Source organism: Streptomyces sp. NPDC004667, assembly GCF_040609475.1.
Classification (GTDB): Bacteria; Actinomycetota; Actinomycetes; order Streptomycetales; family Streptomycetaceae; genus Streptomyces.
Genome location: NZ_JBEXKC010000010.1, coordinates 1 through 111,619 on the forward strand (window position 1 = coordinate 1; position 111,619 = coordinate 111,619).

104 protein-coding genes, 1 tRNA gene and 1 riboswitch are annotated in these 111,619 nt (G+C 73.5%); of the genes, 51 read left to right on the top strand and 54 right to left on the bottom strand.

Features of this window, described 5'->3' with window-relative positions:
* On the bottom strand, positions 1–1,267 hold a 1,267-nt coding region (locus tag ABZW32_RS07825), incomplete at its 3' end, for an acyclic terpene utilization AtuA family protein (RefSeq protein WP_356213010.1).
* A gap of 68 nt (positions 1,268–1,335) precedes the next feature.
* The gene (locus ABZW32_RS07830; RefSeq protein WP_356212701.1) at positions 1,336–2,136 is read right to left on the bottom strand and encodes a TIGR03084 family metal-binding protein; all 801 of its coding nucleotides are present in this window, start codon (positions 2,134–2,136) and stop codon (positions 1,336–1,338) included.
* A gap of 330 nt (positions 2,137–2,466) precedes the next feature.
* Between ABZW32_RS07830 and ABZW32_RS07835 the strand changes: the two genes are divergently transcribed.
* Positions 2,467–4,080, top strand: a complete 1,614-nt coding sequence (locus tag ABZW32_RS07835; RefSeq protein ID WP_356212703.1) for an alpha/beta fold hydrolase — start codon at positions 2,467–2,469, stop codon at positions 4,078–4,080.
* Positions 4,081–4,092: 12 nt separating this feature from the next.
* Here ABZW32_RS07835 and ABZW32_RS07840 read toward each other — a convergent pair whose 3' ends face one another.
* The 4 genes from ABZW32_RS07840 to ABZW32_RS07855 all read right to left on the bottom strand — a co-directional run bounded on the left by ABZW32_RS07840 (position 4,093) and on the right by ABZW32_RS07855 (position 9,823).
* Positions 4,093–4,680: an isochorismatase family protein gene (locus ABZW32_RS07840; RefSeq protein ID WP_356212705.1), complete on the bottom strand. Its 588-nt coding sequence runs from the start codon at positions 4,678–4,680 to the stop codon at positions 4,093–4,095.
* A 266-nt stretch (positions 4,681–4,946) separates the two neighbouring features.
* Positions 4,947–5,930: a DJ-1/PfpI family protein gene (locus ABZW32_RS07845; protein WP_356212708.1), complete on the bottom strand. Its 984-nt coding sequence runs from the start codon at positions 5,928–5,930 to the stop codon at positions 4,947–4,949.
* 111 nt (positions 5,931–6,041) lie between these two features.
* The gene (locus ABZW32_RS07850) at positions 6,042–7,007 is read right to left on the bottom strand and encodes an EamA family transporter (protein ID WP_356212710.1); all 966 of its coding nucleotides are present in this window, start codon (positions 7,005–7,007) and stop codon (positions 6,042–6,044) included.
* Positions 7,008–7,066: 59 nt separating this feature from the next.
* A complete protein-coding gene (locus ABZW32_RS07855; protein WP_356212713.1) occupies positions 7,067–9,823 on the bottom strand; it encodes an FAD-binding and (Fe-S)-binding domain-containing protein in 2,757 nt (918 codons plus the stop codon).
* An 85-nt stretch (positions 9,824–9,908) separates the two neighbouring features.
* Here ABZW32_RS07855 and serC point away from each other — a divergent pair, with 85 nt between their 5' ends.
* The 4 genes from serC (at position 9,909) to ABZW32_RS07875 (ending at position 15,999) form a co-directional block, all read left to right on the top strand.
* Positions 9,909–11,027, top strand: a complete 1,119-nt coding sequence (gene serC, locus ABZW32_RS07860; protein ID WP_356212716.1) for a phosphoserine transaminase — start codon at positions 9,909–9,911, stop codon at positions 11,025–11,027.
* 330 nt (positions 11,028–11,357) lie between these two features.
* Positions 11,358–12,182, top strand: coding sequence for a hypothetical protein (locus ABZW32_RS07865; RefSeq protein ID WP_356212719.1), 825 nt, complete (start codon positions 11,358–11,360; stop codon positions 12,180–12,182).
* Positions 12,175–12,804 (top strand): class F sortase, encoded by a 630-nt coding sequence (locus ABZW32_RS07870; RefSeq protein WP_356212722.1) that lies wholly within the window; start codon positions 12,175–12,177, stop codon positions 12,802–12,804. The genes ABZW32_RS07865 and ABZW32_RS07870 overlap by 8 nt, the downstream gene beginning before the upstream one ends.
* Positions 12,805–12,882: 78 nt before the next feature.
* A complete protein-coding gene (locus ABZW32_RS07875) occupies positions 12,883–15,999 on the top strand; it encodes a molecular chaperone Hsp90 (protein WP_356212725.1) in 3,117 nt (1,038 codons plus the stop codon).
* A 79-nt stretch (positions 16,000–16,078) separates the two neighbouring features.
* Here the strand turns inward: ABZW32_RS07875 and ABZW32_RS07880 are convergent, their stop codons facing one another.
* Positions 16,079–18,538 (bottom strand): HAD-IC family P-type ATPase, encoded by a 2,460-nt coding sequence (locus tag ABZW32_RS07880; RefSeq protein ID WP_356212728.1) that lies wholly within the window; start codon positions 18,536–18,538, stop codon positions 16,079–16,081.
* Positions 18,539–18,674: 136 nt separating this feature from the next.
* Positions 18,675–19,013: a DUF2530 domain-containing protein gene (locus ABZW32_RS07885; RefSeq protein WP_356212730.1), complete on the bottom strand. Its 339-nt coding sequence runs from the start codon at positions 19,011–19,013 to the stop codon at positions 18,675–18,677.
* A gap of 139 nt (positions 19,014–19,152) precedes the next feature.
* Between ABZW32_RS07885 and ABZW32_RS07890 the strand changes: the two genes are divergently transcribed.
* Positions 19,153–20,580: an NCS2 family permease gene (locus tag ABZW32_RS07890; protein WP_356212732.1), complete on the top strand. Its 1,428-nt coding sequence runs from the start codon at positions 19,153–19,155 to the stop codon at positions 20,578–20,580.
* A 20-nt stretch (positions 20,581–20,600) separates the two neighbouring features.
* Here the strand turns inward: ABZW32_RS07890 and ABZW32_RS07895 are convergent, their stop codons facing one another.
* Positions 20,601–20,783: a ribbon-helix-helix protein, CopG family gene (locus ABZW32_RS07895; RefSeq protein WP_030239290.1), complete on the bottom strand. Its 183-nt coding sequence runs from the start codon at positions 20,781–20,783 to the stop codon at positions 20,601–20,603.
* 130 nt (positions 20,784–20,913) lie between these two features.
* Here ABZW32_RS07895 and ABZW32_RS07900 point away from each other — a divergent pair, with 130 nt between their 5' ends.
* The 5 genes from ABZW32_RS07900 (at position 20,914) to ABZW32_RS07920 (ending at position 25,919) form a co-directional block, all read left to right on the top strand.
* Positions 20,914–21,351 (top strand): MarR family transcriptional regulator, encoded by a 438-nt coding sequence (locus tag ABZW32_RS07900; protein WP_030239287.1) that lies wholly within the window; start codon positions 20,914–20,916, stop codon positions 21,349–21,351.
* A 25-nt stretch (positions 21,352–21,376) separates the two neighbouring features.
* Positions 21,377–22,729 (top strand): MFS transporter, encoded by a 1,353-nt coding sequence (locus ABZW32_RS07905; protein ID WP_356212734.1) that lies wholly within the window; start codon positions 21,377–21,379, stop codon positions 22,727–22,729.
* Positions 22,730–23,216: 487 nt separating this feature from the next.
* Positions 23,217–23,771: an RNA 2',3'-cyclic phosphodiesterase gene (gene thpR, locus ABZW32_RS07910; RefSeq protein ID WP_356212737.1), complete on the top strand. Its 555-nt coding sequence runs from the start codon at positions 23,217–23,219 to the stop codon at positions 23,769–23,771.
* Positions 23,772–24,511: 740 nt separating this feature from the next.
* Positions 24,512–25,360 (top strand): dimethylargininase, encoded by an 849-nt coding sequence (gene ddaH / locus ABZW32_RS07915; protein WP_356212740.1) that lies wholly within the window; start codon positions 24,512–24,514, stop codon positions 25,358–25,360.
* A 34-nt stretch (positions 25,361–25,394) separates the two neighbouring features.
* Positions 25,395–25,919, top strand: a complete 525-nt coding sequence (locus ABZW32_RS07920) for a YbaK/EbsC family protein (RefSeq protein ID WP_356212742.1) — start codon at positions 25,395–25,397, stop codon at positions 25,917–25,919.
* Between the two features lie 6 nt (positions 25,920–25,925).
* Here the strand turns inward: ABZW32_RS07920 and ABZW32_RS07925 are convergent, their stop codons facing one another.
* From ABZW32_RS07925 to ABZW32_RS07935, 3 genes are all read right to left on the bottom strand, one after another.
* Positions 25,926–26,897: an MmcQ/YjbR family DNA-binding protein gene (locus ABZW32_RS07925; protein WP_356212745.1), complete on the bottom strand. Its 972-nt coding sequence runs from the start codon at positions 26,895–26,897 to the stop codon at positions 25,926–25,928.
* 181 nt (positions 26,898–27,078) lie between these two features.
* Positions 27,079–28,068, bottom strand: a complete 990-nt coding sequence (locus tag ABZW32_RS07930) for an aldo/keto reductase (protein WP_356212748.1) — start codon at positions 28,066–28,068, stop codon at positions 27,079–27,081.
* Positions 28,069–28,127: 59 nt separating this feature from the next.
* The gene (locus ABZW32_RS07935) at positions 28,128–28,820 is read right to left on the bottom strand and encodes a GDSL-type esterase/lipase family protein (RefSeq protein ID WP_356213013.1); all 693 of its coding nucleotides are present in this window, start codon (positions 28,818–28,820) and stop codon (positions 28,128–28,130) included.
* Positions 28,821–28,896: 76 nt separating this feature from the next.
* Between ABZW32_RS07935 and ABZW32_RS07940 the strand changes: the two genes are divergently transcribed.
* Positions 28,897–29,955: a WD40 repeat domain-containing protein gene (locus tag ABZW32_RS07940; RefSeq protein WP_356212751.1), complete on the top strand. Its 1,059-nt coding sequence runs from the start codon at positions 28,897–28,899 to the stop codon at positions 29,953–29,955.
* Between the two features lie 111 nt (positions 29,956–30,066).
* Complete coding sequence (locus ABZW32_RS07945) at positions 30,067–31,035, top strand: helix-turn-helix domain-containing protein (RefSeq protein ID WP_356212754.1); 969 nt, start codon at positions 30,067–30,069, stop codon at positions 31,033–31,035.
* 253 nt (positions 31,036–31,288) lie between these two features.
* On the opposite strand, the gene ABZW32_RS07950 is transcribed toward ABZW32_RS07945, so the two are convergent.
* Positions 31,289–32,803, bottom strand: a complete 1,515-nt coding sequence (locus tag ABZW32_RS07950) for an SPFH domain-containing protein (protein ID WP_356212757.1) — start codon at positions 32,801–32,803, stop codon at positions 31,289–31,291.
* A 186-nt stretch (positions 32,804–32,989) separates the two neighbouring features.
* Between ABZW32_RS07950 and ABZW32_RS07955 the strand changes: the two genes are divergently transcribed.
* Complete coding sequence (locus tag ABZW32_RS07955) at positions 32,990–33,517, top strand: MepB family protein (protein WP_356212759.1); 528 nt, start codon at positions 32,990–32,992, stop codon at positions 33,515–33,517.
* Here the strand turns inward: ABZW32_RS07955 and ABZW32_RS07960 are convergent.
* Together ABZW32_RS07960 and ABZW32_RS07965 are read right to left on the bottom strand one after the other, a co-directional pair.
* On the bottom strand, positions 33,502–33,729 hold the full coding sequence (locus ABZW32_RS07960) for a hypothetical protein (protein WP_030239242.1): 228 nt from the start codon (positions 33,727–33,729) through the stop codon (positions 33,502–33,504). The two genes, ABZW32_RS07955 and ABZW32_RS07960, sit on opposite strands and share 16 nt — an antisense overlap.
* A gap of 51 nt (positions 33,730–33,780) precedes the next feature.
* The gene (locus tag ABZW32_RS07965; protein ID WP_356212762.1) at positions 33,781–34,698 is read right to left on the bottom strand and encodes a DUF3027 domain-containing protein; all 918 of its coding nucleotides are present in this window, start codon (positions 34,696–34,698) and stop codon (positions 33,781–33,783) included.
* Positions 34,699–35,031: 333 nt separating this feature from the next.
* Here ABZW32_RS07965 and ABZW32_RS07970 point away from each other — a divergent pair, with 333 nt between their 5' ends.
* The 4 genes from ABZW32_RS07970 (at position 35,032) to ABZW32_RS07985 (ending at position 38,886) form a co-directional block, all read left to right on the top strand.
* Positions 35,032–36,396 (top strand): MFS transporter, encoded by a 1,365-nt coding sequence (locus ABZW32_RS07970; protein ID WP_356212764.1) that lies wholly within the window; start codon positions 35,032–35,034, stop codon positions 36,394–36,396.
* Between the two features lie 424 nt (positions 36,397–36,820).
* The gene (locus ABZW32_RS07975) at positions 36,821–37,309 is read left to right on the top strand and encodes a DUF2771 domain-containing protein (protein WP_356212766.1); all 489 of its coding nucleotides are present in this window, start codon (positions 36,821–36,823) and stop codon (positions 37,307–37,309) included.
* Positions 37,310–37,322: 13 nt separating this feature from the next.
* On the top strand, positions 37,323–38,048 hold the full coding sequence (locus tag ABZW32_RS07980; RefSeq protein WP_356212769.1) for a futalosine hydrolase: 726 nt from the start codon (positions 37,323–37,325) through the stop codon (positions 38,046–38,048).
* The gene (locus tag ABZW32_RS07985; RefSeq protein ID WP_356212772.1) at positions 38,035–38,886 is read left to right on the top strand and encodes a 1,4-dihydroxy-6-naphthoate synthase; all 852 of its coding nucleotides are present in this window, start codon (positions 38,035–38,037) and stop codon (positions 38,884–38,886) included. Before ABZW32_RS07980 ends, ABZW32_RS07985 begins: the two co-directional genes overlap by 14 nt.
* 80 nt (positions 38,887–38,966) lie before the next feature.
* Here the strand turns inward: ABZW32_RS07985 and ABZW32_RS07990 are convergent, their stop codons facing one another.
* On the bottom strand, positions 38,967–39,350 hold the full coding sequence (locus tag ABZW32_RS07990) for a cold-shock protein (protein WP_356212774.1): 384 nt from the start codon (positions 39,348–39,350) through the stop codon (positions 38,967–38,969).
* Between the two features lie 177 nt (positions 39,351–39,527).
* Between ABZW32_RS07990 and ABZW32_RS07995 the strand changes: the two genes are divergently transcribed.
* A complete protein-coding gene (locus ABZW32_RS07995) occupies positions 39,528–39,782 on the top strand; it encodes a hypothetical protein (protein ID WP_356212777.1) in 255 nt (84 codons plus the stop codon).
* A gap of 15 nt (positions 39,783–39,797) precedes the next feature.
* On the opposite strand, the gene ABZW32_RS08000 is transcribed toward ABZW32_RS07995, so the two are convergent.
* Positions 39,798–40,457 carry an HAD family hydrolase gene (locus tag ABZW32_RS08000; RefSeq protein ID WP_356212780.1) on the bottom strand — a complete coding sequence of 220 codons (660 nt, stop codon included), beginning with the start codon at positions 40,455–40,457 and terminating at the stop codon, positions 39,798–39,800.
* 245 nt (positions 40,458–40,702) lie between these two features.
* Positions 40,703–41,689, bottom strand: a complete 987-nt coding sequence (locus tag ABZW32_RS08005; protein ID WP_356212783.1) for a hypothetical protein — start codon at positions 41,687–41,689, stop codon at positions 40,703–40,705.
* A gap of 133 nt (positions 41,690–41,822) precedes the next feature.
* Between ABZW32_RS08005 and ABZW32_RS08010 the strand changes: the two genes are divergently transcribed.
* Together ABZW32_RS08010 and ABZW32_RS08015 are read left to right on the top strand one after the other, a co-directional pair.
* Positions 41,823–44,252, top strand: a complete 2,430-nt coding sequence (locus ABZW32_RS08010) for a helicase C-terminal domain-containing protein (protein ID WP_356212786.1) — start codon at positions 41,823–41,825, stop codon at positions 44,250–44,252.
* Between the two features lie 43 nt (positions 44,253–44,295).
* Positions 44,296–45,003 carry a DUF4291 domain-containing protein gene (locus ABZW32_RS08015; protein ID WP_356212789.1) on the top strand — a complete coding sequence of 236 codons (708 nt, stop codon included), beginning with the start codon at positions 44,296–44,298 and terminating at the stop codon, positions 45,001–45,003.
* Here ABZW32_RS08015 and ABZW32_RS08020 read toward each other — a convergent pair.
* The gene (locus ABZW32_RS08020) at positions 44,988–45,455 is read right to left on the bottom strand and encodes an N-acetyltransferase (protein ID WP_356212792.1); all 468 of its coding nucleotides are present in this window, start codon (positions 45,453–45,455) and stop codon (positions 44,988–44,990) included. The two genes, ABZW32_RS08015 and ABZW32_RS08020, sit on opposite strands and share 16 nt — an antisense overlap.
* Before the next feature lie 175 nt (positions 45,456–45,630).
* Here ABZW32_RS08020 and ABZW32_RS08025 point away from each other — a divergent pair, with 175 nt between their 5' ends.
* On the top strand, positions 45,631–47,274 hold the full coding sequence (locus ABZW32_RS08025) for a DNA repair helicase XPB (RefSeq protein WP_356212795.1): 1,644 nt from the start codon (positions 45,631–45,633) through the stop codon (positions 47,272–47,274).
* Here the strand turns inward: ABZW32_RS08025 and ABZW32_RS08030 are convergent.
* A complete protein-coding gene (locus ABZW32_RS08030; RefSeq protein ID WP_356212798.1) occupies positions 47,240–48,100 on the bottom strand; it encodes a glycosyltransferase family 87 protein in 861 nt (286 codons plus the stop codon). The two genes, ABZW32_RS08025 and ABZW32_RS08030, sit on opposite strands and share 35 nt — an antisense overlap.
* Before the next feature lie 64 nt (positions 48,101–48,164).
* Positions 48,165–48,350 carry a hypothetical protein gene (locus ABZW32_RS08035; protein WP_356212801.1) on the bottom strand — a complete coding sequence of 62 codons (186 nt, stop codon included), beginning with the start codon at positions 48,348–48,350 and terminating at the stop codon, positions 48,165–48,167.
* A 405-nt stretch (positions 48,351–48,755) separates the two neighbouring features.
* Between ABZW32_RS08035 and ABZW32_RS08040 the strand changes: the two genes are divergently transcribed.
* A complete protein-coding gene (locus ABZW32_RS08040) occupies positions 48,756–50,729 on the top strand; it encodes an AAA family ATPase (protein WP_356213016.1) in 1,974 nt (657 codons plus the stop codon).
* A 355-nt stretch (positions 50,730–51,084) separates the two neighbouring features.
* Here the strand turns inward: ABZW32_RS08040 and ABZW32_RS08045 are convergent, their stop codons facing one another.
* Positions 51,085–51,771 carry a copper homeostasis protein CutC gene (locus ABZW32_RS08045; RefSeq protein ID WP_356212804.1) on the bottom strand — a complete coding sequence of 229 codons (687 nt, stop codon included), beginning with the start codon at positions 51,769–51,771 and terminating at the stop codon, positions 51,085–51,087.
* A 119-nt stretch (positions 51,772–51,890) separates the two neighbouring features.
* On the opposite strand from ABZW32_RS08045, the gene ABZW32_RS08050 reads away from it, so the two are divergent.
* Both ABZW32_RS08050 and ABZW32_RS08055 read left to right on the top strand, forming a co-directional pair.
* Positions 51,891–52,553, top strand: coding sequence for a hypothetical protein (locus ABZW32_RS08050; protein WP_356212807.1), 663 nt, complete (start codon positions 51,891–51,893; stop codon positions 52,551–52,553).
* 90 nt (positions 52,554–52,643) lie between these two features.
* Positions 52,644–53,864 (top strand): Cmx/CmrA family chloramphenicol efflux MFS transporter, encoded by a 1,221-nt coding sequence (locus tag ABZW32_RS08055; RefSeq protein ID WP_356213019.1) that lies wholly within the window; start codon positions 52,644–52,646, stop codon positions 53,862–53,864.
* Between the two features lie 67 nt (positions 53,865–53,931).
* Here ABZW32_RS08055 and ABZW32_RS08060 read toward each other — a convergent pair whose 3' ends face one another.
* Both ABZW32_RS08060 and ABZW32_RS08065 read right to left on the bottom strand, forming a co-directional pair.
* A complete protein-coding gene (locus ABZW32_RS08060) occupies positions 53,932–54,198 on the bottom strand; it encodes a DUF4031 domain-containing protein (protein ID WP_030232506.1) in 267 nt (88 codons plus the stop codon).
* A 7-nt stretch (positions 54,199–54,205) separates the two neighbouring features.
* Positions 54,206–54,583, bottom strand: a complete 378-nt coding sequence (locus ABZW32_RS08065) for a hypothetical protein (RefSeq protein ID WP_030232504.1) — start codon at positions 54,581–54,583, stop codon at positions 54,206–54,208.
* A gap of 288 nt (positions 54,584–54,871) precedes the next feature.
* Between ABZW32_RS08065 and ABZW32_RS08070 the strand changes: the two genes are divergently transcribed.
* The 3 genes from ABZW32_RS08070 to ABZW32_RS08080 all read left to right on the top strand — a co-directional run bounded on the left by ABZW32_RS08070 (position 54,872) and on the right by ABZW32_RS08080 (position 58,259).
* Positions 54,872–55,759: a MurR/RpiR family transcriptional regulator gene (locus tag ABZW32_RS08070; protein ID WP_356213022.1), complete on the top strand. Its 888-nt coding sequence runs from the start codon at positions 54,872–54,874 to the stop codon at positions 55,757–55,759.
* Complete coding sequence (gene murQ / locus ABZW32_RS08075; protein ID WP_356212811.1) at positions 55,756–56,679, top strand: N-acetylmuramic acid 6-phosphate etherase; 924 nt, start codon at positions 55,756–55,758, stop codon at positions 56,677–56,679. Before ABZW32_RS08070 ends, murQ begins: the two co-directional genes overlap by 4 nt.
* Before the next feature lie 68 nt (positions 56,680–56,747).
* A complete protein-coding gene (locus ABZW32_RS08080) occupies positions 56,748–58,259 on the top strand; it encodes a PTS transporter subunit EIIC (RefSeq protein WP_356212814.1) in 1,512 nt (503 codons plus the stop codon).
* Positions 58,260–58,314: 55 nt separating this feature from the next.
* Here the strand turns inward: ABZW32_RS08080 and ABZW32_RS08085 are convergent, their stop codons facing one another.
* The 4 genes from ABZW32_RS08085 to ABZW32_RS08100 form a co-directional block, all read right to left on the bottom strand.
* Positions 58,315–59,499 carry a S8 family peptidase gene (locus ABZW32_RS08085; RefSeq protein WP_356212817.1) on the bottom strand — a complete coding sequence of 395 codons (1,185 nt, stop codon included), beginning with the start codon at positions 59,497–59,499 and terminating at the stop codon, positions 58,315–58,317.
* 266 nt (positions 59,500–59,765) lie between these two features.
* Positions 59,766–61,226, bottom strand: coding sequence for an alanine/glycine:cation symporter family protein (locus ABZW32_RS08090; RefSeq protein WP_356212820.1), 1,461 nt, complete (start codon positions 61,224–61,226; stop codon positions 59,766–59,768).
* A gap of 88 nt (positions 61,227–61,314) precedes the next feature.
* A complete protein-coding gene (locus tag ABZW32_RS08095; RefSeq protein ID WP_356212823.1) occupies positions 61,315–62,055 on the bottom strand; it encodes a beta-glucanase in 741 nt (246 codons plus the stop codon).
* A gap of 42 nt (positions 62,056–62,097) precedes the next feature.
* A complete protein-coding gene (locus ABZW32_RS08100; protein ID WP_356212826.1) occupies positions 62,098–62,712 on the bottom strand; it encodes a phosphoribosylanthranilate isomerase in 615 nt (204 codons plus the stop codon).
* A gap of 142 nt (positions 62,713–62,854) precedes the next feature.
* Here ABZW32_RS08100 and ABZW32_RS08105 point away from each other — a divergent pair, with 142 nt between their 5' ends.
* Positions 62,855–63,427 carry a Uma2 family endonuclease gene (locus ABZW32_RS08105; protein WP_356213024.1) on the top strand — a complete coding sequence of 191 codons (573 nt, stop codon included), beginning with the start codon at positions 62,855–62,857 and terminating at the stop codon, positions 63,425–63,427.
* Between the two features lie 82 nt (positions 63,428–63,509).
* Here ABZW32_RS08105 and groL read toward each other — a convergent pair whose 3' ends face one another.
* The 4 genes from groL to thrC form a co-directional block, all read right to left on the bottom strand.
* Positions 63,510–65,132: a chaperonin GroEL gene (groL, locus tag ABZW32_RS08110; RefSeq protein WP_266840732.1), complete on the bottom strand. Its 1,623-nt coding sequence runs from the start codon at positions 65,130–65,132 to the stop codon at positions 63,510–63,512.
* 319 nt (positions 65,133–65,451) lie between these two features.
* Positions 65,452–65,661 carry a cold-shock protein gene (locus tag ABZW32_RS08115; protein WP_030232479.1) on the bottom strand — a complete coding sequence of 70 codons (210 nt, stop codon included), beginning with the start codon at positions 65,659–65,661 and terminating at the stop codon, positions 65,452–65,454.
* A gap of 384 nt (positions 65,662–66,045) precedes the next feature.
* Positions 66,046–66,321, bottom strand: a complete 276-nt coding sequence (locus tag ABZW32_RS08120; RefSeq protein WP_030232477.1) for a MoaD/ThiS family protein — start codon at positions 66,319–66,321, stop codon at positions 66,046–66,048.
* Between the two features lie 34 nt (positions 66,322–66,355).
* Positions 66,356–67,645, bottom strand: a complete 1,290-nt coding sequence (gene thrC / locus ABZW32_RS08125) for a threonine synthase (protein WP_285536656.1) — start codon at positions 67,643–67,645, stop codon at positions 66,356–66,358.
* Positions 67,646–67,662: 17 nt separating this feature from the next.
* A riboswitch (SAM riboswitch) is annotated at positions 67,663–67,820 on the bottom strand.
* Between the two features lie 195 nt (positions 67,821–68,015).
* Here thrC and ABZW32_RS08130 point away from each other — a divergent pair.
* Positions 68,016–68,966 (top strand): glucosyl-3-phosphoglycerate synthase, encoded by a 951-nt coding sequence (locus ABZW32_RS08130; RefSeq protein ID WP_356212831.1) that lies wholly within the window; start codon positions 68,016–68,018, stop codon positions 68,964–68,966.
* Between the two features lie 62 nt (positions 68,967–69,028).
* The gene (locus ABZW32_RS08135; protein ID WP_356212834.1) at positions 69,029–70,495 is read left to right on the top strand and encodes a trehalose-6-phosphate synthase; all 1,467 of its coding nucleotides are present in this window, start codon (positions 69,029–69,031) and stop codon (positions 70,493–70,495) included.
* On the opposite strand, the gene ABZW32_RS08140 is transcribed toward ABZW32_RS08135, so the two are convergent.
* Positions 70,468–71,292 (bottom strand): hypothetical protein, encoded by an 825-nt coding sequence (locus tag ABZW32_RS08140; protein ID WP_356212837.1) that lies wholly within the window; start codon positions 71,290–71,292, stop codon positions 70,468–70,470. The two genes, ABZW32_RS08135 and ABZW32_RS08140, sit on opposite strands and share 28 nt — an antisense overlap.
* A 93-nt stretch (positions 71,293–71,385) precedes the next feature.
* On the opposite strand from ABZW32_RS08140, the gene ABZW32_RS08145 reads away from it, so the two are divergent.
* Positions 71,386–72,009, top strand: a complete 624-nt coding sequence (locus ABZW32_RS08145; protein WP_356212840.1) for a TetR/AcrR family transcriptional regulator — start codon at positions 71,386–71,388, stop codon at positions 72,007–72,009.
* A gap of 37 nt (positions 72,010–72,046) precedes the next feature.
* Here ABZW32_RS08145 and otsB read toward each other — a convergent pair whose 3' ends face one another.
* The 3 genes from otsB to ABZW32_RS08160 form a co-directional block, all read right to left on the bottom strand.
* Entirely contained in the window at positions 72,047–72,904 is an 858-nt protein-coding gene (otsB, locus tag ABZW32_RS08150) for a trehalose-phosphatase (protein ID WP_356212843.1), read from the bottom strand.
* Between the two features lie 55 nt (positions 72,905–72,959).
* Positions 72,960–73,196 carry a DUF3263 domain-containing protein gene (locus tag ABZW32_RS08155; RefSeq protein WP_030232458.1) on the bottom strand — a complete coding sequence of 79 codons (237 nt, stop codon included), beginning with the start codon at positions 73,194–73,196 and terminating at the stop codon, positions 72,960–72,962.
* Positions 73,197–73,284: 88 nt separating this feature from the next.
* The gene (locus ABZW32_RS08160) at positions 73,285–74,586 is read right to left on the bottom strand and encodes an extracellular solute-binding protein (RefSeq protein ID WP_356212847.1); all 1,302 of its coding nucleotides are present in this window, start codon (positions 74,584–74,586) and stop codon (positions 73,285–73,287) included.
* Positions 74,587–74,797: 211 nt separating this feature from the next.
* Here ABZW32_RS08160 and ABZW32_RS08165 point away from each other — a divergent pair, with 211 nt between their 5' ends.
* The 3 genes from ABZW32_RS08165 to ABZW32_RS08175 all read left to right on the top strand — a co-directional run bounded on the left by ABZW32_RS08165 (position 74,798) and on the right by ABZW32_RS08175 (position 77,901).
* Positions 74,798–75,730 carry an ROK family protein gene (locus ABZW32_RS08165; RefSeq protein WP_356213027.1) on the top strand — a complete coding sequence of 311 codons (933 nt, stop codon included), beginning with the start codon at positions 74,798–74,800 and terminating at the stop codon, positions 75,728–75,730.
* Entirely contained in the window at positions 75,730–76,881 is a 1,152-nt protein-coding gene (gene nagA, locus ABZW32_RS08170) for an N-acetylglucosamine-6-phosphate deacetylase (RefSeq protein WP_356212850.1), read from the top strand. Before ABZW32_RS08165 ends, nagA begins: the two co-directional genes overlap by 1 nt.
* A 102-nt stretch (positions 76,882–76,983) precedes the next feature.
* Positions 76,984–77,901: a 1-phosphofructokinase family hexose kinase gene (locus ABZW32_RS08175; protein ID WP_356212853.1), complete on the top strand. Its 918-nt coding sequence runs from the start codon at positions 76,984–76,986 to the stop codon at positions 77,899–77,901.
* A gap of 16 nt (positions 77,902–77,917) precedes the next feature.
* On the opposite strand, the gene ABZW32_RS08180 is transcribed toward ABZW32_RS08175, so the two are convergent.
* On the bottom strand, positions 77,918–78,946 hold the full coding sequence (locus tag ABZW32_RS08180) for a CBM35 domain-containing protein (protein ID WP_356212856.1): 1,029 nt from the start codon (positions 78,944–78,946) through the stop codon (positions 77,918–77,920).
* A 68-nt stretch (positions 78,947–79,014) separates the two neighbouring features.
* Complete coding sequence (gene cdgB / locus ABZW32_RS08185) at positions 79,015–80,769, bottom strand: diguanylate cyclase CdgB (protein ID WP_356212859.1); 1,755 nt, start codon at positions 80,767–80,769, stop codon at positions 79,015–79,017.
* Positions 80,770–81,102: 333 nt separating this feature from the next.
* On the opposite strand from cdgB, the gene ABZW32_RS08190 reads away from it, so the two are divergent.
* Positions 81,103–81,675, top strand: a complete 573-nt coding sequence (locus ABZW32_RS08190) for a flavin reductase family protein (protein WP_356213029.1) — start codon at positions 81,103–81,105, stop codon at positions 81,673–81,675.
* A 130-nt stretch (positions 81,676–81,805) separates the two neighbouring features.
* On the opposite strand, the gene arfB is transcribed toward ABZW32_RS08190, so the two are convergent.
* Complete coding sequence (gene arfB, locus ABZW32_RS08195; protein WP_356212862.1) at positions 81,806–82,231, bottom strand: alternative ribosome rescue aminoacyl-tRNA hydrolase ArfB; 426 nt, start codon at positions 82,229–82,231, stop codon at positions 81,806–81,808.
* A 162-nt stretch (positions 82,232–82,393) separates the two neighbouring features.
* Between arfB and ABZW32_RS08200 the strand changes: the two genes are divergently transcribed.
* Together ABZW32_RS08200 and ABZW32_RS08205 are read left to right on the top strand one after the other, a co-directional pair.
* Complete coding sequence (locus tag ABZW32_RS08200; RefSeq protein WP_356212865.1) at positions 82,394–82,969, top strand: TerD family protein; 576 nt, start codon at positions 82,394–82,396, stop codon at positions 82,967–82,969.
* Positions 82,970–83,037: 68 nt separating this feature from the next.
* Entirely contained in the window at positions 83,038–83,553 is a 516-nt protein-coding gene (locus ABZW32_RS08205; RefSeq protein ID WP_356212867.1) for a GNAT family N-acetyltransferase, read from the top strand.
* Between the two features lie 4 nt (positions 83,554–83,557).
* On the opposite strand, the gene ABZW32_RS08210 is transcribed toward ABZW32_RS08205, so the two are convergent.
* Together ABZW32_RS08210 and ABZW32_RS08215 are read right to left on the bottom strand one after the other, a co-directional pair.
* Positions 83,558–84,934, bottom strand: a complete 1,377-nt coding sequence (locus ABZW32_RS08210) for a M1 family metallopeptidase (RefSeq protein ID WP_356213031.1) — start codon at positions 84,932–84,934, stop codon at positions 83,558–83,560.
* A gap of 165 nt (positions 84,935–85,099) precedes the next feature.
* Complete coding sequence (locus ABZW32_RS08215; RefSeq protein WP_356212869.1) at positions 85,100–85,642, bottom strand: heme-binding protein; 543 nt, start codon at positions 85,640–85,642, stop codon at positions 85,100–85,102.
* A 481-nt stretch (positions 85,643–86,123) separates the two neighbouring features.
* Between ABZW32_RS08215 and ABZW32_RS08220 the strand changes: the two genes are divergently transcribed.
* The 4 genes from ABZW32_RS08220 to ABZW32_RS08235 all read left to right on the top strand — a co-directional run bounded on the left by ABZW32_RS08220 (position 86,124) and on the right by ABZW32_RS08235 (position 89,682).
* Entirely contained in the window at positions 86,124–87,257 is a 1,134-nt protein-coding gene (locus ABZW32_RS08220) for a sensor histidine kinase (protein ID WP_356213034.1), read from the top strand.
* Positions 87,254–87,877, top strand: coding sequence for a response regulator transcription factor (locus ABZW32_RS08225; protein ID WP_356212871.1), 624 nt, complete (start codon positions 87,254–87,256; stop codon positions 87,875–87,877). The genes ABZW32_RS08220 and ABZW32_RS08225 overlap by 4 nt, the downstream gene beginning before the upstream one ends.
* A 125-nt stretch (positions 87,878–88,002) precedes the next feature.
* A complete protein-coding gene (locus ABZW32_RS08230; RefSeq protein WP_356212873.1) occupies positions 88,003–89,130 on the top strand; it encodes a M4 family metallopeptidase in 1,128 nt (375 codons plus the stop codon).
* Positions 89,131–89,178: 48 nt separating this feature from the next.
* Positions 89,179–89,682 carry a hypothetical protein gene (locus ABZW32_RS08235; RefSeq protein ID WP_030232416.1) on the top strand — a complete coding sequence of 168 codons (504 nt, stop codon included), beginning with the start codon at positions 89,179–89,181 and terminating at the stop codon, positions 89,680–89,682.
* A gap of 516 nt (positions 89,683–90,198) precedes the next feature.
* Here the strand turns inward: ABZW32_RS08235 and ABZW32_RS08240 are convergent.
* A complete protein-coding gene (locus tag ABZW32_RS08240) occupies positions 90,199–90,897 on the bottom strand; it encodes a pentapeptide repeat-containing protein (protein WP_356212875.1) in 699 nt (232 codons plus the stop codon).
* Positions 90,898–90,981: 84 nt separating this feature from the next.
* Here ABZW32_RS08240 and ABZW32_RS08245 point away from each other — a divergent pair, with 84 nt between their 5' ends.
* On the top strand, positions 90,982–91,974 hold the full coding sequence (locus ABZW32_RS08245; protein ID WP_356213037.1) for a zinc-binding dehydrogenase: 993 nt from the start codon (positions 90,982–90,984) through the stop codon (positions 91,972–91,974).
* A 277-nt stretch (positions 91,975–92,251) separates the two neighbouring features.
* Here the strand turns inward: ABZW32_RS08245 and ABZW32_RS08250 are convergent, their stop codons facing one another.
* Together ABZW32_RS08250 and ABZW32_RS08255 are read right to left on the bottom strand one after the other, a co-directional pair.
* Positions 92,252–93,148: an aminoglycoside phosphotransferase family protein gene (locus ABZW32_RS08250; RefSeq protein ID WP_356212877.1), complete on the bottom strand. Its 897-nt coding sequence runs from the start codon at positions 93,146–93,148 to the stop codon at positions 92,252–92,254.
* A 10-nt stretch (positions 93,149–93,158) separates the two neighbouring features.
* Positions 93,159–93,902 carry a thioredoxin domain-containing protein gene (locus tag ABZW32_RS08255; protein ID WP_356212879.1) on the bottom strand — a complete coding sequence of 248 codons (744 nt, stop codon included), beginning with the start codon at positions 93,900–93,902 and terminating at the stop codon, positions 93,159–93,161.
* Between the two features lie 177 nt (positions 93,903–94,079).
* On the opposite strand from ABZW32_RS08255, the gene ABZW32_RS08260 reads away from it, so the two are divergent.
* Positions 94,080–95,459, top strand: a complete 1,380-nt coding sequence (locus ABZW32_RS08260; protein ID WP_356212882.1) for an FAD-binding oxidoreductase — start codon at positions 94,080–94,082, stop codon at positions 95,457–95,459.
* Between the two features lie 86 nt (positions 95,460–95,545).
* Here the strand turns inward: ABZW32_RS08260 and ABZW32_RS08265 are convergent.
* Positions 95,546–95,619 (bottom strand) — tRNA-Thr (locus ABZW32_RS08265).
* 159 nt (positions 95,620–95,778) lie between these two features.
* Here ABZW32_RS08265 and ABZW32_RS08270 point away from each other — a divergent pair.
* From ABZW32_RS08270 to ABZW32_RS08285, 4 genes are all read left to right on the top strand, one after another.
* The gene (locus ABZW32_RS08270) at positions 95,779–97,161 is read left to right on the top strand and encodes an RNA-guided endonuclease TnpB family protein (RefSeq protein ID WP_356212884.1); all 1,383 of its coding nucleotides are present in this window, start codon (positions 95,779–95,781) and stop codon (positions 97,159–97,161) included.
* 380 nt (positions 97,162–97,541) lie between these two features.
* A complete protein-coding gene (ugpC, locus tag ABZW32_RS08275; RefSeq protein ID WP_356212887.1) occupies positions 97,542–98,636 on the top strand; it encodes a sn-glycerol-3-phosphate ABC transporter ATP-binding protein UgpC in 1,095 nt (364 codons plus the stop codon).
* A 201-nt stretch (positions 98,637–98,837) separates the two neighbouring features.
* Positions 98,838–99,251, top strand: coding sequence for a hypothetical protein (locus ABZW32_RS08280; RefSeq protein WP_356212889.1), 414 nt, complete (start codon positions 98,838–98,840; stop codon positions 99,249–99,251).
* 53 nt (positions 99,252–99,304) lie between these two features.
* On the top strand, positions 99,305–100,102 hold the full coding sequence (locus ABZW32_RS08285; protein ID WP_356212892.1) for a nucleotidyltransferase family protein: 798 nt from the start codon (positions 99,305–99,307) through the stop codon (positions 100,100–100,102).
* A gap of 112 nt (positions 100,103–100,214) precedes the next feature.
* Here the strand turns inward: ABZW32_RS08285 and ABZW32_RS08290 are convergent, their stop codons facing one another.
* The 6 genes from ABZW32_RS08290 to ABZW32_RS08315 form a co-directional block, all read right to left on the bottom strand.
* Positions 100,215–101,774, bottom strand: a complete 1,560-nt coding sequence (locus tag ABZW32_RS08290) for a DoxX family membrane protein (RefSeq protein ID WP_356212895.1) — start codon at positions 101,772–101,774, stop codon at positions 100,215–100,217.
* Positions 101,775–101,944: 170 nt separating this feature from the next.
* Entirely contained in the window at positions 101,945–102,916 is a 972-nt protein-coding gene (gene rlmB / locus ABZW32_RS08295) for a 23S rRNA (guanosine(2251)-2'-O)-methyltransferase RlmB (protein WP_356212898.1), read from the bottom strand.
* A 113-nt stretch (positions 102,917–103,029) separates the two neighbouring features.
* Positions 103,030–104,433, bottom strand: coding sequence for a cysteine--tRNA ligase (cysS, locus tag ABZW32_RS08300; RefSeq protein ID WP_356212901.1), 1,404 nt, complete (start codon positions 104,431–104,433; stop codon positions 103,030–103,032).
* A gap of 241 nt (positions 104,434–104,674) precedes the next feature.
* On the bottom strand, positions 104,675–105,196 hold the full coding sequence (gene ispF, locus ABZW32_RS08305) for a 2-C-methyl-D-erythritol 2,4-cyclodiphosphate synthase (protein WP_356212904.1): 522 nt from the start codon (positions 105,194–105,196) through the stop codon (positions 104,675–104,677).
* On the bottom strand, positions 105,186–105,932 hold the full coding sequence (gene ispD / locus ABZW32_RS08310) for a 2-C-methyl-D-erythritol 4-phosphate cytidylyltransferase (protein ID WP_356212907.1): 747 nt from the start codon (positions 105,930–105,932) through the stop codon (positions 105,186–105,188). The genes ispF and ispD overlap by 11 nt, the downstream gene beginning before the upstream one ends.
* Positions 105,933–106,209: 277 nt before the next feature.
* Positions 106,210–106,692 carry a CarD family transcriptional regulator gene (locus tag ABZW32_RS08315; protein ID WP_003953493.1) on the bottom strand — a complete coding sequence of 161 codons (483 nt, stop codon included), beginning with the start codon at positions 106,690–106,692 and terminating at the stop codon, positions 106,210–106,212.
* A gap of 554 nt (positions 106,693–107,246) precedes the next feature.
* Here ABZW32_RS08315 and ABZW32_RS08320 point away from each other — a divergent pair.
* Positions 107,247–107,936: a DUF461 domain-containing protein gene (locus ABZW32_RS08320; RefSeq protein WP_356212910.1), complete on the top strand. Its 690-nt coding sequence runs from the start codon at positions 107,247–107,249 to the stop codon at positions 107,934–107,936.
* Between the two features lie 79 nt (positions 107,937–108,015).
* On the opposite strand, the gene ABZW32_RS08325 is transcribed toward ABZW32_RS08320, so the two are convergent.
* The gene (locus tag ABZW32_RS08325) at positions 108,016–108,696 is read right to left on the bottom strand and encodes a response regulator transcription factor (RefSeq protein WP_007265514.1); all 681 of its coding nucleotides are present in this window, start codon (positions 108,694–108,696) and stop codon (positions 108,016–108,018) included.
* Complete coding sequence (locus ABZW32_RS08330; protein ID WP_356212913.1) at positions 108,693–109,937, bottom strand: ATP-binding protein; 1,245 nt, start codon at positions 109,935–109,937, stop codon at positions 108,693–108,695. The genes ABZW32_RS08325 and ABZW32_RS08330 overlap by 4 nt, the downstream gene beginning before the upstream one ends.
* Positions 109,938–110,146: 209 nt before the next feature.
* Here ABZW32_RS08330 and phoU point away from each other — a divergent pair, with 209 nt between their 5' ends.
* Together phoU and ABZW32_RS08340 are read left to right on the top strand one after the other, a co-directional pair.
* Positions 110,147–110,824: a phosphate signaling complex protein PhoU gene (gene phoU, locus ABZW32_RS08335; protein ID WP_030232376.1), complete on the top strand. Its 678-nt coding sequence runs from the start codon at positions 110,147–110,149 to the stop codon at positions 110,822–110,824.
* Positions 110,825–110,929: 105 nt separating this feature from the next.
* Complete coding sequence (locus ABZW32_RS08340) at positions 110,930–111,082, top strand: hypothetical protein (RefSeq protein WP_167456794.1); 153 nt, start codon at positions 110,930–110,932, stop codon at positions 111,080–111,082.
* 73 nt (positions 111,083–111,155) lie between these two features.
* Here ABZW32_RS08340 and ABZW32_RS08345 read toward each other — a convergent pair whose 3' ends face one another.
* Entirely contained in the window at positions 111,156–111,614 is a 459-nt protein-coding gene (locus tag ABZW32_RS08345; protein WP_356212917.1) for a hypothetical protein, read from the bottom strand.
* Positions 111,615–111,619: the final 5 nt, after the last annotated feature.

Consider the following 111,619-nt stretch of genomic DNA (forward strand, 5'->3'; position numbering starts at 1 on the left):
CCGCCCCGGACCCGTCGGGGGCTCCGCCCCCGGACCCCCGCGCCTCGAACGCCGGCGAGGCTGAACCCACCGCCACCCGGGTCCCGTCCGGGAGGACCGCCGTGTGGGGGACCCGGGTGGCGGGGATCGTCGCCGAGGTGAACACCCCGTACGGCTGGGCCGGTCCCGGCGGGGCCGTGACGTGGAAGCCGGGGTAGCTGCCGAGGGCCAGTTCGACCGCCGACGAGGTCAGGGTGCGCCCGACCCGGTCGGGGGACGGGTCTCGGACCACCAGCCGCAGCAGGGCGCTGGCGGTCTCCTCGGTGGCGGCGTCCTCGTGGTCGGTCCGGGCCAGGGTCCAGTCGGCGGACCCCACCCCGGCGAGCGGGCCGGCCAGCTGTTCCCTCACCAGGGCGGCCTTGGCTTCGACGTCGAGGCCGGTCAGGACGAAGACGACCTCGTTGCGCCAGCCTCCGATGCGGGTGACGCCCACCTTGAGGGTCGGCGGCGGGGGCTCTCCGAGGACGCCGCTGATCCGCACCCGGTCCGGGCCGTCGGGGTCGAGGCGGACGGTGTCCAGGCGGGCGGTGACGTCGGGGCCGAGGTAGCGGGGGCCCTGGGTCTCGTAGAGCAGCTGGGCGGTGACGGTCCCGGAGGTGACGGCCCCGCCGGTGCCGGGGTGCTTGGTGATGACGGCCGAGCCGTCCTCGGAGACCTCCGCGAGCGGGAAGCCGGGGCGGCGCACGTCGTGGGCGGTGAAGAAGGAGTAGTTGCCGCCGGTGGCCTGGGTGCCGCACTCCAGGACGTGCCCGGCGACCACCGCCCCGGCCAGCCGGTCGTACGCGTCCGGAGCCCAGTCGAACCACCAGGCGGCGGGCCCGCTGACCAGGGCCGCGTCGGTGACCCGGCCCGTGACCACCACGTCCGCGCCCGCCCGCAGGCAGGCGGTGATCCCGGCGCCGCCGAGGTAGGCGTTGGCGGTGAGCGCACCGTCCTCGTAGGGCATGAGGTCGTCGCCCTCGACGTGGGCCACGGCGACGGGGACGCCCGCCTTGGCGGCCAGTTCCCGTACGGCGTCGGCGAGCGCGGCCGGGTGGAGGCCGCCGGCGTTCGTGACGATCCGTACGCCCTTCTCGTGCGCGAGGCCCAGGCAGTCCTCCAGCTGCCGCAGGAAGGTCTTGGCGTAGCCGAAACCGGGGTCCTTGAGGCGGTCGCGGCCGAGGATCAGCATGGTGAGTTCCGCCAGGTAGTCCCCGGTCAGGACGTCCAGCGGACCGCCGGTCAGCATCTCGCGCAGGGCGCCGAGCCGGTCCCCGTAGAAGCCGGAGGCGTTGCCGATGCGCAGCGGGCGGCGGTTCACCCGGCGTCCCGCGGGGCGCGACCCGACCCTGCGGGGCCGGCGAAGGCCTGGGCGATGTCGAGCCAGCGGTCGGCGTCGGAACCGGTGGCGGTGAGGGCGAGGTCGGCGCGGTGGGCGCGCTGGGTGACCAGCAGGCAGAAGTCCAGGGCGGGGCCGGTGACGCGCTGCGGGGCGTCGGCGGGTCCGTACGCCCACACCTCGCGGCCGTCCGGGGCGGTGAGCTCCACCCGCACCTCCGCTTCGGGCACGGGCAGTCCGCGCACGGCGTAGGCGTAGGCGCGGGCCCGTACGCCGATCCGCGCGACGTGTCGCAGCCGGGCGCCGGGAGTACGGCGGACACCGAGGGCGTCGGCGACGTCCTGGCCGTGCGCCCAGGTCTCCATCAGGCGGGCGCTGGCCATGGAGGCGGCCTTCATCGGGGGGCCGTACCAGGGGAAGCGGGTGTCGGGCGAGGCGGCGGCGAGGACGGCGTCGAGCGCGCGGCGGCCCTCGCGCCAGCGGGCGAGGAGGGCGGCGGGGTCCAGCCGGGCCCCTTCCTCGGCGCCCTCGTCGACGAAGGAGTCGGGGGCCTTCAGGGCCTCTTCGACCCTGAGCGCGAAGGCGTCGGGGTCGGTGAGGGCGAGCAGCGCGGCCTGGTCGGTCCAGTGCAGGTGGGCGATCTGGTGGGCGATGGTCCAGCCGCTCGCGGGGGTGGGAGCGGCCCAGCCGGACGCGGGCAACTCCCCCACGAGGGCGTCCAGTTCTCCGCCCTCCTCCCGTAGATCGGCGAAGACGGCGACGGCGGACGGATCGGGCACGGTGTGCTCCCCTCTCGGCGTGAGGGGAAGCCTGGCAGCCTCCGCTAAAACAATCAAGCATGCTTGCATGATTTTTGCAGCGGCCGTCCGGTTCCCGCCACCACCCCCAAACCCGTTCGAGTGAGACCGAGTTGACGCATTGACCGCACCACCCGCCCGCTCCCCCGGCCGCCCCCGCACCCGGCCGGGGAGGCTTTCGGCCGTCCGCCGGGAAGCCCCCGGACAGCGCCGGCCGGCGCGCCGATACTGAACGCTCCGCCGCCCGCTCGCCCCCGCAGTCGCATCCGACGACGTCCACGTCCACGTCCATCGACGAAGAGGATGAACGCCTTGAACGCAGCATCCTTACCGCTCCACCCCGAACTCGACGTGACGGCCCTCGGCGCCTTCGCCGCCGCCCTGGAGAGCGGCGATCCCGCCGGGCTGCCGCCCGCCCGCGCCGCCGAGGTGGCGGCCGTCCGGGCCGTCGCCGTCTTCAGCCGGGGCAAGGTGGCCGGCGCGGGCGGGGACCTGCTCGACGCCGCGCTCTGGCGGCACACCGGATCGGGGCCGCGCCCTGTGGTGGTGATACCCGCCTCGTGGACGGACCAGGGCTGGGTCACGTACGCCGTCCAGGCCAGCCTCTTCGCGGCGCGCGGCTACGACGTCCTCGCCTACAGCGCCCGCGGGTTCGCCGCCTCGGAGGGCCAGGTGGACGCCGCCGGGCCGCTCGACGTCGCCGACGCCGGGCACGCCCTGGACCACCTGCTGGAGCGCTCGGCCGGGCCCGTCACCCGGATCGGCTTCCTGGGCCACTCCCACGGCTCGGGCATCGCCCAGCTCGCCGCCGCACACGACCCCCGGGTGGACGCGGTCGCGGCGCTCGGCGCCTGGGCCGATCTAGGGGAGGTCTTCTACGAGAACTCCACCACCCGCGCTTCCGCCGTCCAGGCCCTGTACGCGGCAGCGGCCCGCGCCCGGCTGGGCCGGCGGACCGGGCGGGTGCTGGAGAACGTCCTGGCCGGGCGGGACACGGAGGAGAACCTGCGGTGGGCGGAGGAGCGCTCGCCCTACACCCACCTGAAGGAGCTCAACCGCCGCCGGGTGCCGGTCTTCCTCTCCCTGGCCTGGCACGAGACCCTCTTCCCCGCCAACCAGACGCTGAAGCTGTTCGGCGAACTCACCGGCCCCAAGCGGCTCGACGCCTCCGTCGGCGACCACGCCGGCCGCGAGACGACCGGCCTGCTCGGCCTGCCGAACCGGATCTGGACCGACGCCCACCGCTGGTTCGACCACCACCTGCGGGACGTCGACAACGGCATCGCCGACGAGGGACAGGTGCTCGGCGAGGTGATGTGGACCCGCGCCCTGGAACGCCACCCCACCTGGAACTCCCTCACCCGCCGCATCCGCCGCCTGCACCTCACCGGCGGCGGGGAACTCGCCGGAGCGCCCGAGCCGGGCTGGACGGCCGGGGTGGTGTGCGGGGTGGAGACCCCGGTGCGGGTCGCCGACGAGGTCGTGCGCTCCGGATCCGCGGAGCTGGCCGGCCTGCCGGCGGTCTACCGGGCCGACGCCGTCGACCGTACGGTGGCCGCCGTCTGGACCTCCCCGCCGCTGCCGGAGACCGCCCGGCTGCGCGGCACTCCCCGGCTCCGGGTCACCTACCGCGCCGCGAACCCCGGCTCCACGTTCGTGGCGTACCTGATGGACCTGGCGCCCGACGGCTCGGCGCACCTGGTCACGCACGCCCCGTTCAGCGACCTCCGCTCGGCCCCGGACAGCCTGATCGGCGCGGACATCGCCCTCCAGGCCACGGCCTACGACGTCCCGCCCGGCCACCGCGTGATGCTGGTGCTGGCCGCCCGCGACCCCTTCTACGGGGACGCCAACCTCCCCCGCGCCACCCTCGCCTTCACCTCCCCCGAGCCCACCCCGTCCTTCCTGGACCTGCCCCTGTCCTGACCCCCGTACAGGTCAGGGAGCGAGGTCGGCGACGGTGGGGACGACGACGCCGAAGACGTCGGCGATGGTGGTCAGGGCCGCCGTGTGGAGGGCGGCGGCGGGAACGACGGTGCCGTCGGGCGCGGCCAGCGAGCGGGTGGCGGTCGCCTCGGCGACGACGGTGGGCCGGTAGCCCAGGTTGAAGGCGCCCTGGGCGGTGGAGGCGACGCACATGTGCGTCATGAACCCGGCCAGCACCAGGTCGGGGCCGGCGCCGAGGTCGCGCAGGACCTTCTCCAGGTCGGTGGCGTGGAAGGCGTTCGGCACCTGCTTGACCACGACCGGCTCGCCGTCCGCGGGCGCCACCTCGGCGCTGATGGAGCCGGCCTCGGACGCGAGGTCGTAGCCGGAGTCCGCGACGTGGACCACCGGTGCGCCGGCCGCGCGGGCGGCGGCGAGCAGCCGGGCCCCGGCGGCCAGGGCCGCCTCGGCGCCGTCGAGGGCCATGACGCCGCCGCGGTAGGTGTTCTGGAAGTCGATCAGGACCAGGGTGCTTTCGGCCAGGCGGGGCGGCGTGCCGTCGAGGCCGATGACGTCGCGCAGGCTCACGGAGGCGGTCATGGTGGGGTGTTCCTTTCGGTGGGGCGAGGAGGCATGGCGGAGCCACGGGGCCCGCCTGCCGGGGATCGGGAAGGTCGCGCAGCGGTGTGCGGACGCCGTACGAGGGCGTGCGGACGCCGTATGAGGGTGTCCGGGCGCGGTGCACGGGTGTCCGGGCGCGGTGCACGGGTGTCCGGGCGCGGTACGCGGGCACGCGGGTGTGCGGACGCGGTGCTCGGGTGGTCAGGAATCGGTGCGCCGGTGGTCAGGAATCGGTGCGCGGGTGGTCAGGACGCGGTGCGGAAGCGGCGCCGGTAGGACGCCGGGGTGATGTCGAGCTGTTTGCGGAAGGCGCGGTGCAGCGTTTCCACCGAGCCCATCCCGGTGGCCGCCGCGACCCGCTCCAGCGGCTCGTCGGTGGCCTCCAGCAGCCTGCGGGCCGCCTCGACCCGGGCGGCCTCCACGTAGGCGGCCGGGCTGGTGCCGGTCTCCTGCCGGAAGACCCGGGCGAAGTGCCGTTCGCTCAGGCACATGCGCCCGGCCAGCGCGGCCGCCGACAGTTCCCCGTCGAGGTGCTCGGCGATGAACAGGCGCAGCTCGTCGATGTCCCTGCGGGCCGCCGCGGGCCGGCTCAGCGGCACGCTGAACTGGCTCTGGCCACCCTGCCGGCGCAGGTACATCACCAGCTGCCGGGCCACCGCGAGCGCCAGCTCCTCGCCGTGGTCCTCGGCGACCAGCGCGAGCGCGAGGTCCATGCAGGCGCTGATGCCGGCCCCGGTCCACACCCGGCCGGACCGGACGAAGATCGGGTCGGCGTCTACCCGTACCAGCGGGTGTTCGGCCGCGAGCTGGGCGGCGGTCGACCAGTGCGTGGTCGCCCGGCGGCCGTCCAGCAGCCCGGCCGCCGCGAGCAGGTGCGCGCCCACGCACACGGAGGCGATCCTGCGGGCGTGCGGCGCGGTGGCCCTCACCCACTCGACGACGTCCTCGTCGACCCGGGCCACCGGCCCGTCCGGGCCCTCCCGCACCGCGCCGGGCACCAGCAGGGTGTCCACCGCGGCCCCGACCTCACCGAAGGTCAGATCGGCGACCAGACGCACCCCGGCCGCCGTGCGCACCGGGCCGGCGGCGGGAGCCGCGAGCCGGACCTCGTAGCCCGCGCGGCCCCCGCTCTCCCGGTTGGCCAGGTCGAAGACCTCGGCCGGGCCGGTGACGTCGAGCAGGTCGACGTCCGGGAAGACCGCGATGACGACGCGGTGGGAAGGGGACATGCGTCCATGGTCACGGGGCCGTCGGACGGCCGCAATGACGGCTCTCTGTCACATCCGGACACGTGCGGACACGGGCGTGCCGGCGGGAGCCCGCATGCCGCTCGCCGTCGCCTACAGCGCCGCGCGCGCCTTCTTGCCGATCTGGGACCGCACCGCGCCCATGCTGGCGGCGATCACCAGGGCGATCGCGACGCCGTCGAGCACCGACATCTCCTGCCCCAGCACCAGCAGCCCGGCGCTCGCCGCGATGGCCGGCTCCAGGCTCATCAGGATCGCGAAGGTCGGGGCGGGCAGCCGGCGCAGGGCGAGCAGTTCCAGCGTGTACGGGAGTACGGAGGACAGCACCGCCACGCCCAGCCCGAGGGCGAGGGTGCTCGGCACGAGCAGGGCGGAACCCGCCTGCGCGACGCCCAGCGGCAGCGAGATGACGGCGGCCACCGCCATCGCCAGGGCGAGGCCGTCGGCCTGCGGGAAACGGCGGCCGGTGCGGGCGCTGAAGACGATGTACGCGGCCCACATCACGCCCGCCCCGACCGCGAAGGCCGCGCCGGCCGGGTCGAGGGAGCCGAAGCCGAAGCCGCCCCCGCCGTGCCCGGACAGCAGGACGACGCCCGCGAGGGCCAGGCCCGCCCACAGCAGGTTCACCAGGCGGCGGGAGACGATCACCGAGAGGGCCAGCGGGCCGAGGACCTCCAGGGTCACCGCCGGGCCGAGCGGGATGCGGTCGATGGACTGGTAGAAGAGGCCGTTCATGCCCGCCATGGCCACGCCGAAGGCGACGACGGTGCCCCAGTCCGAGCGGGTGTAGCCGCGCAGCTTCGGCCGGCACACCACCAACAAAACCAGCGCGGCGGCGGCGAGGCGCAGGGTGACCACGCCCGCGGCGCCCGCCCGCGGCATCAGCGTGACCGCGAGGGCCGCACCGAACTGCACCGAGACACCGGCCGAGACCACCAGGGCGACCGGGCCGAACCGGCCGCGCGCCGGGGCCGGGGCCTTCGTGGCGGGGGCCGCGGTGGTGCCGGGGGTGACGCTGGTGCCGGGGGTGGTCGTCGGTGACGAGGAGGGTGCGGGCATGAATCCAGCCTAAGGGGTATGTAAGGGCCATCCCTCCGTGTTTTGCCTTACCGGCATGCTCACAGCGCCTCCGCCAGGAGTTCCGCCAGGTGCCGGGCCCGGTGGCCGGCGGACAGCTGTGCGATCTGGGTGCGGCAGGAGAAGCCGTCGGCGAGGACGGCCGTGCCCGGGGCGGCCGCCCGCAGGGACGGCAGCAGCTGCTCCTGCGCGCACGCCACCGAGACGGCGTGGTGGCCGGGTTCGAAGCCGAAGTTGCCCGCGAGGCCGCAGCAGCCCCCGCTGAGTTCCCCGCTCAGCCCCGCGCGTGCGCGCAGCCGCCGGTCGGCGGCGTCGCCGAGGACGGCGTGCTGGTGGCAGTGGGTCTGACCGGCCACGGGCCGGTCCAGCCGGGGCGGGCTCCAGTGCGGGGCGTACTCCTCCAGGGTCTCCGCGAAGGTGCGCACGGCCGCCGCGAGCCGGTGCGCGCGGGGGTCCTCGGGGAGCAGGGCCGGGAGGTCGGTGCGCAGGGCGGCCGCGCAGCTGGGTTCGAGGACCAGCACGGGCCCCCGTACCTCCCCCACGGCGTCCAGGGTGCGGCGCAGCACGGTACGGGCCCGGTCGAGGCGGCCGGTGGAGACGTACGTCAGCCCGCAGCACACCCGGCGGGCGGGAACGGTGACGGCGAGGCCCGCGGCCTCCAGGACCCGGACCGCCGCGCGGCCGGCCTCGGGGGCCAGGTACTCCGAGAAGGTGTCGGGCCACAGGGTCACCGTCCCGGCGGGCGTCACCGTCCCGGCGGGCGTCGGCGTCCCCGCGGGGCCCCGCCCGCGCCACCACCGGGTGAACGGCACCGGCGCCAGCGGCGGCAGGGCCCGCTCCCGGGCCAGCCCCGGCAGCGGGATCCGGCGGGCGGCCGCGTTCGCGGCCCGGGTCGCGCGCAGGGCGGTGATCACGCGGAGCCAGTCCGGCAGGCCGCCCAGCAGGTAGTGGGAGGCGGGCCGCAGCCGGCCCGCCCAGTGGCGGTGCAGGAACTCCGCCTTGTACGCGGCGACGTCCACGCCGACCGGGCAGTCGCTGCGGCAGCCCTTGCAGCCCAGGCACAGGTCGAGGGCCTCGGCGACCTCAGGCGAGCGCCACCCGCCGGTGATCGTCTCCCCGGCCAGCATCTCGTGCAGCAGCCGGGCCCGGCCGCGCGTGGAGTGCCGCTCCTCGCCGGTGGCCCGGTACGAGGGGCACATCACCCCGGCCCCGCCGACCTCCGTGGAGCGGCACTTCGCGACGCCGACGCAGGTGGCCACCTCCCCGGCGAAGGGGGTCCGGGGCAGCACCGCGAAGCGGAGGTTCTCGTCGAGGCGGGCCGGGCGGACCAGGATCCCGGGGTTCATCCCGCCGGCCGGGTCCCACACGTCCTTGTACGCCGCGAAGAGCGCGATGACCTCGGGCCCGTACATGCGCGGCAGCAGCTCCGCCCGCGCCTGGCCGTCGCCGTGCTCCCCCGAGAGGGACCCGCCGTGGGCGACGACCAGGCCGGCGAGCTCCTCGGAGAAGGTCCGGAAGCGGGCCACGCCCTCCGGGGTGACCAGGTCGAAGTCGATGCGGACGTGGACGCAGCCCTCCCCGAAGTGCCCGTACGGGCTCCCGCGCAGCCCGTGCGCCGCCAGCAGCGCCCGGAACTCCCTCAGGTACGCGCCCAGCCGCGCGGGCGGCACCGCGCAGTCCTCCCAGCCCGGCCAGGCCATGGTGCCTCCCCCAGACTCCGTCCGGGAGGGACCCCCGGGCATCCGGGTCGCCGTGCCGGCCGCGTCCTCGCGCAGCCGCCACAGGGCCCGCTGCCCGGCCGGGTCGGTGACGAGCGCCGCGTCGAGGGCGTCGGCGCCGCGCAGCAGCTCCCGTGCGGACCCCTCGTCGGGCATCTCCACGAACAGCCATGCGCCGCCCCGGGGGAGCCCGGCGGGGCCGCGGACCAGGTCCTCGGCCATGCCCTCGACGGTGAGCGGCCGGTGGGGCAGCAGCCCGGCGGCCGCGTCCGCCGCCGCGCTCTCGTCGGCGTAGCCGAGGACGACGAGCACGGGGGCGGCCGGGAGCTCCACGAGCCGGACCACCGCCTCGGTGACCACGCCGAGGGTGCCCTCGGAGCCGCAGAAGGCGCGGGCGAGGCCGGTGCCCCGCTCGGGCAGCAGCGCGTCGAGCCCGCCGTAGCCGGAGATCCGGCGGGAGAAGCCGCCGGCCATGCCCGTGCGCAGCACCGCGAGGTTCCCCTCGACGAGCTCCCGCAGGCCCGCCGGGGCGCCCGCCCAGCCGCGGGCGAGGCGGTGCGCGGTCCCCCCGTAGGCGGTGACGGTGAGCTCGTCGACGTTGTCGGCGGTGGTGCCCCAGGCCACCGAGTGGGCGCCGCAGGCGTTGTTGCCGATCATCCCGCCGAGGGTGCAGCGGGAGTGGGTGGAGGGGTCGGGTCCGAAGGTCAGCCCGTGGGGGCGGACGGCGTCGCGCAGCCGGTCGAGGACCAGTCCGGGCTGGACGACGGCGGTCCGGGCGGCGGGGTCGACGGCGAGCAGCGCGTCCATGTGCCGGGTGAGGTCGAGGACGACGCCGGTGCCGGTGGCCTGTCCGGCGATGGAGGTGCCGCCGCCGCGCGGTACGACGGGCACGCCGGCCTCCGCGCACAGGGCGAGGGCGGCGGCCACGTCGTCGGCGTCGCGAGGGGAGACGACCCCGACGGGGACGCGCCGGTAGTTGGAGGCGTCCATCGTCACGAGCGCCCGCGCGGCGGCCCCGAAGTCCACCTCCCCGCGCAGGTTCGCCCGCAATGTCCGTTCGAGTTCCCCGGGTGACGTCACGGCGCCCAGCCTGCCACCGCGCGGGTGCGTCTCATCGGGTGGACGCGCCTCCGACAGTCGGTCGGGGACCCGATACGCTCCGCTCGTGGCTGAGATCCAGATTCCCGCTGACATCAAGCCCGCCGACGGACGCTTCGGCGCGGGCCCCTCCAAGGTGCGGACCGAGGCGCTGGACGCCCTCGCCGCCACCGGTACCTCCCTGCTCGGAACATCGCACCGCCAGGCCCCGGTCAAGAACCTGGTCGGTTCGGTGCGCCAGGGACTCCGGGACCTCTTCTCCCTCCCCGAGGGCTACGAGGTGATCCTGGGCAACGGCGGCTCCACCGCCTTCTGGGACGTCGCGACCGCCGGTCTCATCGAGCGGAAGTCGCAGCACCTCACCTTCGGCGAGTTCTCCTCGAAGTTCGCCAAGGCCGCGAAGCTCGCGCCGTGGCTGGACGAGCCGTCGGTGATCTCCTCCGAGCCGGGCACGCACCCCGAGCCGGTCGCCGAGGCGGGCGTGGACGTGTACGCGTACACGCACAACGAGACCTCGACGGGTGTGGCGGCGCCGATCAAGCGCGTCGCGGGCGCCGATGCCGGGTCCCTCGTCCTGGTGGACGCGACCTCGGGCGCCGGTGGTCTTCCGGTGGACATCACCGAGACCGACGTCTACTACTTCGCCCCGCAGAAGTCCTTCGCCTCCGAAGGCGGCCTGTGGCTGGCGGCGTTCTCCCCGGCGGCCCTGGAGCGCGCGGCGCGCGTCCACGCGTCCGGGCGGCACATCCCGGAGTTCTTCTCGCTGCCGACGGCGATCGACAACTCGCTGAAGAACCAGACGTACAACACCCCGGCGCTGTCCACGCTGTTCCTGCTGGACCAGCAGCTGCGGTGGATGAACTCCCAGGGCGGCCTGGAGTTCACGACCGGCCGTACGGCGGCCAGCGCGCGCAACCTGTACGGCTGGGCGGAGGCGTCGAAGTACGCCACCCCCTTCGTGCAGGACGCCGACAAGCGTTCGGCCGTCATCGGCACGATCGACTTCTCGGACGACATCGACGCGGCGGCGGTCGCCAAGGTGCTGCGCGCCAACGGGATCGTGGACACCGAGCCGTACCGCAAGCTGGGCCGCAACCAGCTGCGCATCGCGATGTTCCCGGCGATCGACCCGGCGGACGTGCAGGCGCTGACCGCGTGCATCGACTACGTGATCGAGCAGCTCTGATCCGGCGCGGCCGGGCCTGACCGGCATCCGGAGCCCCCGGCGACCACGTGTCGCCGGGGGCTCCGGCGTTCGCGGGGCGGGGTGGGGCGGGGCGGGGCGGAGGGCGGACGCTGTACGCCGACGGGACTTTGGTCCCGAAAATCGGGGCAAAGGGGCAGCAAACAGAGCCCCCGGGTCTGCCCCGCGGCCTGCGGGTTCGCCTCGCGGGACCTTCGGCAGGGGGCCCGCCGGGCCCGGAGCGCGGCCGCAACCGGACGACCGGGATGTCCCTCATGTCTGGTGTGCCGGGAAAGACCCCGGCAGACCTCGGCCCGTTCAGGAGGACACCTCATGCTCAAGGCACTCGCCATACCCGCCCTCGCCCTCGCTTCCGCGCTGACCCTCGGCAGCACCGCGTCCGCCTTCGCGGCCACCACCCCGACGGCTCCCGCCCCCTCGGCGACCGCGACCACCCCCGCGGCCGTCGTCGGCATGGACCTCCCCTCGGCCGTCAAGCCCGGCGACGCGATCGCCTTCGGCGTCTCCGCCCCGGCCGGGTCCCGGTTCACCCTCTCCTCCGCCGCCCTGGACGACGTACGGATCACCGAGGGCAAGAGCGGCTGGACGGCCTCCGCCACCGTCGCCCGCGTCAAGGACGGCTCCTACGGCGTCTCCCTCACCGGCAGCGGCCCCGACGGCGCGAAGATCCAGGCCACCGCGCAGCTGAAGGTCGGCGCGGCCACCCCGAAGCCCACCCCGGCGCCCTCCACCGTCCACCTCTCCAAGGACTTCGGCCGTCCCGGAGACAAGGTCGTCGTCACGGTCAGGACCTCCGCGAAGGACGCGTACGTCTCCTCGCGCGCCTTCGCCGGCGGCCACGTCGGCCTCAAGGGCGACGGCAAGGGCACCTTCACCGGCACCGCGACCGTCGCGAACGACGTCACGACCGGGTACTACGGCGTCGACGCCTTCGCGGGCGGCACGAAGTTCGACACGGTGAAGTTCTCCACCGAAGCCGCGACCACCCCCGTGAAGCCGCACGTCGACCCGAACCTCAAGCCGCTGCGCCCCGCCGAGCACCAGAAGCCCAAGGGCTCGGTGAACACCGGCCAGGCCCCCGCCGCCGACGCCACCGCCGCCGCCACCCAGACCCAGACCGAGACCGGCCGTGGCTGAGCCCGCCCCCGTCCGCCGGGCCGGCCGCACGCGCCGTGCGGCCGCCCTGGCCGGGGCCCCGGCCCTCGCCGCGGTCCTCCTCTCCGGCTGCTCCTCCGGCGCCGCCGCCGCGCACGGGCCCGCCGCCGCGGCGGCCCCGACCGCCACCGCCCCCGCCCTCGCCCCGTCCGTCCCGGACCGCATCACCATCCCCGACATCAAGGTCGACGCCCCCCTCGACGCCGTCGGCCTCGACGACAAGGGCGTCATGCGGGAACCGGACTTCGCCAAACCCGACGACGCCGCCTGGTACAAGGAGGGCCCCACTCCCGGCGAACCCGGCGCGGCGGCCATCGTCGGCCACATGGACACCCCGAAGGCACCCGAAGCGGTCTTCTTCAACCTCAAGCGGCTGAAGAAGGACGAACGGATCGAGGTCCACCGCGCCGACGGGACCACCGCCGTCTTCGCCGTCGACTCCGTGGACACCTTCAAGAAGGCGGCCTTCCCCACCGACAAGGTCTACGGGGACACCCACGGCACGCCCGAGCTCCGCCTGATCACCTGCGGCGGCGAACTCACCGCCGACCGCCACTGGGACTCCAACGTCGTCGTGTTCGCCCACCTGACGGGCACGGCGTAGGGGGTGCCCCCGCACGCGATACCTTCAGGCGTCCGGGGCAGGAGGTTCCCAGGACCGGCACATCTTGGAGGCAGCGGCGTGAACGTGCGAGTGACGGCGGCCCAGAGCGGCGTGGACCCTTTCAGCACGGCCCGGCTGCGGCGCTCGGTGCTCGACGCGTGGGGCGCGGGCCCGGCCCGCTTCCGCGAGGACGCCAACGCCGAGGAGGACCTGGCACTCGGCGGCTACCGCGACCGGCTCGTCGTCGAACTGGCCCAGAACGCCGCCGACGCCGCGGCCCGCGCCCGGGTCCCCGGCCGGCTGCGGCTGACCCTGCACCCCGCCGGACCCGACGGCCCCGCCGTGCTCGCCGCCGCCAACACCGGCGCCCCGCTGGACGCGACGGGCGTGGAGTCGCTCAGCACCCTGCGCGCCTCCGCCAAGCGCGAGGAGGCCCGGGACTCCGTCGGCCGCTTCGGCGTCGGCTTCGCCGCCGTCCTCGCCGTCTCCGACGAACCGGCCGTCCTCGGCCGCCACGGGGGCGTGCGCTGGTCCCTGGCCGAAGCCCGCGAAATGGCCCGCGAGGCCTCCGCGTTCAGCCCCGGACTCGGCGACGAACTGCGTCGCCGCGACGGACACGTCCCCCTGCTGCGCCTGCCGCTGCCCGCCGAGGGCACCGCCCCCGAGGGCTACGACACCGTCGTCGTCCTCCCGCTGCGCGACAGCGCCGCCGAGGACCTCGCGCAGCGGCTGCTCTCCGGCGTCGACGACGCCCTGCTCCTGACCCTGCCCGGACTGCGCGAGATCGTCGTCGAGACCCCGGCCGACGGCGCCCGCACCCTGTACCGGCGCACCGAGGGCCCGTACACCGTCATCGAGGACTCCGCCTCCGGCACCCACCGCTGGCGCACCGTCCGCCACAGCGGCCCCATCGAGCGGGAACTCCTCGCCGACCGGCCCGTGGAGGAGCGGCTGCGGCCCGTCTGGACCGTCACCTGGGCCGTGCCCGTCGACCCCGACGGCGCGCCCCAGCGCCCCCGCACCGCCCCCGTCGTCCACGCGCCGACCCCCACCGACGAACCGCTCGGCATCCCCGCCCTGCTCATCGCCTCCCTGCCGCTGGACACCTCCCGCCGCCACCCCGCGCCGGGGCCGCTGACCGACTTCCTCGTCGCGCGCGCGGCGGACGCGTACGCCGAACTCCTCGGCGCCTGGGACCCGGTGGGCACCGGCCTCGTCGACCTGGTGCCCGGCCCGCTCGGCAAGGGCGAACTCGACGGGGCCCTGCGCGCCGCCGTCCTCACCCGCCTGCCCCGCACCGCCTTCCTCGCCCCGGCCGCCCCCTCCGAGGAGCTGACCCGGCTGCGCCCCTTCGAGGCCGAGGTCGTCGAGGGCGCGGGCGCCGACACCGTACGGGTCCTCGCCGAGGTGCTCCCCACCCTGCTCCCCGCCGGTCTGGAGCGGCGCCCCGAGCTGCGCACCCTGGGCGTGGGCCGGCTGCCGCTCGGCGACGCCATCGAGCGGATCGCCGGCATCGAGCGCACCCCGGACTGGTGGCACCGCCTGTACGACACCCTGGCCGGGGTGGACCCCGACCGGCTGTCCGGCCTGCCCGTCCCCCTCGCCGACGGCCGCACCACGATCGGCCCGCGCCACGTCCTGCTGCCCTACGCCGACACCCCCGCGTCCCTGGCCCGCCTGGGCCTGAAGGTGGCCCACCCCGACGCCGCGCACCCGCTGCTGGAGAAGCTCGGCGCCCTCCCCGCCACCGCCCGCGCCGTCCTGACGACCCCGCAGGTCCGGGCCGCCGTGGCGGGCTCCCTGGACGCGGGCGAGATCTGGGACGAGGACTCCGACGCCCTGGACGCCGACGAACTGGTCGAGGTGGTCCTCACCCTGGTCCGCGACTGCGCCCTGGCCCCCGGCGACGAACCCTGGCTGGGCGCGCTGGCCCTGCCCGACGAGGACGGCGAACCGACCCCGGCCGGGGAACTCCTCCTCGCCGGCAGCCCGCTGGCCTCCGTCCTGCGCGAGGACGAGATCCCGTACCTGGACGCCGAACTCGCCGAGCGCTGGGACGCCGACGTGCTGGCCGCCTGCGGGGTGCTGACCGCCTTCCAGCTGGTCCGCGCCACCGACGTGGTCCTGGACCCGGACGAACTGGAGCCCCGCGACGGGGACTTCGCCGAGCCGGACGACGCGGGGCTGCTCGACGCGGTCGACGTGTGGTGCGAGGACCTCCTCGACCAGCTGCCCGACACCCCGGTGCCCCCCGTGGCCACCGAGCTGATCGCCGTCCGCGACCTGGACCTCGTCGACGACGACCAGTGGCCCCGGGCCCTGGCGATGCTCGCGCAGCCGCCGCTGCGCGACGCCCTGACCCAGCCGGTGCGGATCCTGCTCCCGGACGGCACCACGCAGTCCGTGCGCCCGTACACCGCCTGGTGGCTGCGCGACCACCCCGTGCTCGACGGCCGCCGCCCCGCCGGACTGCGCGCCGCCGGCGGCGACCCGCTCCTGGAGGGGCTCTACACCCCCGCCGACGCCAGCGGTTTCGAGGACGAGCAGGTGCTGCGCGCCCTCGGCGTACGCACCACGGTCGCCGCGCTCCTGGACGAGCCCGGCGGCGCGGCCGAGCTCCTGTCCCGCCTCGCCGACCCGGACCGCGAGGTGACCGGCCGCCGGCTGCACGGCCTCTACGGGGCCCTGGCCGACCTGGACCCCGAGCAGGTCACCCTGCCCGACGAGCTGCGGGCGGTGGTCGACGGCGAGGTGGTCGTGGTGGACGCGGCCGACGCCCTCATCGCCGACGCCCCGGACCTGCTCCCCCTCACCGGGGGCCTGCCGCTCCTGCCGGTCGCCCCGTCCCGCGCGGCCGACCTGGCGGAGCTCCTCCAGGTGCGCCGCCTCTCGGACACCGTCCCGGCGGAGGTGACCACCCCGGGCGAGGAGCACGAGGTGCCGGAGGCCGTACGGGTCCTCCTGGGCCCGGCCACGCCGCCGACGTACGTCGAGCACGAGGAACTGATCGCCGGCGGCACGGAACTGGACTGGCGCCGCACCCCGGACGGCACCCTGCACGCGGCCACCCTGGAGGGCGTGGCGGCCGGCCTCGCCTGGTCCGCGGGCCAGTGGCCCCGCCGCTTCGAGGTGGCGGCCCTCCTGGAGGACCCGTCCCGCACGGCGGAACTGGCCCGCGACCGCTGGTTCGACTAGGCACTCCCCCGCCTCCCCGCCTGAGGCCGGTCGGGCCGGTCGGGCCGGTCGGGCCGGTCGGGTCAGGCGGGGCAGCGGGTCAGGCGGGGAACTTCCGGGTGACCCAGCGGAAGGTGCATTCGATCGCGAAGGCCGCGCCCGCCGCGATCGCCACCGCGATCCACGGCATCGTGACGCCCACCAGCTTGAGCTGGAAGAACTGCTGGAGCCAGGGCACGACGAGGACGATCAGGAAGGCCCCGCCCATCGCGCCGACCAGCGCCACCCGCCACCACGTGTACGGGCGGGCGATGATCACCAGGACCCACATCGAGGTGAGGAACAGGGTCAGCGTCGCCGCGCTGGTCTCGGCCTGGAGGGCGTCCGGGCCGCTGTAGTGGGCGCGGGCGAGCAGGTAGGTGACGAATGTGGCGACGGCCGCGATCACCCCGCCGGGGATCGCGTACCGCATGACCCGCTTCACGAAGTGCGGCTTCGCGCGTTCCGTGTTCGGCGCCAGGGCCAGGAAGAAGGCGGGGATGCCGATGGTGAGCGTGGACAGCAGGGTCAGGTGGCGGGGCAGGAAGGGGTACTCGACCTGGGAGCAGACCACCAGGACGGCGAGGAGGACCGAGTAGACCGTCTTGGTGAGGAAGAGGGTCGCGACGCGCGTGATGTTGCCGATGACGCGGCGCCCCTCGGCGACCACCGAGGGGAGGGTGGAGAAGCTGTTGTTGAGGAGGACGATCTGCGCGACGGCGCGGGTGGCCTCCGAGCCCGAGCCCATCGAGACGCCGATGTCGGCGTCCTTGAGGGCGAGGACGTCGTTGACCCCGTCGCCGGTCATGGCGACCGTGTGGCCCTTGGACTGGAGGGCGGCGACCATCTCCCGCTTCTGCTGCGGGGTGACGCGGCCGAAGACGGCGTTCTCGTCGAGGACGGCGGCCATCCCCTCGCGTTCGGCGGGCAGCTTGCGGGCGTCGACGGTGTTCTGCGCACCCGGCAGCCCGAGCTTGCCGGCGACCGCGCCGACGGAGACCGCGTTGTCGCCGGAGATGACCTTGGCCTTGACCTCCTGCTCGGCGAAGTAGCGCAGGGTGTCGGCGGCGTCGGGGCGCAGCCGCTGTTCGAGGACGACGAGGGCGGTGGGCCTGCTGCCGGTGGCCACGGCGGCGTCGTCGAGCTCGCGGGCCGAACGGGCCAGCAGGAGGACCCGCAGGCCCTGCTCGTTGAGGCCGTCGATCTCCTCCAGCGCCGGGTCCCCGGCGGGCAGCAGCACGTCGGGGGCGCCGAGCAGCCAGGTGTTGTTCTCGCCGTCGCCCTCGCTGAAGCTGGCGCCGCTGTACTTGCGGGCGGAGGAGAAGGGCAGGGACTCGGTGCAGCGCCACTCGGCGCTGTCGGGGTAGGCGTCGATGATGGCCTGGAGGCTGGCGTTGGGGCGCGGGTCGGACTCGCCGAGGGCGCCCAGCACCTTCCTGACGTAGGCCTGGTCCGCGCCGCCGAGGGGGCGCAGCTCGGTGACGTCCATGCCGCCCTCGGTGAGGGTGCCGGTCTTGTCCAGGCAGACGACGTCGACGCGGGCGAGGCCCTCGATGGCGGGCAGCTCCTGGACGAGGCACTGCTTGCGGCCGAGCCGGATGACGCCGACGGCGAAGGCGACGGAGGTGAGGAGGACGAGCCCCTCGGGGATCATCGGGACGATGCCGCCGACGGTGCGGGCGATGGCGTCCTTGACGTTGTTCTGCTTGACGACGAGCTGGCTGATGATCAGGCCGATCGAGGTCGGGATCATCATCCAGGTGACGTACTTGAGGATGGTGGAGATGCCGCTGCGCAGCTCGGAGTGGACGAGGGTGAAGCGGGAGGCCTCTTCGGCCAGCTGGGCGGCGTAGGCCTCGCGGCCGACCTTGGTGGCGGTGAAGGCGCCGCCCCCGGCGACGACGAAGGACCCGGACATGACCTGGTCGCCGGGCTTCTTGAGGACGGGGTCGGCCTCGCCGGTGAGCAGGGACTCGTCGATCTCCAGTCCGTCGGCCTCGCCGACGGTCCCGTCGACGACGACCTTGTCGCCCGGGCCGAGCTCGATGACGTCGTCGAGGACGATCTCGGAGGTGGAGATCTCCACGGTGGCGCCGTCCCGGCGGACGCTGGGTTTGGCCTCGCCGATGACGGCCAGCCCGTCGAGGGTCTTCTTGGCGCGCATTTCCTGGATGATGCCGATGCCGGTGTTCGCGACGATCACGAAACCGAAGAGGCTGTCCTGGATGGGCGCGACGATGAGCATGATCACCCAGAGGACGCCGATGATGGCGTTGAAGCGGGTGAAGACGTTGGCGCGGACGATCTCGGCCGTGGAGCGGGAGGAGCGGACGGGCACGTCGTTGACGTCGCCGCGGGCGACCCGCTCGGCGACCTCGGCGGTGAGGAGGCCGCCCGGCTTGAACCGGGGGGCGGGGGGCTTCACCGGGTGGACGGGATCCAGCTCGGCTCCCGCGTCGATGGCGGGGCCGGCGCCGGAGCGCTCCGGTCCGTCATGGTCGATCTTCGCCCGCTGCGTCATGCTTTCGACGGTAAAGGGCGCCGGGACGGTTCACCCGCCGAGAAGTCGGAAGATCCGACTTCAGGATGAGTGGAATCGTCCCCTGGTCGGGGTCGGGGCGGAGGCCGGGGTGGAGGCCGGGGCCGACGCCGGGGTGCTACCGCCCGGAGTCGGGCGTACCGGGCGTACCGGGCGCGCCGGGCGACGCGGGGTCCGCGCCGGCATCCTCGGCGGCGGCAGCGGCCGCCTGCTCGGCCGCGTGGCGCTTGAGGGCGGCGTCGCGGCCGCGGACGTACCAGATGCCGATGAGGCCGAGCCCGCCGCCGGCCGCGCAGGTCCACACCCACCACAGCAGGTCCCGGTCCGCGAACCACCCGTAGAAGGGCAGCTGGACGAGGAACATGGCGAACCAGAGGATCGTGCCGCCGGTGATGGTGGCGACCACCGGGCCCTCAAGGGGCTCGGGCGCCTCGTGCTGAGCAGTCCACTTCGCCATGGAGACCAGTCTAGGTGGCCGGATTTGGGGTCTACGCGCGGAGATGGACTGCCCCTCGTTCATGTGTTCATACTGAAACGGTTTGCCTACGGCCGGTTTCGTTCGTATGAACCACCCAATCAACCCGTTTGAGGACCGCATGAGCACCTCGGCACCCGCCGCGGCCCCCACCACCCGCCTCGACCGCTACTTCAAGATCTCGGAGCGCGGTTCGACCGTGGCCCGGGAGTTCCGGGGCGGCTTCGCGACCTTCTTCGCGATGGCCTACATCATCGTGCTGAACCCGATCATCCTGGGCAGCGCGAAGGACATGTACGGCAACCAGCTCGACAGCGGCCAGCTCGTCACGGCCACCGTGCTGACGGCGGCCTTCACCACCCTCCTCATGGGCGTGATCGGCAACGTCCCGATCGCCCTCGCGGCGGGCCTCGGCGTCAACACCGTCGTCGCCCTCCAGCTCGCCCCGCGGATGAGCTGGCCCGACGCCATGGGCATGGTGGTCCTGGCGGGCTTCGTGGTGATGCTGCTGGTCGCCACCGGCCTGCGCGAGCGGGTCATGAACGCGGTCCCGCTGGGGCTGCGCAAGGGCATCGCGATCGGCATCGGCCTGTTCATCATGCTGATCGGCCTGGTCGACTCCGGCTTCGTCACCCGCATCCCCGACGCCGCGCACACCACCGTCCCGCTCCAGCTCGGCAGCGGCGGCCACCTGCACGGCTGGCCGGTCCTGATCTTCGTGGTCGGCGTACTGCTCACGCTCGCCCTGCTGATCCGCAAGACGCCCGGCGCGATCCTGATCTCCATCGTGGTCATGACCCTGATCGCGGTCGCCGTACAGGCGGTCGCCGACCTGCCGGACCTGGCCTGGGGCCTGACCGTGCCGCAGTGGCCCGGCAACCCGGTGGCCGCGCCCGACTTCGGCCTCGTCGGCCAGGTCAGCCTGTTCGGCGGCTTCGGCAAGGTCGGCGTGCTGACCGGCGTGCTCTTCGTCTTCACCGTGCTGCTGTCCTGCTTCTTCGACGCGATGGGCACGATCCTCGGCGTCGGCGACGAGGCCAAGCTGACGAAGCCGGACGGCACCTTCCCCGGCATCAACCGGGTCCTGCTGGTGGACGGCCTGGCCGTCGCCGCCGGCGGCGCGACCTCGTCCTCCGCCACCACCTGCTTCGTGGAGTCCACCGCGGGCGTCGGCGAGGGCGCCCGCACCGGCCTGGCGAACATCGTGACCGGCGGCCTCTTCACCGTCTCGCTCTTCCTGACCCCGCTGGCCACCATGGTGCCCTCGCAGGCCGCCACCCCCGCCCTCGTGGCGGTCGGCTTCCTGATCCTGGCCGGCTCGGTCAGGGACATCGACTGGAACGACTTCACCATCGCCGTCCCGGCCTTCCTGGCCATGGTGATGATGGCGTTCACCTACTCGATCACCAACGGCATCGGCATCAGCTTCATCAGCTTCAGCGTGCTGCGCCTGGCGACCGGCCGGGGTCGCGAGGTCCCGGCAGCCATGTACGTCGTATCGGCGGTGTTCGTCTTCTACTACGCGATGCCGGCCCTCGGCCTCACGTAGCCGCCCGGAGCGGCGCGCGGTCACGTCAGACCGTAGAACTTCTCCGTCTCGTCGACCGCGGTCTTGAACCGCTCGTCGAAGTCATCGCGAATGAGCGTCCGGACGACATAGTCCTGGACGCTCATTCCGCGTTTGGCGGCATGGTTCCGGAGCCGCTCCAGCAGCTCCCCGTCTATGCGCACGCTCAGCACATGTGTCCCCATGCCGAAAGGGTCGGGCCAGACGGCGTGGACGCGTGTCGCTTTCCGCCGCCCACTCACCCGTACGAGTGACGACCCCCACCCGACCCCGACCCGGTTTTCCTTAGGAAAAGTAATGAGTTATTCTAAGTACATGCCTGACCTTTCCCATGGCGACGATGCTGCCGCCGTGAACGACCTCCGCTCCGCCGTCATGCGGCTGGGCCGGCGCCTGAAGCACCAGCGCGTCGACGAATCGCTGAGCCCGACCGAGATGTCGGTGCTCGGCACCCTCGCCCGCTGCGGCCAGGCCACCCCCGGTGAGCTGGCCCGGCGCGAGCACGTCCAGCCCCCGTCGATGACCCGCATCGTCGCCCTGCTGGAGGCCAAGGGACTGGTCAGGCTGGAGCCGCACCCCGAGGACCGCCGCCAGAAGGTGGTCAGCCAGACCGAGGAGGCCGAGGCGATGCTCGAAGAGAGCCGTCGCAAGCGCAACGCCTTCCTGGCCGGGCTCGCGGCCGAGCTCACCGAGGACGAATGGGCCAAGCTCCGCGAGGCCGCACCCGTCCTGGAGAAGCTCGCGCACCTATAGGAACGACGCCAGGAGGCGAACGCTTTTGAGTACGGGAACCGGAGCAGACTCCGCACCCGGCCACACATCCACCCCCTCTAGCGCGGTTCCCGCGGGCAGGAACTCCATGTTCAGCTCGCTGCGGATCCGCAACTACCGGCTCTTCGCGGCCGGCCAGGCAGTCTCGAACACGGGCACCTGGATGCAGCGCATCGCCCAGGACTGGCTGGTCCTCTCCCTGACCGGCTCCGCCTCCGCGGTCGGCATCACCATCGCCCTGCAGTTCCTGCCGATGCTCGTGTTCGGCCTCTACGGGGGCGTCCTCGCCGACCGGCTGCCCAAGCGGCCGCTGCTCCTGGCCACCCAGGGCGCCATGGGTCTGACCGGCATCGCACTCGCCGTCCTCACCCTGGCCGGACACGTCCAGGTCTGGCACGTCTACCTCGCGGCCTTCCTGCTCGGCCTGGTCACCGTCCTCGACAACCCGGCCCGCCAGACGTTCGTCTCCGAGATGGTCGGTCCCGCGCAGGTCGCCAACGCGGTCAGCCTGAACTCCGCCAACTTCCAGTCCGCACGGCTGGTCGGCCCGGCGATCGCCGGCGTGCTGATCACCGCCGTCGGCTCCGGCTGGGCCTTCCTGCTGAACGGGCTGTCCTTCGCGGCGCCCATCGCGGGCCTGCTGATGATGCGGACGCGCGAACTGCACCCGGTCACGCCGCAGCCGCGCGCGAAGGGCCAGCTGCGGGAGGGCCTGCGGTACGTCGCGGGCCGGCCGGAGCTCATCTGGCCGATCGTGCTGGTCGGCTTCATCGGCACCTTCGGGTTCAACTTCCCGATCTGGCTGTCCGCCTTCGTCGGTGACGTCTTCCACGGCGACGCCGGCACGTACGGGCTGTTCAACACCCTGATCGCGGCGGGCTCCCTGGTCGGCGCCCTGCTGGCCGCGCGCCGGGGCCGGGCGCGGCTGCGGGTGCTGGTGACGGCCGCGGTCCTCTTCTCCGCCCTGCTGCTGGTGACGGCGTTCGCTCCGTCCTTCTGGCTGTTCGCGGCGCTGCTGGTGCCCGTCGGGATGTTCGGCCTGACCGTGAACGTGGTGGCCAACTCCAGCGTCCAGATGGCCACCGACCCCGAGATGCGGGGGCGGGTCATGGCGCTGTTCATGATGGTCTTCACCGGCGGCACCCCGCTCGGGGCGCCGCTCGTGGGGTGGATCACCGACACCTACGGAGCCCGCCTCGGCATGGCCGCCGGCGGCCTGGTCTCGCTCGCGGCGGCACTCGGCGTCGCGGTGGTCCTCTCCCGGGTCGGCAACCTCCGCCTGAGCGTGAACCGCCACGGGATCACCTTCGTCCCCGCCGCCCGCCCCGACGGCGCCCGCGCACTGGTCAGAGCGGCGTAACCCTTCCCCTGCCCGGGGCCCGACGGGCACCCCCGGGCCCGGCCCCCGCTACGGGGTCCGGGCCCGTCCCGGGCGACCCGGGGCCGCACCCCACTCCCCCGGGCCGCCCGGACCGCCCGGGTGGCCCGGGTGGCCCGGGTGGCGAACCCCGAGCGCCGGGTGCCCGACACGGGGCCAACCCGCACAGGACACCGCGCCGGGCGGGGGGCGGTCCCATGCCCGGCACGGACGAGGCATGGACGCGGGCACGGACGCGGCATGGGCCCGGACACGGCACAGAACGGGCCCGGAAGCGGCCCCGGGCACGGGCACGAACGCGGGCACGGAGGCGGACGCGGGCACGGACCCGAACGCGAACCCCACCGCGAACGCGGGCACGGACCGGCGGCGGGCACGGGCCCGGTATCCCGCGCCGGGTCGGTTTCGGCGCCGGGTCGGTTTCGGCGGGGGGCCGCGGAGGCCGGGTGAGCGGGGATATCGTCGGGGCATGAGGCTGTTCGCCGCCGTGTTGCCGTCCGACGGGGCCGTCGAGGAGCTGCGGGCCGCGCTCGCCGGGGTGCCCCGCGGGGACGGGCTGCGGTGGACCGCCGAGGCGGGCTGGCACTTCACGCTCGCCTTCCTGGGCGAGGTCCCCGACCGCCTCCTCCCCGACCTGCACGCCCGCCTGGCCCGCGCGGCCACCCGTACCGAGCCCTTCGCACTGCGCCTGCACGGCGCGGGCCACTTCGGCGACCACGCCCTGTGGGCCGGAGCCGCCGGCGGCCTCGACACCCTGCGGCTGCTCGCCGAGCGGGCCGACGCCGCCGCCCGGCGGGCCGGGATCCCGATGGAACAGCACCGCCGCTACACCCCCCACCTCACCCTCGCCCGCAGCCGGGGCGCCGCCGACCTGCGGCCGTTCCTCGACGCGCTGGCGGGCTTCGAGGGCACGCCCTGGCGGGTCGACACCCTCAGCCTGGTCCGCAGCAACCTCCCCACCAGCGGTGTCCCCGGCGAGCAGCCCCGGTACGAGGTCGTCGAGGCCTGGCCCCTGACGGGCTGAGCCGACCCACGGCTCCCGCGGCCCGACCCCAACCCCCCGTCCACTCCCCCCGGGGGCGGGCAGCGCCCACCTCTGACGGGCCGCACGACCCCCGGCACCCGGCAGCCCCGGGCCGGGGCTGGGGCCGGCCCGAAGTGCCGACGGCAGCGGGCACAGGCTCAGGGCCACCCGCCCCGGAACCCGCCCGGCAATGGACCTCCGGCCGGGCGGTCCTCTCCCCGGTACGGGCCCCAGCACGCCCCGCGGGGGCCGGGGGCCGAGGCCAGCGGTCAGAGGCCGGGGGCGGGGCCCGGCCCCGAAGTCCCAACGGCAGCGGGCACAGGCTCAGGGCCACCCGCCCCGAAGGGGTCGGGCAGCCCGCCCGGCAGTGGCCCTCCGGCCGGGCGGCCCTGCCCCCTGTGCCAGGCCCCAGCACGCCCCACAGGGGCCGGCGCTCCCGGGCCCTGGTCCCCGAGCCGGGGCCGGGGACCACGGGGCCGGAGCCGGAGCCCGGGACCCCCCGCCCCCACCCGCCGCCGCCGGCAAAGGGCAGCGTTTCGGGACGGTTCATGTCGTGGTGGCCCGGACTTCGGGGTCCGGGATCCGTATTCCGGTGAAAAAGGAGCAGCAGAGGCGATCCCGGCATGCTCACACCCCGTACCCGCCCGCCTCCGCCCGCTGACGCACCGTGCCCCGATGACGGCCGCCCACCCCATCCCGTGGGCGGCCCGGCCCCTCCAGTCACCCTTGAAGGAGTCCCCGTGCCGTTCACCGAGCCCACCGCCACCCTCCCGGTCCCCTCCCGCGTCGCCACCCGGCGGAGGCTGCTGATGTGCCGTCCCCAGCACTACGACGTCACGTACTCGATCAACCCCTGGATGCACCCGGAGCACCGCACCGACACCGCCCTCGCCCTGCGCCAGTGGGAGCGGCTGCGCGACCTGTACCTCGACCTCGGCCACCTCGTGGAGGAGATCGACCCGGTCGACGGCCTCCCCGACATGGTGTTCGCCGCCAACGGCGCCACCGTGGTCGACGGCAAGGTCTACGGGGCCCGCTTCCGGCACGCGCAGCGCACCGCGGAGGGTCCGGCGTACCTCGACTGGTTCGAGCGCCGGGGCTACCGCGACGTGCTGTGGCCCGAGTTCATCAACGAGGGCGAGGGCGACATCCTCACCGTCGGCCGCCGGCTGCTGGCCGGCACCGGCTTCCGCACCGATCCGCGCTCGCACGCCGAGGCCCAGGAGTTCTTCGGCCTGCCGGTGACGAGCCTGACCCTCGTCGACCCGGAGTTCTACCACCTGGACACGGCGCTGGCCGTGCTCTCCGACGACGAGGTCATGTACTACCCGGCCGCCTTCTCCGAGGGCAGCCGGTCCGTGCTCCGCACGATGTTCCCCCGGGCGATCCTCGCCACCGCCGAGGACGCCGCGGTCTTCGGGCTGAACGCCTTCTCCGACGGCCGCCACGTGCTGCTGCCGGAGGCGGCGACCGGTCTGCGGACCCAGCTCAGCGAGCGCGGCTTCGAGCCGATCGGGGTCGACCTCTCCGAGCTCCTCAAGGCGGGCGGCAGCGTCAAGTGCTGCACCCTGGAGCTGCGCGACCGCTGAGTCACCGCCAACGAAGTTTCCGGAAAGGACCGTTGTGACCTCTGCGACCGCGATCGCGGACAGCTACACCCGCCTGCTCGACCTCCTGGGCGACGGAGGGGCCGACTACCGGCTGCTCCACCACGCCCCGGAGGGCCAGACCGAACTCGCCAGCCTCATCCGCGGCCACCGCCTCGAAGAGGCCGCCAAGTGCCTGGTCATCAGAGTCGCGCTGGGACGCAAACGACGCCGCTACGTCATCGCCGTCGTGCCGGGCCACCGGCGCGTCGACCTGGAGGCGGTACGGGCGGCGTACGGGGGCACCAACGCCTCCTTCGCCGTGCGGGCGGTCGCCGAGGAGCTGACGGGCTGCGCCAGCGGTTCGATCATGCCGGTGAGCTTCGACCCGTCGGTGGAGGTGGTGGTCGATCCGGAGCTGCTGGAGCAGGAGGAGATCTGGTTCAACGCGGGCCGGCTCGACGTGTCGGTGGCGCTGCGCACGTCGAGCTACGTCGCGCTGGCCCGGCCCCGGCCGGCCCGGATCACCGAGGAGCCCGCGCTGGTCCCCGCCGGCGGCTGAGCCCGCTCAGCCACCGCCGCCGTGGCTGAGGGTGACGTAGAGGTACTCGTCGAGGACCTTGGCCAGCGGGAGTCCGGGCCGGCCCAGCCGGGCGGTCAGCGCGTCCTCGTCCAGGCCGCTCTCGGCGAGCGCGGCCCGCGCCCAGGCCCGGCCGGTGCGCAGGTGCCGCTCGAAGGCGGCGGCGTCCCGCGCGCCGTGCATGCGGGTCGCGATCGCCGCGTCCCAGGGCATCACGGTGCGCGGCCGCAGCGCGAACAGGGCCTTGGCGGCGGCGGTCGGCCCGAGGGTGCGGCGGCCGAGCGGGAGCGCGGCCAGCTCCCCGTACGCGGCCGCGAGCCGGGTGACGTCCCGGTCGGCCAGGGCCGCGAGCGGGGCCCCGGGCAGGCTGTGCCGGCCCCACCAGTCGGCGAGGCCGGTCCCCAGCGGATCGGGCTCGCCGTCCCGCGGGTAGCGGATGCGGCAGCCCCAGGCGTTGAGCCAGCGGTGCAGGGCGGTGCGGTGCGCGGCCCGGGACAGGTCGAGGCCGGGCGCGGTGTCCGCGGTCAGCGCCAGCCAGCTGCGGTCGACGCCGGGGAAGGCCCCGAACACCGCGGCGGCCTCCCTCAGCCCGTCGAGGCCGGGCGCGGGCGGCAGCCCGTCCTCCAGGTGCGCGCGGGCCACCTTCGCCGGTACGCACATCCGCCAGGCGTCGGTGACCAGCTCGGCCAGCTCCCCGGGGTCCAGGGCGGACATCCGGGCGTGCACCCAGTTGTAGCGCAGGTCACCGGCGCCGGGCAGGGAGAACTTCGCCGGCTCGGACGCGACCAGCGCGGCCCGCTCCTCCTTGGGGAAGGCGAACCCGAGCTCGCTCTCGTCCCGGGAGAGGGCGAGGTAGACGATCCGCCCGATCCGGAACTTCACCCGGTCGCGGACGAGGTGTTCCTCGGTGCGCGGCAGCGCGAGCGCGAGCCGCCGTACGTCTTCCACGGTCACCACCATGGCGAAAGTCTCGCAGCCCCCGGCGCCGGGGGCGGGTGCGGTCGCGTTAGTCTCGACGGGTGGACCCGAAGACCAGAAACCGTGTCATGGCCGGTGTGCTCGTGCTGATGTTCGTCGTCGTCGCCGTGGCGGCCGCCGTCGGACAGTAGGACCCGACCGGCGGCCGCCCCCGGCCGACCCGCTACCAGGCGAAGGCCTCCGGCGTGGCCCCCGGCCCGGGGAAGATCTCGTCCAGGGAGGCAAGGAGCTCCCCGGAGAGCTCCAGCTCCACCGCCCGCAGCGCCGAGGCGAGCTGCTCGTCGGTACGGGGACCGACGATCGGTCCGGTGACGCCGGGCCGGGTCAGCAGCCAGGCCAGGGCCACTTCGCCGGGCTCCAGGCCGTGCTTGTCGAGCAGGTCCTCGTACGCCTGCACCTGCGCCCGTACCGAGCTGTTCGCCAGCGCGTCCGCCGACCGGCCGGAGGCGCTGCGCCCGGACCCGGCCGACTTGCGGATCGCGCCGCCCAGCAGGCCCCCGTGCAGCGGGGACCAGGGGATGACGCCGAGCCCGTACGCCTCGGCGGCCGGGATGACCTCCATCTCGGCGCGGCGCTCCGCGAGGTTGTAGAGGCACTGCTCGCTGACCAGTCCGAGCCGCCCGGTGCGGGCGGCGGTCTCGTTGGCCTGGGCGATCTTCCAGCCGGGGAAGTTGGAGGAGCCCGCGTAGAGGATCTTGCCCTGCTGGACGAGGACCTCGATGGCCTGCCAGATCTCCTCGAAGGGGGTCTGCCGGTCGACGTGGTGGAACTGGTAGACGTCGATGTGGTCGGTCCGCAGCCGCCTGAGGCTGTCGTCGACGGCGCGGCGGATGTTCAGGGCCGAGAGCCGGTCGTAGTTGGGCCACGCCGCGCCCTCGGGGGCCATCGAGCCGTAGACCTTGGTGGCGAGCACCGTCTTGTCGCGACGGCCGCCGCCCTGGGCGAACCAGGTGCCGATGATCTCCTCGGTGCGGCCCTTGTTCTCACCCCAGCCGTACACGTTGGCGGTGTCGAGGAAATTGATGCCGGCGTCGAGGGCCGCGTCCATCAGGGCGTGGCTTTCGGCCTCACCCGTCTGGGGGCCGAAGTTCATGGTGCCGAGGACGAGTCGGCTGACCTTGAGTCCGGTGCGTCCGAGCTGCGTGTACTTCATGGGCCCCAAGCCAACTGCTTCGAGTCCACTCCAGGCAAGACCCCACCGGTGTCGGCGTGTTACGGCTCGCGGGCGGGGCGGTAGGGACCGCCGACGCCCCAGGCCTGGTGCAGGACGGCCGCGAACTCGCCCGCCAGGCGGTGTTCTCCGGAGGCGTTGGGGTGGGTGCCGTCGTAGGTGTCGTGGGCGATCTCGTACGCCTGCGGGCGCGCGGCCAGCAGGACCGGCGAGGCGTCGGTGGTGAGGTCGGCGACCGCCTTGGCGAGCAGTTCGTTGAACCGGGTGACCTCCTCCGCGAAGGGCGGGTCCTCCTGGGCGCGGACGTTCGGGATGACGGGCAGGAACACCATGCGGATCCCGGGACGCGCCCGGCGCGCCGCGTCGACGAAGAGGCGCACGTTGGCGGCGGTCTGCTCGGCCTTGGTGTAGAAGCCGAGGTCGATCAGGCCGAGGGAGACGAGCAGGACGTCGGCGCGGCCCTCTGCGGCGGCGGGGCCGACGAGGGGTGCCATGTGCTGCCAGCCCTCGCCCCAGCCGGCGAGGTGGCGGCGGGCGTCGTCGGGGAAGCCGGGGGCGGCGTACGCGTGGCTGGTGCCCGCGCCGGTGTCGGCGTCGTAGAGCGCGGTGCGCGGGCCGACGATCTCGAAGGGGCCGTCCAGGGTGGCGGTCAGGTGCTGCCACATCCGGTAGCGCCAGGTGTAGTCGCCGGCGCGTCCGATGGTCATGGAGTCGCCGACGAACATGAAACGCATCCGGTCATCATCGCGGATCACGCGACAGGTACTCCTGTGATGCCGGACACGCCGGGCGGGCTGGCAGGCTGGGGGGATGCGCCTGTTGCCCGTGCGGACCGCCGTCCCCGCAGCCCTCGCCCCCGCCGCCCTGGTGGCCGCCGTCCTGCTGGCGGGTCCCGCCGCCGGTCCCGCCGCGGCCGACGACCGGCCCGGCGCGTCCGGGTTCACCATCACCGATCCGCGGATCACGGAGTCGAGCGGGCTGGCGGCCAGCCGGATCCACCCGGGCGTCTACTGGACGCACAACGACAGCGACGACGGCCCGTACGTGTACGCGGTGGACTCGGCGACGGGCCGGACCGTGGCCCGGGTGACGATGAGCGGCATCGGGACCCCCCGTGACGTCGAGGCCATCTCGCTCGGCCCCGACGGGCAGTTGTACGTCGGGGACATCGGGGACAACCGGGACGGCACCTGGGACCACGTGTGGATCTACCGCTTCCCGGAGCCGAAGGAGCTGCGCGACACCACCGTCAAGGCCGAGCAGTTCACGGTGACGTACGCCGACGGGCCGCGCAACGCGGAGGCCCTGATGGTGCATCCGGTGACGGGCCGGGCGTACATCGCGAGCAAGAACGAGCAGCGGGGCGGCCTGTACGAGGGCCCGGAGCGGCTGTCGGCGGACGGGCCCAACGTCTTCCGGCGGATCGCGGACGTGCCGTGGGTGACGGACGGGGCGTTCTCGCCGGACGGCGGGCACCTGACGCTGCGCGGCTACTTCACGGCCCGCACCTACCCGTGGAAGGACGGCCGGCCCGAGGGCGGGGGCGAGCGGGTGGACGCGCCCTGGCAGGGGCAGGCGGAGTCGGTGACGTACACCCCGGACGGGAAGACGCTGATGTTCGGGGCGGAGGGCGCGAACAGCAGGGTGGTGGCCGTTGCGGTGGCCCCGCCCGGGCCTGCCGCCGGGGGCGGTCCCTCCGCCTCCGGTCCGGCCCCCTCCGGTGCGGCGGGCGGCGGGAACGGGAACCGGGCGGACGGCGGGCCGGCCGGCGAGGGCGGCGGCTACGGCAGGGGCGTGCTCGTGCTGGCGGCCGCCACGGCCCTGGTCATCGGGGGAAAGCGGCTGTTCAGGCGGCGGTCCGACAGCTGAACGCGCGGGGAACCGGCGGGAGTCGGGCCGCGTCCCTGCCCACAGAACGGGACTGGTCATGTTCATGGCCGCCGTGGCGTGGTGGGAGGGGTACCGGAAATGAGAGCGGCGATGTCCTCGGCCGCCGTGGCACCGCGGGACAGGTTCGACTGGTTCACGGACGTCGTGGCGCGCTCCCTCGCGCCGACCGCGATCCGCTGCGAGGACCCCGGCGGTTTCCGCGCCGACGCCGCCGTGCTGGACCTGGGGCCCGTCCAGGTCTCCAGCTTCGACTACGCCCCGCTGCGCTCGCGCCGCACCCCGGGCCACATCCGCCGGGGCGACCCCGAGCAGTACCAGCTGGCCCTGGTCACCGGCGGCCCCATGTGGATCACCCAGCACCGGGCCGACTCGGGGCCGGTCTGCGGCGACCTGGTGCTGTGGGACACCTCCCACCCCTACGAGGCGGGCGCCCCCGGCGAGGACGACGCCCTCGTGCGCGCCGTCGTCCTGCAGATCCCCCGCACCGCGCTGCCGCTGCGCCCCGACCGGGTGGACCGGCTGCTCGCCCAGCGGATACCGGCCGGCCGGGGCACGGGCGCGGTCCTGGCCCAGTTCCTCGGCTCGGTCGACGCCCACGCGCAAGGCTGCGGGGAACGGGAGCTGGCCCACCTGGGCACCGCCGCCCTGGGGCTCGCGGCGGCCTGCCTCGCCGAACGCCTCGACGTCTACGACGACCTCCCCGCCGAGGCCCGCGAGGAGGTGCTGCTGCGGCAGATCGACGCCTTCATCGAGCACAACCTGGGCGACCCGGAGCTCACCCCCGGGATGGTCGCCGCCCGCCACCACATCTCGCTGCGCCGCCTGCACCTGCTGTTCCAGGGGCGGCCGGAGGGGGTCGCCGCCTCCATCCGACGCCGCCGGCTGGCGGGCTGCCGCGCCGACCTGCTGCGGCCCGCGCTGGCCGGGCGGCCCGTCCACGCGATCGCCGCCCGCTGGGGTTTCACCAGCGCGGCCGTCTTCAGCCGGGCGTTCCGCCAGGCCTACGGCACCAGCCCGTCGGACTGCCGCCGCACGGCCCGGGCCGCCCGACTGCGCTAGCCGCTGCGCTGCCGCTGCCGCTGCCAAAGGAGAGCCGGGGGGCCGTGGCGGGCCCCGCGGCCCCCACTGCGGGCCGCCCGGCTCCCCCCGGTAGGGGTGTTGCGCGCAAGGTCAACGATCCTTGCGCGCAGCGCACGGGCCGGTGGCCGGTGGCGGTCTAAGCTCGATTTCCGGCCACCGCCGGGGCAACCCGGCAGGGCCGCCCGCCGGGCCCCACGGGCCCCGGGCATCGCGGCCCGGGGCCGGGCCGGGCTCAGGCCCGGTCGTCGATCGGGATCTGCTGGTGCGGGCCCTTGCCGTTCACGGGGGTGACGGCAGGGGCTTGCGGGGCTTCCGGCGACGGCTGGGCCATCGAGGCCAGCATCTGCCGGGCCATGCCCAGACCCGCGCCGCCCATCGTGAGGGCCTTCGCGAACATCTCGGACATCCCCTCGGCGCCGTTGAGCAGCACCATGTGCTCGACGTTCCCGAACGCTCCCGCGCCCGCCTCGACGATCGCCGGCCAGTTCTCGGCGAGCTGCTGCGCGACCACCGCCTCCTGGTTCTCCGCCAGCGCGGCGGCCCGCGCCTTGATCGCCTCGGCCTCGGCGAGACCCTTCGCCTTGGCCGCCTCCGCCGCCGCCAGACCGTTGGCCCGCGCCGACTCGGCCGCCGCCAGGCCCTTGGCCTGGGTGGCCGCCGCCTCCGCCTCACCGCTCGCCCGCATCGCCGTCGCCGCCGCGAGCCCGCGCGCCTCGGTGGCCTGGGCCTCCGCGGACGCGGCCGTCCGCACCCGGGTCGCCTCGGCGGCCGCCGCCAGCTCCGTCTCCTTCGCCTTGGCCTGCGCCGCCGAGATGCGCGCGTCGCGCTCCGCCTCGGCGAGGGTCCTCGTCTGGTACGCCGCCGCGTCCGCGGGCTTGCGCACGTCGGCCTGGAGCTGCTGCTCGCGCCGGTGCGCCTCCAGCTCCGCGACCCGGGTCTCCTGGACGACGACCTCCTGCTTGGCCGCGGCCTCCGACAGCGGGCCCGCCTGGCGGGCGGTGGCCGCGGCCTTGTCCCGCTCGGCCTGGTAGCCGGCCTGGAGGATCTCGCTGTCGCGGGTGGCCTCCGCCATCCGCGCGAAGGCCGTCTGCTCGGCCTCGGTCGCCAGCCGGTTCGCCTCGGCCTGCGCGATGCGCGCGTCCCGCTGCACGGCGGCCGCGTGCGGCATCGCCAGGTTCTTGATGTAGCCGGTCGGGTCCTCGATCTCGTGGATCTGGAGGGAGTCCACGATCAGGCCGAGCTTCTCCATCTCGGTCCCGCAGGCCGCCCGCGTCTGCCCGGTCAGCTTCTCCCGGTCGCGGATCATGTCCTCGACCGTCAGACCGCCGACGATGGACCGCAGATGGCCCGCGAAGACGATGTGCACCCGCTCGGGCATCATCTTCTGCTGGTCCAGGAAGCGGCGCGCGGCGTTGGCGATGGACACCATGTCGTCGCCGATCTTGAAGATCACGACGCCCTTCACCCGCAGCGGGATGCCCTGGTGGGTGACGCAGTCCACGTTCAGCTGGGTCTCGTTCAGATCCAGCGAGAGCTTGCGGACCGCCTGCACCCCGGGGAGCACCAGCGTTCCGCGCCCGGTGACGATCCGGAACCCCATGCCCTCGCCGATGCCCTCGGTCTTGTGCGTGGAGCCGGAGATGACGAGCGCCTCGTTCGGTTCGGCCACCCGCCACATGAGCTTGAACAGGCCGATCAAGGCAATGATTGCGGCGAGCACGATTCCCGCCACGACGCCGATAGCCATCGGCAACGCCCCCTTATCGCGGTGCCGTTCGACACCGACGAGGGCGAGTCTGCGCCCGGTGGGGCCTCCGGAGAAGTGGCGGGATCGTTCTTGTCGCCATCTTGATACGCACGGGCGGCGCGAACGGCACGGACGGCCCGGACGGCCCGGACCGGCCCTGTCGGCGCGGCATGACAGGGTGGACGGATGACCGCGCACCCTTCCTGGCCCCCCGCCGACCTGCTCGCGGCGCGTGAGCGCGTCTACGGTCCCTGCGGGTTCGACTGCTCCGAGCCGGTCCCCGAGGCCGAGAGCGCCGCTTACGACGCGTGCGCGTTCACCCTGGACGGCCTCGCCGTCCGCTTCCGGTCGGCCAGGACCACGCCCACCAAGGCGGGCCAGTTCGTCACCGTGTGGAAGAGGTCCCCGGACGGAGGACCCATCGCGCCGTTCGACGTGTCGGACCCGGTCGACCTCTTCGTCGTCAGCAGCCGGGACGGCGACGGCTTCGGCCAGTTCGTCCTGCCGCTCGGCGTGCTCCGCCGCCGGGGCGTCGTCTCGGTGGACGGCGCCGGGGGCAAGCGTGCCTTCCGGGTCTATCCGCCGTGGGTGACCACCACCAGCCGGCAGGCGGAGCGTACGCAGGCCTGGCAGCTGGAGCACTTCCTGTCGCTGGACGGCCCCGTCGACACCGCCCGCGCGCGGGAGCTGTACCGCGCTCAGCCGGCCGGATAGGCGGCCATCACGTACACCGTGCGCGGCGGCAGGTGCTCGACGACCGTCACGAGGGTTCCGACCGTCAGCAGGCCCTCGCCCGGGGCCGGATGGGCGAGGAAGTGCTCGGCCCCGCCCCGGATCCGCACGATGACCTCCCCTACCAGGCCCGGCCCGACGGTCCCCGTCACCCGGCCGGTCATTCCCACCATGTCAGCGTCCGTCTCCCCCATTCCCCGAGGGTACGCGGGGAACGGGTGCGGGGAACGGATCCGCGGGACGGGTCAGGAGTGGCCGAGGTCGGCGGACGGGAGGTCCGCCTCCGGGACCGAGCCGGTGTCGGCGGGCCGCAGCGGGAACTCGTCCGTCGCCATCGAGTCGAGCACCGGCGGCGCCGGCCGGAGCGGCTTCGGCATGACGGCGGCCTCCGAATGGCCCCCGCACCCGTAGGAGAGGGACACCAGCCGGCCGTCGGCCGGTCCGAACTCGTTCGCGCAGATCCCGAAGGCCTGGCCCAGCGAGCCGCCGATCGCGACGAGGAAGCCGCAGGAGACGCACGACGCGGGCGCCGCCTGCGCCATCGGGGTCTTCGCGCCGAAGGACTCGTCCCAGCGGTCGGCCGCGCTGTGCAGCCCGTACCGCGAGAGCACCCGCGCCCGCCGCATGCCCAGTTCCTCGGCGACGGCCGTGATGGAGCCGCGCGCGGGGACGACCACCCGGTCGGTGACGTCGGCGTCCTCGGCCTCGACCAGTTCGGCCATCTCGGTGGAGACCACCGCGTTCGGCGGCGGGGCGTCCTCACCCGAGTAGCCCGGCTCCAGCCGCAGGTCGTCCGCGTCCGTCGGGAGCAGGTCGCCGGGGCCCATGTCCCCCGGGCGCAGCCGCTCGCTCCACGGCACCCACTCGGGTGCCTGGAGGGCGTCCTCGCCGGGCAGCAGCACCGTTTCGTTGAGGGTGACGTTCTTCGCGCGGGAGGCGCGGGTCACGGTGACGGCCCAGCGCCAGCCGCGGTAGCCCGGTTCCTTGCACTCGAAGAAGTGCGTGACGACCCGGTCGCCCTCCGCGACGGCGGAGACGTGCTCGCCCACCACGCCGGGGAAGGCGGCCTCCTCGGCCGCCGCGCGGGCGAGTTCTACCGCCTCGACGCACAGGCGGTCAGGGGTACGCGGGGTACGGCTTCGCGTCGTCGTCGCAGCACTCACAGGTCTCGTTCTCTCCTACGCCGTCTCACGAGTGCGCCGTCCGTACTGTCGTCCACAACGACCCGTCGGTCTCGTCCGTACGTAGCGCGGGCGGAGCGGACCAGAGGGCCGCGTCGACGTCCGCGCCCGATCGGCCTCGGGCGCACCCCACTGCGATCCATTCTGCGGGATCGCGAAGAGGCGCGCGGCCAAGAGCAACCGCCGGTGGCGCGCTACGCACGCTACCTCCTCCGAAGCCTTCGGCCCACATGCGAGGTCCGATTCGCGGACATCCCGGTGGCCCGCGACGCGCCGGGGCGGCTCCGGGAGGGCCGAGTGGGGCACTATGGCCACGTGGCACCCGTACGGTCGTCCGTCGACGGCTCGGGACCGGCCAGACGGGCCGGCCGGGCCGTCGGGCGTGCCCTGCACCTCCCCATCACCGGTACGGCGCGCGGGATCCGGCGCGCCACGCACGCCCACGGGGCGGGTGAATCGGGCCTCGGCCGGCTGATCGAACTGCACGCCATCAACGGCGCCGGCGATGTGATGATCACCGTGGCGCTGGCCTCCACGGTGTTCTTCTCCGTTCCCACGGACGAGGCGCGCGGCCGGGTGGCCCTGTACCTGGCCATCACCATGGCCCCGTTCACCCTGCTGGCCCCCGTGATCGGGCCGCTGCTGGACCGGCTGCCGCACGGGCGGCGGGCGGCGATGGCGTGCGCGATGCTGGCGCGGGCCCTGCTGGCGGTGATGATGTCCGGCGCGGTGGCCACGGGCGGCCTGGAGCTGTACCCGGCGGCGCTGGGGGTGCTCGTCGCGTCGAAGGCGTACGGGGTCGTGCGCAGCGCCGTGGTGCCGCGGCTGCTGCCGCCGACGTTCTCACTCGTCAAGGCGAACTCCCGGGTCACGCTCGCCGGCCTGCTCGCGACGGGCGCCGCCGCGCCGGTGGCGGCCGGGCTGCACGCGATCGGGCCGCCGTGGCCGCTGTACGGGGCCTGCGCGATCTTCGTGTGGGGGACGTTCGCGGCGTTCCAGCTGCCGCACAAGGTGGACGAGGCGAAGGGGGAGCGGCGGGCGCGGCTGTCCACCCACGAGGCGCACTCGAAGCGTCCGGGGCTGCGGACGGTCAGCCGGCCGGTGCTGTGCGGGCTGCTGGCGAACGCGGCGATGCGCGCCCTGTCGGGGTTCTTGATCTTCTTCCTGGCGTTCCTGCTGCGCGAGCACCCCCTGGCGGGGCAGAGCGCGGCGGTGTCGCTCGGGATCGTCGGCGTGTCGGCGGGAGTGGGCAACGCGGCGGGGACGGCCGTGGGCTCCTGGCTGCGGGCCCGGGCCCCGGAGGCCATCATCGCGGCGGTGCTGTCGGTGACGCTCGCGGTGGCGGTGCTGGCGGCGGTGCTGTTCAGCGGGCTGCTCATGGCGGTGCTCGCCGGGACGGCCGGGTTCTGCCAGGCGCTGGCGAAGCTGTCGCTGGACGCGATGATCCAGCGGGACGTGCCGGAGGCGGTGCGGACGTCGGCGTTCGCCCGGTCGGAGACGGCGTTGCAGGTGGCGTGGGTGCTGGGCGGCGGGATCGGGATCGTGCTGCCGTTGAACGGGGTGCTGGGGATGGCGGTCGCCGCGACGATGGTGGCCGCGGGCACGGTCATGGCCCTCCGCGGCCTCCTGGCGACCCCGCGCACCCACCGCCCGGGCTCCGCCCGCCCCCGCGTGGCCTGACGGCCCCCTGCGGCCCGGTACCCCACCGGCGCGGGGCGGGCCCTGCCCGCCGTCCGGGGGCCGCAGTCCGGGGCCCGCCGTCCGAGGGCCGCCGTCCGGGGCCGGATCGCCGCTGCGCGGGCCTTCTCCCCGCCCCGCCCTTCCTCCGTTCCCGCCTCGAACGCCGGCGCGGCTCACCACCCGGCGCTCCGCGCCCGGGGCGGTGCCCGTGGGCCGGGCGCGGCCGGCTCGCGGGCGGCCGGGGCACGGGGCCCAGGCTCGGCCGGGTGCCGCCGGCAGGGTCCGGGGCGGCGCCCCATCAAGGCCGGGCCGGGGGCCGGGGCGCCGCCGCGCGGGTGGTCCCGTACCGCCCGGCCAGGGCCGTGGCGTGGCCGAAGACCCCCCGTGCGGCGGCGCGGGCCGGTGGCCCGATAGCCTTCGGCTCATGACCGCACCGCTTTTCCCGGGTAGGGCCCGCCGCAGCGTCGCGGCCCTCGGAGCCGTCTCTGCCGGCCTCCTCCTCCTGTCCGCCTGCGACAAGCCGACGCCGCTCGCGACGGTGACCGTCGGCAGCTCGTCGGTGTCCGCCGAGTCCGACTGCCGCGGCGACGGCAAGGAGCTCTCCATGGACAAGGTCCAGGAGTGCCTCACCGGCCTCAAGAACGCGAAGACCATCGAGTACGGCCGCGGCGACACGCTGCGCCTGGGCGTCGAGCCCGCCGTCGTCGAGGACGGCAAGAAGTGGCAGGCGGTCCTCGACGGACAGCCGATCACCGAGCCGTCCAGCAACACGTACCGCAGCTTCCAGGGCGCCGACGTCTTCGCGACCGGCGGCCAGGGCGAGGCCCCGGCCTCGAAGATGCTCGGTCTCGTCCAGGTCGGCGAAGACGGCAAGCCGCTCGCCGTCTGGTCCTTCAAGCTCAAGCTGAAGTAAGCCGGGCACCGTCGTGCGCGCGCTCGTCGTGACCGCGGTGGCCGCGGAGGCCGACTCCGTGGCCACCGGTCTGACCCCTCATCCGGACCCGGTCACCCCCGAGCCGCGCACGCTGCGCGGCGGGTACCTCATCACCCGCCGTGACCTGCCCGGCGGCGCCGTCGACGTGCTCGTCGGCGGTGTCGGCCCGGCCGCGGCCGCGGCCGCCACGGCCACCGCGCTCGCGCTGGCCGACTACTCGCTCGTCATCTCCGCCGGCATCGGCGGCGGGTTCGTGCCCGCCGCCCCGCTCGGCTCCCTCGTGGTCGCCGACGCGATCGTCGCCGCCGACCTGGGAGCCGGCACCCCCGACGGTTTCGTCCCCGTCGACGCGCTCGGCTTCGGCCGGAGCGTGCACCTGCCGCCCGCCGGGCTGGCCGCCCGGTGCGCCGAGGCCACCGGGGCGCTGCTCGCTCCCGTGCTGACCGTGTCCACCGTCACCGGCAGCGCCTCCCGCGCCGCCGAGCTGGCCGCCCGCCATCCGATGGCCGGGGCCGAGGCCATGGAGGGGTTCGGGGTGGCGGAGGCCGCCGCCGCGTACGGGCTGCCCGTACTGGAGGTCCGTGCCGTGTCCAACGCCGTCGGACCGCGCGACCGGGACGCCTGGCGGATCGGGGACGCGCTGGGCGCGCTCGCCGCCGGATTCCGGGCGCTGGGCCCCGTACTCGTCTCCTGGGGAGAACGCCATGAGCACCGCTGAGCCGATCGCGATCGCCTACTCGCCCTGCCCGAACGACACCTTCGTCTTCGACGCCTGGGCGCACGGCCGGGTCCCGGGCGCGCCCGCCCTCGACGTGACCTTCGCCGACATCGACGTCACCAACGGCATGGCCGAGCGCGGCGAGCTGGACGTGCTGAAGGTGTCCTACGCGGTGCTCCCGTGGGTGCTGGAGGAGTACGCGCTGCTGCCCTGCGGCGGCGCCCTGGGCCGGGGCTGCGGACCGCTGGTGCTGACGCGCGAGCCCGGCCTGGACCTGGGCGGGAAGACCGTCGCGGTGCCGAGCGAGCGCTCGACGGCGTACCTGCTGTTCCGGCTGTGGGCGGCGGACGTGCTGCCGTCGGGGGTCGGCGAGGTGGTCGTGCTGCCGTTCCACGAGATCATGCCGGCGGTGCGCGACGGGCGGGTGGACGCCGGGCTGGTCATCCACGAGGCCCGGTTCACCTACCAGGACTACGGGCTGCACTGCCTGGCCGACATGGGCGAGCACTGGGAGTCCACGACCGGTCTGCCGATCCCGCTCGGCGCGATCATCGCCAAGCGCTCCCTGGGCGCCGGGACGCTGCGCGCGCTGGCCGACTCGGCGCGGGAGTCGGTGCGGATGGCCTGGGAGGACCCGGAGGCGTCACGGCCGTACGTCCGCGCGCACGCGCAGGAGCTGGACCCGGCGGTCGCCGACCAGCACATCGGGCTGTACGTCAACGAGTTCACCGCCGACCTGGGCGAAGCCGGGTACGCGGCGGTCCGCGGGCTGCTGACCAGGGCCGCCGCCGAGGGGCTGGTTCCGGCCATCGGTCCGGACGCGCTGCGCTTCCCGTAGCCGAACGGCACGGCCGGCGCCGGACGCGCACGTGCCCCGCGGCTCCGGGGAGCGGCGGGGCACGCGCGGACGCGACGGGATCAGACGTCGAGCTGGTCGGCCACCGCGCGGAGCAGGCCGGCGATCTTCGTGCCGTGCACCTTGTCGGGGTAGCGACCGCGCTCCAGCATCGGGGTGATGTTCTCCAGCAGGGTCGTGAGGTCCTGCACGATCGAGGCGAGCTCGTCGGGCTTGCGGCGCTGGGCGGCCGCGACCGAGGGTGCCGGATCCAGGACCGTCACCGAAAGTGCCTGGTCACCGCGCTGTCCTGCGACGACTCCGAACTCGACGCGCTGCCCGGGCTTGAGGGCCTCGACCCCGTCGGGAAGCACCGACGAGTGGACGAAGACGTCGCCGCCGTCGTCGCGGGAGAGAAAGCCGAAGCCCTTCTCGCTGTTGAACCACTTGACCTTGCCGGTAGGCACGTCCGTCCTCTGTCCTTGTGCTCGTCGGGTCCGGTGGGCCGTGATGAGCGGCTCCGGATAGCAGTGCGGCGGGTCCTTCGACCCGCCCCCTCCAGGCTAGTGGTCCGGAAACGGGTGACAAGACGTTCCCCGGTCCTTCCCGCTCCACTGCTTCGGCCAGGGAACTACCCTGGTGGGGTGACTGTTACTCCTCATCCCGACGACGCGCGGCCCGGCGACGGGCTCGTCAAGGCCGGCGGCATCGTGTTCGCCCTCGGCGCCGTGGCGACCCTCGTGACGATGGCCCCGCTGTTCCTCGGCACCGATCCGTTCCCGTCGTACGCGTGGGCGGTGTGCATGCTCATGGGCGTCGGGTTCGCCATCTCCGCGGCGGGCGTGCTGCGTTCCGCCGCCGCGCAGCGCAAGGCGGCCCGGGAGTCCCAGGCCGCCTGACGGCGCGTACGGTGCTCAGACCTCGCGGGTGGCGACGTACTCGGCGAGCCACTGCGGCAGCGCGGTGAGGTCCGGCAGCACCACGTCGGCGCCGGCGGCGCGCAGTTCGTCCTCGGGACAGGGGCCCGTGGGAACCGCGACTGAGAGCGCTCCCGCGGTGCGGGCGCCGCGGACGTCGCCGACGTGGTCGCCCACGTAGATCTGGGCCCCGTGCTCGCGCAGGGCGCCGGCCTTGGCCTCGGCCCACAGCCAGCCGATGACGGCGTCGGGTTCGATGCCGAGGTGCTCCAGGTGGTGGATGGCGTTGGGGGTGTTCTTGGCCGTGACGACGATCGCGCGGCCGCCGAGGGCCTGGACGGCCTTGATCGCCTCGCGGGCGCCGGGCATGGCCGGGGTCGGCTCGATGGCGTGCGAGGGGTACATCTGCCGGTAGCGGTCCGTCATCTCCGGGATCTCCTCGGGCGTGAACCAGTACGCGAGTTCCTCCTCCAGGGGCGGACCGAGGCGGGTGATCGCCTGGTCCGCGTCGATGAACCTGCCGGTGGCGGCGGAAAGGGCCTGGTAGGCGGCCTTGATGCCGGGACGGGAGTCGATGAGGGTCATGTCGAGGTCGAACCCGACGGTCAGCTGCGGGGGGATCGTGGGCTCAGGGGGGGTGGAAGTCATGGTTCCCATTTTGCAGAGGCCCGGCAAAGTCGAGGGAAAGTACATCGACCCGCCTCCTGGCGCGCGCTGAAATTTAGCGAAATGTCAGCTCGCCCCCCTGGTGAATCCTCCAGGCAGTCTCCAACGACACTTAAATCGGCATGACCGGGCGGGACCACCCGGCCCGTCCGGAAGGCCCGACGGGACTGCCCGAACGGTCTCGAAGGGGCCACCCGGACTGCCCGGACGGACCGGAGGGGGTTCCCGCCCAGCGGCTAGCGGCGGCGGGAGCGCCAGGCGAGGTAGCCGGCCGTGGTGATGCCCGCCGTACGGGCCAGGGCGGGCCACAGGTCGCGGAAGGCCGCGCCCACCTGCTCGCGCGGCAGCTCCTCGCCCCAGTTGCCGGCGGCCCGGCCCCACACCCACAGCATCCCGGCCGTGAAGACGGCAGCGGGCAGCCCGAGGAGGACCCACTTGCGCTCGGCGGGGCCGAGGACCCGGGAGGCGTAGGCCAGCAGCACGCCGGCCCCGAGCAGGGGCCAGTACGCGCTGATCGTCCCGGCGAGCAGCAGCAGGGCCGCCAGCAGCAGGAAGACGTGGGGGCGCGGGCGGGCCGCCGGCGGGGCGGGGGCCTCCTGCGGTCCGGCCGCCGCCTTGCGCAGCTCGCGGCGCTCCCGCAGGAACCGTACGAACCGACGGCCCGCGGAGCCCTCCGGCGCGGGGGGCGTCCCGGGGGCCGGGGGCTCCTCCTCGGCCTCCTTCTCGGGCTTCCTGAAGAGGTCCGGGATCTCGATGCCGCCCGCGAAGCCCTCCACCTGCGGCCCCGCCCCCGACGCGCCCGGGGCGAAACTCCACCAGTCGGGCTCGACGCCGTCGGCGGGGCCGAGTTCGTCGAGTCCGGCGAGGTGGGGCGGGACGTTCCGCGGCTCCGGCGGCGGCGGGGCCGCCTGCCTGCGCCGCAGTCCGCCACCGCGCTGCACCGGGACCGCGGGGACCGACGGCGCCGCGGGGGCGGGTGCGGGCGCGGGACGGGTCGGTTCGCCCAGGGTGTCCAGGACCTCCTCCGGCGTGCCGATCCGCTCCAGGATCCGCCGCACGGCCGCCGGCGTCTCCGGTTCGTACTTGGCGCGCCGACGGTCGATCTCGTCCCGCAGCCCCGACACCAACCGCATCCGGTCGCCCGACGACAGCTGCCTGCGCTGCGCCAAGTCCCCGACCCGGCTCAGATATTCGTAGACCAGATGGTCGCTCTCGATCCCCACGCCCCGGCTCCTCACGTCCCGCCTGACAGGAAGGTAGCGCGTGCGTCCATGGAGCAGCCGACGGCACAGCGGATACCGTTGACCGGATGGGGACCGGCCGACGACCGGCCGACGTGACCAGGAGGCGACCACCGTGCCCGAGGCAAGCACCGGCAGTGCTACGGCGAACCCCCCGCGCTCCCTCGCCGAGGCGCTGCGCGCCCGCGACGACGTGGCGCTCGCCGCCCTGCTGCACGCACGCCCGGACCTGCTGAACCCGGTGCCCGGCGACGTCACCCAGCTGGCGACCCGGGCCGGCACCCGCGCGTCGGTGGTGCGGGCCCTGGACCGGCTGGACCGGTTCGCGCTGCAGACGGCCGAGGCCCTCGCGGTGGCGCCCGACCCGTGCCCGTACCCGGTGCTGGAATCGCTGCTGACCGGCGGCGAGGACGAGGCCGCCCGCGCCGCCCTCCCCCGGGCCCTGGGCACCCTGCGCGACCAGGCCCTGGTGTGGGGCGACGAGGAGCGGCTGCGCCTGGTGCGCACCGCCCGCGAGTTGCTGGCCCCGTCCGCGCAGCGGCCCTCGCCGACGGGGCTGGGGCCCACCGTCGCCGAGGCCACCGCCGGGATGTCGCCGACCCGGATCCAGGAGATCGTCGCGGCGGCGGGGCTGCCCGCCACCCATGACCCGGTGTCGGCGGTGACGGCCCTGACCGGGCTGTTCACCGACCCCGAGCGGATGTCGGCGCTGCTGGACGAGGCCCCGGCCGAGGCCCACCAGGTGCTGGAGCGGCTCGTGTGGGGGCCGCCGTACGGGGAGGTGACCCCGAACCCGACGCCGCCGGTGCGCTGGCTGCGCGACCGGGGGCTGCTGCTTCCGGCGACGGCCCGGACGGTGGTGCTGCCGCGCGAGGTGGCGCTGCACCTGCGCGGCGGGCTCGCGCACCGGCGGACGGCGCCGCTGGCCCCGGAGGTCGGCGCGCACCGGGAACACCGTCCACAGCTTGTGGACGCGAACGCCGCCGGGCAGGCGCTGGCCGCGCTGGGGACCGTCGAGGAGCTGGTGAAGTCCTGGGAGCACGCCGGGCCGCTGGTGCTGCGGGCGGGCGGGCTCGCCGTACGCGACCTCAAGCGGGCGGCGTCCACGCTGGACACCACCGAGGCGTCGGCGGCGTTCTGGGTGGAACTGGCCTACGCGGCCGGGCTGCTGGCCGGCGACGGCGAGGCCGACGAGCGGTACGCGCCCACCCCCGCCTTCGACGACTGGTGCGAGCTGCCGCCCGCCGAGCGGTGGTCGGCGCTGGCCTCGGCCTGGCTGCCCGCCACCCGTACGGCCGGGCTGGTCGGCGAGCAGGACGCCAAGGGCCGCACCCTGTCGGCGCTCGGCCCCGACCTGGACCGCTCCGCCGCACCGGAGGTCCGCCACCGGGTCCTGGACCTGCTGGCCGACCTGCCCGAGGGCGGCTCCCCCGACCCGGACGCGCTCCTGGACCGGCTCGCATGGGAGCGGCCCGTGCGCGGGACCAGCGACCTGCGGGCCCGGCTCGCGCACTGGACCCTGACCGAGGCCGAGGTCCTGGGCGTCACCGGCCGGGGCGCGCTCAGCGCCTTCGGACGGGCCCTGCTGCGCCGCCTCGACCCGGCGCCGCTGCTGTCCCCGCTGCTGCCGGAGCCGGTGGACCACGTCCTGCTCCAGGCCGACCTGACGGCGGTCGCGCCGGGTCCGCTGCGCCGGCCGCTCGGGGACACCCTGGCGGTCCTGGCCGACGTGGAGTCCAAGGGCGGGGCGACGGTGTACCGCTTCACGCCCGGGTCGGTGCGCCGGGCCCTGGACGCCGGGCACACCGCCGTGGACCTGCACGCCTTCCTCACCGAGCACAGCCGGACCCCGGTGCCCCAGCCGCTGGCGTACCTGATCGACGACGTGGCCCGGCGGCACGGGCACCTGCGGGTCGGGGCGGCCTCCTCGTACGTGCGCTGCGACGACGACGCCGTGCTGGGCGAGATCCTGGCCGACAAGCGGTCGGCCGGGCTCGGGCTGCGCCGCCTCGCGCCGACCGTGCTGGCCGCCCAGGCCGAACCGGGCGCGCTGCTGGAGGGGTTGCGGGCGATGGGCTACGCCCCGGCCGCGGAGTCCCGTACCGGCGACGTACTGGTGGCGCGGGCCGACGCGCACCGCACCCCGGCGCGGTCGGCGCCGGTGCCGGTGCCGGACGGGCCGCCGGTACCGGACGCCACGCTGCTGGGCGCGGCGGTACGGGCGATCCGCGCGGGCGACCTCGCGGCGACGGCGGTCCGCAGGGAACCGGCCCCCTCGGGCGGCGGTGACGTGCCGGCTCCGGGTGAACTCCCGCGCACGAGCTCGGCGGAGACGCTGGCGACGGTGCAGGCGGCGGCGCTGACCGGTTCGGCGGTGTGGATCGGGTACGTGAACGCGGAGGGGGCGGCGAGCCAGCGGGTCATCGCCCCGGTGCGGGTGGAGGGCGGCTTCGTCACCGGTTACGACCACACGGCGGACGAGGTGCGCACGTACGCGCTCCACCGGATCACGGGGGTCGCGGAACTGGCGGAGGACCAGGTCTGAAATCCGCTGGCCGACGGGCGCGCGGGCAGGGCAGTCTGACGGCATGTCCGCACTTCCCGCCGCCCGCACCGCACCCGCCGCGACGCCCGCGCCGGCCGGCACCCCCGCCGCACCCGGGGCGACGCACACGCCCCTCGCCACGCCCGCACCCGCACCCGCACCCGCCGCGACGCCCGCGCGCCAGATCCGTGCGGCCCACACCACCACCACGGTCACCGTCTACCAGGCCTACTCCCCCGCCCTCGGCCTCCCGGCGGCCCGCGACGGCCGCTTCCCGCCCGCCTGGAAGCGCGAGCGGATGACGTGGATCAAACCGTCGTTCCTGTGGATGATGTACCGCTGCGGCTGGGCCACGAAGGCCGGCCAGGAGACCGTGCTCGCCGTCGAGATCACCCGTGCGGGCTTCGACCTCGCCCTCGCCGGCGCCTGCCTCTCGCACTACGCCCCCCGGGTGCACGCGGACCGCGACGCCTGGAAGGAGTCGGTGCGCGGCACGTCGGCCCGGGTCCAGTGGGATCCGGAACGCGACCCGCAGCTGAACCCGCTGCCGTACCGCTCGCTCCAGCTCGGGCTGTCGGGCTCCCTGTCGCGGGCCTACGCCGACGAGTGGACGGTCTCCATCCGCGACGTCACCCCGCTGGCCCGGGAGGTCCACGGACTGCTCCGGACCGGCGACACCGACGCGGCCCGGGCCCTCCTGCCCGTCGAAACCCCGTACCCGGCGGGCCCGCTGCCTCACCTGGGCGCGTAGTCGATCCTCCCGGCGTCGAAGGGCCACGCCTCGGCGAGCCAGCGGGACACCGTCCGGTACACCTCGGCGTCGAGGTGCGCCCGGTCCTGCCGCACCCAGGAGCTGACCCGCACCCGACCGGGGTCCTCCCTGCCGGGATGGATGTAGAGGCACCCGATGACCTCGTCCGCCCCCTCCAGCACGCTGTACGTGAACCCGCGCCGCTCGGCGAACTCCCGCGCGTGCCGCTCCAGGTCCGCGAGGTTGGCCTCGGCCGACATCCCCTCCACCGGCGGCCAGCCCCGCCCCACGAAACCGGGCGTGGCCCGCATGTGCGCGATGCTCCCGGTCCAGGCGGCCAGATCCCTCGCGTTGTGCTCCGCACCGAGCGGCTCCAGCCGGAACCCGCCCGCGTCCAGCCCCACCGGCACGACGAACCCGTCCGGTACGAAATCCCGCTGATCATCACTCATGCCCCGGACCGTACGCACCGCCTCCCCGGCCGCGCACCGCATTTCCCCACCGGGCACCGGGCGGGCACCGGGCCGTCCGCGCGGCGCAGAACCCTCCCGCCCGCCCGGCGATACGGCAGACTGGAGGTTTGCCCGTCCTCGTCCGGACGGGCACCCACGCCGGAAAGGGGCGTTTGTGAACGGGCCTCTCATCGTCCAGAGCGACAAAACCCTCCTGCTGGAGGTCGACCACGAGCTCGCCGGTGCCGCGCGCCGGGCCATCGCGCCCTTCGCCGAGCTGGAACGGGCGCCCGAGCACATCCACACCTACCGGATCACCCCGCTCGGGCTGTGGAACGCGCGGGCCGCCGGGCACGACGCCGAGCAGGTCGTCGACGCGCTCGTCGAGTTCTCCCGGTACCCCGTCCCGCACGCGCTGCTCGTCGACGTCGCCGAGACCATGGCCCGCTACGGGCGCCTGACCCTCTCCAAGCACCCCGTCCACGGACTGGTCCTGACCAGCACCGACCGGCCCGTGCTGGAGGAGATCCTGCGGTCCAAGCGGATCGTCCCGCTGGTCGGGGCCCGGATCGACGCCGACACCGTGGCCGTGCACCCCTCCGAGCGCGGGCAGATCAAGCAGACCCTGCTGAAGCTGGGCTGGCCCGCCGAGGACCTCGCCGGGTACGTCGACGGCGAGGCCCACGCCATCGACCTCGTCGAGGACGGCTGGGCGCTGCGCCCGTACCAGCAGCAGGCCGTCGAGGGCTTCTGGCACGGCGGCTCCGGTGTGGTCGTACTGCCCTGCGGCGCCGGAAAGACCCTGGTCGGCGCGGGGGCCATGGCCAAGGCCAAGGCGACCACGCTGATCCTGGTGACCAACACGGTCTCCGCGCGCCAGTGGAAGCACGAGCTGATCAAGCGGACCTCGCTGACGGAGGAGGAGATCGGCGAGTACTCCGGCACCCGCAAGGAGATCCGCCCGGTCACCATCGCCACGTACCAGGTCCTCACGACCAAGCGGAAGGGCGTCTACCCCCACCTGGAGCTCTTCGACTCCCGGGACTGGGGGCTGATCCTCTACGACGAGGTGCACCTGCTGCCGGCCCCCGTCTTCAAGTTCACCGCCGACCTCCAGGCCCGCCGCCGGCTCGGTCTGACCGCGACCCTGGTCCGGGAGGACGGCCGCGAGTCGGACGTGTTCTCGCTCATCGGGCCGAAGCGGTTCGACGCCCCGTGGAAGGAGATCGAGGCGCAGGGCTACATCGCGCCCGCCGACTGCGTGGAGGTCCGCGTCAACCTCACCGAGTCGGAACGGCTCGCGTACGCGACCGCCGAGACCGAGGAGAAGTACCGCTTCTGCGCGACGACCGCGACGAAGCGCAAGGTCACCGAGGCGCTGGTGCGCAAGCACCAGGGCGAGCAGACCCTGGTCATCGGCCAGTACATCGACCAGCTCGACGAGCTGGGCGAGCACCTGGACGCGCCCGTCATCAAGGGCGAGACCTCCAACGCGCAGCGCGAGAAGCTCTTCGACGCGTTCCGCGAGGGCGAGATCAGCGTGCTGGTCGTCTCGAAGGTCGCCAACTTCTCCATCGACCTGCCCGAGGCCACCGTCGCCATCCAGGTGTCCGGCACCTTCGGCTCGCGGCAGGAGGAGGCGCAGCGCCTGGGGCGGGTGCTGCGGCCGAAGGCGGACGGGCACGAGGCGCGGTTCTACTCGGTCGTCGCGCGCGACACGATCGACCAGGACTTCGCCGCGCACCGCCAGCGGTTCCTGGCCGAACAGGGCTACGCCTACCGGATCATGGACGCCGACGAGCTGCTGGCGAGCGACTGACCTCCCGTTCCAGGGGTGAGCGCGGCCCGGGGAGCCGGCCCGCCGGGAGCGGGTCCGGGCCGGGCCGCCCCGGGCCCGCCGGCGGCGGCCCCGGCCGTCGCCGGCGGGCGGCCGCACCGGCCAGGACGGCGAGCAGCGGTACGCACCACACCCACAGGTGCGGCCGGTCCAGCAGCAGGGCCCGCCCGGCCGCCGACAGGTGGCGGGCCCAGAAGTCGGCGGAGGCCTGCGGGAGGACCAGCAGGCCGAGCAGCGCGGTCCCGGCGAAGCCGGCCAGCGCGGTCAGCCCGGCCCGGACCCGGCCGGTGAGCAGCAGGTACGGGATGAAGACCGCCGGGGTCAGGGTGATCCCGGCGGCGGTGCCCAGCGCGAAGCCCTTGCCGAGGGCGGCGCGCGGCCGCCCCAGGTCCCAGACGGCGAGGCAGGCGAGCGCCAGGTTGATCTGGCCGGGCAGCGGGCTCTGGAACAGCGGCTCCAGCCACAGACCGGCGATGGTGGCGGCGAGGACGGCACCCGGCCGGGCCCGCAGCCCCGCGAGGCGGCAGGAGAGCACGACCAGCAGGGCGAGCAGGCAGCCGTTCCCGAGGACGAGGACGGCCTTGAGCACCCCGGCGGGCAGCCAGGCGGCGGGCGTGAACAGGATCGCCGCGAACGGCGGATAAGCGGCGGGCGGATGCCATTCGGCCCCGGAGAAGCCGTACAGCAGGGCGTCGGCGGTCGGGATGCGCAGGACCACGCAGAGCACGCCCAGCGCGAGCAGTGAGCCCGTGACCAGCACACCGGCCAGGGGCGACGGCGAGCGGGCGGGATCGGAGCTGCGGGTCACGCGCGTGACCCTAGTGGATCAGCGCGGGGGTGCCACCGGTATCAGGCCATCGCGGGCCGACCGGTCAGCGGCGTATGACGCCGGCGTCCTCGGAGTACTCGCCCAGGACGACGACGCTCACGGCGGCCGTGGCGAAGACCTTCGCGGCGCGCAGCGCGTCGCCGAGCAGGTGACGGTGCCGGGATGCGGAGGTGGCGGTGGCGCCGCTCGGGCGGCCGCCCTGCAGTGGGGTGAAGGTTGCGGTGCTCATGTATCCATGGTGCGCCTCCGCCTCCCTCCGCACATCGCCCTGCGGAGGGAACCGCACGGGCCCCGGCGTCCTCCTCACGGCTAATGCCGACCCCTACGGGCACCCCTGAGGTCTGACACTCCCCCGTATGACACCCGTACGGAGGTCCTGCCCCCACGGGACCCCGGCCCCGGTAATCCGTTCGCGCCGGACGGCCCCGCTGACTACAATCTCCGCTCTTGCCGCCTCCCGCCGCCGTACCGGGGAGAGCCACCCGCCGGACGGCAACCGGCGGGCTTCTGTTGCCGCACCGCTGGAGGCAGTCCCGTGCCCGCGCACGCCCCTGAAACCACCCCCGACACCGCAGCCGACCCGCTCGGCCGGGAACGCGGCCACCTGAGCGCCTCGCGCTCCGCCCTGCGCGCCATGCGCGAGGACGTGGAGGCCCTGGACATCCGCGACGTCACCGCGAACTGGGTCAACGCCATCGTCCTCCAGGCGCAGATCGACGACCGCATCAAGGCCCTCGCCGACCTCACCCACACCCCGCTCTTCTTCGGCCGCCTCGACTACCTGCACGCCCCGGGCGCGGAACTGGCCGAGGGCGCGGAGGGCGAACAGTTCTACATCGGCCGCCGCCACGTCCACGACGCCGACGGCGACCCGATGGTGATCGACTGGCGCGCGCCCGTCTCGCAGCCCTTCTACCGCGCCTCCAAGAAGGACCCGCAGGACATCGCGCTGCGCCGCCGCTTCGGCTACACCGGCGGCGAGCTCACCGCGTACGAGGACGAGCACCTGTCCGACCCGGCCGAGGCGGCCGCCGTCAGCAAGCTCCTCCAGCAGGAGATCGAGCGCCCGCGCGTCGGCCCCATGCGCGACATCGTCGCGACGATCCAGCCCGAACAGGACGAGATCGTCCGCTCCGGCCTGTCCGGATCGGTCTGCGTCCAGGGTGGCCCGGGCACCGGAAAGACCGCCGTCGGCCTGCACCGCGTCGCCTACCTCCTCTACGCCCACCGCGACCGGCTGGCCCGGACCGGCACCCTGGTCATCGGGCCGAACCGTTCCTTCCTCCACTACATCGAGCAGGTCCTGCCGGCCCTGGGCGAACTGGAGGTCAAGCAGGCCACCGTCGACGACCTCGTCGCCCGCGAGGGCCTGGAGGTACGCGGCACGGACACCGCCGAAACCGCGGTGGTCAAGGGCGACGCCCGGATGGCGACGGTCCTGCGCCGCGCGGTCCGCTCCCACGTCACCGAGCCGGCCGAACCCCTCATGGTCGTCCGGGGCTCGCGCCGCTGGCGCGTCCCGGCGTACGAGCTCGCCGAGATCGTCGCCGAACTCCAGGACCGCGACATCCGCTACGGCGCGGCCCGCGACGCCCTCCCGCAGCGGATCGCCCACGCGGTCCTCGTCCGCATGGAACAGGCCGGCGAGGCCCCCGACGACCGGGTGCAGGACGCGGTGGCCCGCAACGCGGCGGTGAAGGCGGCCGTCAAGGCGGTCTGGCCGCCGGTGGAACCGTCGAAGCTGGTGCTGCGCCTCCTGTCGGACCCGGAGTTCCTGGCCGCCCACGCCGACGGGATCCTCACCGAGGACGAACAGAAGCTCGTGCTGTGGCCCAAGCCGTTCCGCAGCGTGCGGTCGGCGAAGTGGTCGGCGGCGGACCTCGTCCTCATCGACGAGGCCTGCGACCTGGTGGAACGCACCCACTCGCTGGGCCACGTGGTCCTCGACGAGGCCCAGGACCTGTCTCCGATGCAGTACCGGGCCGTGGGACGCCGCTGCACGACCGGCTCCGCGACCGTCCTCGGCGACCTCGCCCAGGGCACCACCCCGTGGGCCACCCGCAGCTGGGACGAGGCCCTCACCCACCTCGGCAAGCCGGAGGCCGCGGTGGAGGAGCTCACGGCGGGCTTCCGCGTGCCGCGCGAGGTGATCGCGTACGCGTCGCGGCTGCTGCCGTCGATCTCGCCGGGGCTGGCCCCGGTGTCCTCGGTCCGCGAGACCCCGGGGTCCCTGGTGATCACCGGGACGGCGGACCTGACGGCGGACGTCGTGACGGCCTGCCGGGACTCCCTCGCGCACGAGGGCTCCATCGGCCTGATCGCGGCGGACGCACGGATCCCCGTACTCGCGGAAGCGCTGCTGGCGGCGGGGCTGCCGTACCTGTCTCCCGGTGAGGAGACGACGGCGCAGTCGCGGCTGACGCTGGTACCGGCCTCGCTGGCCAAGGGCCTGGAGTACGACTACGTCGTCCTCGACGAGCCCGCCGCCATCGTCTCCGGCGAACCGGACGAACGGACGGGCCTGCGGCGCCTGTACGTCTGCCTCACCCGCGCGGTCTCAGGCCTCACGGCCCTCCACTCGGCCCCCCTCCCGACCCCCCTCATCTGACCCCGGGGCTCCACCCCGGCCCCCCGCGCCTCAATCGCCGGCGGGGCTGAAAGCCCCTGGGGCTCCGCCCCAGACCCCGCGCCTCAAACGCCGGCGAGGCTGGATTTTGCCAGCCGGGGCCGAATTCGCCTGCAACGCACCCGAAGCGGGGTATCGAAGCGGCCGGGGGCGGGGACGGGGTGGGGTGTTGGCCGGGACGTAAAACGTGATTTGTTGGCGCGCGGTACCCAGCGCCAACGCAGCCCCGGACAGGGCGCCATAAATCATGCAGTCCCGGACGACACCCCACCCCGGCACCGACCCCGGCCACCCCCGACCCCGCCCGGCCAGGGCAAGGGCCCGGCCAGGGCAAGGGCTACCCCAGTGCCTCCCGCCACTCCGCCACCGCCGCCGCCGAGACCGGCCGGTCCCAGCCCGACGGGCGCGCCGCGCTGCCGATGTGGAAGGCGTCGACGCCCCCCTCCCGCAGCCCCGGCACGTGCGCGAGGCTCAGCCCCCCGCCGACCAGGATCCGGGCCCCGTACCCCGGCTCGCCCGCCCGCGCGGCCTCCGCCAGCAGCACGGGCAGCCCCTCCGAGACCCCGGCCGCCGACCCCGCCGTCAGGTAGGTGTCCAGCCCCGGCAGGTCGGCGAGCGCCTTGCGCAGCTGGTCGCGGTCCGCGGCCCGGTCGATGGCCCGGTGGAAGGTCCAGCGGCAGCCGTCCAGCTCCGCCACGACCGCCTCGACCGCCGCCAGGTCCGGGCTGCCGTCCGGGTTCAGGAACCCGAGGACGAACTCCGTCGCCCCCTCCGCCCGCATCTCCCGCGCCACCTCCACCAGCCGGGAGACATCGCCGGCCGCGAACCCGTCGGCCTTGCGGAGCATCACGCGCAGCGGGATGTCGACCGCCGACCGGATCGCCGCGAAGGTCTCGCGCGACGGCGTGAGCCCGTCGGCGGCCATATCGGTGATCACTTCGAGTCGGTCCGCCCCACCGGCCTGCGCGGCGACCGCGTCCTGCGCGTCGAGGGCGATCACCTCCAGGAGCGCACGGTTGCTCATTCGATGCCGTCCTTTGTTCCGCTTGTTCGGATATGGAAAATAGGTCTAGTCCAATATCCAGGGTACGGGCCCACCACCGCACTCGACCAGCGCTATCACGCCACCCCCACAATGTGCGCATGAACGCAGACACCCCGCACGGCGGCGCCACCGCCGACACCGCCGCCCTGCGCGCCCGTTGGCGGGCCACGGCCACCGCCGCCGGAGCCGCCCACGACCCCGATCCCTACGCCGACCGCCTCCTCGCCGCCTGGGCGGAGCCCCACCGCCGGTACCACACCACCGCGCACCTGGCCCACGTACTGGACCGCCTCGACGTACTCGCCCCGCACGCCGCCGACCGCAGCGCCGTCGAGCTAGCGGCCTGGTTCCACGACGCCGTCTACCGCCCCGACCGCTCCGAGAACGAGGAACGCAGCGCCGCCCTCGCCGAGCGCGCCCTCCCCGAGCTCGGCGTCGACGACGCCCGCACCGCCGAGGTCGCCCGCCTGGTCCGGCTCACCGTCACCCACGACCCCGCCCCCGGCGACACCGACGGCGAGGTCCTCTGCGACGCCGACCTCGCCGTCCTCGCCGGCACCCCCGAGGCCTACGCCGCGTACGCCGCCGCCGTCCGCGAGGAGTACGCGTTCGTCCCCGACGAGGCCTTCCGCACCGGCCGCGCCGCCGTCCTGCGCCAGCTGCTCGACCTCCCCCGTCTCTTCCGCACCCCCCACGGCGCCGAGCACTGGGAGGCACCGGCCCGCGACAACCTCGCCGCGGAACTCCGAAGGCTCAGCTGACCCGACCTGACAGACTCCGCCCCGCCGGGAATGTCCCCTCCGCCCCGGCGGTTCGTGAAGGACATGCCCGCAGCCCCCGTACGCCCCCGCATGCCCGTCGCCGTCTACGTCCTCGGCCTGTCCGTCTTCGCACTCGGCACCAGCGAGTTCATGCTGTCCGGGCTGCTGCCACCCATCGCCGAGGACATGGGCGTCACGATCCCGCAGGCGGGACTGCTGATATCCGCCTTCGCGATCGGCATGGTCGTCGGGGCCCCGCTGCTGGCGGTCGCCACCCTCCGGCTGCCGCGCCGCACCACCCTCGTCGCCCTCATCAGCCTCTTCGGCCTCGGGCAGGTCGCGGGCGCGCTGGCCCCCACGTACGGGCTGCTCTTCGCCTCCCGCGTGGTCTCCGCCCTCGCCTGCGCCGGGTTCTGGGCCGTCGGCGCGGCCGTCGCCATCGCCATGGTGGACAGGGACCAGCGGGCCCGCGCCATGGCCGTCATGATCGGCGGCCTCTCCATCGCCAACGTCCTCGGCGTCCCGGCCGGCGCCTTCCTCGGCGAGCAGTTCGGCTGGCGGGCCGCGTTCTGGTCGGTCGGAGCGGCCTCCGCCGTCGCCCTCGCCGGCATCCTGGCCCTGATCCCGAAGATCCCGCTGCCCGCCGAGAAGCCCCGCCTCGGCCGCGAGCTGCGCATCTACCGCGACCGGCAGGTGTGGCTGTCCATCGGCATCACCGCGCTGGCCGCGGGCGGCGTCTTCTGCGCCTTCAGCTACCTGTCGCCGCTGCTCACGGACGTGGCCGGGCTGGACGCGGCATGGGTGCCGTGGATCCTCGGCCTCTTCGGCGTCGGTGCGCTCGTGGGCACGACCATCGGCGGGCGGATCGCCGACGCGCACCTGTTCGGGGTGATGATCTGGGGCATCACCGCCTCCACGGTGTTCCTCGCGGCGCTCACGGTCCTGGCCTCCAGCGCGGCGGCCGCGATCGCCCTGTCCTTCCTGCTCGGCGTCTCGGCGTTCTTCACCGCCCCCGCCCTCAACGCCCGCATGTTCAACGTCGCGGGCGCCGCCCCCACCCTCGCCGGAGCCACCACCACCGCCGCGTTCAACCTCGGCAACACCGGCGGCCCCTGGCTCGGCGGCACCGTCATCGACGCCGGACGGGGCTTCGCGAGCCCCGCCTGGGCGGGCGCGGCCATGACCCTCACCGCGATCGCGCTCACCGTGATCGCCCTGCGCCTGGACCGCCGTACGCCGCCCACCGCCAGCACGGTGATCGCCTCGGGCACCGCCGCCCCGGCCCCCTCGGCCCAGCCGGCCGAGGCGTAACCCCGGCGGTCCCGCGCCCGGCGGTCCCGCGCCCGGCCGTCCCGCGCCCGGCCTCAGGTCCCGCGCCTCAGGCCGGGCGGCCCTTCGGCCGCCGCAGCCCCGCGTCCGTCAGCCGGCGCACCAGCTCCTTGCTGCCGATCTCCACAGCTCCCGCCCCGACCGCGTCCGCGTACCGGTGCGAGGGCACGTCGTAGTGGTCCCGCTCGAAGGCCCTCGGCGGGCACCCGATGCCCGCCGCGAAGGCGTGCAGCTCCTCGTACGAGACGTCGCTGACCAGGTGCGACCACATGCGGCCGTGCCCCGGCCAGACGGGCGGGTCGATGTACACCGTCACCGGCGGCTCACCGGCCCGGATGGAAGACGGGCCCGAGGCCGCCCACCGCCGCCACCCGTACGCCCGCCTCGGAGCACACCCAGTGGGGGTCGGGACCCAGCTCCGGCTCCACGTCCAGCGCGTGCGGCTCCCCGTGCGCGCACACGGGGCACAGCGGCCAGCGCCCGTACTTCTCCAGCAGCGCGTCCTTCACGTCCTGCGCGACGAGTCCGGCGAGGTAGTCGACCCCCTCGGGCCACTGCTCCACCCACCACCGGCGGTGCGTGACCGAGTCCTCGACGAGGGAGACGACGTCGGCATCGGCGACCTCGCCGGCGGCGAGGTCGGCGAGAACAAGTGCACGGGCGACATGCAGCGCCTGTTCCAGGGGGGTCGCGTGGTCCATGCGCCCATTGTGGACCCGTACCGGGCCGGTGGCTAAGGCCCTTCCGCCGGGGGTCCGAAGTCCCGGCGCGCCGGGACCTCATGGCACCTTGACGGCCACAGGCCGCGAAAATAGCTTTCAAGGGTGAGCCAGAACGCGAAAGAAACCTTCACGACCGCACCGGCACCCTCACCCGGCACCGATCCGGCTTCCGATCCGGCTCCAGATCCGGCTCCAGATCCGGCTGCCGACCAATCCGCCGGTCCGGCCACCGACGCGCCCCCCGCGCCCGCCCCCACCCCCGCCGCCCTGCGGGCCCGGATCCGCGGGCTCGGAGCGTCCATGACACGGTCCGTGCAGATCGTCGCCGAAGCCGTCGCCGCCGATCCCGCCGGCTGCTCCCGGCTCACCGTCACCGCCCTCGCCGAACGCACCGGCACCAGCGAGGCCACCGTCGTCCGCACCGCCCGCCTCCTCGGCTACCCCGGCTACCGCGACCTGCGCCTGGCCCTGGCCGCGCTCGCGGGCCGGCAGGAGTCCGACGCGGCTCCCGCCGTCACCGCCGGCATAGCCGTCGACGACCCCCTCCGCGACGTCGTCGCCAAGCTGGCCCACGAGGAGGCGCAGACCCTCGCCGACACCGCGGCCGCACTCGACCTGGCCCAGCTGTCCGCCGCCGTCGACGCCCTCGCGAACGCCCGTCGCATCGACGTGTACGGCGTCGGCGCCTCCGCCCTCGTCGGCCAGGACCTCGCACAGAAGCTGCTGCGCATCGGCCTGATCGCGCAGGCCCACCACGACCCCCACCTCGCCGTCACCAACTCCGTCCAGCTCCGCCCCGGGGACGTGGCCGTCGCCATCACCCACTCCGGCGGCACGGGCGACGTCATCGACCCGCTGCGCCACGCCTTCGAACGGGGCGCGACCACCATCGCCGTCACCGGCAGCCCCTCCGCGCCCGTCACCCACTACGCCGACCTCGTCCTGGCCACCTCGGCCGCCCGCGAGAGCCGGCTGCGCCCGGCCGCCATGTCGAGCCGGACCAGCCAGCTCCTCGTCGTCGACTGCCTGTTCGTCGGCGTCGCACAGCGGACGTACGAGACGGCCGCGCCCGCGCTCGCCGCGTCCTACGAGGCCCTCGCCCCCCGCCACCGCGCCACCGCGCCCCGTACCGCCCGCCAGGAGTCCCGCACATGACCGCGTACGCCGCCCTCCGCGCCCAGCTCGACACCCTGACCACCGAGGCCTTCCGCCCCGAGCTCGCCGACATCGACCGGCTCCCCACCCTGGAGATCGCCCGCGTCATGAACGCCGAGGACGCCACCGTCCCGGCCGCCGTGGCCGGGCAGCTGCCGCGGATCGCCGCCGCCGTCGACGGGATCGCCGAGCGGATGGCCCGCGGCGGCCGCCTCGTCTACGCGGGCGCGGGCACCGCCGGCCGCCTCGGGGTGCTGGACGCCAGCGAGTGCCCGCCCACCTTCAACACCGACCCGGAGCAGGTCGTCGGCCTGATCGCGGGCGGCCCCACCGCGATGGTCAAGGCCGTCGAAGGCGCCGAGGACTCCGCGGAGCTGGCCGCCGCCGACCTCACCGCCCTCGGCCTGACCGCCGACGACAGCGTCATCGGCATCTCCGCGTCCGGCCGCACCCCGTACGCGATCGGCGCCGTCGACTTCGCCCGCTCCCGCGGCGCGCTCACCGTCGGGCTCTCCTGCAACGCCGGCTCCGCCCTCGCCGCGGCCGCCGAGCACGGGATCGAGGTCGTGGTCGGCCCGGAGCTGCTCACCGGGTCCACCCGGCTGAAGGCGGGCACCGCGCAGAAGCTCGTCCTGAACCTGATCTCGACCGTCACGATGATCCGCCTCGGCAAGACGTACGGGAACCTCATGGTCGACGTGCGCGCCTCCAACGAGAAGCTGCGCGCCCGCTCCCGCCGCATCGTCGCCCTGGCCACCGGCGCGCCCGACGCGGAGATCGAGGCCGCCCTCACCGCCACGGACGGCGAGGTCAAGAACGCCATCCTCGTGATCCTCGGCGAAGTCGACGGCCCCACCGCCGCCGCCCTCCTGGCCGCCTCCGGCGGCCACCTGCGCGCCGCCCTCGCCGAGACCCGCTGACCCCCGGACCGCCGACCGGCTCCGCCCCTCTCCACCCCGCCCGCTCCCCCAACGCAAGGCGACCCACCATGTCCACTGACAAGAACCGCGCCACAGCCGCCGCGATCCTTCCTCTGGTCGGCGGCCCGGACAACATCACCTCCGTCGCACACTGCATGACCCGCCTGCGCATCGCGGTGCGCGACCGTTCGCTCGTCCGGCACCAGGAGCTCAAGGCCCTCCCGGCGGTCCTGGGCGTGGTCGAGGACGACACCTACCAGATCGTGCTGGGCCCGGGGACCGTCGCCCGCGTCACCCCCGAGTTCGAGGCACTGGTGGCCGAGGGCCGCACACAGGCCGCCGCGGAACCGGCCCCCGCCACCGCGGCGCCGCACCCCGCCGTCACCTCAGCCGAACTGGCCGACCGTGGAGCGGCTCTGAAGGACGCCCAGAAGGCCCGCAACGCGACCCCGTTCAAACTGTTCCTGCGCCGCGTCGCGAACATCTTCGTCCCGCTGATCCCCGCCCTCATCGGCTGCGGGATCATCGCGGGCCTGAACGGCATGCTCACCAACCTCGGCTGGCTCCCGGCGCTCGTCCCGGCGCTCGCCGCGATCTCCTCCGGCTTCATGTCCCTGATCGCGGTGTTCGTCGGCTACAACACCGCCAAGGAGTTCGGCGGCACCGCGGTCCTCGGCGGCGCGGTCGCCGCGATCATCGTCTTCCCCGGCGTCACGAAGATCGACGCCTTCGGCCAGCACCTCTCCCCCGGCCAGGGCGGCGTCCTCGGCGCGCTCGCGGCGGCGCTGCTCGCCGTCCAGGTGGAGAAGTGGTGCCGCAAGCGGGTGCCCGAGGCCCTGGACGTGCTGGTCACCCCCACCCTCACCGTGCTGGTCTCCGGCCTGGTCACCCTCTTCGGCCTGATGTTCCTGGCCGGCACGGTGTCCAGCGCCATCGGCACCTTCGCCACCTGGCTCCTGGCCACCGGCGGCGCCTTCGCCGGGCTCGTACTGGGCGGGCTCTTCCTCCCCCTGGTGATGCTGGGCCTGCACCAGGCCCTGATCCCCATCCACACCACCCTCATCGAGCAGACCGGCTACACGGTGCTCCTGCCCATCCTGGCCATGGCCGGCGCGGGCCAGGTCGGCGCGGCCATCGCCGTCTACTACCGGCTCCCGCGCAACCGCTCGCTGCGCACCACCATCAAGTCCGCGCTCCCGGCCGGATTCCTGGGCGTCGGCGAGCCCCTGATCTACGGGGTCTCCCTGCCGCTGGGCCGCCCCTTCGTCACCGCCTGCGTCGGCGGCGCGGCGGGCGGGGCCTTCGTGGGCCTGTTCAACCAGCTCGGCGTCGGCTTCGGCTCCACCGCGATCGGCCCCTCGGGCTGGGCCCTGTTCCCGCTGCTGGACGGCAAGGCGGGCATGGGCGCCACCGTCGCCGTCTACGCGGGCGGCCTCGCCGTCGGCTACCTGGTCGGCTTCGCCGCGACCTACTTCTTCGGCTTCACCCGGCAGATGCTGGCCGAGCTCGACACCGACCCGGACCCGGCGGCGGACAGCCCGGCCGCCGCCGGTCCGGCGAAGCAGCCGGTGCCCGCGTAGGGACGGACCGCGGGGCGGCGGCGGTCGCGCCGCCACCGCCCCGCGGCGGCCCGGATCAGAGACCGTCGGTGAACAGCAGCTTGTTCGGGGTGTTGTCGCTGCGGTTCTGCACGATGTCCTTCGTGGACGCGTCGTTGAGGAAGTTCGCCACCTCGGCCGGCAGCGCGTTCGGGTGCAGGGACTTGTAGAGGGCGGCCACCCCGGTGACGTGCGGGGTCGCCATCGAGGTGCCGTCCAGGGCCACGCTGCCGCCGCCGAGCCGCGCGGAGACGATGTCCTTGCCGGGTCCGTACAGGTCGAGGCACTCGCCCCAGTTCGAGAAGTCGGTCTCCTCGTCGAAGCGGTTCGTCGCGCCGACCGTCACCACGCGGGCGGCGGAGGCGGGCGACACCCGGCAGGCGTCCCTGTTGTCGTTGCCCGCCGCGATGATCGGCAGCACGCCCCGGTCGGACACCGCGGTGGCGGCGGCGTTCACGGATTCGAGCCGGTCACCGCCCAGGGAGGCGTTCAGGACCGCCGGCTGCTGGGCGTTGCGGGCCACCCAGTCGAAGCCTGCGATGATCCCCGACCAGGCGCCGCGGTTGTCGCAGCCCAGGACGCGGACGCTGACCAGGTTCACCTTGCGCGCCACCCCGAAGGTCGTACCGCCGACGGTGCCCGCGACGTGCGTGCCGTGGCCGTTGCAGTCCGCGCCGTTGCGGCCGTCGCCGATCGCGTCGAAGCCGGCGCGCGCACGGCCCCCGAAGTCGGGGTGCCTGAAGTCGATGCCGCTGTCGAGGATGTACGCCGTCACGCCCTCGCCGCTGTGGTTGGCGCTGAAGTTGTTGTCGAGCGGCAGGAAGCGCTGGTCGATCCGGTCCAGGCCCCAGGAGTGGGCGGGGGACTTCGTCTGAACGCCCGTGGAGGGCATCGGCGGGCCGCTGACCCGCGCGTCCTCCTCCACGGACAGCACGCCGAACGACTCCCGGACCGTCTCCAGCTGCTTCGGCGTGAGGCTCGTCGCGAACCCGTTGATCGCCGTGGTGTAGACGAACTTCGGCTTGACCCCGACGGCCTCGGCGAAGTTCTTCGGGTCGAGGGACTTGGCGAGGGTGACGATGTAGCTGCCGGGGATGGCGTTCGCGGAGGTGTGCAGCGGAGCCGGCGTCGGCTCGGGGGCTGCGGCGGAGGCCGTACCGGCCGCCACGGAGCTCAGGGCCAGGACGGCGGCGGTGGTCAGGCGCGCGGCGAGCAGACGCATGGAGGGAACTCCCTGGAGTGCGTGGGGATCGGCGGGGGTGAGCCGCGCCCCGCACCGGCGGCGGTTCCCGGGAGGCGGCCCTCCGGTTCATCGGGTCACCCCCGGAGCCGACTTGAGCCGCCCGCCTCCGCCTGGCCGAAGGCCCGCGCCGCGTGTCACGGACCCGCCACACCGCCTGAAGAAACGATCATTCGCCGCCGGCGCCCCGGTCCGCGCCCCCGCGCACGGCCCCCACGAATCCACCCGTACGGGCGACCCGGGGCAGGCTATGCCGAGGTCACGGCCCGCTCCGGCGCGGCGGTCCCCGCGGGCACCGGGTCCCAGCACTGGACGCCCCTGAGGTCCGGCATCCGGTCGCGGGTGAAGACCGGGTCGAGGCCGGCGCGGCGCTGCGCGAGGTAGTCGTCCAGCAGCCGGAAGGCGATCGCCGACAGCGGCAGGATCGCGAGCAGGTTGACCAGGGCCATCAGCCCCATGAAGACGTCCGCGAGGTTCCAGACCACCGCCACCGAACCGAGCGAGCCGGCCACGACCGCCGACAGCACCAGCACCCGGTACGAGGGCAGGACCCAGCGCCGGCGGGTGACGAAGCGGATGTTCGTCTCCCCGTAGTAGTAGTTCCCGATCATCGAGCTGAACGCCAGCATGAAGACGACGACGGTCAGCACGTGCCCGGCCCATGCCCCGAGCGAGCCGCTCAGCGCGGTCTGCGTCAGGTCCGCGCCCTGCCGGCCGGAGGGCTCCGGGTCGGTCACGAGCACGATGAACGCCGTCATCGTGCAGACCAGCATCGTGTCGAAGAAGACGCCCAGGGACTGGACCAGCCCCTGCTTCACCGGGTGCGAGACCGTGGCGGCGGCGCCCGCGTTCGGGGCGGAGCCCAACCCCGCCTCGTTGGAGAACATGCCGCGCCGGATGCCCTGCTGTATGGCCGCGCCGAGACCACCCGCCGCCAGCTCCCGCAGGCCGAAGGCGCCACCGACGATGTCGGCGATGACGCGCGGGAACTCGGTGATGTTGAGCAGCACCACGGCCGCGCCCAGCAGCAGGTAGAGCACCGCCATGACGGGAACGAGGACGGTGGTCACCGACGCGATCCGCCGGACCCCGCCGAAGACCGCGAAGCCCAGCAGCACGGCGAGCAGCACCCCGGCCGCGGGCCCGAACCAGGCCGTGTCCGCCTCCGGGAGGGAGCCGGCGGCGACGGCCGTGATGGTGTTGGCCTGCACGGCGTTGAAGACGAAACCGAAGGTGACCGTGATCGTCACGGCGAAGAGCACGCCGAGCCACCGCTTCCCCAGGCCGCGCTGCATGTAGTAGGCGGGACCTCCCCGGAAGGCGCCGGTGGAACCGCGCACCTTGTACAGCTGGGCCAGGGCCGACTCCACGAAGGCGGAGGCCGCGCCGATGACGGCCATCACCCACATCCAGAAGACCGCGCCCGCCCCGCCCAGGGTGATGGCGGTCGCGACGCCCGCGATGTTGCCGGTGCCGACGCGGGCGGCCGCCGAGATGGTGAAGGCTCCGAAGGAGGAGACCTGCTCGCGGCCGTCGGCGCGCGGCGGGGTCTTCTCCCCCACCACCCGGAACATCTCCGGCAGCAGGCGCAGCTGCACACCCCGGGAGCGGACCGTGAAGTACAGGCCCGCGCCCACCACCAACGGGATCAGCAGATACGTCCAGAGGTGGTCGTTCACGGTGAGGATCAGCGCGTCCAGGGTGTCCATGAACCGAAGTCTGGCCGGGACGGAAGGCCCCCCGACAGGGACCTAGGTCCGCTCCCCCGGGGCCCGAAGGCCCGCGTTCCCCACCGCTTCAGGCCCGGGACACCCGCAGCTGCGAGACCTCGTAGGACATCCGCTTCAGCTCCGGACCGGGCGCCGGGTGGTACCGCCCGGCGCACACCGACAGGTTCACGATGAGGTACGCGCGCCAGCCGCGCCCCACGCCCCGGCGGTCGGAGAAGACGCGCGCGCCGTTGACCCACCAGACGACCGAGGTCCGGCCGAACTCGACCTTCAGGTCGACCCATGCTCCGGGGCGGACGGCGGGGTCGCGGTAGTAGCGGTGCGCCTCGCGGACGTGGTTGGAGAGTTCGAGCAGGTCGGGGTTGTCGGGGTGGTACTCGAAGACGTCGATCTCCTGACCGCCGTCGCGCCAGGTCCAGATCGCGGGCCAGGCTCCCGTCTCGGCGGGCAGCCGCACCCGTGCCTCCAGCACGTCGCCGGTGCGGACCATGAAGCCCTCGTCGCTGCCCTCGGTGGTGAGCAGTCCGGTGTCCCAGTTCCCGTCGGGGCGCAGGGTCGCGAGGAAGGTTCCGCTGCGGCTGTAGGCGGGGTCGGCGACGAGGTGGTCGAGCTTGTTGTCGCCCGGGTTGACCGGGCCGCCGTTGGGATAGGCCCAGGAGCGGCCGGCCACCCACTGGGTGGTCGAGGTGAAGTCGGCGGTGAAGACGGGGGCGAGGCGCGGGGCGAGCCCGGGCAGCCCTCCGCCGCCACCTCCGGGAGCGAGGCGGCGCGTCAGGCGCCGCAGCCATCCGAACGTTTCCGGTTCCATACAGGCGTTGTGCCCGCTCAGCGGCACCTCACACTGGCATTTTTACGCAGAGTAATCATATGATCGCACTGCGTTGATGAAGTCACGGATCAGCTCCGGGGACTTCACCCCGCGCTCCGCCTCGACCCCGCTGGAGACGTCCACCCCCCAGGCCCCGGTCGCCGCCACCGCCTCGCGCACGTTGCCCGGGTTCAGCCCGCCGGCCAGCAGCCAGCGGCCCGCGGGGGCGGTGAAATCCGCCGCGCCCCAGTTCCAGGGCTTGCCGGAGCCGGGGTCGGGCGCGTCGATCAACAGCAGGTCCTCCCCGTACTCGCCGCAGCGCTCCACCCGCTCGGCGGTGGCCCGCAGCAGGGTCCGGCCGGGCGCGCACAGGGCCTCGTAGTACGCGGGCGGCTCGTCCCCGTGCAGCTGCACGCCGCGCACGCCGCTCTCCTCGGTGAGCCGGCGCACCTCCTCGACGGACTGCCCCCGGAACACCCCGACGGTGAGCACCCCGGCGGGCACCCGCGCGGCCAGCTCCCGCGCCGCACCGGCCCCGATGGTCCGGGGGCTGCCGGGCGCGAACACGAAACCGACGGCATCGGCCCCGGCCTCCACGGTCACGTCGACGTCGCGGGCGGTCCTGAGCCCGCAGATCTTCACGAAGAGATCGCTCATACCCCAAGTCAACCAAAGCCCCCGGCCCGGCGGCGCCCCGTCTCGACACCCGGGCGCGAACACCCGAGCGCCGCTAGCCTGGAACGGGGCTCACGCCCCGTGCACGGCACACCACGCCACGCGGAGGACGACGGTGACGATCATGACCGAACGGGCCACACCGATAGAACAGGCTGCACCACCGACGTTCGAAGCGCTCCTGCGCACCGTCGAGGAGATGAACACACCAGACGGCTACAAGGCCGAGCTCATCCGGGGGAAGATCGTCGTGTCACCGTGGTCCAGGCTTCGCTACTCCCGGCGCATGCGGGTGCTGCGCGAGCAGCTTCAGGCACACCTCCCCGAGGGACACTTCGCAGACACGTCCCCCTTCCTCTTCCAGTTCCCGTCGGTGGAGCGCGGCTACGGGCCGGACCTGTACGTGGCGGACGAGGCCGAGTTCGAGAAGGAGGGCCGCCACGCGGACAGCGCCGCCCTGTCCCTCGTCGGCGAGTTCACCTCCGTGTCCACCAAGGACGCCGACTGGCAGGAGAAGCTGGAGGTGTACGGCCGGATCGTGCCCGTCTATCTGGTCGTGGACATGCAGGGATCCGAGATCACCTGCTTCGCCGACCCCTCCCCGCAGGGCTACCGCTCCCGCAAGACGGTCGCCTTCGGCGGTTCCTTGCCCATCCCGGAACCGTTCGGCTTCACGCTCGACACCACCGGCTTCTAGAAGCCCCTGAAACGCCCGAGGGCGGCACCCCCCGCAGGGGGTGCCGCCCTCGTTCGAGAACAGCCGATCAGCCAGGGGCCGATCAGAAGTCCATGTCACCGCCCGGCATGCCGCCGCCCGCGGGGGCACCGGCCTTCTCGGGCTTGTCGGCGATGACGGCCTCGGTCGTCAGGAACAGCGCGGCGATCGACGCGGCGTTCTGCAGCGCGGAGCGCGTGACCTTCGCCGGGTCGATGATGCCCTCGGCGATCATGTCGACGTACTCGCCGGTGGCGGCGTTCAGACCGTGGCCGACGGCCAGGTTGCGCACCTTCTCCACGACGACGCCACCCTCGAGACCACCGTTGACGGCGATCTGCTTGAGCGGGGCCTCCAGCGCGAGCTTCACGGCGTTGGCGCCGGTCGCCTCGTCACCGGTGAGCTCCAGCTTCTCGAAGACCGAGGAGGCCTGCAGCAGGGCCACGCCACCGCCGGCGACGATGCCCTCCTCGACGGCCGCCTTCGCGTTGCGAACGGCGTCCTCGATGCGGTGCTTGCGCTCCTTGAGCTCGACCTCGGTCGCGGCGCCGGCCTTGATGACGGCCACGCCGCCGGCCAGCTTCGCGAGGCGCTCCTGGAGCTTCTCGCGGTCGTAGTCCGAGTCGGAGTTGTCGATCTCGGCGCGGATCTGGTTGACGCGGCCCTGGACCTGGTCGCTGTCACCGGCACCGTCGACGATGGTGGTCTCGTCCTTGGTGATGACGACCTTGCGGGCGCGGCCGAGCAGGTCGAGACCGGCGTTCTCCAGCTTGAGGCCGACCTCCTCGGAGATGACCGTGCCGCCCGTGAGGATGGCGATGTCGCCGAGCATGGCCTTGCGGCGGTCGCCGAAGCCCGGGGCCTTGACGGCGACGGACTTGAAGGTGCCGCGGATCTTGTTGACGACCAGGGTCGACAGGGCCTCGCCCTCGACGTCCTCGGCGATGATCAGCAGCGGCTTGCCGGACTGCATGACCTTCTCCAGGAGCGGCAGGAGGTCCTTGACCGAGCCGATCTTGGAGTTGACGATCAGGATGTACGGGTCGTCCAGGGACGCCTCCATACGCTCCATGTCGGTCGCGAAGTAGGCCGAGATGTAGCCCTTGTCGAAGCGCATGCCCTCGGTGAGCTCGAGCTCCAGACCGAAGGTCTGCGACTCCTCGACGGTGATGACGCCTTCCTTGCCGACCTTGTCCATGGCCTCGGCGATGAGCTCGCCGATCTGGGTGTCGGCGGCGGAGATGGAGGCCGTGGAAGCGATCTGCTCCTTGGTCTCGACGTCCTTGGCCTGCGCGAGCAGGGCGGCGGAGACGGCCTCGACGGCCTTCTCGATACCGCGCTTGAGGGCCATCGGGTTGGCACCCGCGGCCACGTTGCGCAGACCCTCGCGGACGAGAGCCTGGGCGAGGACGGTGGCGGTGGTCGTACCGTCGCCGGCGACGTCGTCCGTCTTCTTGGCGACTTCCTTGACCAGCTCGGCGCCGATCTTCTCGTACGGGTCCTCGAGCTCGATCTCCTTGGCGATGGAGACACCGTCGTTGGTGATCGTGGGGGCGCCCCACTTCTTCTCAAGGACGACGTTGCGACCCTTGGGGCCAAGGGTGACCTTGACGGCGTCGGCGAGCTGGTTCATGCCACGCTCGAGACCGCGCCGGGCCTCCTCGTTGAACGCAATGATCTTGGCCATCTGAAGTGGTCCTCCCGGACAGGGGTGGATTGCTCCGGACCGCGCCCGCGCCCGCGACGGACGGCCTGCGGAGCCGGCGGTTCCTTCCCGCCGGACCCGTCGGGCCTCACCGACCCGGTCCTCGTCTTAGTAGCACTCTCACCTGGAGAGTGCTAACGCCAATGATTAGCACTCGACCCCCGCGAGTGCAAGCGGCTTCGGGCAACGCCGGGCGGCTTCCGGCCGGGCGCAAGGGGCGACGCACGAGGGGCCCGCATCCCGTGTCCGGGATGTGGGCCCCTCGTACGTCTGTCGCGTCGGTGGTCGATCGCGCTCGGTATCAGCCGGCAGCAGCGAGCTTGACCATGTCCGCCTGCGGACCCTTCTGGCCCTGCGAGATCTCGAACTCGACCCGCTGACCCTCTTCAAGGGTGCGGTACCCGTCCATCTGGATGGCGCTGTAGTGGACGAACACATCCGCACCACCGTCGACCGCGATGAAGCCGTAGCCCTTCTCCGCGTTGAACCACTTGACGGTGCCCTGAGCCATGCCTAACTCCCCTATTACTGGCCCTTGCGCGGTACCGCACTTCGCGGTCCCGGGTCAGAACTTGCGCCGGAACGCCTCGACCGGGGCTGAATGTATCCGCACCGCTGCTGTCTGCAACAGGTCAATCCGACGAGAATTCTGGACACGCGGAAACATAGAAATAGAGTGAAAATTTGGCATATGGCAGGGCAACTCGGGCCAGACAAGCTTCGCCAAAGCCCCATAGGGCGCACGCATGTTGACTCAATGTCAACCCTCACGGGGCCCGCTCATATGCGGCGGGCAAGAGCACCGGAGGGGACTTCCCCAACTCTACCGCGCCCAATCAAGCAGAATTGCCCCCTCCACTTATTAGCGGAGGGGGCAATTCTACTTTTCGGGGTCTCAGCCGCCCGCGACGGCCGGAATGATCGAGACGCCGGCGCCGTCCGGCGTCGCCGCCTGCAGGCCGCCCTCGAAGCGCACGTCGTCGTCGTTGACGTAGACGTTCACGAAGCGGCGCAGCTTGCCCTGGTCGTCCAGGACGCGCGCGGCGATGCCCGGGTGGTTCTGCTCCAGGGACTGGATGACCTCGGCCAGGGTCGAGCCCTCGGCCGGGACCTCGGCGACGCCGCCGGTGTAGGTGCGCAGGATGGTGGGGATGCGGACGTTGACGCTCATGGCGCTACCGCCTTTCCGGGAGTCGTGGGAAGGGTCAGGCCAGGCCGGCGGCGCGGAACGCGTCCAGGCTCGGGCGGATGGTGGCGGTCTGGCCGCTGTCCGCGGCCACCGCCTCCAGGGTCTTGAGGCCGTCACCGGTGTTCAGGATCACGGTGGTCAGCGCCGGGTCGAGCTGCCCGTTCTCGATCAGCTTCTTCGTCACGCCGACGGTCACGCCGCCCGCGGTCTCGGCGAAGATGCCCTCGGTCTGCGCCAGGATCTTGATCGCCTCGACGACCTGGGTGTCGTTGACGTCCTCGACGTAGCCGCCGGTGCGACGGGCGATGTCCAGGACGTACGGGCCGTCCGCCGGGTTGCCGATGGCCAGCGACTTGGCGATGGTGTCCGGCTTCTGCGGGCGGACCACGTCGTGGCCGGCCTTGAAGGCGGTGGAGACCGGGGAGCAGCCCTCGGCCTGGGCGCCGAAGATCTTGTACGGCTTGTCCTCCACCAGGCCGAGCTTGATCAGCTCCTGCAGACCCTTGTCGATCTTCGTCAGCTGGGAGCCGGACGCGATCGGGATGACGATCTGGTCGGGCAGCTGCCAGCCGAGCTGCTCGCAGATCTCGTACGCCAGGGTCTTGGAGCCCTCGCCGTAGTACGGGCGGAGGTTGACGTTGACGAAGCCCCAGCCCTCGCCCAGCGGGTCGCCGATGAGTTCGGAGCAGAAGCGGTTGACGTCGTCGTAGTTGCCCTCGATGCCGACGAGGTCGCCACCGTAGACACCGGCCATGACGACCTTGCCCTGCTCCAGGTCGTGCGGGATGAACACGCAGGAGCGGAAGCCGGCACGGGCGGCCGCGGCGCCGACGGCGCCGGCCAGGTTGCCGGTGGAGGAGCAGGACAGGGTGGTGAAGCCGAAGGCGCGGGCCGCCTCGACGGCGATGGCCACGACGCGGTCCTTGAAGGAGTGCGTCGGGTTGCCGGAGTCGTCCTTGACGTACAGCTTGCCGGTGACGCCCAGCTCCTTGGCCAGGTTCCGCGCGTCCACGAGCTTGGTGAAGCCGGGGTTCAGGCTGGGCTTGGAGGCCACGTCCGCGGGAACGGGCAGCAGCGGGGCGTAGCGCCAGATGTTGTTCGGGCCGGCCTCGATCGCGGCGCGCAGGGCCTCGGGGTCGCCGAGCGGCAGCTCGTAGGCGACTTCCAGCGGACCGAAACACTCGACGCACGCGAAGATCGGGCCGAGTTCGAAGCGGGTGCCGCACTCGCGACAGGAGAGGCCGGTGGCGGGTCCGAGATCGACGGAACCGGGGGCGGTGGAGGTGGTGACGGTCTGTGCAGCCATGACGGCGAGGCCCTTTCTCCTCATCTTCCCCATGGCGCACTTCGCCATGAGACGGAATTGGCACCTTCCCTAGCCGGGGACCTCGCGGCGTGCGTGTCGAAACGCATCGCGAGAACCGACTGGAGGGTTGCCGGGGCTTCAACGGGCCGTGTCCCTCTGCCCCTCTGGATGAGCGGTATGGCACCGGCACACGCGCTCTGTGGCGCGCCGGTGCGTTTGTGCGCGGGGACCCCGGCATGCCGTGGTCCTTCGCGTTGTTCAAGACTGTAACCGAAGGCCAGGGCGGTTGAGACAGCCGTCCGAACCGCGAGATGGATCACAAATCGGCCGATATCTCCGAGGGCCGCCGAGGAACCAGGGAGTGCTGAGGGTGCTGGATGAGGTGGAGCGCTGGCTGGCAGACCGCTCCTGGTCCGCCGCCGACCGACCGCTCGACCAGCTGCTCGACCGGAAACGGGCGGCCGGGACGACGGTCAGCGTGGTGCTGCCCGCGCTCGACGAGGAGGCCACGGTCGGGGAGATCGTCCGGGTGATCCGGCGCGATCTGATCGACGGCCTGCCGGTCCCCCTGGTCGACGAGCTGGTGGTGGTCGACTCCGGCTCCACCGACCGTACGGCGCAGGTGGCGGCCGCGGCCGGCGCCCGGGTCGTGCACCGGGACGCGATCCTGCCGCGGATCCCCGCGCTGCCCGGCAAGGGCGAGGTGCTGTGGCGTTCGCTGCTCGCCACCACCGGTGACGTGGTCTGCTTCGTCGACGCCGACCTGCGGGACTTCTCGGCGTCCTTCGTCTCCGGGATCGTCGGCCCGCTGCTGACCGATCCGCAGGTGCAGTTCGTCAAGGCCATGTACGACCGCCCGCTCGCGGACGCCCCCGGCCAGGGCGGCCGGGTGACCGAGCTGGTCGCGCGCCCCCTCCTGAACCTGCACTGGCCGCAGCTGGCCGGCTTCGTGCAGCCGCTCGGCGGGGAGTACGCCGTACGGCGCTCCCTGCTGGAGCGGCTCCCCTTCCCCGTCGGCTACGGCGTGGAGCTGGGCCTGCTGGTGGACGCGCTGCACACGGTCGGGCTGGACGCGCTGGCCCAGGTGGACGTCGGGGTGCGGCTGCACCGGCACCAGGACGGGCGGGCGCTGGGCCGGATGGCCGCCGCGATCTACCGCACCGCGCAGGTCCGGCTCTCGCGCGCGCACCTCGTACGGCCGGAGCTGACCCAGTTCGAGCGGGGGCCGGACGGGTTCGTTCCGCGCACCTACGCGGTGGACACCGAGGAGCGGCCGCCGATGGCGGAGATCAAGGAGTACGCGGGCCGCCGCGTGGCTTGACGGCCGCCGGAGCGGCGCCGCACACGAGTTTGAGCCGGGGCGGGCCGGGCTAGGTTCGCCCCATGGCTTCTCAGGTACTCGTCGCCGCGAACCGCGGCCCGCTCTCGTACGCCCTCTCCGACGACGGCACGCTCAGCGCCCGGCGCGGCGGGGGCGGGCTCGTCTCCGGCCTGTCGGCGGCCCTCGCGAAGCAGCCGGAGGCCCTCTGGATCTGCGCGGCCCTCTCCGACGCCGACCGGGAGGCGGTGCGCCGGGGCACCTCCGAGCCGGGGGTGCGGATGCTGGACATCGACCCGGCCGTGTACGACGGCGCGTACAACGGCATCGCCAACTCGGTGCTCTGGTTCACCCACCACCACCTCTACGACGTCCCGCGCGAGCCGGTCTTCGACGCGGCGTTCCGCCGGCACTGGGAGGCGTACGTCGCCTACAACCGGGCCTTCGCCGAGGCGCTGGCCGAGGAGGCCGCCGACGGCGCCCGCGTCCTGGTGCAGGACTACCACCTGGCGCTGGTCCCGGGGCAGCTGCGCGAGCTGCGGCCGGACCTGCGGATCGCGCACTTCACGCACACCCCGTGGGCGTCGCGGGAGTTCATGGAGATGCTGCCCGACGACATCCGCGGGCAGCTGGTGTGGGGGATGCTCGGCGCGGACCAGCTGGGCTTCCACGCCTGGCGCTGGTCGGTGAACTTCATCGTGGGGGCCAACAGGGAGGACGCGACCGGCATCGCGGACTCCTCCCTGCCCAGCGGGGTCCCCGAGCGCGGGGTGTGGCACCGCAGGATCGACCCCGGCGGGCGCGGCTACGAGCGGAAGCGGTTCACCGAGGTCCGGCAGTACCCGCTCGGCGTGGACGCGGACGACCTGCGGGCGCTGGCGCACCGGCCGGTCGTGGACGACAGGCTGGCGGCGCTGCGGGCGGAGGTCGCGGGCCGCAGGACGATCGTCCGCGTGGACCGCACGGAGCTGTCGAAGAACATCCTGCGCGGGCTGCTGGCCTACCGGGAGCTGCTCGTCACGCACCCCGAGTGGCGGGAGCGGGTGGTGCACCTGGCCTCCGCGTACCCCTCACGGCAGGACCTGGCGGTGTACCGGGCGTACACGGATTCGGTGCGGGAGCTGGCGGCGGAGATCAACGAGGAGTTCGGGACGGCGGACTGGCAGCCGGTGCTGGTGTCGGTCGAGGACGACTTCGCGCGCTCGCTGGCGGCGTACCGGATGGCGGACGTGGCGCTGGTGAACCCGGTGCGGGACGGCATGAACCTGGTCGCGAAGGAGATCCCGGTGGTCTCGGAGGACGGCTGCGCGCTGGTGCTGTCGACCGGGGCGGGGGCGTACGAGGAGCTGAAGGACGACGCGATCACGGTGAACCCGTACGACGTCGGCGCGACGGCCGAGGCCCTGCACGAGGCGCTGTCGATGCCCCGGGAGGAGCGGGCGGAGCGGACGAAGCGGCTGGCCTCGGCGGCCACGGCGCTGCCCCCGGCGGCCTGGTTCGAGGCTCAGCTGGCGGCGCTGGCCGAGGCCTGAGCGGGAGCCTGGGCCGGGGCCTGGGCGGGGGCTTGGGCCTGGGCGGGGGCCTGGGCCTGAACCGGGGCAGGGGCCTGAACCGGGGCAGGGGCCTGGGCCTCCCCGGCCGCGGGCCGCGGGCCCGGGAGGCACAGGGCGAGGGCGCCGAGGAGGAATCCGTAGCAGGAGACCAGGCCGTGGCCGTTGGCCTGGGCGAACCAGAGGATGAGGCCGAGGACGGGCACCCCGGCGGCGAGCAGCAGCTCCTTGGTGTGGCCGGCGGCGGGGTGTCCGGCGGCCGTCGCGGCCCTGCGCGGGCGCAGGGCGCGGAGCAGGAGGGCGGCGGCGAGGGTGGCCCCGAGGAAGTACGTGGCGCCCGAGCTCCCGGCGTAGTTGCGGGGGTCGGCGGCGTGGTGGCCGCCGGCCCCGAGCAGGGCGTCGAGGTGCTCCGGCAGGAGGATCCCGGCGAGGAACAGGGCCAGGGTGCGGGGCGCGCCCCAGAACCAGTCGGCCAGCGCGGCGACGGCGGCGAGGGTGGCGATGTTCCAGGCGCCGCCGAGGAGGCCGCCGTTCTGCATGAAGACGGCGGTGACGACGCGCCACCAGCCGCTCCGGGCGGGGTCGTCGTCGAGGGCGTCCATGGCCCCGGACCAGCACAGCTGCGTGACGACCCCGGCGAGGGCGAGGCCGGTCAGGGCCACCGCCGCCCAGGGGACGCGGCGCCCGCGCAGGGTGTCCCGGCCGAGCAGGTCGAGGCCTGCGTTGAACATCATCACCATCAGTGCCGCCGTGGTCGCGTTGAACACGATCGCGCCCATCGCCGCCACCCCCCTCCGGTCGTCGTGGGATGACGGTAGCGCTTAGGACCGACACTTTCAAACAGTGTTAGAAAATGGGCGTAGGCTGTTCCCGTGAAGCTGACGAAGGAACGCATCATCGACGCGGGCATGGCGGAGTTCGCCGAGTCCGGCTACCACGGCCTGTCCATGCGGCGCGTGGCCCAGCGGCTCGACGCGAAAGCGGGCAGCCTCTACTACCACGTGCCCAGCAAGGGCGTCCTGGTCCGGCTGATGGCGGACCGGGTGGCGCGGCAGGCCTACGACGCCGGCACCGCCGCCCTGGCCGCGCTGGATCCCGGCGCCGGCTGGCGGGAACGGGTGGAGGTCCAGGCCCTCACCCTGCGCGACGGCATCCGGCGCCACGCCGGGGGCGCGGTGATGTTCGCCGACAGCCCGAAGGTGCTCAGCGACGGGGCGCTGTCGGTGATGGAGCGGCTGCTGGAGACCCTGCGCGCGGCCGGCGTGCCGGAGGCGGACTGCGCCGTCGGGGCCGACGCGCTGCTCAGCCACCTCACGGGCTTCGTGCTCCAGGAGCAGAGCGAGTCCCCCGAGGTGCCCGTCGGGCCCGAGGACGTCGCCGCGCTGCTGGAGCGCTTCCCGCTGACGGTGGCCGCCGCCTCGGCCCATGGGGAGGACGAGAAGTTCCTGCTCAGCGTGCGCCTGATCTGCGCCGGCCTCGCGACGCTGATCCCCTGATCCGGCGGGCCCACCCGGATCAGGTGGATCAGGTGGGTCAGGCTGTGCGCAGGGCCCCGGCGAGGGTCGCGAGGAAGGCCGTCACGGCGGCCGGGCCCGGGAGGACGAGGTCGGCGCGGGCGGCGAGTTCCGGGACCTCCGCCGAGCCGCTGCACACCAGCAGCCCCGGCAGGCCCTCGGCCCGGCGCTTCTCGACCGCCGAGAACGCCGCGAGGTCCCCGAGGTCGTCGCCCGCGTACAGCACGGCCCCGGCCCGCCGCTCCTCCAGGAACTCCGTCAGGGCGACGCCCTTGTCCATGCCCGGCGGGCGCAGCTCCAGCACGGCCCGGCCGGGCTCGACCATCAGCCCGTGGCGGGCGGCGAGCTCCGCGAGGGGTTCCCGCAGGGCGCCGAACGCCGCCTCCGGATCCTCGGCCCGCCGGGTGTGGACGGCCAGCGCGCGGCCCTTCTCCTCGATCCAGGTCCCGCGCCATGCGCCGATGGCGTCGAGGAAGCCGGGCAGCTCGGCCCGTACGGCGGCCACTCCGGGGTGTTCGGCGGGGGCGTGCACGATGCCGGTGACGGCGTCCCAGCGCTCGGCCCCGTAGTGGCCGAGGACGACGAGGTGTTCCAGGCCGGGTACTCCGGCGAAGCCGCCGTAGCGGACGGCGACCCCGGCCGGGCGGCCGGTGACCACGGCGACGGCCGCGATCTGCGGGGCGAGCGCGGCGAGCGCCGGTACGGCGTCCGGGTGCGCGCGGGCCTGGTCCGGGTCGGGGACGATCTCGGCGAGGGTGCCGTCGAAGTCGAGGGCGACGACGGCGTCGCGGGGTGCGCGGAGGAGGGCTTCGAGTCCCTCGCGTCCGGCTGCGGTGGCGGGCACGGGCATCGGCAGGTCGTGCGGATGGCTCCCCATGCAGACGACCCTACCGGCGACGCCCGGACGCGCCCACCCCTTCGCGGACAGTCACCTACCGCCGCGCCCGCTGGGCCTCGCGGATCCGCCGGAGCCGGTTGACGGTGCCCGGTGCGTGTTCGAGCGCGCGTGGATCGTCCATCAAGGCGTTGAGCAGCTGGTAGTAGCGGACGGGGGTCAGGCCGAGCCCTTCCCGTATCGCCCGCTCCTTGGCGCCGGGCCCGGGCCAGGTGCGGCCTTCGTACGCGAGCACGGCGGCCTCCGTGGCCGTCAGCCGCCCGTCGTCCGTCATACGGCCAGATTAACGCCGCCCGCCGACAGCGCCCTCGTGCGGCCCCGCGCGAGGGCGCTGCCGGGTGCCTGCGGCGGGCGGCGCCGGCTCAGTGGTCGCCGTCCGCCTTGCGCGCGGTCGTCGCGATGTCCTCCAGGACCTTCTCGGGCTTTCCGCCCGGCTGGACGACCTGTCCGATCTTCTGCTTGATGTCCTCGCTGACCCCGGCCCAGGACTTCTTGCCGACCGGGTAGAGCCGGGAGGTCGGCAGGGCGGTCAGGAAGGTCTTCAGCTGGGCCGCCGAGCCGCCCGTGCTCGCGTCCATGGCCCGGTAGCCGCTGGTGGTGACGGGCAGCAGGTCGTACGTGGACGTGAAGGCGGTCACGTTCTTCGCCGAGTACAGGTGGTCCAGGAACTTCCCGGCCTCCTTCTTGTGGCCGTTCTTGAAGGCCATCACCCAGTCCGCGACGCCCATCGCGGAGTGGTCGGCGCCGTCGGCGGTCGGCATCGGGACCATGCCGAACTTCACGCCCTTGCCCGCGGCCTGCTTGAGCAGGGTGGGGTGGCCGTTGAGCATGCCCACCTCGCCCCGGGTGAAGGCGTCGAAGGCGGCCTGGCGGTCCAGCTTGCCCGGCTCGACCGGGCCGGTCAGGCCCTGTCCGACCATCTTGTCCCGCAGGAACTCGAAGGACTTCACGTTCTCCGGGGAGTCGATCGCGTACGCCTCCTCGTTGTCGGTGTAGCCACCGCCGCCCGCGAGCATCCACATCATCGACTCGGCCTGGGCCTCCTCGCGGCCCAGCGGCAGGGCGAAGGGGGTGGGCACGCCGGCGCCCTTGAGCTTCTTGGCGGCCGCCTCCAGGTCCGCCCAGCTCTTGGGCTGCCAGGGGGCCGAGCCGTCCTTGGGTATCACTCCGGCGTCGCCGAGCAGCTTGGTGTTGTAGAAGAGCAGCCGGGTGCTGGCCACGAAGGGCATTCCGTACTGGACCCGCTTGACCTTGCCCGCGTCGGCGAGCGGGGCGAGGAAGTCGGCCTCGGTGTTGACGGAGAGCAGCTCGTCGGCGGTGTAGAGCTTGCCCGCCTCGGCGTAGTCGGCGTAGGCGCCGATCTGCGCGATGTCGGGGGCCTTGCCCGCCTTGACCATCGCGGCCACCTTGGCGTCGACCTCCGACCAGGAGTAGACGCTGACCTCGACGTGCACGCCGGGGTTGTCCTTCTCGAAGGAGGAGGCGAGGCCCTTCCAGTAGGTCGCGGAGGAGTTCTGCGGATTGTCGCCGTAATCGGCCGCCACGACCCGCAGGGTCACCTCGTTGTCCCCGCTGAGACCCGACACGGTTCCACAGCCCGTCAGCGTCGCCGTCAGGCACAGTGCGGCCCCGGTAGCGGCCAGGCTCAGGTAACGGCCCTTCACGGTTCTCGATCCACCCCTTTTTGTACGTACGATTCGACGTAAGGTCTACACCACTTTGGCGGCTCCTCCACATCCGGAACGGCGTGGCGCCCGGACTGTGTCCGGACCGTATCCGGACCAAGGTCCCGAATTTGTATGGCGGCTCAACAATCCCCTTCAATGGACTAGACCTTTCCCTCCCGAGCGCGCGAGACTGTCTCCTGTGAAACCCGTGAAACACGTCATCGCCCTCGATGTGGGCGGCACCGGGATGAAGGCCGCCCTCATCGCCCGGGACGGCAACCTGCTGCACGAGGCGCGCCGCGCCACCGGCCGCGAGCGGGGCCCCGAAGCCGTCGTCGAGACGATCCTGGACTTCGCCGACGAGCTGCTGCGCCTGGGCCGCGAACGCTTCGGCACGACCGCCTCCGCCGCCGGAGTGGCCGTACCCGGCATCGTCGACGCCGAACGGGGCATCGCCGTCTACGCCGCCAACCTCGGCTGGCGCGACGTCCCGCTGCGCGCGCTCCTCGGCGCCCACCTGGGCGGCGTCCCCGTCGCCCTCGGCCACGACGTCCGCACCGGAGGGCTCGCCGAGGGCCGCATCGGCGCGGGCCGGGGCACCGACCGCTTCCTGTTCGTCCCGCTCGGCACCGGCATCGCCGGCGCCATCGGCATCGCCGGCCGCATCGAGGCCGGCGCCCACGGCTACGCGGGCGAGATCGGCCACATCGTGGTCCGCCCCGGCGGTCCCGCCTGCGGCTGCGGCCAGCACGGCTGCCTGGAGACCCTGGCCTCCGCCTCCGCCGTCTCCCGCGCCTGGGCCGCAGCCTCCGGCGACCCGGCGGCCGACGCGGCCGACTGCGCCAAGGCCGTCGAGTCCGGCGACGCGCGCGCCCGCGAGGTCTGGCTCACCGCGATCGGCGCCCTCGCCGACGGGCTCGTCACCGCGATCACCCTGCTGGACCCGAGCACGCTGATCATCGGTGGCGGGCTGGCCGAGGCGGGGGAAACCTTGTTCACACCACTTCGGACGGCCGTCGAGGAGCGCGTGACGTTCCAGCGGCTGCCCGAGATCGTTCCGGCGGCCCTCGGGGACACGGCCGGATGCCTGGGCGCAGGGCTGCTCGCCTGGGACCTACTCGCCACGGAGGTACCTGCCTGATGTCCGGAAGCGCACACAGCACCGTTCTCTCCGGCGCCCGGGTGGTGCTGCCCACCGGGACCGTCGCGGGAGGCCGGGTCATCGTCGAGCGCGACCGCATCGCGGGCAGCGCCCACGAGGGCGCCGAGATCGTCGACCTGTCCGGGCACTGGATCGTCCCCGGCTTCGTGGACATGCACAACCACGGCGGCGGCGGCGCCTCCTTCACCTCCGGCACCGCCGAGGAGGTCCTCAAGGGCGTACGCACCCACCGCGAGCACGGCACCACCACCCTCGTCGCCTCCACCGTCACCGGCGACCTCGACGAACTGGCCCGGCGCGCCGCCCTGCTCGCCGAACTCACCCAGCAGGGCGAGATCGCCGGCGTCCACTTCGAGGGCCCCTTCATCAACCCCTGCCGCAAGGGCGCGCACAAGGCGGACCTGCTCCGCGACCCCGACCCGGCCGAGGTCCGCAAGCTGGTCGACGCCGCGCACGGCACCGCCCGGATGTTCACCCTCGCCACCGAACTGCCGGGCGGACTGGACTCCGTACGGCTGCTGGCCGAGCACGGGGTCATCGCCGCGATCGGCCACACGGACTCCACGTACGACCAGACCCGCCAGGCCATCGACGCCGGCGCGACCGTCGCCACCCACCTCTACAACGCGATGCCCGGCCTGGAGCACCGCGCCCCCGGACCGATCGCCGCGCTGCTGGAGGACGAGCGGGTCACCGTCGAGCTGATCAACGACGGCACCCACCTGCACCCGGCGATGCTGGAGCTGGCCTTCCACCACGCCGGCGCCCACCGCGTGGCGCTGATCACCGACGCCATGGACGCGGCCGGCTTCGGCGACGGCACCTACCACCTCGGCCCGCTGGAGGTGGAGGTCAAGGACGGCGTCGCCCGCCTCGTGGAGGGCGGCTCCATCGCGGGCTCCACCCTGACCCTGGACACCGCCTTCAAGCGGTCGGTGACCGTCGACCGGCTGCCCGTCGAATCCGTGGTCCAGGCGATCTCGGCCAACCCCGCCAAGCTCCTCGGCCTCTACGGCGAGGTCGGCTCGCTGGAGCCGGGCAAGTACGCCGACCTGGTCGTCCTCGACGGTACGTTCGGCCTCAAGGGCGTCATGCGGCGCGGCGAATGGATCGTCAGCCCGCTGTCCTGAGCGGCCTTGCGGCGGTGGGGAACGAGGCGACGGGCCCTCAGGACTGGGCCCGCCGCCCGCTATTTGGCATGATCCCGGCATTCACCGAGACCGGGGCTGGCCATGATCCTCACCGTGACGCTCAACACCGCACTCGACGTCACCCACCGGGTGCCGCGACTGCTCCCGCACGCCTCCCACCGGGTCACCGGCGTCGCCGAACGCCCGGGCGGCAAGGGCCTGAACGTGGCCCGCGTGCTCGGCGCGCTCGGCCACCCGGTGACGGCGACGGGCTTCGCGGGCGGACCGGCCGGCACGCTCGTACGCGAACTCCTCGCCGGCTGCCCCGGGGTCACCGACGCCCTCGTCCCCTGTTCGGGCACCACCCGGCGCACCCTGGCCGTCGTCGACGAAACCACCGGCGACACCACGCAGTTCAACGAACCCGGCCCGCAGATCACCGCCGGGGAATGGTCCGTCTTCCTGGCCCGCTACACCGAACTCGCCACCGGCGCACGCGCGGTGGCCCTGTGCGGCAGCCTGCCCCCGGGCGTCCCGGTCGGCGCCTACGCGACCCTCGTACGGACGGCCCGCGCGGCCGGGGTCCCGGTCCTCCTGGACACCAGCGGCGAGGCCCTGCGCCGCGGAGTCGCCGCCCGGCCGGAGATCATCAAGCCGAACGCCGCCGAACTGGCGGAGCTGACCGGCTCCCGCGACCCGCTCCCGGCCACCCGCGACGCCCGCCGCCGGGGCGCCCACGCGGTGGTCACCTCCCTGGGTCCCGCAGGACTCCTGGCCACCACCCCCGACGGCACCTGGCAGGCGGCCCCGCCCCGCCCCCTGTCCGGCAACCCCACCGGCGCGGGCGACTCCGCGGTGGCGGGCCTGCTCTCCGCCCTCGCGGAGGGCCTGGACTGGCCCGCCCGGCTCACCCGCGCGGTGGCCCTCTCGGCGGCAACGGTCCACGCCCCGGTGGCGGGAGAGTTCGACCCCCGCACCTACGAGGAGGTACGGGGGTCGGTGAAGGTCACGCCGCTCTAGCGGCGGCCGGTGCGGATCAGCCCTGTTCCAGCCAGAGCTGGTCGATGTTGATCTCGCACTGGTTGCCCGTCTCACACGAGATCTTGACGGTGTTGGTGCCCTTCTTCAGGTCCACCAGCGAGTAGGTGTTCGTCCAGCCCTTGTCCCACTCGCCCGGCTTGGCGAGGGAGAAGTTCTTCATGTTTATCGGGCGGGTCTGCTTCTCGCCGTTGACGGTGAGCGTGGTGCTGGCGTCCTTGCCGGGCACTCCGTAGGTCATCTTCAGCTTGTAGCTCCCCGCCTTGGGGAGGTCCAGGGTCCAGGTCACGGCGGCGCCCGGCTGGTTGAAGTTGCCGACGTACTGGCCGCCCGCGCTCTTCGCACCCGGCACCGCGGTCATCAGCGTGGCACCGCCCGTCAGGGCCATGCCGGCACCGGACGCGTCCGCCTTCGGCAGCGGGGTCGCGGAGGGCTCCGGGGAACTGCTCGGCTCCGCGGAGCCCTGGGGCGGCTGGGGACCGGCCGGCTGCTGGTTCTGCTGGTTCCCCTGCTTCTTGTCGGCCTTGTCCTCGCCCTTCTTGCCGAAGACCACCGCCGCGCCGATGCCGACCGCGACCGCCGCGACCACCGCCACCGCGGCGATCAGCAGGCCCTTGCGGCTGGAGCCGCCGCCCCCGCCGTGGCCGCCACGGCCTCCGGGGAGGGGGACCTGCTGGGTGTGCGGCTGCTGCTGCGCCGGAACGCCGTAGCCGCCCGCCTGGAGCGCCTCGGGAGCCTGGTACTGGGCCTGGTACGCCGGGGCCTGCTGCTGCGGCGGGACCGCGCCGCGCTGGCCGCCGTACGTCCGCTCGCCGACCGTGCGCACCTGGTTGTACGAGGTACGGGGGACGCCGGGCTGCGCGCCGGGCGGGCCACCGACCGCGGGGCCGGGGTAGCCGTATCCGCCGCCCTGACCGGGCGGGGTGGCTCCGGCGGCCTGGCCGTCCGCGTAGAGGTAGCCGAACGGATCGTCGTCCTCGGGCTGGTTCGCCCCACCGTGCGGGCCGTTGTGCGCGGGCGTCGTCATCGCAGGTCACTCCTTTCGACCCACGGGAGCCTACCCCGAACACGTGCGCCCACGGGCGGCCGATCAGGTTACCCGGCCCGCCGGTGTGCCTTCGAACGGGACCTTTTCTCGATGTACATCCGCTGGTCGGCGGAGCGCAGCACCTCGTCCGCCGACATCCCGCAGCTGGCCCAGCCGATGCCGAAACTCGCCCCCACGCGGACCGCCCGGCCGTCCACCCTGATCGGCGGGATGATCGCGTTGCGCAGCCGTACGGCGAGGTCGGCGGCGTCGGCGGCGCCCAGGCCGTCGGCGAGGACGACGAACTCGTCACCACCGAGGCGGGCGACGGTGTCGCCGTCCCTGACGCACGTCGTCAGCCGCCGGGCGACCTCGATCAGGACCGCGTCGCCCGTGTGGTGACCGAACCGGTCGTTGATCGACTTGAAGCCGTCGAGGTCGCAGAAGAGGACGGCGAGCCCCTTCGTGCCGTCGTCGACGTCCGTGGCGGGCGCCACGATGTGGACGTGGTGGTCGTACGGGCCGTCCGCGTGGGACGTGAAGGCGCCGGAGAACTCGAAGGGGTCCGTCCCCGGCACCGCCCCGGAGCCCGGGACGGCCCCCGCCCCGACGCCGGGGGCCGGGAAACCGTAGTCGGAGCCGTCGTGCCCGTCGGGGCGAAACCCGTGCTCCCCCGCACCACCCGCCTCGGGGCGCGCCTCGAAGGCCGCGTCGAGCGCCTCCACGGCGGTGGCCCGCACCGACTGGGGCCGCCGGCACAGCCGGGCCCCGAGCCGGGAGCGCAGCTCGGCGCTGTTGGGCAGGCCGGTGAGGGAGTCGTGGCTGGCGCGGTGCGCGAGCTGGAGCTCGTGCCGCTTGCGCTCCTCGATGTCCTCGACGTGCGTGAGCAGGAACCGGGGGCCGTCGGCGGCGTCCGCGACCACGGAGTTGCGCAGCGAGACCCACACGTACGTGCCGTCGCGCCGCCCGAGGCGCAGCTCGGCGCGGCCCCCCTCGGCGGAGGTGCGCAGCAGGGTGCCGATGTCCTCGGGGTGCACGAGGTCGGAGAAGGAGTAGCGGCGCAGGACGGAGGCGGGCCGGCCGAGCAGGCGGCACAGGGCGTCGTTGGTGCGCAGCAGCCGGCCGTGCTGGTCGCCGCCCATCTCGGCGATGGCCATGCCGCTGGGCGCGTACTCGAAGGCCTGGCGGAACGACTCTTCGCTGGCGCGCAGCGCCTGCTGCTCGCGTTCCAGCCGGACCAGGGCCCGCTGCATGTTCGCCCGCAGCCGTGCGTTGCTGATCGCAATCGCCGCTTGGAAGGCGTACATCTGGAGCGCTTCGCGCCCCCATGCGCCGGGGCGGCGCCCGTTGCGCGGTCTGTCCACCGAGATGACACCCAGGAGTTCCCCGCCGGTCGCATACATCGGGGCGTACAGCCGGTCCTCGGGGTGCCACTCGTCCTCGAAGCGCGGATCGGGGCCGTCCGTGTGCCACTGGGGGACGTCGTCCTCGATCAGGACCCAGCCCTCGGTGTGCGGGATGAAGCGCAGCCCGTCCCAGTCCTCGCCCATGGCCAGGCGGCGCTCCCAGGAGGGGCGGGAACCGACGCGGCCGGTGATCAGGGCCTCCGCGGCGGGGTCGCCGGCGAACGCGGCGACGACGAGATCCCCGTCAGGGCGTACGAGATTGACACAGGCGAGCTCGTAGCCGAGGCCGCGCACGATGCCGTCCACGACGGTCTGCAGAGTGTCCGCCAGGCTACGGGCCGTGTTGAGTTCGGCCACCACCTGGTGCAGCTGCCGCAGGGTCGCAAGACGGACGTAGGGCTCCGACTCGGTCTCCATTGCTCGCTCTCCCCGAGACCTCGACAGCAACTCCAGGTTTGTCATCGGCGTTTCGTTGCGGTGTCCCGTCCACTGAATCACAGTGAGCTGTGCGGCAGGTACACAGGGTCAACAAATCTTGCCCTCTGTGACTCAAGTCACATGAGATGAATAACCGCGCACTCTGGGCACGTTGGGGAGTGGGAGCGCTCCCGCTCCTTTTCGTGAGCAAACGATACGCCCGGGCCTAGGCCGTGGGGCGGGGACGCGGCTCGGACCACCGCCCGATGTGCGCCGCACGGCGGCGGGACTAGCGTTCGGGTCGTGCCGAAGACGACCCTTGAGCCCGTGCCCGTGCCGACCCCGCTGACGCGGGTCGCCCCCGAACCGTCCGCCACCCCTCATCCTGAGGGAGTGAGCAACGACGAGTTCCGGGCGGCCATGTCCCGGCTGGCGGCGGGCGTGTGCCTGATCACCGCGCACGAGCCCCCTTCGACCGCCGACGGGCCGCGCGGCGAGGACGTCGGCATGACCGCCACCGCGTTCATGTCGGTCTCCCTGGACCCGCCGCTGGTGCTCGTGAGCCTGCGCGAGGGGTCCCGGATGGACGACCTGCTGGCGGAGCAGCCGCTGTGGGCGGTGTCCGTCCTCGCGGACGGGCAGCTCCAGGTGGCGGGGCGCTTCGCCATGAAGAACCGGATCAGCGACCGGCTGCTGTTCGAGGGCCTGCCCGCGGTACGGGGGGCCATCAGCGGGGCGCCGCTGCTGTCGGGGGCGCTGGCCACGCTGGAATGCCGCACGGAGTCCCGCGTCGAGGCGGGCGACCACACCCTGGTCATCGGCCGCGTCCTCAGCGCCGCCGTACCCACCCCGGACGCACCGCCGCTGACGTACTTCCGGGGACGCTACCGGCACTTGGCGCCGTAGCCGTTGCCCTGGCCGGGCGGGGTCGGGGCCGGCAAAACCAGCCCCGCCGGCGATTGAGGCGCGGGGTCTGGGGCGGAGCCCCAGGGGGTCCGGGGCGGAGCCCCAGGGGGTCCGGGGCGCAGCCCCGGGGTTACCAGTCGCGCCCCGTGCGACCCCGCTTCGTTTCGCCCCGGGCCTTCTTCTCCCGCAGGCGCCGCTCGTTGATCCCCCGGGGGATCTTCGTGGCGCGGCGCGCCTTGGGCGGTGGGGCCGTGGCCTCCGCCAGGAGCGAGGCCAGGCGGACCAGGGCCATCTCCCGGTTGCGGAACTGCGAGCGGTGCTCGGAGGCCCGTACCGTCACCACCCCGTCCACCAGCCGGGACGCGAGCCGCTCCAGCGCCCGTTCCTTCCACACCTCCGGCAGCGCCTTGGTCGCCGCCACGTCGAAGAGCAGCTCCACCCGCGAGTCCGAGGTGTTCACGTGCTGGCCGCCCGGCCCGGAGGAACGCGAGAAGCGCCAGGCGAGCTCCGCCTCGGGGAGCACGACCGAACCGCGGATGACATAGGGACCAGGCATGCCCCTATGATCGGCCCCCGCCGCGGCCCCCGTCACCCCGATTTCGGGGCGCCCCGGGCGGTTCGGAACCTACCGGACCCCTCCCGGCGTTATGAAGGACAGCAGTACCGTGGCCACGACCACTGAGCGCGGTCACGTGACGAGGAAGGGACACCAGTCAAAATGGCAGTAAGCCTGTCCAAGGGCGGCAACGTTTCGCTCACGAAGGAGGCCCCCGGCCTCGGCGCCGTCACCGTCGGCCTCGGCTGGGACGTCCGTACGACGACCGGTGTCGACTTCGACCTGGACGCCTCGGCCATCGCGGTCAACGCGACCGGCAAGGTCGTCTCCGACGGTCACTTCGTGTTCTTCAACAACAAGTCCACCCCGGACCAGACCATCGTGCACACCGGCGACAACCGCACCGGTGAGGGCTCGGGCGACGACGAGTCCATCAACGTCAACCTCGCCGGCCTGCCCGCCGACGTGGACAAGATCGTCTTCCCGGTCTCGATCTACGACGCCGAGTCCCGCAGCCAGAACTTCGGCCAGGTCCGCAACGCCTACATCCGCGTCGTGAACCAGGCCGGCGGCGCCGAGATCGCCCGCTACGACCTCTCCGAGGACGCCGCCACCGAGACCGCCATGGTCTTCGGCGAGCTCTACCGCAACGGTGCCGAGTGGAAGTTCCGCGCCGTCGGCCAGGGCTACGCCTCCGGCCTCACCGGCATCGCCCAGGACTTCGGCGTCAACGTCTGATCCGCGCCCGGTCTGCCGGAACCCCCTGCCCCGAGCCCGGGGCAGGGGGTTTCGCTACCGTTCGACGGATGATCCTGCAACCGCTCGTACCCGTGGACGGCGCCCTGCCCGGCCCGGTCCTCACCGAGATCGCCGCGCTCTACGCGACGAACCGCGCGTTCTTCGAACTGAGCGGCGACTTCCCGGACCCCACCCGCATCACCGTCGAGCAGGTCGCCACCGCACTCGCCGACGAACTCGCCACCGACAGCGCCGAGGTGCTCCTGGCCCGCTCCGCGGGCCGGCTCGTCGGCCTCGTCGTCACCCTCGCCCACCACCCCGACCCGGCCTCCGGGGACCCGGACCCGTGGATCGGCCTGCTCCTCATCGACGCCGCCGCGCACCGCGAGGGCCACGGCCGCACGGTGGCCGGCCTGGTCGAGGACCGCTTCCGCACCGCGGGCCGCACCGGCGTACGGATCGCCGTACTGGAGGACAACGCGACCGGCCTCGCGTTCTGGCAGGCCCAGGGCTACGCCGAACTGCGCCGGGCCAAGGACCGTGAACGGGGGCGTCCGTGCCGGGTGATGCGCAAGGAACTCTGAGACCTCAGGGAGCGGTGGGACGGTCCTCGCCGTAGAGCCAGACGTCCCACACCTTCTTCAGGTCGTGGCCCGTGCGCCGCTGCGCGTACGCCGTGAAGTCGGCCGTGCTCGCGTTCCCGTGCCGGTGGTCCGCGGCCCAGCCGCGCAGCAGGTCGAAGAACGCCGGGTCGCCGACCTCCTGGCGGATCCGGTGGAGCACCATCGCGCCCCGGTAGTACACCGGGTCGTCGGAGATGTGCTCCGGTCCGGGCGGGGAGGCCGGCGGGAACGCCGCCCAGTCACCGTCCGCGTGCGGGTCGACCGAGGTGTCACCGGCCAGGAAGGCGTCGAAGCGCCGCTGCGCGCTCACCCCTCCGTGTTCCTCCGACCACAGCCACTCCGCGTACGTGGCGAAGCCCTCGTTGAGCCACATGTCCTTCCAGGACTTCGGTGACACCGAGTCCCCGAACCACTGGTGCGCCAGCTCGTGCAGGACCAGTTCCTCGTCGGGAGCGCCCGAGTAGACCGGCTTCGTCTGCGTCTCCAGCGCGTACGTGAGGGTCTGCGCCGGCATCACGATCGAGCCGACGCTGCCGAAGGGGTAGGGGCCGAACTTCTCGGTCCCCCAGTCCACGATCTGCGGCAGCCGGGCCAGCGCGGCCTCGCTGCCCGCCGCCTCGCCGGGCGCGACCGCGTCGTAGACCGGGACGCCCGAAGGGGTCCGGCCCGTCGTCACCTTGAACCGGCCGATGGCGACGGTCGCGAGGTAGCTCGCCATCGGCTCGGGGCTGTGCCACGCGAACTCGGTCCGCCCGTCCGCCACTTCCTTCCGGGAGCGCAGCTCGCCGTTGGACACGGCCTCGTAGCCGTGCGGGACGGTGACGGTGATGTCGTACGTGGCCTTGTCGCTGGGGTGGTGGTTGCCGGGGAACCAGCCCATCGAGCCCACGGGCTCGCCGACCGCCACGGCGCCGTCCTCGCCCGCGATCCAGCCCTCCTTGGAACCGTCCGGGTCGACCACGGGCTTGGGGCGGCCGCCGTAGTCGATCTCCGTGCGGAAGACCTCGCCCTTCTTCAGGTCCTTGGCCGGGCGGACCGTCAGCTCGTTGCCGGTCCGGTTGTAACGGGCGCCGGTGCCCTGGACGTCCACGCTCTCGACCTTGAGGCCGCTCAGGTCCAGGTTGAAGGAGCTGAGGCCCTGTTCGGCGCGCGCGGTGATGACGGCGGTGGCGTGCAGCAGGCCGTCGGCGGGGTCGTAGGCGAGGTCGAGGCCGTAGTGCTCGACCTGGTAACCGCCGTTTCCGGCGCGGGGGAAGTACGGGTCGCGCAGCCCGGACGCGCCGGGCCGCCCCTGCACGGTGGCGCCCGTACATCCCGTGGCCAGGACGGCGAGGGAGAGCAGGGCGGCGAGTGCGGGGGCGGCGAGGCGGGTGAGGCCGGTGCGGCGGGTGAGGCCGGTGCGGCCGGGGGGCGCGGGGTGTTCCACGGGTTCGATCCTAAGCGGGCGCCCCGGACGGGGGGCGCGGCCGCGGTCGGGCCCCGGCGGAGCCACCCGGTCGCCGGGTCCCTACTTCTCGCCGAGGGCGTCGGCGCCGGCCTTGGCGAACTTCTCGTCCAGGTCGCCGCTCGGGGCGCCGGCCACGCCGATGCCGGCGACCGGGGCACCCTTGGCCTGCACCGGGGCACCACCGGCGAGGAAGAGGGTGCCGGGGATGTCCTTCAGGTTCGGGGTCTGCGCGAGGCGGCCCGCGAGCACCGAGGTCGGGGCGTTCCAGGACACGGCGGTGAAGGCCTTGCGCTGCGCCGACTCGTACGACTGCGGGCCCGCGCCGTCGCCGCGCAGGGTGACGATGGTGTTGCCGTTGCGGTCCACCACCGCGACCGTCACCTTCTGGTTCTCCTTCTCCGCCGCGTGGAGCGCGGCCTGGGCGGCGCGGGTGGCGGCGTCGACGGTGAGGTGGGTGGAGGTGGTGAAGTTCCGGTCGTCGTCCTTCTTGGCCGCGGCCTGGACGGGGGCGGGGGTGGCGCTCGCGCTGACGGCGCCGAAGGTCCCGGCGCCGAGGGCGACGGCGAGGGCGGTACCGGTGAGGACGCGGGTGCGGGTGTTCATGGCTGCTGCTCCTGGTGGTCATCGGCTCGACTGGCTGCTCCAAGCCTCCGCCGGAACCGGCCCCGGTCCCGTCGCCGTACCGGCTCGCGGCGGCGAGCGCACCGGTTGACGCGGGGGTCATCCGATCGGTCGATGCGGTTGCCCTGGCCGGGCGGTTCTCCTGGGGGCGGCGTCGGGGATGGCCGGGGTCGGGTGGGGTCGGGGCCGGGGCGGGGTGCCGTCCGGGACTGCATGATTTATGGCGCCCTGTCCGGGGCTGCGCAGGTGCTGGGTACCTCGCGCCGACAAATCACGTTTTACGTCCCGGACGACACCCCACCCCGTCCCCGCCCCGGCGCCGGCCGCAGCCCCGTCCCCGCCCGGGCGGGCGACGTCACAATGGATATGTCCTTCCAGCACCAGGAGCCCCACCGTGCGCAACCCCCCGCGGCCGCACCCCACCCCCACCGCCTCCGACGACACCCGCGGCCTGGCCACCGTCATGCACGCGGCGTTCTTCCTGCTCCTCGGCGCCTCGGTGGCCCGCTTCCTGCTCCGGCACCCCGGCGAACCCCGTACCCCCTGGGTCATCGCCCTCAGCATCGCGCTGGCCCTGCTCTACGTCCTCGGGCCCGCCGTCGGCGCCACCCGTACGCTGCCCGCCACCGAGCCCCTGCGCCACCGGCTGTGGCTCGGGCTGGTGGTGGCCACCTGGGTCGTGCTCGTCGTCCTCGCGCCGAGCTTCGCCTGGTGCGCCGTCCCCCTCTTCTTCACCGCCCTGCGCACCCTGCCCCCGCGCGCCGCCGTGGTCCTCGTGGCCCTGCTCACCGTCTTCGTCGTGGCGGCCCAGCTCAAGCTGTCCACCGCCTTCGACCCGAACCTCCTGCTCGCCCCGCCCGCCGTCGCCGCCCTCGCCACCGCCGTCTTCGTCCACATGGAGCGCCAGGCGCAGGAGCAGCGCGCGCTGATCGACGACCTGATCCGCACCCGCCGGGAGCTCGCCGCCACCGAGCGCCGCGAGGGCACCCTGGCCGAGCGGCAGCGGCTGTCGATGGAGATCCACGACACCCTGGCCCAGCACCTGTCCAGCCAGCAGATGCTGCTCCAGGCGGCCGACCGCACCTGGGAGAGCGACCCGGGCACCGCCCGCGCGCACGTCCGTACCGCCACGGACATCACCGCGCGCGGCCTGGCCGAGGCGCGCAGGCTCGTCCACGACCTGGCTCCGCCCGAGCTGGAGAACGGCGCCGGCCTGGCCGAAGCGCTGCGCGCGCTGGACGCGGGCCCGGGCATCGAGGTCCGCTTCCACCTGGAGGGTGCCCCGGTGCCGCTCCCGGACCGCGCCGAATCGGCCCTGCTGCGCATCGCCCAGGGGGCCCTGGCCAACGTCCGCGAGCACTCGGGGGCCCGGACGGCCGCCCTGACCCTGAGCTTCCTCGGCGACCAGGTCGTCCTGGACATCGCGGACGACGGCGCCGGCTTCGCCGAAGCCCGTCCGGCCTCCTCCGGCCGCGGGCACGGCCTCCCGGCGATGCGCGCCCGGGTACGCCAACTGGGCGGAACCCTGACGATCGAATCCACCCCGGGCGAGGGCACCGTCCTCTCGGCCGTGATCCCCCTGGAGCCCACCCGATGACGACGATCCTCCTCTGCGACGACCACGTGGTGGTCCGGGCCGGCCTGCTCGCCCTGCTGGGCAGCGAGCCGGACATCGAGGTGCTGGGCGAGGCCGGCAGCGGTGAGGAGGCGGTCGCGCTGGCCGCGAAGCTGCGCCCCGACGTGGTCCTGATGGACCTCCAGCTGGGCGAGGGCATCGACGGGGTCGAGGCCACCCGCCGCATCACGGCCCTGCCGGAGCCGCCGCACGTGCTGGTCCTGACCACGTACGACACGGACGCGGACATCACCCGGGCCATCGGCGCGGGCGCGACGGGCTACCTCCTCAAGGCGGAGCGCCCCGAGGAACTGTTCGCCGCCATCCACTCGGCGGCGGCGGGCCGCACCACCCTGTCCGCGCCCGTCGCCAGCCGCGTCATGGCCCACATGCGGGGCACCCGCCCGACGCTCACCGACCGCGAACTGGACATCCTGGGCCAGCTGGCCCGCGGCCTCGGCAACCGGGACATCGCCCGCGCCCTGTTCATCAGCGAAGCGACGGTCAAGACCCACCTGGGCCGCATCTACGACAAGCTCGGCGTCGACACCCGCGCGGGCGCGGTCTCGGTGGCCAAGGAACAGCGCCTCCTCCCGTCCTGACGGGATCCGGACACCCGGGCCCGGTCTTCGGACAACCCGGTCCGGGTTTCCGTCGCGGACCTGCCGGACCGGCTCCTCCCGATGGCACGCTCACTCGCACCACCCCCACCCGCGAAGGAGTTCCCGTGCCCCACCCCACGCCCTCCCGCCGCGCCCGCCTCGCCACCGCCGCCCTCCTCGGCGCCGCCCTCGCCCTCACCGCCGGCACGGCGACGGCGAACACCACCACACCCACGACACCCACCGGTACGGTCACGGACATCCGCACCGGCACCGGCACCGGCACCGGCACCGGCACCGGCCAGTACTCGGGCACCGTCCCCCTCGGCACCACCCCCGCCGGCACCACCCACCAACTCCGCGACCCCTCCCGCGGCGGCCAGCGCACCCTCGACGCCCTCAACCAGACCTCCGGCCCCGGCGTCCTGTTCACCGACGCCGACGACGTCTGGGGCACCGGCCTCCCCTCCAGCCGCCAGACCGCCGCCGTCGACGTCCACTACGCCACCGCCGTGACCTGGGACTTCTACCGAGCCGCCTTCAACAGAAGCGGCGTACGCGGCGACGGCGTCGCCACCACCTCCCGCGTCCACTACGGCACCAACTACGGCGGCGCCTTCTGGGACGCGAGCTGCGCCTGCGTCTCGTACGGCGACGGCACCACCCCCGGCCGCCCGCCGACCTCACTCGACATCGTCGGCCACGAACTCGCCCACGGCCTGATCGGCTCCACCGCCGGCTTCACCGCCACCGGAGAGCCCGGCGCCCTCGGCGAGGGCACCGCCGACATCCTGGCCACCGCGGGCGAGTTCTTCGCCGAGAACAAGGCCGACGTCGGCGACTACCTCCTCGGCGAGCGCGTCTACGACGGCCCGCCCCGCCGCATGGACCGCCCCAGCGCCGACGGCGTCTCCCGCGACTACTGGTCCGCGGACATCGGCGGCCTCGACCCGCACGCCGCCTCCGGCCCCGCCCGCCACTTCTACTACCTCCTCGCCGAGGGCAGCGGCCCCAAGGAGATCAACGGGGTCGCCTACGACTCCCCCACCCACGACGGCTCCAAGCTCCTCGGCATCGGCCGCGACCGGGCCACCCGGATCTGGTACCGGGCCCTGACCCTCCACATGCGCTCCTCCACCGACTACGCCGCCGCCCGCACCGCCACCCTCCAGTCGGCCGTCGAGCTCTACGGCCCCGCCGCCCCCGAGGTCGCCCGCGTCGCCGCCGCCTGGAAGGCCGTCAACGTCGGCTGACCCGGCCCACGGCGCCGGGAGGGGCCCGCCCGTGACACCATCGGGGACGTGCTCGACATCGGCTACTCCCTCTCCCGGCGCTTCCCGGACCCCCCGCAGACCGACTACCGCTCGGCGGACGTCCGGACCCTGCGGCACGACCTGTTCTGCGGCGACGTCTACCTCGCGGACACCGTCAAGGACACGGAGGTGTCCACAGCCTGGGGATGGGTGCCGGTCCTCGACTTCGCCTGGGCCCTGTGCGACATCGTCGAGCAGCTCGACGAGGACCCCCGCGGCAGCCGCTCCGCCAACCGCCAGTACGCCGAACTCGACTTCACCGAATCCGCGGACCGGATGCTCTTCGAGCGCCGCTTCGGCTGGGTCGACATCGAAGCCGACTGGATGGACCCGGAGGAGCCCCCGCTGACCTTCAGCCACCGCCTGCTGCGCCGCGAGGCCCGCGACTTCCTCCACGACCTGATCGCGGACCTCATCGACATGCACGACGGGCTGGCCGACAACCCGATCATCTGGACCCTCCAGTCCCGCTTCCCCCGCGTCCCGGCGTAACCCCGCCGGGGGCAACCCCCCGAACCCACCCGGAACTCCACCTCCAGGCTCCAGCCCCCGACCCCGGACCCGCAGCTCCCGGGCCCCGGACCCGCAGCCCCCGGGCCCCGACCCCGGACCCGCAGCCCCCGGGCCCCGCACCCCAGGTACCGGTCCCCGCACCCCCGGCCCCTTGGCGGCCCCGCACTTCGGGTCTTGGCCCCCCGGGTCCCAGTCCCGGCACCCTCCGGCCCCGGCCCCCCGAGCCCGGGCCGCCCGATCCCTGAACCCTGGCCCGCAGGCCCAGGCCCGCAGGTCCCGGGACCTACACCCCCCGGGTCCCGGAGCCGGCACCCTCCGGCCCCGGCCCCCCGAGCCCGGTACCCCCGGGCCCGGTACCCCCGGCCCCCGAGGCCCCGGACCCGCAGCTCCCGGCTCCCGCACCCCCGGGTCCCAGGCCCCGGTCCCCGGAGTCCGCACCCCCGGGCCCTTGGCCCCCTCGCGGCTCCGCACCGCGGAGGGGTGGCCGGGTCCCGGCTAGCCCTCCACGCGCAGCCCCAGCTGCGCCGCCAGGGCCGGGGCCAGGTCGAACAGCTGCGCCGGGCTGATCACCGCCCCGGACAGGGCCTCCACCCCGCGCGCGATCCCCAGCTCCGACGCCGCCCGCAGGTCCACGTCCGCCATCCGCGCCCCCGTGAAGTCCGCCCCCCGCACCACGCAGCCCCGGAACTCCACCCGCTCCATCACCGCACCCCCGAAGTCCGGCTCCACCAGCACGCACCCGTCGAAGACCACGTCCTTCAACCGCGCCGTCCGCAGGTTGAGGTAGTCGATCTTCCCGCCCCGCACGAGCACCCGCTCCAGCACCGCCCCGTGCAACTGCGCCCCGCCGAGCCGCGCCTCCACCAGCTCCACGTCCCGCAGCGACGCCCCCGCCAGATCCGTCCCCACCCCCCGGACCCCCTCCAGCACCGAGTCCAGGATCCGCGCCTTCGCCAGCCCCGCCCCGTCCAGCGCGCACCGGCGCAGCGCGCAGTCCATGAACCGCGCCCCGACGCCCTCCTGCCCCGCCAGATCGACGTCCGCGAACTCCAGCCCGTCGTAGTCCCCGTCCGGCTCCAGCCCACCGCCCTCCCACGCCACCAGCCCCGGCAGCCGCACCTCCGCCCGCCTCGCCGCCCTGACCGTCCCGCCCGCCTTGCCCGCCTGCCCGCGCACCCGCTCGTTCCGCACCATCCCCCCATCGTGACCCACGGGACCGACAACGGAACCCCTTGACCTCAACCACGCTCCAGGTCACAGGCTGGCCGCATGGACACCATGCGCGCCATCCGCCTCCACGCCTTCGGCCCCGCCGAGAACCTCTCCTACGAGACCGTCCCCCTCCCCACCCCCGGCCCCGGCCAGGTCCGCATCGCCGTCGCCTCCGCCGGCGTCCACCTCCTCGACGTCAACCTCCGCAAGGGCATCGAGGGGCCCCCGGCACCCCTGCCCGCACTCCCCACCACCCCCGGCCGCGAAGTCGCCGGCACCGTCGACGCCCTCGGCCCCGGCACCGATCCCACCTGGCTCGGCCGGACCGTCGTCGCCCACCTCGGCTTCGCCCCGGGCGGCTACGCCGAGTACGCCGTCACCGACGCCGCCCGCCTCCACCCCGTCCCCGAGAACCTCGACACCGCCCAGGCCGTCACCATGATCGGCACCGGCCGCACCACCCTCGGCATCCTCCAGTTCGCCGACCTCGGCCCCGACTCCACCGCTCTGATCACCGCCGCCGCCGGCGGCATCGGCACCCTGCTCGTCCAGTACGCCAAGAACACCGGCGCCACCGTCATCGCCCTCGCCGGAGGCCCCACCAAAACCGCCCTGGCCACCGCCAACGGCGCCGACCTCGCCGTCGACTACACCACCGACGACTGGGCCGACACCGTCCGCGCCCACCACCCAGACGGCGCCACCGTCCTCTTCGACTCCGTCGGCGGCACCACCGCGCGGACCGCCCTCGGCCTCCTCGCCCCCGGCGCCCGCCACCTCGTCCACGGCTGGTCCTCCGGCCCCCTCACCCTCACCGACACCGAACAGGACGACCTCACCGCCCGCGGCATCACCACCCGCGGCGTCCTCGGCCCCGCCATGCTCGAAGCCGTCGGAGCCCCCGACCCCCTGCGCGTCCTGGAAACCCGCGCCCTCGAAGAAGCCGCCACCGGCCGGCTGCGCCCCGCCATCAAGCGCTACCCCCTCGCAGAAGCCGCAGCCGCCCACCACGCCCTCGAAACCCGCGCCACCACCGGCAAGGTCGTCCTGGAACCCTGACCCATCCCTCCCGGAACCCCGCCCCGGGCCCGGTCACCCCGTCACGAAGACCCCCGCACCCGCCCCGCCTCCCCCCGGGCGAACGCCGCCTCCGCCCGGTACCGCCGACGGTCCTGCGGAAACACCAGCACCCCCGCCAGCCCCTCCGAAGCCACCGCGACCTCCTCCCACCACCCGGCGACCTCCGCCGCCGGGCTCCCCGGGGCCGGCCGCCGACCCCGCACCTCCCGCAACACCTCCAGAGCCGATCCCAGCTCCGGCGGAACCGCCCCCGCGCTCACCCCGCACGCCCCAACAACACCTCCGCCACCGCCACTTCCCGCTCCGGCAGCGCCACCTCCCCGTCCTCCACCTCCCACAGACAGTTCTGCACCACCCGCCCGAGCGTCCACGCCCGCGCCCGCTCCCGGTCCAGCCCCACCACCCCCGTCAGCAAGTCGAACCGCCACCCGACCTCCTCCGCCCGGAACCCGTTCACCAGCGCCGGCAGCAACTCGAACCCCGGATCCCCCGCCAGCGGCTTCGGATCGATCGCCAGCCACGGCTCCCGCACCCCCGCCAGCACGTTGTCGAAGTGCAGGTCCCAGTGCAGCAACCGGTCCCCCGGCTCCCCCGCCACCTCCGCCAGCGCCGCCGCGCAGTCCCGCAGCAGCCGCCGCTCCCCCGCGTCCGCCAGCCGCCCGGCCGCCTCCGGCACCCCCGCCAGCAGCCCCGCCGCGACCTCGCCCAGCCCCCGCAACCCCTCCGGCGCCCGCACAGCCGTCAGCCGCGCCAGCAGCCCCGCCACCACCGACACCGCCGCCCGCGCGTCCCGCTCCAGCAACCCCGACAGGTGCCGCCCCGCATCCAGCCGCTCCAGCAGCAACGTCCCCGTAGGCCCGTCCCACTCCAGCAGCCGTACGCAGCCCCGCCCGCCCCACGCGCGCAGCGCGACCGGCTCCCCCGCGCTCTCCTCGTCCGGGACCAGCAGCTTCAGCGCCGCCTCGGTACCGTCCGCCCGCACCACCGGCAGCACCAGGGCCGTCATCCCGTGCATCGCGGGCCCCGTCACCCGCAGCCCCCACCGCTCCAGGAACTCCGCCACCCGCCCCGGCAGCCCCGCGATGAACTCCCGTCCCGCCAGGCCGCCGTACCGCAGCTGCACCTCGACCAACTCAGCCGGAATCTCCACCATGGGCCCGACCCTACGCAGCTACACCCCCCACGCCCGCGTCCTCGAGGGTCCGCGCGAACCCGGCCGCGTCGAACATCGACCCGTCCTTCGCCCCCACCGGCTTCCCGTCCAACAGCACCGCCGGCGTCCCCTGCATCCCCGTCGCCTCGAAGCCCTTCTCCGCACCGGCGACCCACCCCGTGTGCGTCCCCTCGGCCACGGCCCGGTCGAAAGCCTCCCCGCGCAGCCCCGGCACCTGATCGGCGATCCGCAGCAGCAGCTCGTCGGTGAACCTCCCCTTCGGCTGACTCGCGAAGACCGCCGCGTGGTACTCGGCGAACTTCCCCGCGTCCACCGACGCCCGCAGCGCGTTCACCGCCTTCACCGAGCCGCTCACCCCGCCCCGGTCGAGGAAGGAGGCCAGCAGGTACTCGATCCTCACCTCACCCTCGTCCGCCAGCTTCAGCAGCGTCTCCCCGCCCTCCGCCTCGAACTTCGCACAGGCCCCGCACCGCGGATCCACCAGCACCTGAACGGTGCGCGGCGCCTCCGGCCGCCCCACGACCACCTTCGCCCCGTCCACGACCGCGGGCAGCTTCGCGAGCCGGTCCGCGATCGGACTGGTCCGCACGGCCGAAAGGTCCGACGCCGCCGTATCCGACGAGCCCGCGCCGCCCCCGCCGCCGCAGCCCGCCACCGCACCGCCCAGCAGCGCCGCCGCCACCACCAACGCGACGACCCGTCCCGCGCGCCCTGCCTTCCGTACGCCCAGCATCACCCGACGACACCCTCTCCATAAAAAACTCATAAACCCTAAACCCGACAAACCCCCCTCGACACCCTACGCAACGCCCCTCATCCCCCACATCGGCCATCCGGCCATCCAACGCACCCCGAAACACGACACCCCGTCCCTGGACACCCCTCGAACACCCCGTGTACCAACTCCCCCATGACGATCAACGGCGGTATCTCCTTCTGGTACGCGACCGACACCACCGCCCCCCAGCCACCCCGCGCCCCCCTCACCACCGACGCCACGGCAGACGTCGTCATCGTCGGCGGCGGCTACACCGGCCTGTGGACGGCCTACTACCTCAAGCGCGCCGCCCCCGATCTCCGCGTCACCGTCCTGGAGCAGAAGTTCTGCGGCTACGGGGCCTCCGGCCGCAACGGCGGCTGGCTCTACAACGGCATCGCCGGACGCGACCGCTACGCCGCCCTCCACGGCCACCAGGCCGCCCTGCGCCTCCAGCACGCCATGAACGACACCGTCACCGAGGTCATCGACACCGCCGCCAAGGAGGGCATCGACGCCGACATCCACCGCGGCGGAGTCCTCGAAGTAGCCCGCACCCCCGCCCAGCTCACCCGCCTCAAGGCCTTCCACGCCGCCGAACTCGGCTTCGGCGAGAGCGACCGCGTCCTCTACGACGCCACCGACACCCGCGCCCACATCGACATCGCCGACGCCGTCGGCTCCAGCTGGACCCCGCACGGAGCCCGCATCCACCCGCTCAAGCTGGTCCGCGGCCTGGCCACCGCCTGCGAACGCCTCGGCGTCGTCATCCACGAATCCACCCCCGTCACGGAACTCGCCCCCCGCCGGGCCGTCACCCCCTACGGCACGGTCCGCGCCCCGTACGTCCTGCGCTGCACCGAGGGGTTCACCGCCGCGCTCAAGGGCCAGAAGCGCACCTGGCTCCCCATGAACTCATCGATGATCGCCACGGCCCCCCTCCCGAAGTCCGCCTGGGACTCCCTGGGCTGGTCGGACCGGGCCGTCCTCGGGGACATGGCCCACGCCTACATGTACGCCCAGCGCACCGCCGACGACCGCATCGCGATCGGCGGCCGCGGCATCCCGTACCGCTTCGGCTCGCGCACCGACAACGACGGCCGCACCCAGCAGGCCACCATCGCCTCCCTGTCCTCCCTCCTCTTCTCCTTCTTCCCGCAGCTCACCGGGACGGAGATCACCCACGCCTGGTCGGGCGTCCTCGGCGTCCCCCGCGACTGGTGCGCCACCGTCACCCTGGACGCCACCACGGGCCTGGGCTGGGCGGGCGGCTACGTCGGCTCCGGCGTGGCCACCGCCAACCTCGCCGCCCGCACCCTGCGCGACCTGGTCCTCGGCGAGACCACCGAGCTGACCGCCCTGCCCTGGGTCCACCACCGGGTCCGCCGCTGGGAGCCCGAGCCCTTCCGCTGGCTCGGCGTCCACGCCCTCTACGCCGCCTACCGCGAGGCGGACCGCCACGAATCGACCACCCACCGCCCAACGACAACCCCGCTGGCCCGCCTCGCCGACCGCATCTCGGGCCGCGGCTGAGGAACGCAAAAGGCCCCGGGTGATCACCCGGGGCCTTCCGCTTTTGTACGAATTCCCTCGATCAGATGCCCTCTGACCTGGGACGGAGCCGCCTGTCGGAATCGAACCGACGACCTCAAGATTACAAGTCAAGCGCTCTAGCCAACTGAGCTAAGGCGGCACGACCTCACACACAACCTCCACGCGCGAAGCCGCCCTCACTCTACACAGCGCCCGATTCCCCAAGCCATTAGATTGAACCCTCCCCCGTAACCCCTCACGCACACGTTCGTTGAACGTACTGATGTGCCGTTCTGAAGATCAGACCATGGGAGGGGAGATGGCGGACCGAGTGACAGGGGAGGAGGCCCGACGCATCAAGCGCGACCTTCTCGGGGTGGGCGACCGGACCGAACACCGGAAGCGGGCCGTGGCGCCGATGAAGGGGCTGATCGGACAAGTGGGCATGCAGCAGCGCGCCTACCGCTTCCGCTTCTACCCGACCGCCGACCAGGCGGCCCAGCTCGCGCAGACCTTCGGCGCCTGCCGCTGGGTCTACAACGAAGGCCTCGCCCTCCGGGTGAAGGCCTGGGAGGACCACCGGGTCTCACTGGGTTACGCGGAGACCTGCCGGGCCCTGACCGGGTGGAAACGCGTACGGGGGACGGCGTGGCTGAAGGAGACCTCGTCCACGGTCCTCCAGCAGTCCTTACGACACCTGGACTCGGCCTTCTCGCGATTCTTCAAGGGCTCGGCGAAGTACCCGCGAAGGAAGTCCAAACACCGCTCGAAGGACGCGGCGACCTACGTCCGCACCGGTTTCCGGTGGGCCGAAGACCCGAAGCGTCCCGGTACGGCCTCGGTCACCCTGGCCAAGCAGACGGCGCCACTCGACATCCGCTGGTCGCGCGCGCTCCCCCCGGGGCAGTTACCGGTGAAGCTGAACGTCACCCGGGACCGCGCCGGCCGGTTCTTCCTGTCCGTACTGGTGGAGGAGGCGGTCGTCCCGCTGCCCACGATGTTCGTTCCGGGCGGTCGGGAGCCCAAGGCCGTGGGCCTCGACCTCGGCCTCGCGACGCTGGTGACGATGGACGACGGGGAAAAGCTCCCGCACCCCCGCCTCCTGGCGAAATACGAGAAGCAGCTCGCAACCCTCCAGCGTGACCTGCACCGGAAGCAGAAGGGTTCGAAGAACCGGGGGAAGGCGCGGGAGCGGATCGCCCGCCTGTACTCCTCGATCGGTGACGTCCGTCGTGACCAGCTGGACCAGCTGACGACCCGCCTCGTGCGCGAGAACCAAGTGCTCGTGGTGGAAGACCTACCGATCGCCAACCTGCTGCGTGCGGCAACGGGCAGGAACAAGCGCCGCAAAGCGGCCCTGAACCGGTCGATCCTCGACGCCGCCTGGGGTGAACTGCTGCGCCAGCTGCGCTACAAGTGCGCGTGGTACGGGCGGACCCTGGTCATCGTGGACCGCTTCTTCCCGTCGACCCGGCGCTGCTCCGCGTGCCACACGAAGGGTCCGAAGCTCGACGTATCGATCCGCGAGTGGACCTGCGCGGAATGCGGGACCGCCCACGACCGGGACACGAACGCGGCGGTGAACCTCCGGGACGAGGGGATGCGGCTGTACTGGACGGTGGCCATGGCGCTGCCGCCCGGACGCGTACCGCCGAGCGTCATCAAGGCTTCGGAGCTGCTGGACCTCGTACCGGCGGCATAGCGAAGTGAAGCATCACGGACCGACGGGCCGTCGGCCGCAATGCCTGTGGAGCCTGCGTAGGACCGACCAGGTGCGACCCCCAGGGTCTCGCCGGGCCGGCAGCGGGCGTCGAAACAGGAACCACTGCTCGCGAGGGCAGTGAGGCGTGGGAGTACCACGGCCGGAAAGGCGGTGCTCTGCACGGCCTGGTCAAAAGTGGGGTGCTCTGCCAGCCCTGGTCAAAAGAGCGGTGCTCTGGCCCGCCCTGCCCGCGATCCGGACCGTCAGATTGCTGACAGGAGCCTTCGCAGCCGGTAGCGTCGGGCGGAGTCCGCTTACTGGACTAGACCTTCCACTCGGATCGTCCGGCACGTTCCTGCCGGTAGAAGGGATTCATCACCATGGCTTCTGTGACTTTCGACCGCGCGACCCGGCTCTACCCGGGCAGCGACAAGCCCGCCGTCGACCAGCTGGAGCTGGAGATCGAGGACGGCGAGTTCCTCGTCCTCGTCGGCCCCTCCGGCTGCGGCAAGTCCACCTCCCTGCGCATGCTCGCGGGCCTGGAGGACGTCAACGGCGGCGCCATCCGCATCGGTGACCGCGACGTCACGCACCTGCCGCCCAAGGACCGGGACATCGCGATGGTGTTCCAGAACTACGCGCTGTACCCGCACATGACCGTCGCCGACAACATGGGCTTCGCGCTCAAGATCGCCGGTGAGGACAAGGCCACCATCCGCCGCAAGGTGGAGGACGCGGCGAAGATGCTGGACCTCACCCAGTACCTCGACCGCAAGCCCAAGGCGCTCTCCGGCGGTCAGCGCCAGCGCGTCGCGATGGGCCGCGCCATCGTCCGCAAGCCGCAGGTCTTCCTGATGGACGAGCCGCTGTCGAACCTCGACGCCAAGCTCCGCGTGTCCACCCGCACCCAGATCGCCGCCCTCCAGCGCGACCTCGGGATCACCACCGTCTACGTCACCCACGACCAGGTCGAGGCCATGACGATGGGCGACCGCGTGGCGGTCCTCAAGGACGGTCTGCTGCAGCAGGTGGACACCCCGCGCAACATGTACGACCGGCCGGCGAACCTGTTCGTGGCCGGGTTCATCGGCTCCCCCGCCATGAACCTCGTCGAGGTCCCGATCACCGACGGCGGCGTGAAGTTCGGCGCGAGCGTCGTCCCGGTCTCCCGCGCTGCGCTGTCGGCGGCCGCGGACGCCGGCGACCGCACGGTCACCGTGGGCGTGCGCCCCGAGCACTTCGACGTCGGCGACGCGGGCGGTCTGACGATCACCGTCAACGTGGTCGAGGAACTGGGCGCCGACGGCTACGTCTACGGCAGCGCCCTGCTCGGCACCGACAAGACGCCGCAGGACATCGTGGTCCGCGTGGGCGGCCGCCAGGTCCCGGAGAAGGGCTCGACGATGCACCTGGTGCCGCGCGCCGACGAGATCCACGTGTTCTCGACCTCCACCGGTGCCCGCCTGTCCGACTGACGCGCACGTACGCGCGAGCGCAAGGGGCGTCCCGCCAAGGGGCGCCCCTTCCGCGTCAGTTGTGGGCCGCGGAACGAACCGCGGCAGACCGGGCCATTCGGCCGCACCCGTCAACCCCTTATTCGAAAAGCCACGTCGAACCATCCCCCGACCGGGTGACTAAATGTCGCCAAATCTTCACCGAGCGCTACTCTCGCCCTCGTGACCCACACTGCCCGCCGTATCGGCCGTTCCCTCGCCCTGGTCCTGCCCGTCGTCCTGGTCCTGTCCGGGACCCTCGCGGTCACGATGGTTCCCTGGGCGGACAACTCCCCTTCCCAGATCCTGACCGCCTCCGCCGAGGACGTCTCCGTCCCCGCGAAGCCGCGCGCCGCGCAGGACGTGCTGCGCGACAAGCTGCTCGGTGAAATCCGGCAGGGCGAGGAGCCGGGTGACGTCCTGACCCACCTCCAGCAGGAGGTGGACAAGCGTCCTTCGCTCGCCGACCACTGCGTGGGCATCGCGCGGGCCCTGGGCCGGGCCGCGGTGGACGCGTACGGGCCCACGAAGGCCCAGTCGTTCGCGCGCCCGGTGTGCGACACCTCGTACGCCTCGGGTGTCGCCTCGATGGGCTGACGCCCGCCGCGCCTGCCTCCGCCGGGGCAGGGGCCGTCCCTACGCTGACGGCCATGAGCGATGTTCCCCCCGCATCTCCCGCGTCTCCCGCACCGCCCGTTTCATCCCAACCCACCGACCGCGCGGCCGCGTTCCCGGCCCCGCCCACCCAGGCGGTCGTCCTGGCGGGCGGCCAGGGATCGCGGCTGCGGCCGTATACGGACGACCGTCCGAAGCCGATGGTCGAGATCCCGGGGACGGGACTGCCGATCATCGGGCACCAGTTGGCCTGGCTGGCGGCGGAGGGGGTCACCGATGTCGTCGTCTCCTGCGGGCACCTCGCGTACGTGCTCCAGGAGTGGCTGGCGTGCGCGCCGTTGCCGCTGCGGGTGACGACGGTGGTCGAGGAGGAGCCGCTGGGGCGCGGTGGCGGCCTCAAGTACGCGGCCCGGCACCTGCCTTGCGGTGACCGGCCGTGGTACGCGACCAACGGGGACGTGTGGACGCGGTTCCCGCTGCGCGAGATGGCGGCCTTCCACGAGGAGCGGGGGGCGACGGCGACGCTGGCGCTGGCCCGGCCGCGGATTCCGTGGGGGGTGGTGGAGACGAACGAGTTCGGTCAGGTGCTGGACTTCATCGAGGCGCCGCCGTCGCCGTACCCGGTCAATGCCGGCGTGTACGTGTTCGCCCCCGAGTTCGCGGCGCTGCTGCCCGATGTGGGGGACCACGAGCGGACGACGTTCCCGCATCTGGCGCGCGAGCGGCGGCTGGCGGGCTTTCCGCTGCCGCAGGGGGCCTACTGGCGGGCGATCGACACCGCGAAGGACCTGACCGAGGCGGCGCGGGAGTTGGCGGCGCAGAACGCCGCCTGAGCCTCCTGCCTCCTGCGCCGTCTCGGTCCGTACGCGGCCCCCGTACGCGGCCCCGTACGTGGAAGGGCCCGGCGCGCTCGGTGGCGTGCCGGGCCCTTCGGGGTGGGAGGGGTCAGCCGAGGAGGCCGCCGACGAGGCCGGGCTTCTTGGCCGGGGTGTCCCCGCCTCCGCCGCCCCGGCTCCCGGAGGAGGAGGCGGGCGGCTGCTGCGGGCTGGACTGCTTCGGGGTGGTGCTGCGCGGGGTCTGGCCGCTGCCGCCGCTCCTGGTGGCGCTGGGGGCCCCGGAGCCGGTGCCGGTGCCGGCGGTCTCCCGGGTGGTGGAGCCGCTGCCGGTGCGGCCGGGCTTGGCGGAGGGGGTGGGGGCGGACGCGGAGGGGGTGGCGGCCTGCTTCGAGGGCTGCTGCTGCTTGACCGCGGGTCCGGACGGCCGGGCGGGGGCCTGGGGCAGCGGGCTGCCGGGGAGGTAGTTGCTGGGGGCCTGGCCGGGGCCGGGGACGGTGACGACGGTGCTGGAGCGGACGGCGCCGCCGAGGACGGAGCCGATGAGGAGGGTGAGCCCGCAGACGACGGTGGCCATCACCGCGCCGCGGCGCAGGACGCGCCGGCGCAGCCGCCAGAGTTCGGCGCGGGGGCCGAGGGTGCGCCAGGCCTCTCCGGAGAGCCGGCCGTCGAGGGAGTAGACGGGTGCGCCGGCGATGATCAGCGGGCTCCAGGCGGCCAGGTAGATGATGTCGGGGGCGTCGTAGGCGGGGACGGTCTTCCAGCTGACCGTCATCAGCAGGGCGGCGGAGAGCAGGGCCCCGATGCAGGCGGCGAACCGCTGCCAGAGGCCGAAGACGGTCAGGACGCCGACGATGACCTGGAAGAAGGCCACGGTGAGGCCGGCTCCCACGGGGTGGGCCAGCGCGAAGTCGCGCAGTGGTTCGGCGAGGGCCCAGGGGTGGAGGGTGTGGAGCCAGCTGACCATGGAGCCGCGTTCGCCGCCGTCGAAGTAGACGGGGTCGCACAGCTTGCCCATGCCGGCGTAGATGGAGATGAAGCCGAGGAAGACGCGCAGCGGGAGCAGCACGACGCCGAGGTTCATCCGGCGGCCGGGGTAGTAGGAGGCCTGGGCGCGGGGGTCGGCGGGACCGCGCCGGGAGTCGGTGTCGGGGTAGTGCGGGGGGTGGTACTGCGGGGGGTACTGCGGGTCGTGCGGCCGGTGGGGCAGGTCCCGTAGGGCGGTGAGCGCGCGGGTCTCGTCCGGGTCCCCGTAGGTGCGCTGGCCGATGACGGTGGGGGTGGTGAGGGTGTCGTCGGCGAGGTCGTGTGCGAGGTCGACCCGGGGGATGGTCTGGGTGGCCCCGCCGTCGTATGCGTCGTGTCCGCGGCCGGCCTCCCGCACGGCCTGGAGGAGCCCGCCCGTGGCCGCGGCGTCGCCGGGGGCGGACTTGCCGCTCCAGACGACGGGGGCGCGGCGGCGGGTGGCTCCGGCGGCGGCGACCACGGCGGCGCCGAGTACGGGCGCGCGGCCGGGGGTATTCGCGGGCTTGGAACGCGCGCTCGGGCTCGGTGCGAGCCGCACGCGGAAGCTGGCGTGGTTGACGATGACCTGTGCGGGGTCGCACGGCACCTTGACCATGCTCAGCGCGGGCTGGTCGTCGAACCCTGACGTTCTGGTGTCCACACTCATCTAACCGAGTGATCAGTGTTTAGGACACTGCCTTGACAGCAGGGATCTGTCCGAGACCCGTCAAGATCAAGTCACCCCGCCCGGAAGGGGCGGGGTGACACGCTCACGGGTGACTCCCCGTGAGGCAAGTGGATCAAGCGGCGGGGCGGGCGGGCCCTGCCCCGGTGCCGTCAGACGCGGCCGGCCTCGGCGCGGCGGCGGGCGGCCTCGTAGAGGACGACGCCCGCGGCGACACCGGCGTTGAGCGATTCGGCGCCGCCCGGCATCGGGATGCGGACGAGGTAGTCGCAGTTCTCGCCGACGAGACGGCCGAGGCCCTTGCCCTCGGAGCCGACGACGATGACGACGGGACCGGAGAGCGCTTCGAGGTCGGCGACGGAGTGCTCGCCCTCGGCGGCCAGGCCGACGATGGCCAGACCGGCCTTCTTGTAGTCCTGGAGGGCCCGGGTCAGGTTGGTGACGCGGGAGACCGGGGTGCGGGCGGCGGTGCCGGCGGAGGTCTTCCAGGCTCCGGCGGTCATGCCGGCGGCGCGGCGCTCGGGGATGACCACGCCGTGGCCGCCGAAGGCGGAGACGGAGCGGACGATCGCGCCGAGGTTGCGGGGGTCGGTGACGCCGTCGAGGGCTACGATCAGCGGGTCGTCGCCGTTGTCGTAGGCGTCGGCGGTGAGGTCCTCGGGGTGCGCGTACTCGTACGGCGGGACCTGGAGGACCAGGCCCTGGTGGTTGAGCCCGTTGGTCATGCGGTCGAGCTCGGGGCGCGGGGCTTCCATCAGGTTGATGTTGCCGCGCTCGCCTGCGAGCTGGATGGCCTCGCGGACGCGCTCGTCGTTGTCGATGAACTGCTGGACGTAGAGGGTGGTGGCGGGGACGCCGTCGCGCAGCGCCTCGAAGACCGGGTTGCGGCCGACGACCATCTCGCTGGTGCCCTTGGGGCCGCCGCGGCGCGGGGCCGGGCGGCGCTTGGCGGCCTGGCGGGCCATGGCGTTCGCGATGCGGTTGGCCTTGTGCTTCTTGCGGTCCTCGGCCTTGGGCGTGGGGCCCTTGCCTTCGAGGCCCTTGCGCCGCTGGCCACCGCTGCCGACCGTGGCGCCCTTCTTGTTGGACGTGCGGCGGTTCCTGCGCTGGCTGTTCCCGGCCATGACCTCTACCTGTTTTCGTTGGTGCTGCGATATGTACGTATGAAGAGTGTGCCGCCCGGAAGGCCGGGCGGCACAGTCGGACTGCTCCGGAGGGCCGTGTCGGTCGTACGCGCCTAGCGCGGGCCGAGGGTCCAGCGGGGTCCGGTGGGGCTGTCCTCGATGACCAGGCCGGACTGCTGGAGCTGGTCGCGGATGGCGTCGGCGGTGGCCCAGTCCTTGCGGGCGCGGGCGGACTCGCGCTGGTCCAGGACGAGGCGTACGAGGGTGTCGACGGCTCCGTGCAGGTCCTCGCCCCGGTCGGCCGCCTCGCCGGCCCAGTGCGGGTCGAGCGGGTCCAGGCCGAGGACGGCCAGCATGGCGCGGACCTCGGACAGGCGGGCGATGGCCGCGTCCTTGTCGTCGGCGGCGAGGGCGCTGTTGCCCTGGCGGACGGTGGTGTGGACGATGGCGAGCGCCTGCGGGACGCCCAGGTCGTCGTCCATGGCCTCGGCGAAGGCCGGCGGGACCTCGGCCGCGGCCTCGACGGGCCCGCCCGCCTTCTCGATGACGCGCTGGTAGAAGCCCTCGATGCGGGCGAAGGCGGACTCCGCCTCGCGCAGGGCCTCCTCGCTGTACTCGATCATCGAGCGGTAGTGCGGGGTGCCGAGGTAGTAGCGGAGCACGATGGGGCGCCACTGCTTGACCATCTCGGAGACGAGGACCGAGTTGCCGAGGGACTTGGACATCTTCTCGCCGGACATGGTGACCCAGGCGTTGTGCACCCAGTACTTGGCGAACTCGTCACCGAAGGCCCGGGCCTGGGCGATCTCGTTCTCGTGGTGCGGGAAGATGAGGTCCAGGCCGCCGCCGTGGATGTCGAAGGCCTCGCCGAGGTACTTGTGCGCCATGGCGGAGCATTCGAGGTGCCAGCCGGGACGGCCGCGGCCCCAGGGGGTCTCCCAGGAGGGCTCGCCGGGCTTGGCGGACTTCCACATGGCGAAGTCGCGCGGGTCGCGCTTGCCGGTCTCGCCGGTGGACTCCGGCTGGCGGATGTTGTCGAGCTCCTGGCGGGAGAGCGAGAGGTAGCCGGGGAAGGACTTCACGTCGAAGTAGACGTTGCCCTCGGACTCGTACGCGTGGCCGCGCTCGATGAGCCCGCGCATCATCTCGATCATCTCGGGGACGTGACCGGTGGCGCGGGGCTCGTAGGTCGGCCGCAGGCAGCCCAGGGCGTCGTAGCCGTTGTTGAAGGCCAGCTCGTTGTCGTAGCCGATGGACCACCACGGGCGGCCCTGCTCGGCGGACTTCGCGATGATCTTGTCGTCGATGTCGGTGACGTTGCGGATGAAGGTGACGTCGTAGCCGCGGTACGCGAACCAGCGGCGCATCACGTCGAAGTTCAGGTAGGACCTGATGTGCCCGATGTGCGGGGCGGCCTGCACGGTCGCGCCGCAGAGGTAGATCGAGACGCAGCCCGGGACGAGCGGGGTGAAGTCGCGGATCTGCCGGGCGCTGGTGTCGTACAGGCGAATAGTCACGGCATCCAGGGTAGTGGGCCTCTAGCAGTGCCCCGCGACCCTTTGGGCACCCGGGGGGCGGGTTTGTTGCACAAGGGGCGCGGAAGGGGGGCCCGCGAGGTCCCGTACGGGCGGTTTACCCGTCTTGCCCGGCGCCGTGCGCCCCGGCGGAGCCCCCCGGGCCGCCGCGCGCCCTCGACCGGGCCGCGAGGCCCCGGCCCGGCGGGCCGGGGGTTCCCGGGCGTTCGGACGCGGTGGAGGTTCAGACGCGGTAGACGAGCGCCGTGGCGATGGCGGCGAGCCCTTCTGCGCGGCCCGTGAGGCCCAGGCCGTCGGTGGTGGTGCCGGAGACGGCGACGGGGGCGCCCGCCGCCGCCGCGAGCGCCTTCTGCGCTTCTTCGCGCCGCTTTCCGATCTTCGGGCGTACGCCGATCACCTGGATCGCGATGTTGCCGATCTCGAACCCCTCGGCGCGCACGATCCGGGCGGCCTCCGCCAGCAGGGTCACGCCCGCGGCGCCGGACCACTCGGGGCGGGAGGTGCCGAAGTGGGCGCCGAGGTCGCCGACCCCGGCCGCCGAGAAGAGGGCGTCACAGGCCGCGTGGGCCGCGACGTCCCCGTCGGAGTGACCGGCGAGACCGTCCTCGCCCTCCCACAGCAGCCCGGCGCACCACAGCTCGCGCCCGGCCTCGAAGGCGTGGACGTCGGTCCCGATCCCGACGAGCGGGATCAGCGGGGCGCCGGCGGCGGCCCGCCCGGCACGGCCTTCGGAATCAGTACGCATCGGTGGCCCTCCTGCGGGCGAGTACGGCCTCGGCGAGGACCAGGTCGAGCGGGCGGGTGACCTTGAAGGCCTCTTCGTGGCCGGGGACGACCACGACGGTGACCCCGGTGCGTTCCACCATGCCGGCGTCGTCCGTGGCGCCCTCGCCGCTGACGGCGATGGCCTCGTGGGCGCGCAGCAGGGTGGCGAGGTCGAAGCCCTGCGGGGTCTGTACGGCGCGCAGCCGGGCCCGCTCGGGCGTGGCGACGACCGGTTCGGGCCGGCCGGGCGCGCCGGGTTCGACCTCCTTGACGGTGTCGGCCAGCGGCAGGGCGGGGACCACGGCGGGGGCGCCGTCGCGGACGGCTTCGACGACGGAGTCGACGGTGTCCACGGGGACCAGCGGGCGGGCCGCGTCGTGGATCAGTACGGAGGTGATGTCCGCCGGGAGGGCGTCCAGGCCGGCCCGGACGGACTCCTGGCGGGTGTCCCCGCCGGGGACGACCCGGATCTCGGTGCGTTCGGGCAGCGCGTGCTCGTCCAGCAGGTTGCGCACCTCGGCGGTCCCGTCGGACGGCGCGACGACCACGACGAGGGACACCGCGCGGGAGCGTGCCATGGCGCGGACGGCGTGGATGAGCATCGGCGTCCCGCCGAGCGCCCGCAGGGCCTTGGGGGCGCCGGGGCCGAGGCGTACCCCGCGTCCGGCGGCCGGGATCACCGCGGCGGTGCGGTGGGGGCGCGTTTGGTCAGACATCAGTAGTAGCTCCGGGCCAGGTTTGTGACTTCGGCCGACATGGGTATGGCCTGAAGGGTGCCGGGTGCGACGCCCTCGCCCCTTCCGTGACGACCGGTCGAGCCGGCTGGCCGGGCCCGGCGCGCCAGAAGCAGGCCTACGGGTCTGTGTCTACGGGTCTGTGCCTAAGGGTCCGTGGACGTGGATGCAGACATGCCGCAGCGCCCGGCAACGACCCCCTCGTGGAGGAGGGGGTCCGTCATCGGGCACCGCGGCACACTGTGGTTCGGTTCGAGCGTCAGGACGCGAGAACCTCGTCGAGGAGGGCCTCGGCCTTGTCCTCGTTGGTGTTTTCGGCGAGCGCGAGCTCGCTCACCAGAATCTGGCGCGCCTTCGCGAGCATGCGCTTCTCACCCGCGGAAAGCCCGCGCTCACGCTCACGACGCCACAGGTCACGCACCACTTCGGCGACCTTGATGACATCGCCAGAAGCGAGCTTCTCCAGATTTGCCTTGTAGCGCCGGGACCAGTTCGTCGGCTCTTCTGCGTACGGTGCGCGGAGCACCTCGAAGACCCGGTCCAGCCCGTCCTGGCCGACTACGTCGCGAACGCCGACGAACTCCGCATTGTCCGCAGGCACACGAACCGTCAGGTCGCCCTGGGCGACCTTGAGCACCAAGTAGGTCTTGTCCACGCCTTTGATCTGGCGAGTTTCGATGGCCTCGATCAGCGCGGCCCCGTGATGGGGATAGACCACGGTGTCGCCAACCTTGAACGTCATGTGACAGGTACCCCTTCCGTGGCTATCCAGGGTAACACGAGAACTGACTGTTATGAATGGCGTTTTCGCAGGTCAGGGCACATCTCGGGGCTTGACAACAGCGACACGAACGTGCTGCGAAGGGCTTCCGGAAGGGGGTATTCGCAGGTCGGAGGCGCTGTACGGACCGGTCGAATCGACCACGTTACACCTGGCGGAGGAGCTCACGACTGTGACGTACGTCCCGTTTTGCCGGGTTCTGAGCCGGGAAACCGAAGTACTCCGTTCGACTGGCGGGCACGCGTACGGAGCGGGTTCCGGCCCAATCCCGAATTGATCACGGATCCGCGTTCGAGGGAATCCGGAAATTGATCACCGCGCGGCGTCCGGAGGTTATGGGGAATGCAAGATCGCGGGGCGGGCGCGGCGCGGGGCGCGCGGAGCGGAGGGTCGGGTGCGGGGGCGGGGCGGCGGCTCGGTAACCTAAGCGCGCTGACAGACCCTTAGGGCGGCTTTACCTCGGCCGTCCCGAGAGTCCACCCTCCCGTCCGTACGTCCTAGGAGTTGCCGCAGCCGTGAGCCGCAGCCTTCGACGCGGCACCCTCGCCGCTACCGCCATCGTGTTCTCGATCGCCTCGCTCGCCGCGTGCGGTGCCGGCAACGACGCGCAGACTCTCCAGATCAAGCCGGACAACGCCGCCGCCACCAAGGGCGACATCAAGGTCCAGAACGTACTGGTGATCAGCCAGGGCGAGAAGGGCAAGAAGGGGGCGGCCTCCGTCTCGGCGACCGTCTTCAACACCGGCGAGAAGCCGCAGGTCCTCAGCGGCATCACCCTGCCGGCCACCAAGTCCAAGGTGGTCCTCAAGGGCGCCGGCGGCGCCGACAAGATCATCGTGCCCCCGAACGGCTCCGTGGTCATCGGCGGCAAGGGCAACGCCTCCGCCGCCATCGAGGGCGGCATGGCCTCCGCGGTGGAAGCGGGCAACGTCGAGGCAGTCGTCTTCCAGCTGAGCAGCACCGGTGACGTGCCCGTGGGCGCGCAGGTCGTGCCCGCCGCCGGCATGTACGCCCCCTTCGGCCCGACCGAGGCCCCGGCCGCCGCGGGCTCCACCCCGTCGGGCTCCCCGTCGGGCTCCCCGTCGGGCTCTCCGTCCGGTTCCCCCTCGGGCTCGCCGTCGGGCTCCGCGTCGGGCGCCGCGGGCGCCTCGGCCCCCGGTACCCCGTCGCCGTCGGGCAGCGCCTCGCACGCCGCCGGTCACTGACGCCGCGAGACACGAAGGGAGGGCCCCGGCCGCTGATGCGGCCGGGGCCCTCCCTTCGTTCGTACGCCCGCCGGTCTGTCTACGGCTCGAACTTGTAGCCGAGGCCGCGGACGGTCACCAGGTAGCGCGGGGCGCCCGGGTCGGGTTCGATCTTGGCCCGGAGGCGCTTGACGTGGACGTCCAGGGTCTTGGTGTCGCCGACGTAGTCCGCGCCCCAGACCCGGTCGATCAGCTGCATGCGGGTGAGCACGCGGCCGGCGTTGCGCAGGAGCATCTCCAGCAGGTCGAACTCCTTCAGCGGGAGGTCCACCTTGGCGCCGGCGACGGTGACCACGTGCCGGTCCACGTCCATCCGTACCGGACCCGCCTCCAGGGCCGCCGGGGTGACCTCCTCCGGCTCGCCGCGGCGGCGCAGCACCGCGCGGATGCGGGCGACGAGCTCGCGGGAGGAGAAGGGCTTCGTGACGTAGTCGTCGGCTCCTATCTCCAGCCCGACGACCTTGTCGATCTCGCTGTCCTTGGCGGTCACCATGATCACGGGGACGTTGGAGCGGCCGCGCAGCTGCCGGCAGACCTCGGTGCCCGGCAGACCGGGCAGCATCAGGTCGAGGAGGACGAGGTCGGCGCCGTTGCGCTCGAACTCGTCGAGCCCGTCGGGCCCGGTCGCGGCGATCGCGACCTCGAAGCCTTCCTTGCGGAGCATGTAGGACAGGGCGTCGCTGAAGGATTCCTCATCCTCGACGACGAGCACTCGGGTCACGGAAGGACCTCCGGGGCAGGGATGGCTGTTTCGGGTTCGGGTTGGGGTCGGGGTCGGGCGGGTGCGGGGGCGTCCGTCGGGGTCTGGGCGGCCGCCTCGGGCAGGCGCAGGGTGAACGTGGAGCCCTGGCCCTCGGAGCTCCACACCGACACCTCCCCGCCGTGCGAGGCCGCGACGTGCTTCACGATCGCGAGGCCCAGTCCGGTTCCTCCCGTGGCGCGGGAGCGGGCCGGGTCCACGCGGTAGAAGCGCTCGAAGACGCGCTCGCGGTCCTTCTCCGGGATGCCGATGCCCTGGTCGGTCACGGCTATCTCGATCAAGTCTCCACCCGGCGCGGACACCCGGCGCGCGGCGATGCCGACGCGGGTGCGGGCGGGGCTGTAGTTGACGGCGTTCTCGACCAGGTTGCCGAGGGCGGCGGCCAGCTGTCCCCGGTGACCCCATACCCGCAGGTCGGCGGTGCCGCCGGCGGCCATGGTGATCTGCTTGGACGTCGCCGTGTGGCGGCACCGGTCGATGGCCTCGGCCACCAGGGTGTCCACCCGCACGGGCTCGGCGTCCTCCAGTGCCTCGTCGTTCTGCACCCGGGAGAGGTCGATCAGCTCCTGCACGAGGTTGATCAGGCGGGTGGACTCGATCTGCATGCGGCCCGCGAAGCGGCTGACCGCCTCGGGGTCGTCGGCGGCGTCCATGACCGCCTCCGAGAGCAGCGAGATCGCCCCGACCGGGGTCTTCAGCTCGTGCGACACGTTCGCGACGAAGTCGCGGCGGACCGCCTCGATGCGGCGGGCCTCGGTGAGGTCCTCGACGAGCAGGAGCACCAGGCGGGAGCCGAGCGGCGCCACCCGGGCGGAGACCGCGAGGGCCTCGCCGCGGCCGGTGCCGCGCCGGGGCAGGTCGAGCTCGATCTGGCGTATCTCCCCGTCCCGGCGGGTGTCGCGGGCCATGTGGAGCATGGGCTCCACGGCCAGCTTGCCGCCGCGGACCAGGCCCAGGGCGTACGCCGCCGAGCTGGCCTTCACCACCGCGTCGCCCTCGTCGAGGACGACGGCGGAGGAGCGGAGCACGGAGAGGACGGTGTCCACACCGGGTGGGAGCACCGCGTTGATGTCGGGGCGCATGGAGCTCCGGGTGGGGCGGGCCTGGTCGCGCTCGCTCCAGCGGAACGCCAGCATCGCGATCACACCGGTGCACAGACCGGCGATCGCTGCAGCTGCGGCGACCGCCGCGTTCACGTCCATGCATCCAGGTTAAGCAGGCAGAACGACACTTCCACAGCCGTTCGGGTGGCAGCTCGAACACTCGTCGCCCAGAGTTCACCCTGGCGACGGGGTTGATTCACTTGCGATGCCGGAGTCGGACGCGTTGGCACCCGAACGTGTAGAACGTGGGGCCAGGAGCCACGCAGCAGACGAGCAGGCAGTAAGACCGGCAGGAGAGGGACACCACCATGCGCGACGCGTACCACGAGGAACTGGACTCGATCGGAGAAAGCCTGGTCGAGATGGCCCGGCTCGTCGGTTCCGCGATCGGGCGGGCGACGACCGCCATGCTGGACGCCGACCTGAAGCTGGCCGAGAGCGTCATCGCCGCCGACCAGAAGGTCGACGACCTCCAGCACGACCTCGAAGCCCGCGCCATCGCCCTGCTGGCCCGCCAGCAGCCGGTCGCCACCGACCTGCGCATCGTCGTCACCTCGCTGCGCATGAGCGCCGACCTGGAGCGCTCGGGCGACCTGGCGCAGCACGTGGCGAAGCTCGCCCGGCTGCGCTTCCCGGACCGGGCCGTCCCGCGCGACCTGCACGCGACCATCCTGGAGATGGGGCAGCTGGCACAGCGGCTGATGGCGAAGGCCGCCGAAGTGATCATCACGAAGGACGTCGACCTCGCGCTCCAGCTGGAGCAGGACGACGACGAGATGGACCAGCTGCACCGCACCCTCTTCCAGCACCTGATGGACGACCGCTGGAAGCACGGCATCGAGACGGCCGTCGACGTGACCCTGCTGGGCCGCTACTACGAGCGCTTCGCCGACCACGCGGTGTCGGTGGCGAAGCGCGTGGTCTACCTGGTGACGGGTGAGCACGCGGACGAGCTCCAGCAGCCGACGCAGGTCGACGGGGTCTGACCGTCCGCTTCCGAGCCCCAATGCGCCGTTGACGCGCCGGTGTGGCTGGGCATGAATGAGGCGAAGGCACCACCACTTCCCGTACGCCGCCTGCGAGGAGGAACCATGCCCGATTCCCCCGTTCCCATCACCCCGGAGCAGGAGCAGCCGCCCCGGCCGCCGGAGCCCCTGCGCCTCCCGCTGCTCGCGGCCTGCGGTTGCGGGTCGGGCTGCGGCTGCGGCTGCCAGTCCGGCGCCCCCTGCCAGTGCGGGGGCTGACCCCGCCCACGGAGGCACGCCCGAAGGGCCCCGCCGGACCGCGTCCGGCGGGGCCCTTCGCCGTGGCGCGCGGTCAGTCGCCGGTGTTGGTGGCCCAGACGGGCTGGTTGGCACTGTTGTAGACGACGGCGTTGCCGTCGTCCTGGACGGACAGGTACTGGCCCTTGTGCCAGGTGCCGGCGGCCCAGACGGGGTTGCCGTTGCTGTCGTAGACGACGAAGTTGCCGTCTTCCTGGAAGACGGCGCTGTTGGCCTTCGGCCAGACGTTCGGCGCCTGCCAGGCGGCCTTGCCGTCCTTGTAGAGGACGAAGTTGCCGTCGCTCTGGACGCGCAGGACGGTCCGGCCGTTGCCGGAGGTCCACGCCTGGTTCTTGTGGAGGGTGGAGCCGCCGTAGAAGTGGGAGTCACTACGGGCGGCGGAGGCGGCGGCCCGCGGCGCGGACGAGGCGTCGGCGGCCGGGCCGGAGGCGAGTACGGGCAGCAGGGCGAGGGCGAGCGCGGGCAGACCGCGCCTCACGAGGTTCTTGATCATGACTC

Bases quoted from the DNA above. Each gene is read 5' to 3' on its own strand.
- ABZW32_RS07840 (WP_356212705.1), bottom strand. From the start codon at position 4,680: ATGACCGCCTCCGTGAGCCTGCGCGACGTCATCGGCCTCGACGGCACG.
- ABZW32_RS07845 (WP_356212708.1), bottom strand. From the start codon at position 5,930: ATGTCCCCTTCCCACCGCGTCGTCATCGCGGTCTTCCCGGACGTCGAC.
- ABZW32_RS07850 (WP_356212710.1), bottom strand. From the start codon at position 7,007: ATGCCCGCACCCTCCTCGTCACCGACGACCACCCCCGGCACCAGCGTC.
- ABZW32_RS07865 (WP_356212719.1), top strand. From the start codon at position 11,358: ATGCTCAAGGCACTCGCCATACCCGCCCTCGCCCTCGCTTCCGCGCTG.
- ABZW32_RS07880 (WP_356212728.1), bottom strand. From the start codon at position 18,538: ATGACGCAGCGGGCGAAGATCGACCATGACGGACCGGAGCGCTCCGGC.
- ABZW32_RS07885 (WP_356212730.1), bottom strand. From the start codon at position 19,013: ATGGCGAAGTGGACTGCTCAGCACGAGGCGCCCGAGCCCCTTGAGGGC.
- ABZW32_RS07890 (WP_356212732.1), top strand. From the start codon at position 19,153: ATGAGCACCTCGGCACCCGCCGCGGCCCCCACCACCCGCCTCGACCGC.
- ABZW32_RS07895 (WP_030239290.1), bottom strand. From the start codon at position 20,783: ATGGGGACACATGTGCTGAGCGTGCGCATAGACGGGGAGCTGCTGGAG.
- ABZW32_RS07900 (WP_030239287.1), top strand. From the start codon at position 20,914: ATGCCTGACCTTTCCCATGGCGACGATGCTGCCGCCGTGAACGACCTC.
- thpR (WP_356212737.1), top strand. From the start codon at position 23,217: ATGAGGCTGTTCGCCGCCGTGTTGCCGTCCGACGGGGCCGTCGAGGAG.
- ABZW32_RS07925 (WP_356212745.1), bottom strand. From the start codon at position 26,897: ATGGTGGTGACCGTGGAAGACGTACGGCGGCTCGCGCTCGCGCTGCCG.
- ABZW32_RS07930 (WP_356212748.1), bottom strand. From the start codon at position 28,068: ATGAAGTACACGCAGCTCGGACGCACCGGACTCAAGGTCAGCCGACTC.
- ABZW32_RS07935 (WP_356213013.1), bottom strand. From the start codon at position 28,820: ATGCGTTTCATGTTCGTCGGCGACTCCATGACCATCGGACGCGCCGGC.
- ABZW32_RS07940 (WP_356212751.1), top strand. From the start codon at position 28,897: ATGCGCCTGTTGCCCGTGCGGACCGCCGTCCCCGCAGCCCTCGCCCCC.
- ABZW32_RS07945 (WP_356212754.1), top strand. From the start codon at position 30,067: ATGTCCTCGGCCGCCGTGGCACCGCGGGACAGGTTCGACTGGTTCACG.
- ABZW32_RS07950 (WP_356212757.1), bottom strand. From the start codon at position 32,803: ATGGCTATCGGCGTCGTGGCGGGAATCGTGCTCGCCGCAATCATTGCC.
- ABZW32_RS07955 (WP_356212759.1), top strand. From the start codon at position 32,990: ATGACCGCGCACCCTTCCTGGCCCCCCGCCGACCTGCTCGCGGCGCGT.
- ABZW32_RS07960 (WP_030239242.1), bottom strand. From the start codon at position 33,729: ATGGGGGAGACGGACGCTGACATGGTGGGAATGACCGGCCGGGTGACG.
- ABZW32_RS07975 (WP_356212766.1), top strand. From the start codon at position 36,821: ATGACCGCACCGCTTTTCCCGGGTAGGGCCCGCCGCAGCGTCGCGGCC.
- ABZW32_RS07985 (WP_356212772.1), top strand. From the start codon at position 38,035: ATGAGCACCGCTGAGCCGATCGCGATCGCCTACTCGCCCTGCCCGAAC.
- ABZW32_RS08000 (WP_356212780.1), bottom strand. From the start codon at position 40,457: ATGGGAACCATGACTTCCACCCCCCCTGAGCCCACGATCCCCCCGCAG.
- ABZW32_RS08015 (WP_356212789.1), top strand. From the start codon at position 44,296: ATGTCCGCACTTCCCGCCGCCCGCACCGCACCCGCCGCGACGCCCGCG.
- ABZW32_RS08020 (WP_356212792.1), bottom strand. From the start codon at position 45,455: ATGAGTGATGATCAGCGGGATTTCGTACCGGACGGGTTCGTCGTGCCG.
- ABZW32_RS08035 (WP_356212801.1), bottom strand. From the start codon at position 48,350: ATGAGCACCGCAACCTTCACCCCACTGCAGGGCGGCCGCCCGAGCGGC.
- ABZW32_RS08040 (WP_356213016.1), top strand. From the start codon at position 48,756: ATGCGCGAGGACGTGGAGGCCCTGGACATCCGCGACGTCACCGCGAAC.
- ABZW32_RS08045 (WP_356212804.1), bottom strand. From the start codon at position 51,771: ATGAGCAACCGTGCGCTCCTGGAGGTGATCGCCCTCGACGCGCAGGAC.
- ABZW32_RS08050 (WP_356212807.1), top strand. From the start codon at position 51,891: ATGAACGCAGACACCCCGCACGGCGGCGCCACCGCCGACACCGCCGCC.
- ABZW32_RS08055 (WP_356213019.1), top strand. From the start codon at position 52,644: ATGCCCGTCGCCGTCTACGTCCTCGGCCTGTCCGTCTTCGCACTCGGC.
- ABZW32_RS08065 (WP_030232504.1), bottom strand. From the start codon at position 54,583: ATGGACCACGCGACCCCCCTGGAACAGGCGCTGCATGTCGCCCGTGCA.
- murQ (WP_356212811.1), top strand. From the start codon at position 55,756: ATGACCGCGTACGCCGCCCTCCGCGCCCAGCTCGACACCCTGACCACC.
- ABZW32_RS08080 (WP_356212814.1), top strand. From the start codon at position 56,748: ATGTCCACTGACAAGAACCGCGCCACAGCCGCCGCGATCCTTCCTCTG.
- ABZW32_RS08085 (WP_356212817.1), bottom strand. From the start codon at position 59,499: ATGCGTCTGCTCGCCGCGCGCCTGACCACCGCCGCCGTCCTGGCCCTG.
- ABZW32_RS08090 (WP_356212820.1), bottom strand. From the start codon at position 61,226: ATGGACACCCTGGACGCGCTGATCCTCACCGTGAACGACCACCTCTGG.
- ABZW32_RS08095 (WP_356212823.1), bottom strand. From the start codon at position 62,055: ATGGAACCGGAAACGTTCGGATGGCTGCGGCGCCTGACGCGCCGCCTC.
- ABZW32_RS08100 (WP_356212826.1), bottom strand. From the start codon at position 62,712: ATGAGCGATCTCTTCGTGAAGATCTGCGGGCTCAGGACCGCCCGCGAC.
- ABZW32_RS08105 (WP_356213024.1), top strand. From the start codon at position 62,855: ATGACCGAACGGGCCACACCGATAGAACAGGCTGCACCACCGACGTTC.
- groL (WP_266840732.1), bottom strand. From the start codon at position 65,132: ATGGCCAAGATCATTGCGTTCAACGAGGAGGCCCGGCGCGGTCTCGAG.
- ABZW32_RS08115 (WP_030232479.1), bottom strand. From the start codon at position 65,661: ATGGCTCAGGGCACCGTCAAGTGGTTCAACGCGGAGAAGGGCTACGGC.
- ABZW32_RS08120 (WP_030232477.1), bottom strand. From the start codon at position 66,321: ATGAGCGTCAACGTCCGCATCCCCACCATCCTGCGCACCTACACCGGC.
- thrC (WP_285536656.1), bottom strand. From the start codon at position 67,645: ATGGCTGCACAGACCGTCACCACCTCCACCGCCCCCGGTTCCGTCGAT.
- ABZW32_RS08135 (WP_356212834.1), top strand. From the start codon at position 69,029: ATGGCTTCTCAGGTACTCGTCGCCGCGAACCGCGGCCCGCTCTCGTAC.
- ABZW32_RS08140 (WP_356212837.1), bottom strand. From the start codon at position 71,292: ATGGGCGCGATCGTGTTCAACGCGACCACGGCGGCACTGATGGTGATG.
- otsB (WP_356212843.1), bottom strand. From the start codon at position 72,904: ATGGGGAGCCATCCGCACGACCTGCCGATGCCCGTGCCCGCCACCGCA.
- ABZW32_RS08155 (WP_030232458.1), bottom strand. From the start codon at position 73,196: ATGACGGACGACGGGCGGCTGACGGCCACGGAGGCCGCCGTGCTCGCG.
- nagA (WP_356212850.1), top strand. From the start codon at position 75,730: ATGTCCGGAAGCGCACACAGCACCGTTCTCTCCGGCGCCCGGGTGGTG.
- ABZW32_RS08175 (WP_356212853.1), top strand. From the start codon at position 76,984: ATGATCCTCACCGTGACGCTCAACACCGCACTCGACGTCACCCACCGG.
- ABZW32_RS08180 (WP_356212856.1), bottom strand. From the start codon at position 78,946: ATGACGACGCCCGCGCACAACGGCCCGCACGGTGGGGCGAACCAGCCC.
- cdgB (WP_356212859.1), bottom strand. From the start codon at position 80,769: ATGGAGACCGAGTCGGAGCCCTACGTCCGTCTTGCGACCCTGCGGCAG.
- arfB (WP_356212862.1), bottom strand. From the start codon at position 82,231: ATGCCTGGTCCCTATGTCATCCGCGGTTCGGTCGTGCTCCCCGAGGCG.
- ABZW32_RS08200 (WP_356212865.1), top strand. From the start codon at position 82,394: ATGGCAGTAAGCCTGTCCAAGGGCGGCAACGTTTCGCTCACGAAGGAG.
- ABZW32_RS08205 (WP_356212867.1), top strand. From the start codon at position 83,038: ATGATCCTGCAACCGCTCGTACCCGTGGACGGCGCCCTGCCCGGCCCG.
- ABZW32_RS08215 (WP_356212869.1), bottom strand. From the start codon at position 85,642: ATGAACACCCGCACCCGCGTCCTCACCGGTACCGCCCTCGCCGTCGCC.
- ABZW32_RS08220 (WP_356213034.1), top strand. From the start codon at position 86,124: ATGCACGCGGCGTTCTTCCTGCTCCTCGGCGCCTCGGTGGCCCGCTTC.
- ABZW32_RS08225 (WP_356212871.1), top strand. From the start codon at position 87,254: ATGACGACGATCCTCCTCTGCGACGACCACGTGGTGGTCCGGGCCGGC.
- ABZW32_RS08240 (WP_356212875.1), bottom strand. From the start codon at position 90,897: ATGGTGCGGAACGAGCGGGTGCGCGGGCAGGCGGGCAAGGCGGGCGGG.
- ABZW32_RS08245 (WP_356213037.1), top strand. From the start codon at position 90,982: ATGCGCGCCATCCGCCTCCACGCCTTCGGCCCCGCCGAGAACCTCTCC.
- ABZW32_RS08250 (WP_356212877.1), bottom strand. From the start codon at position 93,148: ATGGTGGAGATTCCGGCTGAGTTGGTCGAGGTGCAGCTGCGGTACGGC.
- ABZW32_RS08255 (WP_356212879.1), bottom strand. From the start codon at position 93,902: ATGCTGGGCGTACGGAAGGCAGGGCGCGCGGGACGGGTCGTCGCGTTG.
- ABZW32_RS08260 (WP_356212882.1), top strand. From the start codon at position 94,080: ATGACGATCAACGGCGGTATCTCCTTCTGGTACGCGACCGACACCACC.
- ABZW32_RS08270 (WP_356212884.1), top strand. From the start codon at position 95,779: ATGGCGGACCGAGTGACAGGGGAGGAGGCCCGACGCATCAAGCGCGAC.
- ugpC (WP_356212887.1), top strand. From the start codon at position 97,542: ATGGCTTCTGTGACTTTCGACCGCGCGACCCGGCTCTACCCGGGCAGC.
- ABZW32_RS08285 (WP_356212892.1), top strand. From the start codon at position 99,305: ATGAGCGATGTTCCCCCCGCATCTCCCGCGTCTCCCGCACCGCCCGTT.
- ABZW32_RS08290 (WP_356212895.1), bottom strand. From the start codon at position 101,774: ATGAGTGTGGACACCAGAACGTCAGGGTTCGACGACCAGCCCGCGCTG.
- rlmB (WP_356212898.1), bottom strand. From the start codon at position 102,916: ATGGCCGGGAACAGCCAGCGCAGGAACCGCCGCACGTCCAACAAGAAG.
- ispF (WP_356212904.1), bottom strand. From the start codon at position 105,196: ATGCGTACTGATTCCGAAGGCCGTGCCGGGCGGGCCGCCGCCGGCGCC.
- ispD (WP_356212907.1), bottom strand. From the start codon at position 105,932: ATGTCTGACCAAACGCGCCCCCACCGCACCGCCGCGGTGATCCCGGCC.
- ABZW32_RS08315 (WP_003953493.1), bottom strand. From the start codon at position 106,692: ATGACGTTCAAGGTTGGCGACACCGTGGTCTATCCCCATCACGGGGCC.
- ABZW32_RS08330 (WP_356212913.1), bottom strand. From the start codon at position 109,937: ATGGACGTGAACGCGGCGGTCGCCGCAGCTGCAGCGATCGCCGGTCTG.
- phoU (WP_030232376.1), top strand. From the start codon at position 110,147: ATGCGCGACGCGTACCACGAGGAACTGGACTCGATCGGAGAAAGCCTG.
- ABZW32_RS08340 (WP_167456794.1), top strand. From the start codon at position 110,930: ATGCCCGATTCCCCCGTTCCCATCACCCCGGAGCAGGAGCAGCCGCCC.
- ABZW32_RS08345 (WP_356212917.1), bottom strand. From the start codon at position 111,614: ATGATCAAGAACCTCGTGAGGCGCGGTCTGCCCGCGCTCGCCCTCGCC.